We start from the raw sequence: 115343 nt of genomic DNA, 5'->3' as shown, positions 1-115343 counted from the left end.
GCAGGGACTCAGAATCTACCCCGAGATACCCCCTACCCCAATTTCGTCCGTTCCAACTCTGCACGCTGACCGACGACATACCGGTTGGCGCCGATTGGCTCTTCGAAATGAAGTTCGACGGCTATCGCGCCCAAGTCGCGGTCTCGGGCTCTGGGGTCGTGGTCTACACCCGCAACGGCCACGACTGGACCCGCCAGTTCAAAATGACCCTGCCGCCGCTTCAGGCATTGACCAAGGGCTCGGCGCTAATCGACGGCGAGATCGTGGCCATCGACAGCCAGGGGCGCACCAACTTCTCGATGCTGAAGACCGGCATTGCCGCGGGCATGCCGCTCAAGTTCTACGCCTTCGATCTGCTGGAATTGAACGGCGAGGATCTGTCCAGTCGACCCCTGCTCGAGCGCAAGGAACGGCTTGCGGAACTGCTGGGCGAGAGGGACCCGGACGAAAGCCTGCAGTTTTCCAGCCATATCGCCGACAATGGCAAGAAGGTCTTCGATACGATGTGCGTCGGTGGGCATGAGGGCATCATCGCCAAGCGCGCGGACAGTCGCTATGTCGGCGACCGCACCGCGAGCTGGCTCAAGATAAAGTGCACCAAACGTCAGGAATTTGTCGTCGGCGGTTACCGCCCAAGCGACACCGGTCGCGGCATGGCATCGCTGATCCTTGGTACCTACGAGAACGGCAAGCTGATTTATCGCGGCCGCGTCGGCACCGGCTTCACCGAGGCGATGCGCAAATCCATTCTCGCGCAGTTGGAGAAGCGGCCCCTGGATAAGCCTGCCTTCGTATCCGTGCCGCGCGACATTGCGCGCCGCGCCAGGTGGGTGAAGCCCGAACTCGTTGCCGAAGTCACCTATTCTGAGGTTACACCGGACGGCAGCCTGCGTCACCCGAGCTTCCAAGGTATGCGCGAAGACAAGCGCGCCGACCAGGTGGTGATGGAAACGCCCAAGACCGTCGTGAGCGTCGCTACGGCCAATCTCGATCCCGCTATGGGCAAGGAGATCGCTCGCGCTGTTGGCGTCAACCTGACCCATCCCGACAAGCTGATGTATCCCGGCACTGCGGTGACAAAGGCGACGCTCGCTGCCTACTACGCCGCAGTCGCCGAGAAGATGCTGCCGCACATCCAGGATCGGCCCCTTTCGCTGGTGCGCGATACCGACGGCGACCTGCAGGAGACCTTTTTTCAGAAGCACAAGCTGCCTGGCATGCCGAAGGCCATCCATGACGGCCAGTTGGAGAAGATGTCCGGCAAGGAAAGCCGCATCCTCTGGGTCGATGACCTAGCGGGGCTGATCGCCGGCGTCCAAATGAATGTGCTCGAATTCCATGTCTGGGGAAGCCTTCGCCAGCAGCCTGACCTGCCTCACCGGATAATCTTCGACATCGACCCCGACGAGGGCCTAGGCTTTGGTGACGTCAAGCAGGCAGCTTTCGACATCCGCGGCGTTCTCGAGGCGCTCGGCCTCCAATCATGGCCGCTGTTGTCCGGAGGCAAGGGCGTTCACGTGGTCGTTCCACTCGTCCCCGAGGCCGACTGGGAAGCTGTCAAAAGCTTCTGCCAGGACTTCGCTGAACTCCTTGCCCGCACGGATCCGTCCCGCTTCATTGCCAATATGAGCAAGGCCAAGCGCAAGGGTCGTATGTTCATCGACTATCTGCGCAACGGTCAGGGCGCCACGGCAATTTGTCCGTGGTCCACTCGGGCACGGTCCGGCGCGTCGTGCGCCGTACCCGTCACCTGGGATGAGTTGCCGACCTTCAAAAGCGCAAACACATTTGACGTTTTCGCTTCCGCCGCTCGGGCTCAGGAATCCGATGCCTGGGAAGGCTACTTTGACGTCGAACAAACGCTGACAGAGCGGATCCGAAAAGCAGTCCGATAGCCGCAGCCAGTCCTAGATCGTCAGCGACATCTGCGGATCTGCCTCGGCTCGCGCTCCCCTCAAATTCGAAAGCGTCACCCCGAGCAGGCGTATTCCCTTGCTGACGGGGAATACCTGATCGAGGAGTGCGCCGCTAATCGTGGCGAGATCGGCTTCGTCCCTGATCGAACCGAAGACCGTGCGGCTGCGCGTGATCTGCTGGAAATCAGCGAATTTCACCTTCAGCGTCACCGTGCGACCCTCGATCGATCTTTCCTCGCAATAGCGCCAGACCTTGCCGACCAACGGCGCCAATTCCTTGCGAGCACTTTCGAGATCAAACAGGTCGCTCGCGAAGGTATCCTCTGCCCCCACCGACTTGCGCTCCCGATCGGCCCGCACCGGCCGTTCGTCGATACCCCGAGCGATCCAGTAATAGTATGGGCCGGCCTTCCCGAACTTCTCTTCCAGGAACGCCAAGCTCTGTGCGCACAGATCGGCGCCAGTCTCGATGCCGAGCCGGGCCATTTTATCGGCGGTCGCCGGACCTACGCCGTGAAACTTCCGGACAGGCAAGGCCTCGACAAAATCCGGTCCCAGCTTCGGGGTAATGACGAACAGCCCGTCGGGCTTGTTTTGTCCAGAGGCGAGCTTGGCCAGAAATTTGTTGTAGCTGACGCCGGCCGAGGCCGTCAGGCCGGTCTCGGACTTGATCTTCGCGCGGATCATTTCCGCGATCGTGGTGGCGACCGGTATGCCCAGCAGATTGTCGGTGACGTCGAGATAGGCTTCGTCGAGCGAAAGCGGCTCGATCAGGGGCGTGTGCTCCGCAAAGATCGCATGGATCTGCTGGGAGACGGCCCGGTAGGCGTCAAAGCGCGGCGGCACGAAGATCAGTTCAGGGCATTTGCGCTTCGCGGTAATCGAGGGCATGGCCGATCGCACCCCGAACTTTCTCGCCTCATAGCTGGCAGCGGCTACGACACCCCGCGCTGCGGATCCGCCGACTGCCACCGGTTTGCCGCGCAGGTCCGGATTGTCGCGCTGTTCGACCGAGGCAAAGAAGGCGTCCATGTCGACATGGATGATCTTGCGAAGGATGGCCGTGGCTTCCCGCGGCGCATCAGCTCTTTGGCCCCTGTCGCTTCGCTCGCCCACTTCGCCATCCCTGCATCACCTGCCGCATATCAAGATAGACCGCACCTCGCTCAACGGCAGCTCGAGATCAACTCTCGAAGCGACGCAACGAGTCCAATTGACTCTTGGACGCCAAAGAGAACAAATAAGGAACATACCAGCCCCGAAATCCATTGGGAAGACTGTTTGAGAGTGATTTATCCATGGGTCAGCCGGCCGCCAGCCCCGCAATCGCTGCGCTTCGCGAGCGAATCGCGCGCCTCGAAGGCGGGCCGGCGCGCAACCGCGCGACGCTTCCCTTCGGCGTGCCCGCAATCGACAAGGTGCTGCCGGGAGGCGGGCTGGTGCTTGGGGCGTTGCATGAGATTGCCGGCGGCCGCAACGGAGCGATCGATGGCGCCGCGGCGGCGCTGTTTGCCGCCGGCATTGCCGCTCGCACCAAGGGCAAGGTGCTCTGGTGTGTCACCCGGCAGGATCTCTTTGCCCCCGCGCTCGCGCAGGCCGGGCTGCTGCCCGGCCGTGTCGTCTATGTCGAGGCTGGCGACGAAGCCGCCGTGCTCGCCTGTTTCGAGGAAGGGCTTCGCCATGGTGGGCTAGGCGCGGTCGTCGCGGAACTGGCCCGCCTCTCCATGACCGCCTCTCGCCGGCTGCAACTGGCCGCCGAGACCTCCGGCGCCGTGGGCATCGCCATCCGCCGCTGGCGGCGGCAGACCGAGGCAACCGATTTTGGACAACCGACCGCCGCGGTCACCCGCTGGCGGGTCACCGCGCTTCCCTCCCGCCCTTTGCCGGTACCGGGCGTCGGCCGTGCTCGCTGGCAGCTTGAGCTGATCCGGGTCCGGGCTGGAGAAAGCGCCGATTTTGAAGTGGAAGCCTGCGATGCCAAGGGTCGTCTCGCTCTTTTTTCCGGCCTGGCCGACCGATCGCCTGCGGCGCGCCATGGGCCAGTCCGCGCCATCGGCTGAAACCCCGATCGTTATGCTCGGCCGGCAGGGAAACCGGCGGCTCGTGCTCGCGTTCGATACAGCGGCGCGGGCGGCGGGATTGCGTGTCGGCATACCGGGGAGCAAGGCCCAGGTGCTGGTACCCAACCTGCAGAGCTTCGACTTGGATGCAGCGGGCGATGCCGCGGCGCTCGATAGAATGGCGCTCTGGTCGCTGCGCTATGCTCCGATCGTTGCCGCCGATCCGCCCGACGGGCTCATCATCGACACGACAGGCGCCGACCATCTGCATGGCGGGGAGGAGACGATGCTCGAGGGGCTGGTGTCGCGCATGGCCGTCTCCGGCATCGAGGCACGCGCCGCCGTCGCGGACACGTGGGGCGCCGCTCATGCCTGCGCCCGCTACCTCGCCCGACCCACCTTTGTCGCGCCGGTGGAGCGATCCTCGGCCATCATGCTCGGTCTGCCGATCGTCGCGCTGCGTCTGCCCCCTGATATTGTTCACGGGCTCCAAACGCTTGGCTTCGAACGTGTTGGCGAAGTCGATGCGGCGCCGCGTGCCTCTCTCACCCTGCGCTTCGGGCCGGAGCTCGGCCGCCGCCTAGACCAGGCAACAGGCCGGCGCAGCGAACCCTTCGAGCCCATCCGCTCCGACGAACTCATCGAGGTGCGTCGGGCATTCGGCGAGCCGATCGGCGCTGCCGAGACCATTGCCCGCTATGCTGGCAAGCTTGTCGCGGCGCTCTGCGAGGCGCTCGAGCCCAAGGGGCTCGGCGCTCGCCGGCTCGACCTGCTGTTCCATCGCGTCGACAATCGCATCGAGGCCATTCGCGTCGGTACGGCGGTGCCGGTACGGGACGTCAAACGACTGACCCGACTTCTGACCGACCGCATCGAGACCGTGGATCCCGGCTTCGGCATCGAACTGATGACGCTGACCGCAACCCTCGCCGAGCCCTTCGGCGCCAAGCAGATCATCTCTTCGCTGGTCGAGGAGCCGGAGCCCGACATCACCGATCTCATCGACACGCTTACCAACCGCATCGGCGAACAGCGTCTCTATCGGTTTTCCCCTGTGGAGAGCGACGTGCCCGAACGCTCGGTTCGCCGCGTTGCAGCGACGGCTCCCGATGATGGGATAAGTTGGCCGGGCGAATGGCCGCGCCCGCCGCGCCTACTCACGCATCCCGAGCCGATCGAAACCATGGCCCTGCTGCCCGATCACCCGCCGGTCTGGTTCAGTTGGCGGGGCATCCGGCGCCGGGTCACGCGCGCCGACGGTCCCGAGCGCGTGTTCGGCGAATGGTGGCAGCGCGATGCCGAGGTGATCGCGGTCCGCGATTATTTCCAGGTCGAGGACGAGGCCGGAGACCGCTTCTGGATTTACCGCTCCGGCGATGGCGAGGATCCCGAGACTGGCTCGCATAAATGGTTCCTGCATGGGGTCTTCGCATGACCGCCCCGCGCTATGCCGAATTGCAGGTGACCAGTCATTTTTCGTTCCTGCGCGGCGCCAGCTCTTGCGACGAGCTGTTCGCGCAGGCCGCCGCACTCGGCATCGAGGCCCTGGCGGTGGTCGACCGCAATTCGCTGGCCGGTATCGTCCGTGCCCATCAGGCTGCCAAGGACACTGGCGTTCGGCTGATCGTCGGCTGCCGCCTCGATCTGGTCGATGGCTTATCCGTACTGGTCTATCCGACCGACCGGACCGCCTATTCCCGGCTCTGCCGACTGCTGACCCTGGGCAAGAAGCGTGGCGGCAAGGCGAAATGCCACCTCGGATGGCATGATCTGGCCGACTATGCCGAGGGCCTGATCGCGGTCCTCGTTCCCGACCGCGCCGACGACGCCTGCGCCCTGCAGCTACGCCGGCTGCGGGAGACCTTCGGCGACCGCGCCTACCTGGCGCTGACCCTGCGTCGCCGGCCCAACGACCAGTTCCGCCTGCACGAACTCTCCAACCTCGCCATCCAAATGCGGGTGCTGACGGTCGTAGCGAACGACGTTCTGTTCCACGAACCGGGCCGGCGCGTCCTGCAGGACGTGGTGACGGCCGTCCGCCACAACATGACCATCGACGAGTTGGGATTCCGGCGCGAGCGTCATGCCGACCGCTATCTCAAACCGCCCGAGGAAATGGCGCGGCTGTTTTCACGCTACCCGGAAGCCCTCGCGCGCACCATCGAGATCACACGGCGATGCCGCTTCTCCCTCGATGAGCTCGCCTATCAATATCCCGAAGAGAAGATGCTGCCGGGGCTGACGGCGCAGCAGGCTTTGGCACAACTCACCTGGGAAGGGGCGGAGCGTCGCTATCCCGAAGGCGTGCCCGACAAGGTGGTGGCCCTCATCAAGCACGAGCTGCGCCTGATCGAGATCCTGCAATACGCGCCCTACTTCCTCACGGTGAATGCGATCGTGCAATTCGCGCGATCGCGCGACATCCTCTGCCAGGGGCGAGGCTCGGCCGCCAACTCGGCCGTCTGCTATGTTTTGGGCATCACCAGCATCGATCCCGAGCGCAACAATCTGCTGTTCGAGCGCTTCGTCTCGCAGGAGCGCAACGAACCCCCGGACATCGATGTCGACTTCGAGCATGAACGGCGCGAGATCGTCATGCAGTGGGTGTACGAGACCTACGGCCGCGACCACAGCGCGCTGTGCTCGACCGTGGTGCGCTATCACACCAAGGGCGCCGTTCGCGATATCGGCAAGGCCCTCGGTCTGCCCGAGGACGTCACCAAGCTGCTCTCCTCCCAAGTCTGGGGCCACGGCGAGGGCATCGACGAAACCCGCGCCCGCGAGCTCAATTTCAACCTGGCCGATCGCCGCCTCCGCCTCACCCTCGAACTGGCGCAGCAACTCGAGGGAACGCCCCGACATCTGTCGCAGCATCCCGGCGGCTTCGTCCTGACCAATGACCGGCTCGACGACCTGGCGCCGATCGAGCCGGCCCGCATGGTCGATCGCCAGGTCATCGAATGGGACAAGGACGATATCAACATCCTCAAATTCATGAAGGTCGACGTCCTGGCACTGGGGATGTTGACCTGCATGAAACGCAGTTTCGACCTGCTCGCTGAGCACAAGGGGGTCACGGTCGACCTGGCCACGATTCCCGCCGAGGACCCGGCTACCTACGCCATGATCCGCAAGGCGGACACGATCGGCGTCTTCCAGATCGAGAGCCGCGCCCAGATGTCGATGCTGCCTCGCATCAAGCCGCGCACCTTCTATGACCTCGTCGTCGAGGTGGCTATCGTTCGGCCGGGTCCGATCCAGGGCGACATGGTCCACCCCTATCTGCGCCGCCGGGAAGGGAAGGAGCCTGTGGAGTTCCCAACTCCTGAACTCGAGCGCGTGCTCGGCAAGACTCTGGGTGTACCGCTGTTCCAGGAACAGGCCATGCAGGTCGCCATGGTGTGCGCGGGATTTTCCGCCGGTGAGGCCGACCAGTTGCGCCGTGCCATGGCGACATTCAAGCACACCGGAGGCGTCAGCAAGTTCCGCGACAAGCTGATCGGCGGCATGATCGCCAATGACTATACGCCGGAATTCGCGGCGACCACGTTCAAGCAGTTGGAGGGCTTTGGCAGCTATGGCTTCCCCGAGAGCCACGCCGCCAGCTTCGCGCTCATTGCCTATGCGTCGAGCTGGATGAAATGCCATCATCCCGATGTCTTCTGCTGTGCACTGCTCAATTCCCAGCCGATGGGTTTCTACCTGCCGGCCCAGATCGTGCGCGACGCCCAGGCCCATGGCGTCGAGATCCGGCCTGTCTGCATCAATGCCAGCCGCTGGGACTGCACGCTGGAGCCGATGAGCGACAATGGACGCTTCGCGGTCCGCCTCGGCCTGCGACTGGTCAAGGGGCTGGCCAATGCCGATGCGGCCGTGATCGTCACAGCCAGGACTGACGAGCCCTTTGCCTCGATCGACGATCTTTGGCAGCGCGCCGGCGTGCCGGCGGCCTCACTCGTGCAACTGGCCGAGGCCGATGCCTTCCGTCCCGGCCTCGGCTTGGCGCGGCGCGAAGCCTTATGGGCGCTCAAGGGACTGCGCGATGAGCCCCTGCCGCTCTTTGCCGCCGCCTCGGCGCGTGAACAGCAGACCGTCTCGGAAATTCACGAGCCCCCCGTGGCGCTACGGGCGATGACGACCGGAAGGGAAGTTGTCGAGGACTACGGTCACGTTGGTCTCACCCTGCGCAGTCATCCGCTCTCGTTCCTGCGGGCCGACCTTACCCGGCGTCGCATCCTCACCTGCACCGAGGCGATGCAGGCCCGCGACGGTCGCTGGCTGGAGGCGGCGGGCCTGGTTCTCGTCCGCCAGCGACCCGGCTCGGCCAAGGGCGTGATGTTCCTGACCATGGAGGATGAGACCGGCGCGGCCAATGTCGTGGTCTGGGTCAAAGTGTTCGAGAAGTTCCGCCGGGTTCTGCTCTCCTCCTCGATGCTCGCTGTCCGGGGCAAGATTCAGCGTGAGGGCGACGTGGTTCACCTCGTCGCCCATCAGCTCACCGACCTCTCGGGTGAACTCGCCAGCGTCGGCAACCGAGAGGAGCGCTTTCCACTTCCGCATGGGCGAGGCGATGAAGCCCATCATGGCGGCCCCGGTCTCGATCCACGCAGCCTGCCGAAAGGGTTCAGACCGCGCGATCTCGTCGACCCGACATTGACAGTCGAACCTATCAAAGTGAAGACACGGGACTTCAAGTAGACGCTCCCTTGGCGTGCTTTGGCCGCTCGGTCGGACTGCTTCTACCCGCAGCGGCTTTCGTTCGGCGTTCCCAGCCTCGGCCCCAGCTACCTAGGATATTCCGCACTTTCACTATAAGCCGACGAGACATGCAGCGTAGAGACGCACCGGGGGATCATGATCAAAATCGTCGCTAACCAGCGCGCCTGCAGCCGCGCCTTTCGGCATTGGGCTAGCACCCTGACCGCCAACTCTCTTGCCAAGGATTATGGGTGGGTCATCCAGGGCACCGGGGTAGTGTTCACGAACTATGGCCACGGCGAGGAGGGCGATATCACCACACAGGTGATGCTTGGAGCCGATCCAGAATATGGGGACGGCGTCGTCAAGATTGTGCAGCCGAAAGCGTCCCGCCACGACAAAGGGCCGACAACAGTCCTGGGTTGCGACGACCTCGGACGTCTTCTTCTGCTTCGCGAGGGAAGGCTCCAGAAGAACAACCTGTCGCGCTTTATCAAAGACGACTTCGCCAAGCTTAGTGGGCTGGCTGAGGTGCCATTGATCGTGAAAGGCGAACGCTCGGCACGCCATTTCTATGTCGTGGCCGATGTCAGCGCCGCGCCAGAGAACATCGTCGCGCAGACCGCAGCCTTTGCCAACGCGTGCGTCCGTGCTCGGAGCAGGGCCGGCGGTGGTGAGCCACGTCCTGTCGAAGATGAGACCATCGTGACCTATGGCATGGATGAGAAGTGGCGCGTCACGAAATCGACCCGTCCAGGCGGCACCTTTGAGGTGAAGGCACTGCAAGGGCATGTCTTCGCTGAACTAAAGAAGGTCGTTGGCAAGGAACTGCGCAAACCTAAACGAAATGGTTTCTGCGTGGACGCGATGATCGAACCGGCAAACTTGCTCATCGAGATTAAGACGAGCACGTCCGCCGATGCGATCTATGAAGGCGTCGGTCAGCTTCGACTCTATCCAAGTCTTATCGGCATCGCTTCGACGCCGACCACCGTACTCCTAATTCCGGACGATCCATTGAAACCCATCATGGCCGCTGCCCTCGAGGAAGCCGGTATCCAGGTGTTTACCTACGGCATTGAGGAAACGGCCGGAAAACCGAGGATCACTTTCGCGGACAAATTGATCGACCGTTGCATGGTTCGCGTCGGCTAAGTGGGGTCTGTCGAGGCGCCATTCAGCTGGACTCCGCGAGCGCGGACAACAGGAAGCTGCGCAGATACTCGGCCCGGTCGCGACAAGGCAGCCGAAGTTGGACGGCCAGCCCCAAACTGCCCCGGTGACCTTTGCCATCTCAGGTGTCCAGGCAATACCGCACACCTTCGCCTCAACGAAACAGGTGTTCCAGACTGTCGAGCCGCTGAGCCCTGGAGGCCGTGACAACCCCTTGTTGCCGATCCCGTCGTTGGAGAGGTTGGGATTGTAGTCACGGCCGAAATGGAAACGTGAGCTAAAGCGATCATCGCCAGGCGAAAGCTCGACCTCCGGTCCGGTCAAACACTGCGCCTTGGCCGTGATCGTCTCGAAGAAGAACCGGACGTCATCGCCTGGGAACCCAACGAAACTCATGAGTTCCGTCGGGTTGAGTCCGATCGAGCACGAAACCGGCGAGCGTTACATAATCTATCCGGGTCGCGATCCCGGGTGTTGCGGATTGTCCGCAAGATCGTCAGGGGCTTGAGCTACCGCCACGGCTTGACCGTCTTGTTGCGGTCCGGGCACTCATGGCCCTAAGGACATGGTCAGGTCCCTTCGCTCTAGCGATGGGCCCAAACAGATAGACAGGGAGGTGGCGATGAACTCTTCAGGCATCGTGCAGAAAACCCGAAACGGCGAGTACATGGCTTTCGCTGATCTCGCAGCCGACAAGACGCAGGGTGTCGACTACGCTTTCTTGGTTTTGGATCGAGCCTCGGCCGTGGCAATTGTCGCGCCACATGGCGGCTGGATTGAGTATGGCACGTCTCATTTGGCGACCGCCGTGGCGGGAGAGGATTTCTCGCTCTACCTGTTTGAAGGGCTCAAGCCGAAACGACCGCATCGCGAGCTGCATATACCATCCGAATATTTCGACGAAAAACAGTGCGTCCAGCTTGTCACCAAGGCCCAGCTCGCCATCGGCATGCACGGCCGCGCGGACGGCGACGATCCCGAAACGATCTGGCTCGGCGGCCTGGGCAAGGAGTTGCGCGACGCTATCGCGGTGGTCCTGGAGGCAGCGGGCTTCAAGGCCATCACCTCAGGCCATCGCCTGCCTGGCGAGCACAAAAACAACATCTGCAACCGCGGAATCGGCCGGGCAGGCGTGCAGCTTGAGTTGCCAAAAACGCTGCGGGACGCGCTCGTCGCAAATGCCGAGCGCCGCGCGCGGTTTGCCGGGGCGGTCCGCAAGGCCGTTTTGGAAAATTTACGCAAACCGGGAGCCGCCTGAAAATTTGACGATTGCGGGCAAATGTTCAGCCCCCGGATTACGATTTCGGCTTGAACGCCCACGCCGGGATCTTGTTCTGCTTGCCTGTACAGCGCTTGTTGAACAGAGCGATCCAGGCCAGTTGGACGTCCAGCAAATTTGCGACCGTCGCGGTGACCAACGCCTCGTCGATCGCTTCGGCGTCGCCGTGGATGAAAGCGTTGCGCCGATGCTGAACGGTCTGAAGGTGCCGTGCCACCTCGGGGTAGCCGATGTCGGCCAGGTCGTCCCAGAAGGTCTTGCCCCAGCGATCGCGGTAGACCCTGTCCAGCCTTTGCCCAATGTTGGGCGTCCGGCGAAGCTCCTTGTTCTCGGGATCGTCCGCGAACGCGGCCTCGAAAAACCGCTCCATCAACACCTCAAAGACCGTCCAGAACAGAATCACGATGATCAGCCGCTGGGAAACGCGCCCAGACATCCCGTTCGTGACGGTGAGCGGCCGCTCCCATTCGTTCCGCATCAAGTCGAGCAGCACGAAGATTGTGTAGGGGGCCGCCCCAGGCAAAGTGTACCGTGGGGCGTCGACGCAGCCGTTCAACTCGGGAACCGCATCTGGCTGCATTTGACGCTGGCAAACCGGACACGGGCGGTGCACGTCCCTGTAGAGCCCGTGACATCCAGGACAATGAACCATCGGGACCAGCCCGTCTTTCCAAGGCGACGGCACAACTTCGGGCGATGTCGTCGTCATCCGCGCCATCCGAGCAGTTTGAGCAACACGTCCCAAAGGCGTCCGACAAGGCTACGCTTCGGCTCACGTGTCTTGAAGTAAGCTTCCCGCCGCCTCTCTTCCGATCGGCGGCCGGCAGCGATCTGCTCCTCGCTCCAGCGTGGCGCCCAGTCGATCCGACCGTCGGTGATCAGGTAGTGGGACTGGCAAGGCAGCTGCCAGTTGCCGATCGAGGGGCGCAGTGTTGCGCGGCCGCCGCGCTCAGACAGCGTCCACTCGGCGGGGCCAAGCGGGACCGAGACCTTGTTGCCGCAGCCGCACGCGCAGAGATGAACGGCTACTGCAAACTCCTTGGACACGTAGAGGATGCCCGGCTCGAGCTGTTTTGGCACGTACTGGACGTGCCGGAGCGCCAGATCCGTCATGTGTCGCGCTCCGACATGATCCTGAGCGTGGTCGTGTCCATGAGCAAATGGTACGCCGAACTGTCGTCGACGTAAAAGCCGCGCCGCTGCTTGTACATCATGACGGCAATGGCGGCATTGATGGCGTTCAGCTCCGCGATCTGGACGTTCTGCCGGTAGGCGTTGTCGGGGTCATCCACCGTTTCGGCCAGGTTCATGGCCCGAACCTTTTCGGCGTCCTCGACACTGAAATAGGTTGCGCGCAGTGTGCCCGCCAACGGGCCCTGTTTGCGATTGAGACCCATGCCGACGTCGATGAAAGGTATTCCCATCCCCGTCAAAAGCTCAAAGATGGCGGCGCGGGCGGAGCCCTTGTCCACGCAAACGAAGGCAAACGTCACTCCCTCAAGCTCGGCCGTGGAGGAGGCGCCGATATAGACCTGCCGCATGGACAGTCCGTGACGAAAGTTCGTGTAGCGCTTTTCGGCAACAGAGGCTTTGGACTTCTGCCAGTCGTCGAGATCCAGGGCACCAGGCGACCGGAACGCGTTGTGCGGGTAAAACAGGTCGCCGTCGAAACCGCGGATCTCCTTGACCCTGGTCTTGACCATGAAATCCAGAACATAGGAGCCGGTGCCACCAAGCCCGATGACGGCGATAACCTCGTCCTTGAAGACGCTGGCGAGATCGGCGATCTCGGCGCGGCTGGTCAGGGAGTCATGCACCTTGAACACGGAGTCCGGCACGATGTCGGGATCGACGCGAAAGGTGAGGGGGCTGGCCTGGGGAAACCGTTCCATCGCCGGCCCGGAAATCAAAGCGACATAGTGTTCGATCTTGTAGAGGAAGTTCGCAAAGCCGCCCTCGGGCTTGTTGGAAAACGACCTCTGGACAACGACGTCGTCATGCGACAGCGGAATGGTCGTTGCACCGCCGGCAAGGTTGGCGACGGGCTGACCTTCGAGGCCGTATGGGGCCGATCCGGCGAAATAGACCTGGTGGTCATCCTGCACGTAGTGATGCTCGTCGACAGGGACGAGTTTGGCGACAATGGACCCGGTCTGAAGCGCGCCCTCGTGGTCGAGGTACGGAACGTCCCGGACCACGAGGTGCAATGTGTCCACCCTCAGGGCATAGCCCTTTTCAAGCAGGCCGCGGATGTCGTCGTTATGACTGGCCAGTTCGATTAACACTGAAGACCATTCCTTCCTTGACCTTCACACTGCCACCCGGAGCCAGGATGCCTTCCGGCTTGTGGCCGTCGCCGCGGGTGTAAGTTACCGAGTAGGTGATCTCGGGGTGCTGCGGATAATCGGGATAGGCCAGCGTCACCACCTCGGCGTAGGTGATGGTGTCCTTCTTCGGGACCTCGTAGGGGCTGCCATCAACAATTATGGTGACGGTCTTGTCCTTGCCCTTTTCGTTCTCCTGGGTCTGCATTTTAGGATATCCTTTTGTTGAAGCCGCTAACCGCGCGGCGGGAAGGGATCGTTGCCGTAGGAGTTCGCGTCGCGTATCTGCCCGTTGGGGCGATGGATCACCACCTCGCTGTGCTGGTTGATGGCGATGTCCCTTGCCGAGGCGATCGCACCGGCCTGGGTCGGATGAAGCGAGGTGGCGCGGCTGTTGCCGGCGCCGAGCACCGCCCACTGTCCGTCGCGAGGTACGACATGTTGATTTTTGCCCATGAAAGTCTCCGTTAAGGTTCGTTTGCTACAGATGCGTACAACTATATCTTACGACAAGGCTTGCGTCAAGTTTTGTGTTATGATGGTGTAATGCCTGATCAGACGGCGTGCCGCGAAAGCGAGTGCGCCGCTGCTGACTCTGGAGAAAGACTGGATGGTGGAACTGGCGGTAAAACTGAAACAGCTGCGCGTTCGCAGCGGAAAATCCTTGCAGGATGTCGCCGACGCGGTCGGTGCGTCGAAGGCACATATCTGGGACCTCGAGCGCGGCGCGAGCAAGAACCCGTCGCTCGCGCTGCTCAAAAGCCTCGCGGACTACTACAAGACCGGCATTGCCGAGTTGGTCGGCGAGAACCCATCGGCTGACGAGGAAGAGCAGAAACTGGTGGCGCTCTATCGCAATCTCGGTGACCTTGATCCCGCAGACCTCGAAACCATAGCCCTGCTTGCGGAACGTCTGAAGGCGAGCAGGTCCAAGACATGAAGATAAGCCGCATCGACCTGGCCGATGCGGCCAGTCCTGAACGCCTCGTCATTGACATCTTCAAGCATGAGCCGGGCCTGGCGATTCCGGTTCCGATCGAGGAACTCTGCCTCAGGCTCGACATCCTGGAGATCGTGCCGCTGACGACGGCCGGCTATGAGGGCGGCCTTCTCACGACGGCCGACAAATTCAATGGCACGATCCTCTACAACGAGGCGAGCCCACGGCAGAGGCGCCGCTTCACCATCGCGCACGAACTGGGGCATTTCTTGATGCCGTCCCACCTGCCATCGGCGGAGGGGCGCTTCCTTTGCAGACTGAAGGACATGATGGAACTCAAGGGCGGCGAGGCTGATCGGCGCTTGCGGATGGAGGTGGAGGCCAATCGCTTCGCGTCCCAGCTATTGATGCCGCCGCCGCGCCTGCGCGTGGACGTCGCCGTCGGCAAGGACCCCGACATCCGGCAGCTCTCCAGCATCGCGACGAAGTATGACGTCAGCAAGGAGGCCGCCGGCAGGGCCTATGTGCGCTTCCGTGAGGAACCCGTAGCCTTGGTGGTGACGCAAAACGGCAAGATCCTTCGCGATTATCGGGATCCGCTGAAATTTCCCAACCTCACCGCGCCACGAGGGACCCTCGTTCCAGACCACTCCCTGCTGCGGCGCCGCAAGCACGAATTGGGCGTGGCGAGCGATATCGACGAGACCGACGCCGGCGTATGGACCCACGTTGAAAGGGGCCGCAAGCCAGCTCCGCTCTATGAACAGGTGCTGCTGCAGCGGGATGGCTTTGCGCTCATCATGTTGTCGAGGGACGCCGAAGCCGACCGGGACGATGAAGAAGATGAAGAAGCCGAGTTGACGGCGGCGCAACGACTCAGGCGTCGTTTGTCATCTGACAGGTAGCAGAAGGGCTGGGGATATTCCCACTCACACGCAAGGATCGGATGGAATGCTCTTTCCCGCAAGGCTATAGACCAGTGGTGGCGCAAGCGAGAGCAAAACTTAAGAAAATGGGGCGGCAATGAAGATTGAAGTCATCTTGGATACTGGCGGGTCCGCTACCGCTGGCGTGGATCGTGATGCTTTCGTTGCGAATATTCAGGCGGAATTAGACAAACTCGCTGCCGCCGCGGGCACAAAGGCACCTAAGCCAAAGGAGCGGCCGGCGCCTCCTGGAGCGCAAGGCGATCTTTCGGCGCTTCAATGGATCATCGACATCGCGACTGATCCCGCTATGGCAAAGACCTATGCCTCCGCGCTCATTTACGGCATCAACCAGATCATTGCTGCGGCTACGTCTAAGCAGTCGGGCGAAAAACGTGCCCAGAAAGGGGAAGCTTCAGGGGAAGAAAAGCCTATTGTGAAGATCAAATTCCTCGGCAAGGAGCTGGCGCTTCCGGTTGCGACTAGTGTTATCAAGAAAATCCTCGAATCAATCGAGGGTTAGCGATGGTCGACCGTCGGGCGCTTGTGATCGGCAGCTGGAAGGCTGCAGGACGCACCATTCCCACCCCGCAGAAAGTGTTGTCGTTGTTGGCGCGATGGCAAAAGATCTTCGATGAAGATCGGTATGGCTTCAGATCATTAGCTGACCGCGGAGCGAAACCAGTCGCGCTCGAGAACCCGGCTCGTGCTGATATCGTCGCGCAGCTTGATAGCGCATCTGGCATTTCTAGCGAGACCGAGCTGCTGGTGTACTTCGTCGGGCACAGCGTAAGCGAGGGAGCAGACGACATACGCCTCATCCTCGATGTTGATAAGGACGGAAACAACCGGTTCATCCAGCTTAGATCGTTACTCGAGACTATAGCAAGCGAGCGCATTCGGAAGCTCGCCGTCATTCTGGATACATGTCACGCCGGACGAACCGAACAGCAGTTCCGCGTCGCTAGCGGCGACTGGTTCGCGATGTTCGGGACCGGCGACGCCTACGCGTTCGACGCAGCATTTTCTGATGCTGTGCTTCGCGCCCTTGAAGCTCCGATCAGAAAAAATGATCAGCGCCTCGACCGTCGACATGAAGGCATGACCTACAATAAGGTTTTCGAGAACGCCCGCGGGCGAATGATTTCCACCGCATCTCAGACAGGCTCGCCTCAGATTCCACGTGCATTCGGCGAATACGGGAACACTGTCCTTTTGTCAGCGCCGCGCCGTGTTCCAACCGGTTACAACCCCTTCGCCTCCGATCGCAGTATCTACGGACGGGTGTTCCGGCTGCTCCACATTATCCAGACAGGGCCCCTCTCGGTAGACAAGCTGAGGGCGGCGGTCAGGTCCGATCCGATCTTCCTCCTGCAGAAAGAGAAGGGCGGCACTTCCAGGTACGTGTCTTCAGAGCGTTTGAGCGAGTACTTGGAATTTTTACGCAAAGCTCGTTTCGTCGTTCAGCCGGGTGGACTTATTACGCTCACCGAGGTTGGTATTCGAGCCTGCGACTTGGCCGGCTTCAATAGGGAGATCATGGCTGCCATCGAAGCGCATGTGCTCACCGATGGAATAACTTTCGGGTTCCTCGATCAGGTCGTCATGAAACTGCTGGAGGACATGATCCCCCCGACTCCGATTAAGATCCAGGAACGGGCAGCGATGCTGGGCAAGGCGATGAAGTTGGATACGCCCACTCGCTTGGCGCTGTTGCTTCTGCCCTCAACAGGACAGTTCCTCAAAGGATCTGCCGACGCAATCTTCCCATCGGAACTGGGCTAGTGCTCCACTTTCGACAAGTCAGGGCTTCGAAGTAGGTCCAAAGAAGCCACACGGCTTTCGACGTTCGTGGGCTGCCATGTCATGCAAGTCATTCTGGATTTTTCGGCAACGTGAATGTGCACGAAATCCGTTTCGAAGCGTTAGCTCTCCTGCTCTGCCAGCCATGCCGCCAGCGGTATCTTGACCATACGCGGTCTGACGCTCTCGTCTCCCGGCTCGACCAGGGCGACAGGGGGCGCGTTCTCGTCGATTTCCGGCGGCTTGGATCGCAGCCAATCCGCTTGGAACAGGTCCTCGAAATATCGTACCGCGCGCGCGTCGTGGAGGACCAGACTTGCATCACGATTGGTCGTCACACCTTGGCTGGACCAGTTGTGGCTTCCGATGACGACAATCTCGTCGTCGATCAAGATGCCTTTGGTGTGGCAGTGGCCATTGACGCGCACGCGTTCGAGATCAAAACCGCGACGCTGAATGTTGGTCGCGACCTGGCGATCCGTGTCGAAGCCGTTTCGCATGATGATCCTGAAATCCTCGATCGTTGGATCGTTATGCTTGCGCAGCATGACCTCAATCAGTTCGCGGAAGCCCGGGCGATCGCTCCCGTCACCGGACGGCTTGAACGTCTGGTTTTGGAACAGGATGCGCCGTTGCGCGCGATCCAGCAGATCGAGCACGACTTCGGAATAATTGTCTGGCGTGAGCAGCGGATGAACCTTGATCTTGCCGGTGATGGTGAGCGATTTGCGCAAAACGTATGGCGTTTCTATCAGAGCGGCATCGGGCTCCAGATAGTCGATGGGAACCCAAACATATCGCTCGATGGCGGGAGCCTCCGGCCGCGCGGTTTCGCGCGCTTCGATCAGATCTTGCTCGATGTGCTCTCGGAACGTCTTGGCTAAACCGGGATGATCAACGATCGCATGCCACTCGCGATTGTAGTCGTTCCACATTCCGGTGGGCGTGCCGAGGTCGTCACCTTCACCGACCGGCGCCTGATTGGACGATTGCCAATTGCCCGACGACAACCAGAACGCGGCGTTGTCTCGAACCGCAACCTTGATGTGGTAGCTGCTTTCAAAAAGTCCGAAGGCGTTGCTCTTGTAGCCAACCGGCCGATAGACCGAGGCAAGGGAAAACGCGAACCGGTCCGAGAGATCTGTCGCAAGCAGGTCGACAACCTCGGCGTCCTTCAGGTCGTTCTTCTTCGCGCCCGTCTTCTTGAGCGACTCGCCTTCCTGCAGCACGAGCGTCATGGTCGCGCCTGGCCCCGTTAGACTGCCACGGACACCCTCGATGACATGCGGTGCGCCGAAATCGTACATGGCAACCGTCAGCGTCCGATCCACCTTCTTGAGGAAGGATTTCAGTTCGGGCCAGCCCATATCGGGGCTCGCGCACAGCGTGATCGACATGTCGTCCTTGACGGCCTTCAGCTTGCGCTTCTTGTACGCAGACTGCCAGGGAGCCTCGGACGCCGCTTCCAGGTCCAGACCCAGACTCTCAGAGAGCGTAGCGACCGCCACGTCGATGGGATAGCCGCCAATCGAGGCTGGTAGCGGCAACAGACCCATCGAGGTGAGTTCGTCCGGTTCGTAGCGTTGCCTGACGGAAACAACGACGACCGGTTCCTTGGTCATCATGCCTCTGGTCACGCGGTAACCAGGCTTCACGGCGATGACGTCGCGCCGGTTGCCAAGCGCAGTGCGGATTGCTGGGATGGCCGCCTCGATCTGATCCCACGTCAGTCCAGTGAGGAGCGGTGTCATCTTCGGCTCAACCGGTCCTACGGTTGCAGCCGCGGCGGCGGCCGTTGCCCCGCCCGGTTCGCCGAGCGACACGGTGATTGTCAAAGGGATCGTAATCTTGACCTCGTTGTTTGCCATTACGGCCCCTCCCATGGTTGCAACGTCCGGTTCCTGAGCCGGCGGCCTTGCTTCGACCCCGATGATCGGCGGTCGCCGCGCAAGATCGACGGCCTGGGCTATGCCCGCAGGCGTCACCGCGAAGTTGCGTGACAGGAATATTCCCGCCCGGTGATGCCCCACGACCTCTCCGCTTTCCAGATCGACGACGGGCGAACCCGAGTTGCCCGTCAGTGTCGAGCAGTCGTGCTCGATATCTGCCGTCAGTTCGTTCATGACAAAGCCGGGCGCGATTTGCTTGCGCTCATAGCCGTTGAAGAAGATCTCATCCATCAACGTCTGCTCAGGCAAGAACGGGTCCCGGTGCGGATAACCGATGACGGCCACCGTTTTTCCGACGCTCGACGTCTTCGAAAGTGTCAGCGGAGGCGGCACAGTCAATCCCGACTTGCCCTTGATCCGCAGCAACGCGATGTCCGGGAGGTTCATCGGCGCCAGATAGACTACTTCCGCGACGTCGAATTCGCGTTCCACGTCTGAGCCAAATTCCTCGGCGAAGTCGACGTCAACCCCGATCGGAATGCGCCGATCGTCGCCCAGCAGGAAGCGCAGACCGCCGACCGATCGCTGCACGAAGTATTCGGCCACGTGCCGGTTGGTCACTGCGACTTCGGCCGCAATCATCCATGCTGTTCCGACGGAAGGCGCCGCGACGTAGTTCGTCAGTTCGACGCGTCCGACCGAAGGGATTGTCCGGCGAAGCTGCGGCGATGCGGCCACGAGTTTCTCGCGCCATGCGGTGGAAGCGGATTGCGCGAATTCCAGAACAGTGTCGCCATCTTTGATCGCAAGCACCGGGCGGCCGTGCCGCAACGCTATCGACTCTTCCCGAATACGTGCAACGTCCAGTTCCGCCGGGCGTGTCGTCGGCCCGTCGATAACCAGGGTCGGTCCAAGCGCATCCGGCGTCCGGGGCAGTGCCATAGGGCGGAAGCGGCGGTCGAAATCCGGGCGGGGATGGGTGGCTTCGGGCAGGGCGACGATATCGTTCAGGGTCACGGTATTCGCGACACGGTCCTCAATGCGACACTGATGGCGGACAGCCTGCTGTTCGGCGGCGAGTTTCTTCACCAGATCCTGGTCGCGTGCATAGGGTGCACCAAGATTTCGGGCATTCACTTCAACGAGCGTCTTGCCGAGCTCTTTCATGGTGTGACCATATTTGGAGTGGTGCAGTGATTGGCCTGAAGTCTCTTACTCGCAGCGTATTTCTACATTACGACATCGCTTCACGAAATATTCTGTTGCTAGTATTCAGCTCGCGCGAGTTTGAGCGTCAGCCCAAGGGTGAAAATTCGCCATTTCGAGAGTGACGACGCCGCGTCGCTTCTGGCCAACGTCGGTTCCGCCAGGGCGCGAACAATCGCCGCCGCCAGAGCGAGTTTTATCTCAGGCTCCCGCTCAGTGCGCCAGTATGTCCTGAGCCCTCCAAGCGTTTCGTTTCGGCGAGCCGGCGGCATTCTCGCAATTGCGGCGTCGACAATTTGAACTCCCGCAAGGCGGGCCGCGGCGTCTGGAGCAACGCGCAACTGGTCGCGCAACATTGTCGCGTCTAGTTCCGGGTTTGATTGGTTTGCAAGCGCGACGGCCGCCGCTTCGGCCACTTCTGTGAGCGTGTTGGGTCGAACTCCGAACCGCAGACCGTCCGCCAACGCGCGTTGCAAGAAAAGAAATGAACGAGGATCTTTGGCAGGGCCGCCTGCTACACTGGACCCGAGGACAAACCGGGAGAAGGCCAACAGATGAGCGAACCGCAACCCCGCGACAAGTTCAATCGCTTCTCCGCGCTCGCCCTTGTCCTCGTTGGTGAAGACCACTGGCCGTGGCTCAGCGTCCGAGCTTTCGATGACGCTCATCAAAGCGTCGCGTTGAGCCGGCGAAAGGGTTGTACCGGAGCGTGCAAGCAGACCCGCAAGCTCCACCTCGGTCTCACTCGGCGGCAAGACATAGGCGGATACATCCAGCAATGCTCGGTAGCGGGGATCTAAAGTGGTAGCCGCTCCTGCGGGCGTGCGAGCTATGATGTCGATTGCCTGCTCACTTCCCTTACTATCGCCACGGGCGGCACGCTCGGTGGCATAGTCCATCAGCCGATACACGAGCTCGTCCGGCAAGTGCCGTAGGTCTGCTACCGACCGTAACCATTCACGACCATTGACAAAGGCGCGCTTGCGGTCAGACGCGTCGCCTGCAAAGCCCAGCATGTCCAATACCCAGACAATGACATTGTCGGGCAGCGCGCCATGCGCCGCGAGGATACGCAATGCGATGCGCCCTTGATCGGACGTTGCGCGCCCATTGGCCCAAGATAGAACGCGCTCGGGATTCCCGTTCTTGCCCAGCGCTGCCAGAACATGTGCCGCCACGTCGGCGCAGCCTGCCATAAGGCCCACGAGCCGTGCTCGCTCGCCAGCGGTTACCGGCTCAAGTGCGCTATCGCTTCGTCTCGCCGCGATCGCGGCGGCTACATCCGCCAGGGCATTCACCTCCGAGAGCGTTGGTCTTTCCGTGAAGCGCGCTGCGATCCTGGCAGCTGTGATGGGTTCGTCAGGGGCCGAGATGATCGCAGTATATTCATCGCGCCATACGCGGTTTGCTTCGGTGAACATTTCGGCGATCTTTGCCACCTCTTCATAGCCGACTGCCCCGTCGGCACGCGCGGCCAGGGCCAGGCCTCGCAACCAAGCGGCGTACGCCTCCGGTTCTGATAGTCGAAGATAAAAATCAAGCTCATCCGACTGTTCCTGCGAGATCGGATCGTCATTGCAGCTCGCCTCTGTCACATTGCTCCGCCATTGGATTTTCCAGACGTCATCAAGGGTCGTGGCGGGCTGCAGTAGCTTGGCCTCGGCGGCCAACTCCGTGGCCGAGTCTGTCGCAACCGTTCGGATAGGCACGATCCGAGTCGACGTTGTGCTGAGGCGTTCGACAGCATCCGGATAACCTAGGCGGACACGCCACTGAGCTGCAGCATCCGCGTTGAGGTAGGCGTCGAGGAAAGCATCCGCCCAGCGTCGCACGCCGGCCCGGTTCAAACCGGGCCAGGCATGCAGCCCCTGTTCGTTCAGCAGTTCTTCATGGACAACAGCATCCCTCAGATCAGATACCTCGACATCTGTCTCAACGCGCCGTTGCCAAAAACCGATATTGAACGGTGACAGCCATTTTGGGCCTGGCCGAATCTCAATGTGACCGGTTCCGTTGAGCGCCGGTCGCCATGTTGCGTATGACGTAAGGCAAGCCCCCGAAACCAGCAGAAGCGCTAGTCCGGCGATGATCTGTCTGCTTCGCCGCAAGAGGACCTGAAAGGTCGTGATCGATCTTATTGCCTGGGCTTCCGGCGCTACGGTCGGTAGCGAAAGTGGATCATCACGAGGGCCGATCAGAAAAGGTTCCTGAGCTTCGCTTCGCTTGAGCGCAAAGGCGTGGCGCGTGACATCACTCGCAACGTCATCGAAAAAATCGCCAGCTACCCGCTTCTCCCCACCAAGTTGGGAGGGCGTGCGGGTCAACGCTCGAGCAACGGCATCTGCGAATAATGACCGTTTAAAATAGGGGTCCTCCCAACTCTTCTGGTCTGATCGGGAGGACGCGAGACAAAGGCGCGAAGCTGGACTGCTCGTCGTGCTGAAAAACGTTTCATTGTCGCCATAGGCGCCGGCGTAGCAGGCGTCGAGAAGCAAGACGACATTGGCGGCCTTCGATCGGGCAAGAACCAAATCGATGTTATGAGCGCTAACCGCCGCCTTCTCAGGCAGCTGTTCATGGAGAAGGAACTGAAACTCGTTGCCGACCCCTATGCGACCGTGCCCGCCAAGATACAGGACAAGAAGGTCGTACTCTCCCGTTTCCGACGCCAACATCTCTTCAAATCTGGCGAGGGAGGCGGCTTCATCAATAATAATATGATGCTTGCATTCAGGACCGGGCCAAATTCGTTGAAACAGCGCGCTGAGGTCGCAAGCGCTCTTTGCCAAAAAGCGCAACGGTGCCTCGCCCGGCTGGAGAATATTTGTCGGGTAGGCCGAGATCCCAATACAGATCGTCAGCGTACGCTGAGCTTTCATCCTCGCAGAAAGTCGCGCACCGAGGCCGGTTTTGCGCCCATGCCTCCGCCGGGCTCAGGGGCGGCCTTCATAAGCTTCTGCAAAAGCATGGGAGCGGCCAGTCCGATCTGAAATGCGATCAGCGCATCGGCCTGACTGCCGAGCTGCAACCATGCCAACCCGCCACCTAAAAGGATCATGCCAAGCGTCACCACCCAGTAGAAAATCCTTTTGACATATTCCGGGAGATTCGGATTCTCTCGCAATCCCCACCAATGCAGAAGTTCATTCGCGGCGCCACCCGCGACGCCTACACCGAACACCGCCAAATCAGATTCGAGTGCCATTTGTCCCTCCCATGCGGTAACCATCGTCTCGTTCGAAGCCGCCCAAGCATGTTCCTATACAAATCGCTTTAAACCGCTTCTGCTGATACCTGCGCTTCGGCATGCTAAGCGAGAACAATGCAGACTATGGCACAGCTTCAAACCAAGTTACACTTGAATTGCGTCAAAGAGTTTGGTGGAGATTGGTGTGCTTCTTCTGTAAGATCTCTTGAGATGGAAAATCCGTCATTATCCGGCGGTTGGAGAAAGCAGCTGCCGTTATCCTGACCCGGAATGTGTCGGACGTCTTTCTCGCCGATATCTAGACGAGCCTCCCGAACTGGTCATTGAACCGTTTGGAAACGCGCGTCGCAATCTGACCAAATTCGGGGCTTCGGCGCAGGACTTATTCGATCTTCTCGGAAAGCAACGACTCACAAAGCTTGGGAGGCGGCCGCGTTCGCACACAGCGGACTATAGCCACAAGTTCACGATCTGTGCTTCGAAAGTCGCATAAAAGGGCAGTCTGGAACCGGTGTGATGTCCGGAATTATTTGGCATTTGATGGGGTTTACCAGTCCGGAATTATGGGCCGCAGGTGTTCAGCCTATACGATTGAAAACAAGAGGATTTTCAGGTCGAGGAGAGGGGCTCCCGATCCAAAGACCGGGTTTACCAATGGCCACAATCACAGCTAATTCTGGATTGGCGTTAAGTGGTTGAATCAGCGTGGAAGTTAAGCGCCTCTATTGGTCAACCTGCTTACGGTCGGCAACGGTGTGACGTCCGGAATTATTTGGCGTTTCACGGGGTTTACCAGTCCGGAATTGTGGGTCGCTTGTGGGTGGCCTATGCGATTGAAAACAGGAGTGTTTTCTGGCTGAGGGTAGGAGTTTCCGATCCAAAGATCGAGTTTACCAATGGCCTCAATGACAGTTAATTCTGGATTGGCATTAAGTTATTGGATTTGCGTAGAATATAGCCGCCCTTATTGGTAAACCCGCTCACGGTCGACCACGGATTGGTCAACCCGAAACGACAGGATTGGTAAACCGAAGCAGCCCTTTCGACCAAGGTCCAACTGTGCGCCTTCAGGCGCGCCTTCGCAGGCTGCGTGGCGATGCAAGGTGTGATTGTCACGACAGATATAACTCCAGCTGTTACTCGGTGGTTCTGTTCTGCCGCCAGGGAATAGCGCACGATGTCGAGGAAAGAGTTCGTGCCACTCAACCTGCTCGCCAAGTTGGCAGGAATCTCTCGACAGGCAATTTGGAAGGCCTGCCTGCGTGGCAACTGGCGAGGGCACTCGCTGGAGGTGCGCGTCATTCAGGGTAAGGGCGGCAACGCGGGCAACCAGTGTGACGTCCGGAATTATTTGGCATTTCACGGGGTTTACCAGTCCGGAATTATGGGTCGCTTGTGGGTGGCCTATGCGATTGAAAACAGGAGTGTTTTCTGGCTGAGGGTAGGGGTTTCCGATCCAAAGATCGGGTTTACCAATGGCCTCAATGACAGTTAATTATGGATTGGCATTAAGTGATTGGATTTGCGTAGAATATAGCCGCCCTTATTGGTAAACCCGCTCACGGTCGACAACGGATTGGTCAACCTCAAGACGACAGGATTGGTAAACCGGAGCAGCCCTTTCGACCAAGGTCCAGCTCTGCGCTTTCACTGTCGCCAGTAAGCAGATATTCGGGCGACAATCGGGAACAGCGTGCGACGCCGCCTGCACTAGCGTGAGACACGTCGGCCACGCCGCAAATCGACCCGGTTTGACCGGGCGCGCGCAATACCGACACGATCTTCTAACCTTGGCTTAATTCCGGAGAGAGACAGATAATTCCGGACGGCACAGTGGAATTGGGCCTAGCTTCTATCCGTTCAGTGAGCGACTGACAGGACGCGGTTTCCTCCATTTCGCTGTGCCGTGGCCGATGAATACGGGGCCGAGCGAGAGCTGCTCGAAACCGTAGGCTAAGGCCAAACTGGGCATGAACGGGGCTAGTGGTAAGACGCGACCGGCGCGCCCAAGCTCTCGAAGTCGGGCTCAACCCCCAGCCCAGGCGCATCGGATGCAAACATCTTCCCTTCGCTGGTGAATGGACCAGGGATGCCGGTGCGCTCGTTATTATAGTTATGCAGATCCGTCGTATTGATCAGGAACTCACTGGGGGTGGAGGCGGCAAAATGCGCTACTGCTGCCGTGGTGATTTCGCCGCCCCAGCTGTCTTCGGAAACAACGGGGATGCGATTATCGATAAGCATATCCCGCATGCGGCGCGCCTTGGATAGACCTCCTTGCTTCGAGATCTTTAGACAAACGACTTCCGCAGAGCGATCAGCAATTACGCGCCTCACCATATCGAAGCTATCAATGCATTCATCGAGCTTCATCGGCAGATCGACCTTGCGCCTCACCTGCATGCACTCGTCATAGCTCTGGCAGGGCTGCTCCATGATATAGTCAAGATCACGGGTGGCCTTACCCACACTGAGGGCTTCGTCGACACGCCATCCTTGGTTTGCATCGGCAAAGGCCTTTTCGCCCTGAAGCAGATTTGGCACGGTTGCGCGAATGCGTTCTATATCGTCTATCCAGTTAGCGCCGACCTTAATTTGAAACTGCCGATAGCCCTGCTGACGAAGGCTGTTCATCTCATAGACCATCTCCTCCGGAGCTTTTTGGGGCGCGACCTTATAGAGCGGAGCGCCATGCGTATGCCGTCCCCCAAGCAGCATCCAGACAGGCTGTTCGACCGTCTTGCCGAGAAGGTCCCAACAGGCTGCGTCGAATGGGGCCTTGGCATATCCATGACCGCGTATCGTGTTGTCCATGATCCTTTCAATCACCCCGACCTGCCGCGGATCATGTCCCATAATAGCGGGCGCGAGCAGTCTCGCAGCCGCTTCAGCCCCTTCGCCATGGGCTTCCATATAGTTTTCCCCGCAGGGGCAGAATTCACCCGCACCTGTGAGGCCGGCATCGGTGCCGATAACCACGACCGTCGATCGAGCGGTCGCGATTGCATTGCCTCGGCCCCATTTGTACACGCCGCCGATGTAGGTGAGGTTCTTGCGATAGATATCGACGGAAGTGATCTTCATTGATGGTAGGGCTCCGTTGTGTTGGCCTAGTCAATGATTGCACTCGCTTGACCAAGCACGTCAGGGTCAGGATTGACGCCGATCCCCGGTCCGTCAGGCGGCGAGATCTCACCGCCCCAGCGCGAGGGCGCGCCGGGGTCCAGACGCGGCGCGACATACCCGGACAGGTCGCAGGTGTTCAAAAGCCGGCTGACAGGGGTGGCGGCGGCCAAGTGGAGTAAAGCGCCAGTGGTGACGTCAGATCCCCACGTATCCTCGATGCACATCTTGGCGCCGAGGTGCAAGCACAGATCGCGAAGACGACGAAGCGGGCTCAGTCCACCTGATTTGGAAAGCTTCAAAGCTACGGCATCCATGCAGCCGAGATTGTAGGCATGTAGCAAGGAGCCGGTGTCATAGCCGTTTTCATCGATTTTCATGAGGAGGCCGGTCGCTGCCCGGACTGCCGCGCACTCTTCCAAGGTCGCGCAAGGCTGTTCCAGCATGATGTCGAGTGACGCGACGGCTTTGCCGACGCGGGTCGCGTCTAGTCGGGTCGCACCGCAATTCCAGTCTCCGTAGACGAGAGGACCAGGGCCAACCGCCTCGCGCACTTGACGAAGCCGCGCTACATCGGTTTCCCAATTGTTGTCGGTACCCAGCTTGACCTGGAACTGCCGCATCCCTTCAGTGAATGCCTCCCGCGCGATGCGCGCCATTTCGTCCGGTGCAATACACGTAATTGAATGATATAGTGGCATGCTTAGCGCCTGCCGTCCCCCGAGGAGGGCGTAGAGGGGCAATTTCGCAGCTTTGCCTGTGATGTCCCAAAGGGCCAGGTCTAGCGCGGATTTCGCGTAAACGTGTCCCTGCAGCCATGCGTCGAGCTTGCTCATCAAAGCTTCAGGTCCGACTGGGTCGGCCCCGATGATAACAGGCGCCATGTATTCGAGCGCGGGGCGGACGCCTTCCGCATATGCGGGTAGATAGTGGGGGATCGGGCACACCTCGCCCCACCCCGAGATGTCTTCATCGGTATCAACGCGAACCAATACCGATGTCACAGTATCGCAAGTCTTTCCGCCGGCCATGTGATAAGCTACATGGCTGGTCAGGGCAACTTCCCAAACCACGATCCGGGTTATTTTCATGCTGGTCCTTGCCCATGTCTAAGCACATTGAACTAATTGGTTCAATGCTGTGGTAAATACAAAGTGCACCCGAAGGAGGGTGCGGTGGAAAGACGTGTCACCCCGAAGAATACAGTCCCCGGGGTGATCTTATGCTGCGCTTTTCTACTCCGTGAACCAAGCGCGCTCGGCCAAACGCGCGCCCGCCATTGAGCGAACGAGATCAGGACCGACGCCATCGACCTTCGTGCTGTAGCCGTCCAACGTAGCAGGGAACGCGAAGATGCAATTGCCGCCGTCCTGGCTGCAGATCGCCTGCATTTCCTGATACATCGACCGACGCTTGTCCACGTCGAGTTCCGTGCGGGCGCTTTGCAGCATTTGGCTGAAGCGGTCGTTGCACCACCTCGTTTCATTCCAGGGAGCATTGCACTTGAACGCAAGCGAGAACATCATTCCGGGCGTGGGCCGTGTACCCCAATAGGTCGTGAAATACGGTCGTTTCATCCAGATGTTGGACCAATATCCATCGTCTGGTTCTCGCTTGACGGCGAGATTGATTCCGGCGGCTCGCGCTTGCTCGGCCATCAGGACGGCTGAATCGACGGCGCCCCCAAAGGCGGCGTCGGCGGCACTAAGTTCCACATCGAGCGACGTAAGCCCGGCCTGCTTCAAATGCCACTTCGCCTTGTCTGGATCGTACTTGCGTTGCGGCAAGGACTTGTTGAAAAACGGGTCGTTGCTCGCGATCGGCTGGTCATTGCCGACTTCGGCAAACCCCGAGAAGATGCTGGCAACCAGCTTTTCGCGGTCAATTGCGTATTTGACTGCCTCGCGGACATTGTTGTCCGTATACGGCTTGTTGCTGATGTCCATGGCGCTACCGACGTACGCGCCGCCGACCGTCTCCACGATTTTTAGCTGCTGGTTTCGCTTTACCAACTGCACGATCTTCGGCTCGATACGGTCAACCGCGTCTACAGCGCCTGTGGTTAGGGCATTGGCTCGAGCTGTAGCGTCATTGATATAAGTGAATTCCACCCCGTCGAACCAGGCGCGATCGGCTTTCCAGTAGTTCGGATTGCGATGCGCACTAAGCGTCACACCCGGCTGGAATTTATCGAGGATATAGGGTCCCGTCCCAATAAACGTGGTCCAGTCTTTAAAGCCCTCGGGCACGATCTGAAGGTGGAAATCGCCGAGAATAACCGGAACGTCAACGTCGCCGGTTTTGTGTTCAATGACAATGACGTTGGGCCCGTCGGCGCGAATGTCCGCAAAATCCTCAAGGAGGCCCTTCGCCGCCGACTTGGAGTCCGCTGCGATATGCCTTTTCAGGGAGTAGACCACATCGGCTGAAGTCAGCTTCTTGCCGTTCGTGAATTCCACACCCTTGCGCAGCTTGAACGTCCACGTCTTGGCATCTTTGCTGGCCTCCCAGCTCTCAGCTAACTCCGGAACTGGGCTCTTGTCCGGCGCGAGCTCGACTAGATTGTTTCCGAAGAGCCATCCACTGGCATAATTAGGATCGGAAAAGTAGGACATGGGATCGAGGCTGTCGGCGGTTGCGCCCTGGGAATAGCCTATGCGTAAGGTTCCTCCTCGCTTAGGGGTCGAGGCCAAAGCCGGGCCGCCGCGCAAGCTGGCGCCTGCAATCGCCGCGGCGCCGGCGACGAGCAAGGTTCGCCGCGTTGGGCGCCATGACAGGTGACCATTCATGGAAATTCTCCCATTTATACCCCACCCTGGTTCACCGCTGTTGTGGGGCGAAGAACAGCAGCGCTTTGATGAGCATGCCAACGGAGGTCCTTCCCGACTTATTCGCTTTGTCCGACCATCCGCTGGTTGACGAAGGTACGATTGTTTTATTAGGCTGTCCATACAAAAACATTTGTGCCATGATCGTTTGGCGGAGGGGCCATTGGGAAACATTCCAAAGCTGATCATCAAGCGCCTCGCGCTAGGGGTTTTTGTCCTATGGGTGGTGTCGCTTTTTATCTTCCTCGGGGTGTCCCTGCTTCCCGGAGATGTGGCGACCGAAATCCTGGGCCAGTCAGCCCTCCCTGAAACGGTCGCGGCCTTTCGACACGAACTGGGGCTCGATCTGCCCCTTCACATCAGATATGTGCACTGGCTCGGTGGATTGCTTACCGGGGATCTCGGACACTCTCTCGCAAACGGGCGTGCAGTCTCACAGTTGATAGGTGAGCGGCTGGGCAATACCTTGTTCCTGGCAGGCGTTGCGGCCTGCTTCTCTGTACCGGTGTCCCTGCTCTTGGGGTTGCTCACGGCGCTTTATCGCGGGTCGGTTTTCGACCGGTTCACGAACGCGGTCACACTCACATGGATCTCATTTCCTGAGTTCTTCGTCGCCTACATCCTGATCATGTTCTTCTCCGTCCAGGCAGGCTGGTTTCCCAGCCTGTCGACGATGAGAGAAGGCGACAGCTTTGCGCATTCCCTCTACTTGGTGACGTTGCCGGCACTGACGCTCACTCTGGTCGTCACCGCGCATATGATGCGCATGACACGTGCGGCAATTATCAGCGTTCTGGGCAGCCCGTTTATAGAGATGGCAAAGCTGAAAGGCATTGGCCAGCGGCGGATCATTGTGTGGCATGCGCTACCCAATGCCCTGGCACCGATTATCAACGTCGTGGTGATCGATCTCGCCTACCTCATTGTAGGCGTTGTCGTGGTCGAAGTTGTATTCGTCTATCCAGGACTCGGGCAGCTGATGATCGACTCGGTTCAGCGTCGCGATATTACGGTGGTTCAAGCCTGCAGCCTAATCTTTGCAGCCACTTACGTTTTGCTGAACATGTTCGCCGACGTGTTGGCGATTGCGACCAATCCGAGGCTTATGTACCCCAAATGAGTACTCCCGCTGATCATTCCCCCCCGCTGAACATAGCCCCGGCCGACCGGCCTCATCGCCAGGATCCCGGCCGCTTTAGGGCATTGCTCGAAGGCCTTCGCCGGGCGCCTGTAAGTGCCTGGTTCGGTCTTGTCATCGTGGCCATCTATGTCCTGGTTGCGCTATTTGCTTCCTTGATCGCCCCATACGGGGAAGGCCAGGTGGTTGGTTCACAGTTTGATCCGTGGACCGCCCAGCATCTACTGGGCACCGACAATCTTGGTCGGGATACCCTGTCGCGATTAATATACGGCGCACGAAACACCGTCGGCATCGCGTTTCTAACGACATCGCTTGCCTTTCTTATTGGCGGCAGCGCGGGGCTTGTTGCGGCTGTCGTCGGTGGTTGGGTCGACCAGGCCCTGGCGCGACTGATAGATATCCTGATGGCAGTCCCGCAGCTGATTTTCGCCTTGCTGCTGCTTACGATTTTTGGTGCGTCGGTCACTTCGTTGGTTTCGATTATTGCCGTGCTCGACGCGACGCGCGTCTTTCGCCTGGCGCGCGCGGCGGGAATGAACATCGCGGTGATGGATTATGTGGAGGTGGCGCGCCTGCGCGGTGAGGGGCTGATCTGGATACTCTCGCGAGAGGTGTTGCCGAACATTTTGCCTCCGCTCGTGGCCGAGTTCGGTTTGCGTTTTTGCTTCGTTTTTCTCCTGATCAGCTCCCTTTCGTTTTTGGGCATCGGCCTGCAGCCGCCCACAGCGGACTGGGGCTCCATGGTGAGGGACAACGCAATTCTTATCACCTACGGTGATATCACCCCACTGTTGCCCGCCGCCGCCATTGCCCTTCTGACGGTCGGGGTAAATTTTCTAGTGGATTGGTTTCTGCGCGAGACGAGCGGTTTAGATGACGAAACTTGATAGCGTCCGCGGCACCAAAGGCGACGTCATACTGGACGTGAAAGGCCTCCGAATCCGTGCCAAAAGCAAAGCCGGTTGGGCCGAGATCGTCAAAGGGATTGATCTCACGCTGCGACGCGGTGAGATACTTGGTCTCATCGGCGAATCCGGTGCCGGCAAGTCGACGATAGGGCTTGCAGCGCTCGGGTATGTTAAACCCGGTTGCCGGATCACGGATGGGACCATCCTTTTCGCCGGCGAAGATTTAAGCGAACTTTCCGAGGCAGAATTGCGCCGGCTACGAGGCGTAAGGATCGCTTACGTCGCTCAGTCGGCGGCAGCTGCCTTCAATCCAGCGCACAGGCTTATCGATCAATACACCGAAGTTGCCGTCGTTCATGGTATTCGCGATGCTGCGTCCGCGCGCGCTCAGGCAGTAGAACTTTATCGAAAGCTGCATCTGCCTAATCCGGAGTCCTTCGGCGAGCGCTTCCCGCACCAGGTTTCCGGCGGCCAGTTGCAAAGGGCGATGGTGGCGATGGCGTTGGCTTGCAAGCCGGATATCATCGTCTTCGACGAGCCCACGACCGCCCTTGACGTAACCACCCAAATCGAGGTGCTGGCAGCGATCAAGGATGTTGTCCGCGACTTCCACACCGCGGCGATCTATATCACCCATGATCTGGCGGTCGTCGCCCAACTCGCCGATCGCATCATGGTGCTCCGGCACGGCGATCTGGTCGAAGAAGGCAATACCCGGCAGATCTTGGAACAGCCTTCGGCCGACTATACCCGCCAGCTACTGAGGCGTGATCCTCCAAAACGCGACACAACGACCGCAAGTCGAAACATCCTAACGGTCTCCTCCGTCGATGCCGCCTACGGCTCGATAAAGGTCCTCCATGACGTCAGCCTCTCCGTAGGGGAGGGCACCACAGTAGCGGTGGTGGGTGAATCAGGCTCAGGAAAATCAACGCTCGCCCGCGTCGTCACCGGCCTGCTGCCGTGCAGCAAAGGTACCCTTATGTTCGATGGCAGAGCGATTGATTCCTCGCTCAGACGCCGCAGCCTGGATTTACGGCGGCGCATCCAGCTAGTTCACCAAATGCCCGACACATCGTTGAATCCGCGCCACCGGGTGCGGGAGGTACTTGGGCGGCCATTGAGCTTCTACCACGGGCTCATGGGGCGCCTTCGAACAGCACGCATCATTGAGCTGCTTGAGCAGATCGAGCTCGATCCCACTTTTCTGGATCGCTTTCCTGAAGAGCTTTCAGGTGGCCAGAAACAGCGCTTGTGCATCGCGCGAGCGTTAGCCGCGAAGGCCGATCTGATCATTTGTGACGAGGTGACATCGGCCCTCGATCAATCGGTGGCGCAGGGCATCCTTAGGCTGCTGATGGACCTGCAAAAGAATCTGCGGGTTTCATATTTGTTCATCACGCACGACTTGCAGACCGTTAGAGCTATCGCAGACGAAGTCGTTGTGATGAATCAAGGGCGCATCGTTGAGCAAGGCCCGAAGGACGAGTTCTTCGCCCCTCCACATCATCCTTACACGCAACTCCTGCTAACCTCGGTTCCGCAGATGGATCCGGACTGGTTGGACTCGATCCGAGAGACCCGTGCAGCGCTGGCCAGAGCCGTCAGCCTAGCCTGACAGGCTTCAACCGATGGCTTAAGTTACAGGAGCCGATAGCCTCCTACGTTGGAGACTCGCTGCTAGTGCTAGTGTGTGGTCACCACGATATTCCCGACGTGCTGTTTGTCCATAAACGCCTGCTGCGCCTGGCCTAGCTCCCGCAGAGGGTACTGTGCTGCGAGAAGTGGCTTTAGCAGTCCCTGCTCAATGAGGCCTACAAGTCGCTTAGCCGTGCCCGGTGGCACAATGGTTGCGCCAGTGAGTTGCAGATCCTTGTAGATGAGCTGTCGCAAATCGAACTCGACCGTAGGCCCTGAAATGGCGCCGGAGCTGGAATACCGTCCTCCTTGGCGTAAAGCCTCAATCAGATGACCGAAAATCTTGCCTCCGACGACGTCAATCGCGACGTCGACCTGGCCGCCTGCCGCTGATCGGATTGCCTCGGACAGAGCAGGCGTGTTTCGATCGACTACCGCAAATGCGCCAAGTTCTCCAAGGCTGGCCACCTTCGACGGGCTTGCTATCGCAATGACCCGCGCTCCGCGCAGCCGACACAGCTGCACCGCGGCCGATCCTACACCACCCGAAGCTCCCGCGATCACCACTGTCTCACCGGGACGAAGCTCCGTTCGCGCCACCAGGTTCTCCGCTGTCGTGTACGCGCAGGGGAATGTTGCAAGCTCGGCATCGGAAAGGTCGGTGTTAACACGCAGCGCATTGCCGGAGCGTACCACCGTATATTCGGCAAAGCCGCCATCGCACTCCGATCCGAAATAGATCGCATTGGCAAGGTCCATCCACTCACCCGTGCCAAGCAACCAAGGATCTACTATGACCCGCTCACCAATTCGCGCGGAATCCACCCCCGCACCGACGCCGACGATAGTGCCAGCGACGTCAGCGCCCTGGATCAATGGGAACCGAACCGGCGCACCACCCCAGCTTCCTTCCTCTGATCGAGCATTGGCAAAGCCATCGCTGCCAGTCGACGGCGTAATGCCATCTGTCACCGATTTGGAGTACCAGGCCGTGCGGGTGTTGATGTCCGTGTTGTTCAATCCACAGGCACCGACTCTGATCAGAACCTGCCCATCGGCCGGTACCGGAATGGGCCAATCTTCACGATAGTGGAGTTTATCCAGGCCGCCATGGCCAGTCAGTACAACGGCACGCATTACGGCTTGTGAGCTCACGCGGATCTCCTGGATCAATGGAACGTCGAGACCGGTGTCCCAAGCTGGTTGGGGTCGGGGCTCACGCCTAAGCCAGGCGCCGAGGGGGGCGTGGCATAGCCTTTGATGTTCCGCGCCCCTTGGCCTGGAACAGGATCGACGGCCAGGTGATGATGGCAAAGCCAGCTCGCCAGCCTGTTTTCGCGCGGAGTGGAGGACGCAAGGTGTATGGCTGCCGTGTCGGCTAGGGCGGATCCCCCGAGATCCTCCAAATGCATCTGCCAGCCGACAGACACGCCGAAGTCGCGAATCTGCCTTGCCTTAGTCAGCCCGCCAACGCGATTAGGCTTCACCTTGACGCCCTCGCACGCACCGAGCTTCCACGCATCAAGATGATCCTGGAAGCTATGTAGACACTCATCGAGCATAATAGGCTGTTTCACCCGGCTTGCCACTTGCGCGCATTGTGCAAGGGTTTCGCAAGGCTGCTCGACCCATCCACGCAAGGCGACATTGTTCAAGACTTGAACCGCAACGGCAGGAACCCAGGCGCGGTTTACGTCATAGGTGACAGTTTCGTCTGGACGCAAAGCCGCTTCGATGGCCTCGATTCTCGAGATGTCAACGACAGGGTCACTGCCACCAACCTTCGCCGAATGCGTCCGATATCCATGCTCGTAGGCCTCACGGATCAGCGCGATCATCTCGTCGTTCGATCCGGTAGAAATAGACGAGTTGACGGCAACCGGGTCGGCATTGTCGCCTCCAAGCAACCGCCAGAGAGGCATTCCAGAAGCGCGCCCCAGTATGTCCCAGCACGCCATGTCGAGTGCTGATTTGACGTAGAGGTGACCAGGTAAGGCGACGTCCATCGTGCGATTGATGGCGTCGAGAGCGCAAGGATCTTGGCCCAATAGAGAGGGTGCTATGGTTTCGATTCCAGCACGAATGCCAGGCCCATGGGCTGGGAGGTAAGTGTTGCCCCAGGGGCATCCTTCACCCCAACCCGTTATTCCTTCATCGGTGTCGATCCGGACGAACGTGCTGTCGAGCTTATCGAACCGAAGTCGTCCTCCCGATAACCAATACGGTTTCGAGAGAGGGAGGTCTACCTGCCAAACCGTGATACTGGTGATCTTCATAGCATCCCTTGCTCCTGCAGCACTTTGCGGGCAACGCGAAAGCACTCGAGCGCTTGGGGAACGCCGCAATAGATGCCGACAACGTGGATTACAGCGCGGATTTCGTTCGTCGAGACGCCATTGGTAATGGCGCCCCGGCAATGGGTTTCCCATTCATGCATTTTGCCCAAAGCGCCGATCATGGCGAGGTTCATCAGCGAGCGCGTTTTGGGGTCAATCGTTTCATCTCCCCAACCGAAACCCCAGCACCAAGCGGTCATCGCTTCTTGAAACGGTCGGGTGAAATCATCAGCCGCAGCGAGATTGGCTTCGACGTACTTTGCTCCTAACGTGGCCTTGCGCTTGGCAAGGCCGACGTCAAACAAATCCTGTTGCAACGGAGGTCTCCTTTACCGAATGGCAATCGCGATGTTCTTGGTTTGCAGGTAGTTCCAAAGCGCCTCTCGGCCTTTTTCGCGGCCGTAGCCCGATTTGCCGTAGCCGCCAAAGGGTGTCTCGACGCCGCCGGCGTACCACTCATTGACGAACACCTGTCCGGCTCTTAAGCGACGGGCGGTCTTCATTGCGCGATCGACATCTGCCGTAAAAATGCCGGAGACCAAGCCATAGTCGGTACCGTTCGCCAGCCGCACCGCCTCGTCGTCAGTGCCGAACTTCAAAACCGAGAGAACAGGCCCAAAAACTTCCTCCCGTGCGATCGACATGTCCGGTGTTACTTTGTCGAACACGGTCGGCTCCAAGAAAAATCCTGGACGGTTAAGGCGTCTGCCACCGACAACCGCACGCCCTCCCTGCCGCTCGGCTTGCTGACACATGGATTCAGCTCGATTGCGCTGCGAGTCCGAAATCATGGCGCCCATGTTGGGACCGAATTCGGGCCTATCGGCGCCAGGACCGGCTGAAATTGAGCGCGCCATGTCCGCAACGCGCTCAACAACTTCGTCGTGCACATCCTCATGCACGATCAGGCGAGACATGGCCGAACACACCTGGCCTGCGTTGAAAAAAATCCCCCAACGAACATTTGACACAAGGTTGTCCAGGTTCGCGTCCGGCCAAGCGATCGCGGCTGATTTGCCGCCCAGTTCAAGCACACATGGAACCACATTTTTTGCGGCGGCCGACGCGATACTGACCCCTGTGGAAACCGACCCGGTGAAAACGATCTGATTTACGTCGGGGTGGCTGACGAGGGACGCGCCCGCCTCGCGGCCCAAGCCGCACAGAATATTCACCGCCCCCCGCGGCAGCCCCGCGTACTCAGCGGCGCTTGCGATGAACGAATTGGTCAGAGGGTCGAGTTCAGGCGTCTTTACGACGCACGCGTTGCCTGCTGTCAGAGCCGCCGACAGCGAGCGTGCGGTCATCTCAAGTGGATAGTTCCAGGGCACGACGTGCGCGGATACCCCGAACGGTTCATAGACCGTGAAATCGTAGTAGCTGTCTCCGAGAGGTATGGAACGACCTTCGATCGTTTCGCACTGATTGCCGTAGTACTCGAAATATCGAGCCGCCCCTTCGACCTCGATGCGGGCCTCCCAAAGCGGTTTGCCCGCTTCGCGGCACAGGACATAGGCAACCTGGTCGATATGATCGAGCAGATAGGTGCCCATCGCCCGTACCATTCGCCCCCGCTTGACGGGGCGCATTTCTGTCAACGCGCCGGACTCATGACAGGCCTTGGCGGCCTTTACGGCCCGATCAACGTCTTGCGCGCTCGCTAGGGCTTGCTCCGCAAGCGCCTCTCCAGTTGCAGGATCGTCAACGGTGAGAATTCCGGCACCGCCGTCGACCCATTCGCCATCTATGCAGTTCTTCCAATAGGCCTTGATCTCAGACATCGACACCTTCACGCATCCACTGCTGCAACATTCTTACCGAGTGCTCGGAGTTCACGCCGCAGTTCGGATCGATAACGAGCGGACCCGGTCTGTACCCGCGACTGTGCAAGCCGCGCTGGACGGCCTCGACGATATGAATATCCTCTTCGACAGTTGTCGCCCTGTCCTGGATCGCTAATTTTCGAATGATGTCGGACTCGGCGCCGTCGATCGTATACCAACCACGCCAGACTACGACCTCGTCGACATTCTTGATGCGCCAGTGATAGGTGTTGAGAACATTGCCGGGATAAACCTGAAACGAAAATGTCGGCCAAAGAAACCAGGACGAATATTCCCCCGCGCGCGCATTGGCGTTGAGGTCAATGGGATAACTCATTCGGTCGAGGTTCTGGCATTCGGTAGTATGACGCAAGCAATAGCCCTGAGGCTGGATGTCATACGTCTCGGGCTTTATGACCCCTGTAGCGAACGTCTTATGGTTCAGAGCACAGTGGTAGCACTCGGAATAGTTCTCGATCGATACTTTCCAGTTGCAGCTTTCAGGAATCTCAACCCATTCCAGTGGCTTTAGCTGGTCGATGTGAGGGACAAATTCGGTCAGCTCTTGCCTAACCTTTGGGAACCATTCGTCCATCGGGTTGGCGTCCGGGTCGAGATTGACAAAAACGAACCCGCAAAACAGTTCGACTTTCACGCTCGTCAGACAGATGTCGTTGCGATCGAACCCTGGGACGGCATTTACGTTGGGGCCGCCTCGAAGCTTGCCCGTGAGTTCATAGGTCCACGCGTGGTAGGGGCATACCAAAAGCCGAGCGTTCCCGCTTCCCTTTACCAATTCGTGCGCGCGATGCTGGCACACATTGTAGAAAGCGCGGACCTGGTTATCTCTATCGCGAATGCAGAATAGGCTTTGCCCTGCGAGCTCGAAGGTAAAATAGTCGCCAGGTTTCTCCACCAGTGAGGAGTGGCCTGCAAATTGCCACGTCCGGCTCAGAAGTCCGTCTTCTTCTTTGGTGAAAATGATAGGGTCGGTATAGTAGCGGGCCTCCAGCGATCGCAGGGGTTTCGACGGCGCTGACGAAACGTTCATCGTGGTTCCTCTTTCCAATAGACACCAAGCTCGTAGCGGCGCTTATGAAATCGCTCGATATTACTGACTGCATCGGCCGCCGCTTCAGCCACCACGAAAGCAACGATCGTTTCAAAAAGCGCCGTCAAGGCAACGGTCGACGGGAAAAACTGTGGCGTGTCGGTCGGGATGACGAAACGTTGGTCGGCGCGGGCCAGGATAGGCGACGCGGGGCTGTCAGAGATGCCAACGACCCTGATGCCATACGTTCGAGCCAACTCTACGGCCTCGACGACCTCGCGCCGGTACGGCTTGAACGTCATCGCAATCAGGAGATCACCTTTCTCGGCGCGAACCAACCCGTCCACAGGGAGGGATCCCTCGCGTGGAATCGCGACGATACTGTCCACCGCCATGCTTGCCAGATAGGCGAAATTTCGCGCGACTGAACTGGCAAAGCCCAAACCCAAGACGTAGGTGGTGCGCGCCTTTACAATGGCATCCGCGAGTTGCTTGATCTCGGTCGCGCTCGTTCCCGAAAACAGACCTTCGATATTCTCGATCGATGTGGATGCCATCTGGCTGTAGAGGCTAGCTAGTTTTCCGCCTTTGGATAGCGACTGCAGCCAGCGGGCCCGATCGGGAAAGTCCTCGCGTCCGCGCATCACTTGCTCGCGAAAAGGCCTACGAAAATCCTCGTAGCCATCAAAACCAAGCGCGCGCGCCATTCGCACCAGCGTATTAGGCTTTACGTCTGCGCCTTGCGCCATGCTTCTTATCGAGGTGATGCTGATCATGTTCGAATTCTCGAGCACGTGGGCTGCTGCCTTTTGCAATTCGGGAGTGAATGTAGATAGCCGGCTCGTCAGATCGTCGAGAACCGTTGTGGCCGTTTTTCCATTTGGTACAGTCATGTGTTTCATCCTTGACAATCGTACACTTGTTCGGTAGCCCTGTCTACAGGCAGTTTTCTCGGGAGACGACAATGAGCATATCTCACGCGCGGGTAGTAATCATAGGCGGGGGCATCATGGGGTGCGGCCTTGCATACCACCTCGCGCATGAAGGCTGGACCGACGTTGTTCTGTTCGAGAAGGCCGAATTGACGTCGGGATCGACGTGGCATGCCGCCGGACAGATCACGCATTCGACGTCGAGTTTTTCACTCGGTAAATGCGTCGGCTACAATATTGATCTCTATTCCAAGGTACTCGAAAAGGAGACCGGACAATCCGTAACCTGGCATGGCTGTGGGTCTTTGCGGCTGGCTTACACTGATGATGAACTCGACTGGCTCCGTCAGACCCTGAGCGTTGGAAAGGCGCTGGGCTTCACCATGGAATTGGTAGATTTGGAGCGCATCAGACAGCTTCATCCCTTCTATAATCTCGAAGGCGTGCAGGCGGCATTGTATACGCCCGATGACGGCCATGTTGACCCTTCCGGCGCCACTTTCGCACTTGCGCAAGGTGCACGTCAGCTCGGGGCCAAGATCGTACGGCAATGTCGGGTCATGGACGTAAAGCCAAAACCCAATGGCGAATGGCGCGTCTCTACCGAACAGGGCGAGATCGTTTGCGAGCATGTCGTTAACGCGGGTGGCACCTACGCGCGCCAGGTTGGCAATTGGGTTGGGCTCGACGTGCCCGTCACCTCGATGACCCACCATTACTTGATAACGGACACTGTTCCGGAATTCATGACGCTAGAGAAGGAGCTTCCGGTCGTCCGGGATGATCGCTTGGTATCCGGCTACATCCGCATGGAGCAGAAATCCGGTTTGATCGGTATCTACGAGAAGGCGAAACCCAACGCCGTTTGGATCGAAGGCTGTCCATGGGAAGCCGAGCATGAGCTGTTCGAGCCTGATTACGATCGCATTATGCCTTGGCTCGAGAATGCGATGGGTAGGATGCCTGTGCTTTCCCAACTCGGCATCAAGCGGGCTGTGCATGGCGCCATTTCGCATCCCCCGGACGGGAATCCGCTGATCGGTCCTGCGCCTGGGCTTAAGAATTTTTGGCTCAATTGCGGCTGTCAGATTGGTATCGGGTGGGGGCCGGGGCTGACGCGCGAACTGGCCCGTTGGATGGTCCACGGTGCCGCCGACATCAACATGCGCGACTACGATCCGCGGCGTTATGGCAAGTTTGCCGATCGAAACTACCAAGTCACCAAGGCAAAGGAGGATTACCTTCTTCGCCACGAGATACCCTTTCCGAACCTCAACCGTCATGACGGGCGGCCGGTCAAGCCAAGTGCACTGTACGACCGTCTGCAGAAGCGCGGCGCTGTGTTCGAGGAGGTCTATGGCTGGGAGCGCCCCCGCTGGTTCGCGAAGGACGGTCTTGAGCAGAAAGACTATTACTCGTTTCGTCGGCCCGCCTGGTTTCCGCTCGTTCAGAAGGAAATCAGTGCGGTTCGCGAATGCGCCGGCCTGATGGATATCTCAGCCTTCTCAAAGGTTCAGGTGTCAGGCCCGGATGCTGCCGGGTTCGTTGATCGACTGATACCGAACCGGCTCCCGTCGAAAATTGGCCGAATTGCTCTTACGCATTTGCTGAGCGATAGAGGGCGCATCGAGCTGGAAACGACGATCGTTCGCTTGGCGGATGACAGCTTCTACTTCACCTGCGCTGCCTTCTTCGAACAGCGCCTCCTGGATCACCTGACGTTTGCGCGCACGGCGAACGATTCCGTGATCATCACCAATCTTTCGGACCGTTGGGGGGCGCTTGCGCTTAACGGGCCACGGTCACGTGACATTCTGGGACCGAATACCGAAGCTGCTCTTACAAATGCTGCTTTTCCCTGGCTGACGGCTCAAGAAATCGAAGTTGCTGGGCAGAAGGTTTGGGCGTTTCGCATGTCCTATGCGGGCGAGCTGGGCTGGGAATTCCATACCTCTAGAGAAAGCCTGCCGGCGATCTATGACGCCCTGCACGCCACCGGCAGCGCCTTCGGCCTAGTGGATTACGGCTCATTCGCAATGAACGTCATGCGCCTGGAAAAGATGTTCAAGGGAGCAGGTGAATTGACCAATGAAGTGACGCTTCCAGAGGCCGACGTCATGCGTTTCGTTAAGTTGGACAAGCCTCATTTTGCCGGAAAGCAGGCGACGTTGGAAGCAATGGAGAGAGGGCCGAGTTGGATTTGCGCTTATCTTGCGATCGAAGCCGACGGCGTGTCCGATGGAAATGGCGGCGAAGCTGTCTTGCTGGGTGATCGGCAGGTCGGCTCCGTTAGCTCCATTGCTTATTCCTCGACTGCCGGGAAAATACTGGCGTTCGCTTACATCGCTCCCGAAGCTGCGCAGGTAGGAACGAATTTGCAGGTCATGGTGCTCGGCGAGCCTAGAGCGGCGACGGTTCTGAGCGACGCCGTCTTCGATCCCAACAATGAACATCCACGGGTTGATGCGGAAAGCTCAAGCACGACCAAGAAGGTTGCGGCACATGCTTGACACCGGCGTGAATGCGAGCGCGACACAAAGCAATTGGGTGAGCCGAGCGAAGGCGGTGCTGCCTGGCGGTGGATTTGGAAATTTTGATCCTTCCGTCGTCATACGAGAGGGCCATGGCGCTCACGTCTGGGACGAGAATGGCAAGGAGTATATCGACTTTTTGATAGGCTCGGGACCTATGATCCTGGGTCACGACAATCCCGAGGTCATCGAGGCCATTCGCGAGCAGGCGACGAGGGGGCTCACCTTTTTCGCCAGCAATAGGTATGGGATCGAACTTGCAGAAGTCATCTGCGAGGCGATGCCGTGTGCAGAAAAGCTTCGGTATGTTTCGACTGGCGGCGAAGCGGACATGTACGCTATGCGTCTCGCCCGAGCGCACACTGGTCGCGATAAAATACTGAAGTTTGAGGGCGGCTATCACGGGATGTCGTCTGAGGCGCTTATCAGCGTTTTTCCGGACCGAATTGAGAATTATCCTAACGGCGTTCCAGACTCGGCCGGGATTCCTGAGCAAGTCCGGGACGGCGTCTATGTCGCGCCATTCAATGACGTTGAATTCGTGCGTCAATTCCTGGCTGAGCATGGCTCGAAGATTGCCGGGATCATCGTGGAGCCGCTCCAGCGCTTGATCCCACCAGCGCCAGGCTTCCTGGAGACATTGCGCGAGGAAGCGTCGAAGCGAGGCATCGTTCTAATCTTCGACGAAGTCGTCACCGGGTTCCGCCTTGCCTACGGCGGCGCTCAGGAGCGATACGGCGTGGTGCCCGATTTATGCACCTTGGGCAAGATCATCGGAGGCGGCCTACCGCTTGCAGCTGTTGCGGGTAAGACGGAGATCATGGCCCACTTCGACAAAGCAGCTGTTGGGAGGGACGGGTTCACCCTCCAAATCGGGACGTTAAGCGGTAATCCACTTGCCGCTGTGGCTGGACTCAAAACCTTGGAGATCCTGCGTCGACCCGGTAGCTACGAGCGTCTTCGCGGATATGGCGTGGGCGTCATGGGCATGCTCAGCAAGGCGCTCGACCAAACCGGTATCGCTTACCAGATCGTCGGGGATCCAGTGCTGTTTGACGTGGTCTTCACCGAGCAAACCGTGAAATCGTATCAAGACGTCGCAAAAGGCAATTCCGCGGCGGCCGGTAGATTTAATACCGCCCTGCGTGAGAAGGGGATTTTCAAGTCTCCGGGGAAGATCTACCCATCCCTTGCCCTGACCGACAGCGATCTGGCCTGGACGAAAGAAGCAATCGATCACGCTGCCTCTAGGCTGCTGGCAGCATAGAGCACAAAGCATTCCCTGAGGAAGACATATGCAGGACAATGTTGTCATTGTCGGCACGGGGCAGGCTGCGCTCTCATGTGCCGTAAGATTACGCGGCTCCGACTACGACGGCGCCGTGACCATGCTTGGTGATGAGCCATGGCTGCCTTATCAAAGGCCGCCGCTGTCCAAGGCCTACCTGAAGGGCGAGACAACAGCGGAGCGATTGGAATTTCGTCCTCAGGAGTTCTACGACAAGGCCAGAATTGTGGTCGATCGGGGCAGCCGGGTGACCTCCGTCGATCGGAGCAACCGAAGTGTTACAACATCGGCCGGCAGAAGCTATGCTTATACCAAGCTCGTTCTAACCACAGGCTCGCGGGCACGGACGCTTCCGGATGTGATGACGCACGGCCTGGACGGGATTGTGACCCTGAGGAGCATAGCGGACGCCGATCGCCTTCGGCGCGCGTTAGCAAGTCCAAAGCGCATCGTCGTCGTTGGCGGCGGTTATGTGGGGCTGGAAGTTGCTTCGATTGCTGTTCGAATGGGCCATGCAGTTACCATTGTCGAAATGGCGGACCGTGTCCTCAAGCGCGTCGCCGGCGCTCCAACGGCTGAAGCGATCGAAGAGCTCCATGTGCGCCACGGTGCGACCATTCTAACCAATGCACAGCTGACAGGATTTTCCGGCCACAACGGCGGAGTCGCTGGCGTTGCCTTGGAAAGCGGGACGATGCTCCGTGCTGATTTGGTTCTGGTCGCTATTGGTGGCATGGCGAATGTTGAGCTCGCCGCGGAAGCCGGCCTGACAGTCGAGAATGGCATCGTTGTTGACAAATTCGGACAGACCTCCGACGCCGACATCTATGCGGCTGGCGATTGTGCCGCTTTTCCTTTTGGCGGCCGGCTAATCCGCATCGAATCGGTACAAAACGCCATCGAGCAAGGCGCCGTCGTCGCCAATGCCATTTTGGGCAGACCGGTGGAATATGAGCCTGTTCCGTGGTTTTGGAGCGACCAATACGACACCAAGTTGCAAACGGCCGGTCTGGCGCTTGACTACGATGACATCCTCGTGGTGTCCACGGAGCCGGGCTGTTCGGCGTTTTGGTATTTTCGCGATGGCATGGCCGTGGCCGTCGACACGATGAATGACGCAAAAACGCATATGGCGGCGCGCCGGATCTTCGGAGCTCGCGTCGCGCTTCGGCGTGAACTGCTCCTAAAACCTGACTTCAATCTTATGCAATACGTCCGTAGAGCCGCCGCTCCGTCTGGATGAATAGAGGAAAAATCCGATGAAAATTCTCGTGCCCGTGAAGCGGGTTGTGGATGCGAACGTCAAGGTTCGCGTGAAGGCTGATGGTTCGGCGGTGGAACTCGCCAACGTCAAGATGGCGATGAACCCGTTCGACGAGATCGCGGTCGAAGAGGCGATCCGGCTGAAGGAGTCCGGCAAGGCGGACGAGATCATCGTCGTCTCGATCGGCCCGCAGCAGGCGCAGGAGACCTTGCGCACCGCACTCGCCATGGGCGCCGACCGCGCCATCCTGGTCAAGACCGACGAGCAGACCGAGCCGCTCGGCGTCGCCAAGGTGCTGAAGGGCGTCGTCGACGCTGAACAGCCCGGCCTGGTCATCCTCGGCAAGCAGGCGATCGACGACGATTCGAACCAGACCGGCCAGATGCTGGCGGCCCTGCTCGGCTGGGCGCAGGGCACCTTCGCCTCCAAGGTGGTTATCGACGGCGACAAGGCCAAGGTGACGCGCGAAGTCGACGGCGGTCTGCAGACGGTGGAACTGAAGATGCCGGCGATCGTGACCGCGGACCTTCGCCTCAACCAGCCGCGCTATGCCTCGCTGCCCAACATCATGAAGGCCAAGAAGAAGCAGCTCGACGAGAAGACCCCGGCCGACTACGGCGCCGACGTCAAGCCGCGCCTGAAAGTGATCAAGACCGAGGAGCCGAGCGGCCGCAAGGCGGGCGTCAAGGTCAAGAGCGTCGCCGAGCTGGTCGACAAGCTCAAGAACGAAGCCGGCGTGCTGTAGGAATTCATGTGATGTCGGCCTGCAAACGACAGGGTTCTCCGCTTCCGGTGCTCACGTACTGAAGTACGCTCCGCTCCGGTTCTCGAACCCAACCGTTTTCGGCTCGACCTGACATGAATTCGAGACGCCCTCGCTGAAGTAGATCAAGGGACAAAAAAGATGGCTATTCTTCTGATTGCCGAACACGACAACGCAACCCTTTCTGACCAGACCGCCAAGGCGCTTTCGGCCGCCCTGCAGATCGGTTCGGACGTGCATGTGCTGGTTGCCGGCAAGGGCGCCAAGCCGGCTGCGGACGCCGCCGCCAAGCTCAAGGGCGTGAGCAAGGTTCTGCTGGCCGAAGCCGACGAACTCGCCGAGCGCCTCGCCGAACCGACGGCAGCACTCGTCGTGTCGCTGGCCGGCGGCTACGACACCATCATTGCGCCGGCCACCTCATCTGGCAAGAACGTCGCACCGCGCGTCGCCGCCCTGCTCGGTGTCGCGCAGGTCTCCGAAATCATCGAAGTGGTCTCGCCCGACACCTTCAAGCGGCCGATCTATGCCGGCAACGCCATCCAGACCGTGCAGGCGACCGACGCCAAGAAGGTCATCACCGTGCGCACCGCTTCATTTCCCGTCGCCTCCCAAGGCAATGCGGCTGCCGTCGAGATTATCTCGGCGGCAGCCGACCCCCGTTTATCGTCCTTCATCGAGAACAAGCTTTCCGGAACTGATCGTCCGGAGTTGACCTCCGCCAGAATTATCATCTCGGGTGGTCGTGCTCTCGGCTCCTCGGAAAAGTTCCAGGAGGTCATCCTGCCGGTTGCCGACAAGCTTGGTGCCGCCGTCGGCGCTTCCCGCGCCGCGGTCGATGCCGGCTATGCCCCGAACGACTGGCAGGTCGGCCAGACCGGCAAGGTGGTGGCCCCCGATCTCTACATCGCGGTCGGCATTTCCGGTGCCATTCAACACCTTGCCGGCATGAAGGATTCCAAGGTCATAGTCGCCATCAACAAGGACGAGGAGGCACCGATCTTCCAGGTTGCCGACTACGGCCTGGTCGGCGATCTCTTCCTCATCCTGCCGGAGTTGGAAAAGGCGCTCGCAGGCGACTGAAGGGGGAAAGGATAGCGGTCGTTCCTCTCGCTAGAGGATAAGACGGCGTCCTCTGGTCAAGCGGTGACAGAATGAACGTAATAAACAACCGACTTGTCGGCGAGCGGAGATTGGGTCGCGGAAACTTAGATTCCACGGCCTTCATGCCTTTGGCTGATGGAGTCATGGAGTTCTTGATAGTCCTTGTTCCGGGATTTTCACAACTGTGTATGTCGTCGTTCATCGATCCATTGCGGTATGCAAACAGATTGTCCGGGCGCGAGCGGTTTCGATGGCGATTGATAAGCGACGACGGCAGCCCTGTTATATGTGCCAGTGGGATCCGAGTGTGCGTGGATGCAACTCTTAACGAGGAAGCCAAGCTTCTGCAATCGGAGCGTTTGCCCGATGGCATCGTAGTTTGCGCGGGCGCGGGGATCGAACACTATCCCTCAGCACCACTGTTGCCGCTTCTACGCTTCTGTGCGCGTCGCAATGTGAGGCTTTACGGACTCGGCACCGGCGCATGGGTCTTTGCTGCGGCCGGTCTGTTGTCCGACACGCGCTGTACCATCCATTGGGACACGATGGCAGCCTTCTCGGAGTCATTTGGAGGCCTAAAGCTGACCGACGCTCTGTTCGTCGAGCAGAAAGGAATCGTCACTTGCGCCGGTGAATTTGCGGCATTTGATCTCGCGATCAGCTCAGTAGAACACCGATGTGGTGCCGATGTGGCGCGATCAGTCTGCCGCTTCCTCACAGCCGATCGATGGCGCGAGGGGGAAAGCTGTCAATCTGCTCCCCTTCGGCTTCGCTTTGGCGGCGCAAGCGAAAAGCTGATCCGTATTATCCGCATGATGGAAAATTCTGTAGATGAGCCGTTGACGATTCGCGCTATTTCTCAAGAGCTGGGCCTTTCTTGCCGGCAAATCCAGCGCCTCTTTCTTCACCATCTCAAGGCGACGCCGATGCGATACTATCTTTTGCTCAGAATGGCGCGGGCGCGCCAACTACTCGAATTGACCGATATGTCCGTGCTGCAGGTGGCAATCGCTTGCGGGTTTGTCTCATCATCGCATTTTTCAAAATGTTTTCGTGACCATTTCGGTGAGGCGCCCAGCGGTGCGCGACGCTGCTAATAAATGGAATTTTCTCCCAGTCGCGATCTCACAATCGTGCGCTCGCATTTTACTAATGGGGAAGAATTTTCGAAAGGAAATCCTTCGCGCGTCCGTCCCTAGGATTGGCGAAAAATTGCTCCGGCGACTATTCGCCCCGAATCCAGGAAAACAATGCGATTGGCGACTTTGCGCGCGAATCCCATCTCATGGGTCACGACAACCATAGTCTCTCATGGGTCACGACAACCATAGTCATGCCCGCCTGCGCGAGTCGCCCATGACGTCCAGCACTTCTGAAATCATCTCCGGATCGAGCGCAGACGTCGGCTCGTCGACAGAGTACAACCCAGCTCGAATGACCTCGGCCAGGTAAGAGGCGGCAATTATCGACATTGCCAAGAGCGCCGCTGTCCACCCGTCTATTGGTTGACCCGTGATCGCCGGAGCTCCGAAGTAAATCCAGAATATCACCATCAACTCTGGCGTCGCGCGAACGATCTCGATCAGGAAAACGGCTGGAACCCTTGGCCAGGGGCGAACTATATACGCGCGCCACCGCCAAGGGTATACGGCCGCCAGTCCTAGTGCCGTCGACAAGACAGAAAGCTGGATTGACAACCATAAGCCCTGCGCGATCAGGCCTGCGCTGGGCCAAATGGGAGCGATGAACAGGCGCCGCCGACGGTGCGCATTATGACGGCGTTGAGGTCCGGATTTCTGCACTCGATGACACTGATTGCCGCGTCGGCCGCCTCCTGCCAGGAAACCTCGACGGCACGGCCATGACCCTCCGTTTTTCTCATTCGGTCCCTAGGGGCGTCGGCCGAAATATTCTCTACGTCGGCGTTGCACAATGTTGTATGCAGGTTGTCGACCTTGACCGGTCTGGGGTAATAGTAGCACCCGAACATGATGGATAGGCCGATGAGCGAAGCCGGTTTAGGCACCTTGGATGGTCTGATCGAGCTGATCTGGAGCGAGGATACGGATGAACATACCGGTAAGAAAAGCAGCATCAGCACGGGAGGCTGCGGCTCCGCGAGAAACCGGAAGTACCCGGGTCTATACCGAGCTTCGCCGCGACATTCTAAGTATGGTGCTGCTCCCGAGCGCCCCATTGGACGAGGTAGGGCTGGGAAAACGCTTCCAACTTTCGCGCTCCCCTATTCGAGAGGCGCTGGTGCGCCTTGCGAGCGAGGGATTGGTCGTTACGCTTCAGAACCGCAGCACCGTCATAGCCCCTCTCGATTTCCGCAGCGTGCCCGAATTTCTGGATGCCTTGGATCTTCTGCAGCGCGCTACCCATAGGTCAGCTGCCATTTGCCGCTCTGAACAGGATATAGAGGAGATCGAAGCTACACTTGGCATATACGAGAAGAAGGTCAAGCTCAGTTTCGATAACGGCGACTGGTTGCCTATCATCGAAGGCAACTACGATTTTCACTACAGGATCGCGCAAGCGGGCCGCAATCAGTATTTTGCCGGATTTTACAAGCGGATTCTAGAGGAAGGGCGACGGATGCTCTACTTTCATAATGAATTCCTCTTCAAGAGCCTCGGTTCCACAGAAGAGCGCCTAAACCAGCACCATCGAGAAATGGTCGAAGCCATCCGCGTTCAAGATCCAGATGAGGCCGAACGCCTTGCCGACGAACATGCGAGGCAGTTCAAGGGGGAATTCCTGGAATACATGGAACGGAGCATCACCTCGAAAATGAGAATCGCCACCTGACGAGAGCCCTTTTGAGCTTGGCGCTCGACTGTTCGACTTAATGTCGATTGATGCCGTTTCGATCGACAACGGAGCGCGATTTTTGATCTGCGGACTTGAGGGATTTTCATGGAAGCTGGCCCGGAGGCTCGTGCCGTGGGTGTCATCGGCGCTGGCATCGTCGGAGTGGCTTTGGCGTTTTTGCTCTCCAGGCGGGGCTTTGGCGTTACACACCTCGATCGCGACGCCCCCGGAAGAGCCGAACCGTCCTTCGGGAATGCAGGATATATTGCGGGATCGGAGATATCCGATTAGCAATTCCGGCATTCTAGGAACCGCAATCCGTACGCGCCCGCTTGAAATACGTGCGCTGGTCTGGTATCCAGCGGCAGATAAATTGTCGTCATTATGTAGACAAAATTGACGGGGCGCTTGTCCTGCAGCTTTATCCGCCAATTGAGGAGCTCAAATGCGCTGGAGCAAGACCTTCACGATGGTGGAAGCACATTGCGAGGGAGACGTCGGTCGTGTCGTCACCGGCGGCGTCCTGTCGATTCCGGGCGAGACCATCCTCGACAAACTGCTATACATAAACAACGTCGATGACCGGCTGCGCCGCTTTCTGGTGAACGAGCCCAGGGGATGCGCGCAGATGAGCACGAATCTCCTATTGCCGCCTGTGCATCCCGAGGCCGACGCCGCCTTCATTATCCTGCAGGGCGACAAGGCGCATGCCATGTCCGGCTCCAACAGCATCTGCCTTGTCACGGTGCTTCTTGAGACCGGCATGGTCGAGATGAAGGAGCCCGAGACGGTCGTCACAATCGAAACCGCGGCCGGCCTCGTCAAGGCCGTTGCCAAATGCTCAAACGGGAAATGCGAACGCGTCACTCTCGACATGCCGCCGTCGTTCCCGCTGCTGCTGGACGCCGAAGTGGATGTCCCAGGCCTTGGCAAGGTGGTGGTAGACATTTCCTATGGCGGCATCTTCTACGGGCTCATAAATCCCGAGCAGTTCGGCCTGAAGCTCACGACCGAGAATGCGAGGAAGCTGGTCGATCTCGGTTGCCGTGTCCAGCGGGCCATCGACACCCAGCTCGACGTCCGGCATCCCGAGATAGCCGGTCTGAGCGGCCTGTCCTACACGATGTTCGTCGGATACGACGATGAGGGCCGGATGAAAGGCGTCACGGTCGTCCCTCCGGGCCGTGTCGACCGTTCGCCTTGTGGAACGGGCAACAGCGCGCGGCTCGCGGTCATGTATGCGCGCGGCCAGTTCGCGGAAGGCGAGAAGCGGATAGCGCGCTCGATCATCGACAGCGAGTTTGAGGTCTCGATCATCGGAACGACCAAGGTGGCTGGCAAGCTCGGCATTTTGCCAAGGATTTCTGGGCGTGGTTGGATTCACGGCATCCATCAAACCGGCGTCGATCCGACTGACCCCTACCAGCTTGGTTACATGGTGTCCGATTGTTGGGGCGACGCCTTCGACCTGCTCAAGTAACTTGGCGAAGCCTCGTCCTCGATCCGCGGCCAGAGCCCTGTTCAGAACGTCACGATCTTCACTTTTGAAGTGTTGGATCGCTTCAGAAATTGAAGGAAGTTCCCCTTAAGCTGGGCGGCGTGCACGGCGCCAGTTGTTCGGCGGATACGCCTTCCTCGAGACGCGCTGTAGAGGCGGCCCGCTCTCGGCGTCGTGTGGGAATCACCGAGCGCAGCGATAGGCGAAGGGAAGCCGCGACCTGACCCCCTCCCGTATTGACGTACTTCACCGGGCTAATGCAACTGCTGGGCAATCATTCCCGACGTGATCATGCGCGGACACCTCGTCGACCTGCTCTCCACGTCCCCGCGACCGCTTTGCGCAGTGCCCTGCCGCTCTCCGCGGTGTCATCTCTCAAGGACGACAACGTGGCTTCCGCGAAACACATGCCAAGGCTGGCCAGCGAAGGACTGGCGCTTGATGAGAGTGCTTCTACTCGGAAGTGCCAATGGGCGCGTTCCGATAGGCAAGTTTTGAGGTTTTGGACGAAACTCAAGTTGCAGGGCGCTGACCCATCGAAAACCCATTGACAAAAACATATGAACGACAATATGTCGACATTCGGCGGAGCCAGCCGAAGGTGAGCCACGCGAGACGATTATCGCAAGGCATCCTTGTGCCGTCATATGGAATGGATGGAGATTACAGGTGCAGATACCTCAACTGAGTGGCATCCTAACGGCCCTCGCCACCCCCTATGATGATAGCGGCCGTCTGGACCTGAAGGCCTTGGACAAGCTCGTTGAGTTTCTCGTCTCCAACGGCGTGCACGCCCTCATTCCGGGTGGCTCCACCGGCGAATACTATTCTCAGACACTCGAGGAACGGAAAGCCGTCCTGGCGGGCGTGGCCGAGGTTGTGAAGGACCGAATTCCGCTTTATGTCGGCGCCAACAGCATGCGGCCCGAGGAGACGGTTGAGCTCAGCAAATTCGCCGAGGGCTTAGGCTACGAGGCGCAGTTGCTGGCAGCCCCGCCTTACTCCCTACCGGGAAGGTCGGAACTCATTGCGCATTTCCGCAACATCGCGAAGAGCACCTCGCTGCCGATCATCCTCTATAATTTCCCCGCGCGCACCGGCGTGGATATGGACAAGGAGTTCCTCGAAGGCGTCCTCGATATCAAGAAGATCTTCGCCATCAAGGAATCGAGTGGTTCAATCTCTCGCTACTACCAGCACATGGTCCTCTATCCCGAGCTGCAACGTGTCTGCGGTTTCGATGATCAGGTCCTGGACCAATTCCTGTGGGGGACACGCTCCTGGATCGCCGGCGCTTCCAACTTCCTGCCGGCAGAACACGTCGCCCTATACAACGCGTGCGTCGAGAAGGAAGACTTTCTGCTGGGACGCAAGCTGATGAAGGCAATGATGCCTTTGATCTACTTGCTGGAGAACGGCGGCAAGTACAATCAGTACGTCAAATACGGTGCGTCGCTCGCGGGCATTCCGATCGGCGATGTGCGCGCGCCGCTGATCGGTCTGTCCGATGCGGAGCGCTCCGAATTCCGCAAGCTCTACAAAGACCTCAAGTCGCAGAACATAGCCTCTTGGGTGCATTGAAAGTACCCCAACCGGTAGAGGACATAAGATGACTGTCAATATCAAGATCCCCGCGACGTTCGAGACGCGCCCATTCATCAACGGCGAATATTGCGGCACCGAACGCGGCGAAACGTTTGCGACTTTGAACCCTGCCACAGGCAAAGAATTGGCGCAGGTTTCCTCGGGCGATGAGGCCGATATTAATAAGGCCGTCGCAGCCGCGCGCGCTTCTTTCGAAGGCGGGTCGTGGTCGCGCCAAACGCCGCGCGACCGCAAGAAGACCCTTCTCCGCTTCGCCGATCTGATCGAAAAGAACATCGAAGAACTCGCGCTGATCGAGACGCTCGACTGCGGGAAACCTCTCAATGATTCCCGCAACGTAGATCTGCCCGACAGCATCGAGACGCTACGCTGGCATGCCGAGGCGACAGACAAGCTCTACGACCAGATGTCTCCCGCCCCGGTAGACGTCGTTTCCATGATCGTGCGCGAACCGGTCGGGGTTGTCGGCGCGGTCCTGCCGTGGAATTTCCCGCTGTTTGTCGCCATGTGGAAGATTGCGCCTGCGCTCGCCGCCGGCAATTCCATCGTCATCAAGCCGGCGGAACTAACCTCGCTCTCGCTGCTGCGCCTTGCGGCCATCGCCGCCGAAGCCGGCCTTCCCGAGGGCGTGCTTAACGTCGTGCCAGGTATGGGCCCGACAGCCGGCCGTGCGCTCGGCCTGCACATGGACGTGGACTGCATCAGCTTTACGGGTTCCGGCGAGGTCGGCCGCTACTTCCTGAAATACGCCGCCGAATCGAACATGAAGCGCATCGTTTTGGAATGCGGTGGCAAGAGCCCGGCAATCGTGCTCGACGATGTGACCGACTTCACCCCGGTGGTCGAGCAGATCGCAGCTGGCTTCCTGTTTTGCCAGGGGGAGAACTGCTCCGCCGGCACACGCCTGATCGTCTCCGAGAAAATCCGCGAACCTCTGCTCGAAAAGCTCAAGGAAACCGTCAAGACCTGGAAGGTCGGAGATCCGCTGGATTCCGCTACCAAGATCGGCGCCATGATCGAGGAGCCGCATATGCAAAAGGTCCTCTCTTACATCGGGAAGGGCCAATCCGAGGGCGCGAAGCTGACGCTCGGCGGCAACCAGGTATTGAAGGACACCGGCGGCTACTTCATCGAGCCGACCATCTTCGAAGGCGTGACGAACGACATGGTGATCGCGCGCGAGGAGATTTTCGGCCCCGTCCTGTCAGTCATCAGCGTCCGTGACGACGCCGAAGCCGTGCGCATCGCGAACGATACCAATTACGGCTTGGCGGCGTCGCTCTATACGAACGACCTCAACCGGGCGCATCTGATCGCAAGGTCGATCCGCGCCGGCACCGTTTCGGTCAATTGCTACTCCGAAGGCGACTTCGCGGTCCCCTTCGGCGGCTACAAGGAGTCCGGCTTCGGCGGGAAGGACAAGGGCTTCGCGGCCCACGACCAGTATACCGAAACAAAGGCCATCTGGATTCAACTGAGATAGTCAGCGCAGGGTCCAGGTGGACGGAATGGCCGCCGGAGCCGCCCCCCGGCCGGGTCATTCCAGTGGGGATCGGAAGCATTCGCGTCAGGGACATCGTATGCTCGACGACATAAGCCAGGACGAAGATCGGCTTGCCGCCCGGCTCTCGACGCGGGAGCCGGTCTTCTGGACCAACCCGGCTCTGGTGCGATCGCATAACTCCGGTACGTATCGGAACGACATCGCTGACACCCAAGGGCGTTTGCGCGGCGCCGGGTACCATCTCCAAGTTGCTTTTTCGGGGATCGGCCGGTCCGACGTCGTCGAATCCCCGCTCGTTGCCGCCGAAGATCTCGCAAAGCGCTGGAACGTCAACGCTGAAGATTTCCTATCGATTGCCGGGTCGACTAAGGTACGCGAAGAAATCTCTGGCTCGGTGCTGTCGGCAACCGAGATCGAGGAAGAAGCCATCAAAGTCGAGAACAATACAAACTGCGGTTTGGCCTCGCAACTCTATATCGACAACCTCACGTCGGCCACCGAATTGCTAAGCCAGGAACCGTGTCCGTCAAATGCTTTTCTGAGAGCGACCTCGCCGTGCTGTTCGGCGGCTACAAGGAACTTGGTTTCTAGGGTCCGGGAAAAGGGCCTTGCCGCGCACGATCAATATTCCGAACAAAGGCGATTTGGATCCGGCTTCGTTGACCCGTTTGCACAGTTTCTCAAGGCGCATGTGCCCTGGAAACAAAAGGATCGTCCGCCCTATACGGGCCATTCAACAAGGAGACCAGTATGAGCAATCTGGAAGGCGTCTGCGTACCCATCTGCACTCCGTTCAAGGACAATGGCGCAACTGTCGACATTGCGGCGTTCGAGGCAAACATTGACTCGCTTGTCGAAAACGCTGTGCACATCATTGCGGTCAATGGCGGGACCGGTGAATTTCCGTTCCTGTCAGAATCCGAAAAACGCGAGCTGGCCGAAGTGGCCTGCAGACGCGTCAATGGCCGAGCCAAAGTGATTGTCCAGACCTCGGCGATCCGGACCGAAGATGCAGTGGAGAACTCCAAGCATGCGGAAGGCGTGGGCGCTGATGCGGTTCTGGTCCTGCCGCCTTATTTCGAAGGCCCGGGTGAAGACGGGGTGCGCTGGCACTATGAACAAATCGCCAAGGCGATCAGAACCCCGATCATGGCCTACAACATTCCCGCCTATACCCAGTTCGACATCACCCCGGAAATCTTTGCCCGCTTTTCGGAGATCGACGGGGTAGATTACATCAAGGACAGCACCGCCGATCCCAGCCGGATTGAAAAGCTGGCGGGGCAGGGGGCCAAAGTGTTCTGCGGCTGTGACTTTCTCAATTTTTTCGCGCTCGTGAACGGCGCCGCCGGTTTGTTTACCGGCTCCGGCAACGTAGCGCCCGCACAGATCCGCAAGCTGTGGGACCTGGTGAAGTCGAAGGACTACGAGCAGGCGGAGAAGGTCTGGAAGACGCTCCAGCCGATCAGCCGTCTGCTCTGGACGCTGCCCTTCAACCCGGTCGCTAAGGCCGGGAGCGAGATGACCGGCCGTAGGGTCGGCCTGTGCCGCATGCCTGTGCCACCGCTGAAGGCAGATGAGATGAAGCTGGTCGAAGCCGCAGTCGAGGCGCTTTCGGCCTGATCCCAAGATCCGGGCTGCCCGACATCGGGCGGCTCGGAGCCTCTGATACTCCGGTTCCGATGACCCGTCCCCATTCCCTCGCCGCCTTACCGCACGACGCGCGACGTAGCCTTTCCAGTGGGCCGGTCATGCTGGTCGACCTTGGTGCCATCCAGCGCAACTTTTGCAAGCTGGAGCAGATGACGAGTGGCACATGTGCAGCCATCGTCAAAGGCGATGGCTATGGCCACGGGATGCGCGAGGCATCGCGTGCGCTACGGAAGATTGGCGCAGAGTTGTTTTTTTCAGCCCGTTTCGAGGATGCTTTGACGCTTCGCGCCGATCTTGGCGCCGGGCCACGCATCGCCGTCCTCGACGGCATTTCGTTGGCGGATATGGCCGAGACCCGGGCGCGGGACATCATTCCCGTGGTCAATTCGCTGGAGCAACTTCATGTGATCTCGGCTGTGGCAAAGCAGACCGCCCAGAGGATTCCGGCCTTCATTCATCTTGATACCGCCATGAACAGACTTGGTCTTGCCCCCGAGGATGATGAGCGGGCTGAGCCCTTGCTCGCGTCCTGCAGTGTTCAGGCCTATATGACGCATTTCGCTTCAGCCGACGATGTCGATCTCGATCTTTGTCACCTTCAAGTATCCCGCCTTACCGAGCGTGCTAAGCCCTTGCCGATCGCGCCACTTTCAATCGCGAATTCCTGTGGTGTTTTTCTTGGAAGCGAACTGCACGGAGACATTGTCCGCCCCGGCAAATCGACCTTCGGGATCAACCCGCTTGCCGATGCGGATAATCCGATGGAACAACCTGCGACCATCCTCGCGCCTGTGGTCCAGATCAGGACGCTTAAGAAGGGCGATCCCGTCGGTTACTCCTCCACCTGGCATGCGCCCGCCCCGCGACGAATCGCAATTCTCGCCATTGGTTACGCGAACGGATTCATGCGCGACAACAGCAACAGGGGTTCTGTCGTGTTCGGCGGCCTGCGCGCGCCCGTAATCGGCCGCGTCTCAATGGACCTGACAACCGTCGATATCTCGGCATTCCCCGAAACGGCAGTGCATGTCGGGGCAGCGGCCGAAATTGTCGGCAATACGATCACCTACCGGGAAGTCGCTGAAACCATCGCTACAAACGAGCATGAAGCGATAATTGCGCTTGGCCGGGGCTGTAAGCGCTTCTTCGTGAATGGGGAGACAAATGTCTAGTCTCACATTCGCAAACGAGCGCTGCAGAACCGCGGTGCCACGGCTTTTCGTTTGCGATGTCGATCGAACGCTCCTGACGCATAATCATGTCTTGCTCCCAACCGTTGCGGCGGCGGCTCGGTCGCTACATTCGGTAAAGGTTCCCCTCATCCTGGCATCAGCGCGATCACCTGTGGGGTTGGAACGCGTGCATGCCGACGTGGGTGCATCGGATACGGTTTGCTGCTTCAACGGCGCGTGGATCGGAGCGCTATCATCCAGAACTACACTGAAGGAAGCGCGCCTTGATCGCGAAACAGCGCTTGAAGCAATGACATCGGTCCACGACCTCGGCGGAAGCCCTATCTGGTTCGATTTGGAGGCTTGTTTCGTTCTTGAGTCCGATGAAGCCATCGCAAGACGGCGCACCGACGTCACTGGCGACCGTCTTCAACTCATCAGCACACCAAACGAGGCACCGAAGGCCCCTTTCAAACTGCTTGGCACTTTCCCCGAAGAGATAATCGAAGCTTCCATTTCGCTTCTATCGAGCAGGTTTTCCGGCGCGCTCACAGCAGCGCAATCGGGTCCCAATCTTGTGGAACTGGTCGCAAAAGGCGTTCAAAAGGAAGTCGCCGCTGCGTTTATCGCGAGCGAGTGTGGTCTTGGTGCAAATGACGTTGCTGCAGCAGGCGACTCCGATAATGACTTGGGTCTGCTTTGCTGGGCAGGGCTGGCAATCACCGTTTCGAATGCCAAGCAGCACGTTCAAGAAGTTGCAGACATCGTGGCACCATCTTGCGATGCTGGCGGAATGGCTTTGGCTTTTGAGTGGGTGGTTGCAAGCCACTCTAGATATCCCCCTGTGTGACACCCACGGCCGCAAGGCTGAGAACGGAAGTCGACCGTCGCCCTTCCCCCCGATCTCCGGAGACCTGCATGAGCCATGTCGTCATTGTTGGAACCGGCATAGTCGGCCTTAGCGCGGCGCGGGCGCTGCTTTCCGAGGGCCACGCGGTGACGCTGGTCGATCGCGATCCATCCGGCGACAAGGCGTCCTTCGGCAACGCTGGTGGCCTCGGCGTTACCGAGATTGTTCCCGCAAGTGTGCCGGGGCTTGTATGGAAAGTGCCGGGCTGGCTGATCGATCCGCTCGGGCCGCTGTCCTTGCGCCCTGGCCATTTTCCGAAGCTGGTGCCTTGGCTATTACGCTTCATGAAAAGCGGCTCGCGCCGGGAAATGCTGCGGCTCACCTCCGCGCTCGCAGCCCTGACCGCGTCTGTTTACGACGACTTCTTGCCAATGTTGGACGAGCTCGGCCTGTCGAATGAACTTCATCGCGTCGGCGCACTCTGGGTCTACGAGACCGAAGCGGGCTTTGCCGCCGATGCCGCGGACCGCGCACTACGCCGCGGCCACGGCAGCATTTTCGAAGAAATGGATGGCAACGAGGCGAGACAGCTCGAACCCGCGCTTAGTAAAACTGTCGTGCGCGCGGCGCTGACGCCGCAATGGTCGCATTTCTCCGACCCGAAGCGGCTCGTAGACACGCTGCGCGAACACGTTGCCGCACTCGGTGCGACAATCGTTCAAGGCGAAGCGGTAGCGATTTCCGGCACTGCGATTATGCTTTCGAACGGAAAGACCGTGCCGTTCGACCGCCTGGTCATCGCTGCCGGGGCATGGTCTGCGCGGCTTGCGGCGACGATCGGCGACAGGGTGCTCCTGGAAAGCGAGCGGGGCTACAACATTACCATTCCAAATTCCGGCGTGTCTCTTACCCGGGAGGTAATTTTTGCCGAACGCAAGTTTGTCGCAACCCCGATGGACATGGGCTTACGGATCGGCGGGGCGGCGGAATTCGCCGGCCTCGATGCTCCCGCAAACTATGCCCGCAGCGATGCGCTGGCCGCCTTGGCCCGTCCTTATCTGCCAGGGCTCAAAACCGAAGGCGGTACCCGGTGGATGGGTCATCGTCCCACCACGCCCGACAGCCTGCCAGTCATCGGCCCCTCGCCCAATCGCCCCGACGTTATTCATGCCTATGGCCACAGCCATATTGGACTGACGCTCGGCCCCACCACCGGTCGTCTCGTTGCCGATCTGATTGCCGGCCGCACCGCGCCGATCGACCTCGGCCCATTCTCAGCCAGTCGTTTTTCCTGAACCGGGAGCCTACGCTATGAACCCGCATACCTTTTTCTGCGTCGACGCCCATACTTGCGGCAACCCAGTGCGCGTCGTCACTGGTGGCGCGCCGATGCTACCCAACGTGAGTATGGCCGAGAAGCGCCAGATTTTTCAAGCCGAGCACGACTGGGTACGCAGGGCGCTGATGTTCGAACCGCGCGGCCATGATGTAATGTCGGGCTCTATTCTCTATCCGCCGTCACGTGAGGATTGCGATATCGGTGTGCTGTTCATCGAGGTTTCCGGCTGCCTGCCGATGTGTGGTCACGGCACCATCGGCACCGTGACGGTCGCTTTAGAACAGGGCCTCGTCCTGCCAAAAATCGAAGGGAAGCTTGCTATCGAGGCTCCAGCCGGTTGCGTCGAGATTGAATATCGTCGTGAAGGCCGCTTTGTGGAGGAAGTTCGCCTCTTCAACGTGCCGGCCTATCTGCATGCCATCGAAACCGCGATCGACGTACCCGGCATGGGTGAACTGGTGGTGGACGTATCCTATGGCGGCAATTTTTATGCCATCATCGAGCCGCAAAAGAACTGGGCCGGTCTCGACAGCATGAGCGCTGAGGAGATCCTCCATTTGAGCCCGCTGGTGCGCCGGCTCGTGCAGGAAAAGGTCGCTCCAGTGCATCCCGAAGACGACCGCATCGCCGGTGTCAGTCATGTTATGTGGGCGGACAAGGCCAAGCATCCGGAGGCGGACGCCCGCAACGCTGTGTTTTATGGCGAGCGCGCCATCGACCGCTCGCCCTGCGGAACCGGCACGTCGTCGCGCATGGCGCAGCGCGTGGCCAAGGGTCTGCTCAAGGTCGGAGACACCTTCGTGCACGAATCCATCATCGGGACCCTGTTTCACGGCCGCGTCGAGAGCGAAGCAACGGTCGCGGGGCGCTCGGCCATCCGGCCGAGCATCGGCGGCTGGGCGCGGGTAACTGGCTACAACACCATTCTCGTTGACCAACGTGACCCGCTCGCCTTTGGCTTCGAGGTTCGCTGAGGAGACCGGCGGCGATCCTTCTAGAACGCGACTACGCCGTGGCCGACCTACCCGAGTTCGCGTGCGTTATATCGCAACGCGGCATCCATCTATTCGGGAATTGGTTCACCCAATACTGCCGGATCACACAGAACTTTTTGGAGCGCCGCACTTCGATCCAGCTGCCCCATCTCGCAAAAGTCGGCATGCGCTAGCGAACTTCGCGGCGCGGCGCTTCACCTCGGCGTCAGCCGCTAGGCCTCTCCGGCGAGTCGTCGCCGATCTGGACAAGATGGATGAAGTTAGCGACGGCGGCCACGCCGAATTGCTGGACAACGGCTCGATCAAGGGCACGCTCGACTATCACAACGGCGACGAGGCCATCCGCAAAGCCAAGCGCGACACTTCTTCAATACCCTGCTGGACTTAGACTAGAATAAGACTAGATGCCGTAATGGGCCGGCCTTCGCGAGCATAGCCAGGTTGGGTGGCTGTCCCTCAGAATGATGGTGTTGAAACAGAGTCCGAGCGATCGGCTCTAAGCATCATGAGAGGAACAGCCATGGAACACTATGTGGCAATCGATGTCTCTGTGGAAGAGAGCAGCGTGTGCATTGTGGACGCGACCGGAAGGATCATCCGCGAGGTCAAGATCGCCAGCGCGCCGGAGGCACTGGTGCGCTATTTCGACGAACTGGAATTGTCTGTCATCCGCATTGGGCTCGAGGCTGGGCCATTACGGCATCTAGGCCCCTCCCTCATAGATTCGGGCGAGCCTCGGGAACTTCTCCTTGGGCGCGGCGGCTCCGTAGAAGCTGCCCGGGGTGGCATGCCTCCGGCCGAGTATGAAGGGCGCGACATCGACCCGAGTGTCGGGTCTTGAGACACGATCAAATTCGGTTCGGCGCCGGTGCTAGGATTCCCGCCGCTAGCTCCATGCTGTCCTTGCGACAACCGCCTCGATGCGTAGTCCACGCCTTAGTTCGTTGGGAGGACGGTCTGGCGCATGTGACTTGCTGGCCGAGTTCACGACATAGGTCGCCCAATCTTTGCGATCTCCAACGCCGCGCGCCAGCGGTCCACCGCGATGATTGCCCCGCGGGCGATCTTCGCACCTAAATGGCACTGAAGCCTACCCCACCGCATGCGGTTACGGCCACGACTCGCGGATAGTCGCGATGTTGAGCGCGGCACCATGCCCATCGTAACGGCAACCAAAAAATATTTGACTCTCCACGACAATATGTCGACATTGTCCAATCGGGGCAGTCCATTCTGCACAAAACAAATGATCGGCATCTGGGAAGCAGGAGGGGACCGGGGTGAGATACTGCAATGGTTCGCGACGCGCCGAAAGCAGTGCCTAGGGCCAGATTGCGCGGATCGACAAAATTGAAGCACCAGCCATGAAGGCGTGGAAGAAAGGGGAATACGATGAATGACGAGATGCGTTTTCTCAGCGTGCGGGTCGCGAAAGGTAAACTGTCCCGCCGCGCGTTTTTGGGGCGAGCCGCAGCGCTCGGTGTCAGCACGGCTTTGGCTAACAACTTGCTTGCCACGGCTGCTAGTGCTGAGGGACCCGTCAAAGGCGGCTTGCTCAGAGCAGGGTCGCCGGGTGGATCGGCTGCGGACAGCCTCGATCCAGCACTCGTAGGGGGCTCGGCTCCCTTTCTCTTCGTCCGCCAATGGGCCGAGCAGCTGGTGCAGATCGACTCCAAGGGCGAGCTTCAGCCGGCACTCGCCGAGGAATGGGGCGCATCCAAGGACGCCAAGATTTGGACCTTCAAGATTCGCAAGGGCGTTCAGTTTCACAATGGCAAGGAAATGACCCCCGCCGACGTGCTGGCCACGATGGAGCGCCATTCCGACGAAAAGTCGAAGTCCGCCGCGCTCGGCATTATGCAGAGCATCGACAAGATTGCCGTCGACGGCCAGAACGTCGTCTTCACCCTTAAGGACTCCGTTGTCGACCTGCCGTTCCTAATGGACGACTATCACCTTATGATCCAGCCGAACGGCGGCAAGGACAACCCGATCGGAGGCATCGGGACCGGTCCCTACAAAGTCACGGTCAATGAAGCCGGTGTGCGCCTCGGCGGCGAAAAGTTCGCCGGCTATTGGCGAAGCGACCGCGGCTTTGCCGACGAGATCGAAATCATCGTCATCAACGACGCAACCGCCCGCATGACGGCATTGCAGAGCGGCCAGGTTCACATGATCCGAGCCATCGAGCCCAAGGTGATCGAACTCATCAAGCACATCCCAGGCATCACCATCCGCAACGTCGCGGGCAAGGGCTACTACACTTTCAACATGCATTGCGACACAGCGCCCTTCGACAACAACGATCTGCGCCTTTCGCTGAAATACGCTATCAACCGCGAGGAGATGGTGCAGAAAATCCTAATGGGCTACGGTTCGGTCGGCAACGACACGCCGATCAACAAGGTCTATCAACTGTTCAGTGAGATGGAGCAGCGCACCTACGACCCCGACAAGGCCGCGTTCCACTACAAGAAGTCGGGCCACGACGGCTCCGTGCTGCTGCACGTCTCGGACGCCGCCTTTCCGGGCGCCGTCGACGCCGCACAGCTCTACCAGGCGAGTGCGGCGAATGCCGGCATCAAGCTGGAGCTCAAGCGCGAGCCGGCCGACGGCTACTGGTCGGAAGTCTGGGATAAGCAGCCGTTCTGTCCCTCTTACTGGGGTGGCCGTCCGACTCAGAACTTGATGTATTCTACGGTTTATTATTCCAAGGCCGTTTATAACGAGACGAACTTCTTCAATGAAAAGTTCGATAAGATGCTGCTCGAGGCGCGTGGCGAACTCGATCCAGTCAAGCGCAAGAAGCTCTATTTTGACATCGGTACGATTCTCCGCGACGAAGGCGGCGCGATCATCCCGATGTTCAACGACTTCATCGACGCGACCGGGCCGAAAGTCGGCGGTTGGGAGAACGACAGCAATGGGGAAATGATGAACGGCTACGCGTTGTCTAAGTGCTGGCTCCAGGCCTGAGACAGGCCGTGCACCCATGTCCTCGCCGATCGTGAAGCTCATCGCCCAGCGCGTAGCGCTGGGCATCCTCTTGTTGCTCGCCTATCGGTGCTGATCTGTCGGCACTAATCTGCTTCCGGGCGACGTTGCACAATCCAATCTCGGCCAGTCGGCGACGCCGCTCGCGCTCGAGAACCTCCCGCCTTTCTCGTGGTAGTCGTTGAGGTGTTCTCCGTCTATCCGGGCATGGGCGAGTATCTGGTCGACCATGTCGCCATGCGGGACGTGCTGGTCGTCGAGGCTGTTGGCCTGTCTTCGCCGCGCCTATATCTTTCCTTAATGTCATAGGCGATGTGGCGGCGATCCTCGCCAATCCGCGCCTCCGGCATCCGGGGTGAGGATGGCACGGTGTTAAGACGTATTTCGCTGATTGGCCTTGTTATCATCACCTTCTTCTTCCTCGTGACGATCTTTGCACAGTGGATCGCCCCCTGCGGCCTCGGCGACATCGCCGGCAGTGTCTGGGAGGCGATATCGGCGAAATCTCTTTTAGGCACCGCAATCTTCGACGCGACCTGCCCTCGTGCATGATCTAAGGCACCCAGACGACGATCCTGATCCGGTGCTGGCGATACTGCCTTCCTTCTCGATGGGTGCGATCCCGGCTTCACCGCTGCGGTGGTCGGCGGCTGGGTTTGATATGCTTCGCCGGGATGTTGGACCCCGGCTCCACGCCCCCCTCGTTAACGGCACAACCAAACAGTCGTCGGCGAACTTTGATTTCACTTCCAAAAAAAGCATTTGACAAGTCGCGACAATATGTCGACAGTAGGAGAAAGATTGAGCGGTGCGACGACTTTTCCCAAGCCTGCTCGTGGAAACGGCCTTGGACAAGCTTATGAAATGGCCAATTTGGAGAGGAGGTTTTGTATGAACGACAGGAACATTGTGCAGGCGTTTGAGACGTCGGAGTATCGCGCTCGCCTCGATAAAGTGCGTGCTTTGATGTCCAATTCAGGGATGGACGCGCTGGTGGTCATCTCGAAGGCCGATCAGTTCTATCTCCTCGGGTGCGACGCCCCCGATGCGAGCGATTACGCTGTGCTGGTGACGCTCGATGACGATCCTTATTTTATCCTACGGAAGATGGATGCTGACGGTGCGACGGAAGCCGGATGCTGGCTTTCGAAAGATCGGATTATTGCTTATCCGGAAAGCTACGTAGGCGGCACAGATGGGAAAAGCGTCTGGGAATACATCGCTCAATTTATCAAGAGCAAGGTGAAGGCGTCCGCACGTATCGGCGTTGAAGTGTCCGGCCTGGGCGTGTTCAGCTATCGAAAGCTTGTCGCCACATTGGGAGGTCAGGAGCCGATCGACGCTAGTGACCTGGTAGGGGCATGCAAGGTGGTCAAGTCCGAGCGCGAACTGATTTATATGCGCGAGGCGGCCACGATCGCGGAACGGGCTATACTTGCTGGCATCGACAAGATCGCCGTCGGCGCTAGGCATCCTGACGCAGTCGCGGCGACCATGTCAGCGCTTTGTGCCGGTACGAAAAGCATTCCCGGTGGACCGGGGCCTTTTGTTTACCTCCGCGGCGGCGAGTTCGCCAAGGCACCACATCAGCAGTGGAAGGACGACTTATTCGCGGCTGGGCAGGAATATTATCTGCTATGTGGCGCGACCCGGCTCCAGTACCCAGTTGCATTGGCGCGGATTGCTCATGTAGGTCCAGTTGCGCCACACCGGAAGCATCGGCACGAGGCGGGCATGGCCGGGTTCCATGCGGTGGTGGATGCTATGCGCCCGGGCGCGACCTGCGCTGATGTGGCGCGCGCCTATCAAGGGGCTATTCGGCCGTACGGGTTCATAAAGGAGGAGGGGCGCTTCGGTTACTCCCTGGGACTCGGCTTTATCGATGGCCCTAGTTTGGCATTTAACAACGACACCCAGATCGTGGCCAATATGACTTTCCACTTCGAGTCCACTTTCATTGATCGCGACGAAACGTACTTGCTGAGTGACACTGTTCGGGTCACCGATACTGGCGCGGAGCTGCTGACCACCGTACCCCGCGACCTTTTCGAGCGTCCCGTGTGAAACACCGGAGCTCGGCAAACTCGCGCAGCAAAATTGCCGAGCTCCGCCTACCTCCCGTAGCTTGCGAATGCTTCTGGCGGAGCACCCTGTAAAGGCCGGGCTTCGTGGGGCAATGGAAGCGAACTTTTGAAGAATGAGAATGATGATCTGAAACAGATTATCAAACCCGAGACCAAGAACCCATCAGGATACCTGACCCATGACGGTTGCCTCGATACCCAATCCAGACCTGGTCGTCTCGCCGATCGATAATAGTGTACACTGGAATCTGGCGAACAATCGCCGGCATAGTTTTCAGAATCTGCATACTATCGCCCGTTACGTCACATCCCTGCGTTCGCCTCGCGTGCTACCGTTCAAGAAAGATATCGACTGGACTATTGGAGAGCGCCCCGACGTCGCGCGGTTTCTGTCCGTACCGCATTTCTCCGGCTTCGTCGTGGCGCGTGACGATCGCATCCTCTATGAGGCCTATGCTTCGGACTTCGGCCCGGACAGGCCGCAGACCCTGATGTCCATCACAAAGACAATCCTCAACATCATGCTTGGCCGGTGCGTCGCAGACGGTCTTCTCGATCTCGACCGACGGGTCAAGGACTATCTGCCTGAGATCGGGACGGGATACGGGGAGGCGACCGTCCGGGCAGTGTCCGACATGAATGTCGTCAACAACTATAGCGATGATGGTGACTGGTTTGCCCTGGAACTCGCTGCAGGTTTGCGTTTACCGGCGACCGATGGGAGTGAGTTGACGATCCGCTCATTCATCCGCGGCATCACCGGAGAAGATCTGATTAATCGAACTGGACACCTGATCTACAACTCGGCTAGCCCCGAAGTGCTCGGCTGGATCGTCGAGCGTGTTAGCAAGCGATCGCTAAGTAGCTGGCTTATCGAGATCGTTGATGGAGCAGGCCTGGAGAACTCCTTCCATATCCTTTGCGATCGCGACGGGGTGCCGTCGCTTGGCGGGCTCGCCTCCCTTTCCGCCCGTGATCTCGCACGCTACGGTTTAATCTTCGCGCGTCGGGGCGAGGGCATTGACGGGCGCCGTGTCGCCGATGCTGGCTTCATCGACGAAACGCGTCGCAACCCCGGACCTACTTGGCCAAAGCCGCGAGAGGGGATGTACTATAGCCGCTGCACGACGACGGACGGCACTTGGCTCGGCCACGGGGGGTATGGGGGGCAGTACCTGCTCGCTAACCCCGACACCGGCATCGTCGTCGTCTACATGGGCGTGCACGAAAACCAGAGCGGTGACGACGGCGAGATTTACCCACCTCTAATCAACATGATGGCCGAACTCGCAGCATCCGAATCCATTGGTCCTGGACGATCTGTCTTTAGCGGAACTTGATTAGCGCATCGGAAGCCGACCGTGGAAGCTATTGTCCAGAGCATCGACCGCCGCACTCTTCTTTTGGGAGGAGCCGCTTGGTCGTTGGCATCAAGGGGCGACAAGAACTCAAGTGGTACATCAGCTGAGTGATGGCCGAACTCGCAGCAGCTAACTAACCGGAATGGGAGGAAAGTATGGAAGGCATTATCAAGAATATCGACCGCCGCAGTCTTCTTAAGGTAGGAGCCGCCTTGGGCGGTGGTATCATTGCTAGCGGCGTGCCGCTTTCGCAGGTGATCTGGGCGGCAGAAGGTAAAGTGCTGAAGGTCGCCCTTCAGTTTGATCTCACTACTTTGGATCCTGGCTTTTACGCCTCGACTTACGAAGTTAACGTGATGAACTGCCTTTATTCCAAGCTAACGCGTTATAAATCAGGGGCCGAATGGGGCTGGGAACTGGAGGCGGCGGAAAAACTCGAGCAGGTCGATCCAACGCATATTCGTTTCCGTCTGAAGAAAGGCATTCAATTCACCGGCGGTTATGGTGAGATGACTGCCAAGGACGTCAAGTTCTCATTTGAACGCATCATCAAGCACAAGTCGCCGGACATGTCTGAGCTAGGCTCCTTGGATCATGTCGAGATCGAGGACGATCATACGGGCGTTATAGTGTTCAAGACTCCGTTTGTGCCGGTATGGAACCTCACATTTCCTTTTGGGGTCGGTCATATCGTTTCCGAGCAGGCGGTGATGAAGGCGATCAAGGACGGCGGCAATTTCGGCATGAAACCGCCGGTGTTCTCTGGGCCCTATGTGCTCTCGGACTGGAAGCAAAACCAATACACACTGTTGACTCGTAATCCCGAGTGGTCTGGACCAAAACCAGGATTTGATGAAATCCGCATCGTCACGATCACGGACATTAAGACGGCGGAACGCGCGTATCAGGCCGGAGATGTTGATTTCGCGACGATCGGTCTCGATTCACTGGCGACGTTCAAAAGCAATCCGCCGCCTGATACAAAGATTGAGGAGCATCCCTCGCTCCGTTACATCTGGCTTGGTATGAATATGGATAACCCGAAGCTGAAGGACATCAATGTCCGCAAAGCAATTCAATGGGGCATCAATGTACCGCAGATCCTGGACGCCGCCTATGCGGGGCAGGCCAACGTGGCAACGGGGATAATTCCGCCAGGTATGATCGGGTATCGCGAAAAGGCGCTTGTTCCACCGGAAGGCGACCTCGCCAAGGCCAAGGAGTTCCTTGACAAGGCCGGTGTCAGCAACCTGCAGTTAACCATCGATTGTGACAACAGTGGCATACCTTCGATAATCGCCCAGACGATTCAGGCGCAGTTGTCGCAGATCGGCATTACTGTCCAAGTCAATACCCAGGACACCGGTTCCTACAGCGGCATCGGCCAGGAATCGGAAGGTGATCGCTGGAAGGACTTGCAGCTCTTTATCAGAAACGACGGCAGTCTGCCTGATCCTTCTGAGTACACGGCCTGGTTCGTGAAATCCCAGGTGGGCGTTTGGAATTGGACGCGCTTCCGAAGTGATCGCTATGACGAGCTCAACGCCAAGGCAGTCACGATTGAAGATCCAAACGAGCGCGCAAAGCTCTATTACGAGATGCAGGACCTCTTGGAGGATTCGGGTGCCCACCGGTTCCTGACAAATGGTGGTACTCCTGTCGTGTACCGCACGACTAAGATAAAAGCTGCGACCCGTCCGGACGGCGTGCCTTTGTATCTCGACTTCAAGCCGGCTTCGGCTTAAGCGGCGACGTCGGGGCCGAGGCAGTTGTTTTATCTTTGTAAGAGGTTGGTCCTCGCGGTCACGATCATCGTGACCGCGGTCACCCTGCTTTTCCTCATGATCCATGCGGTGCCGGGGGACCCCGCTGCAATTCTGCTCGGCCCCCGGGCGACGCCTGAGATGAAGGCGCTGCTGCATCAGGAGATGGGACTCGACAAGCCGTTTCTCGTGCAGATCGCCACCTTCTTCGGCGGACTGCTCCACGGCGATCTCGGCTATGATGTGTTCAGCCAGAGACCTGTCGCCGACATCGTGTTTTCGCAATTGCCCTACACGATTGAGCTGATCCTCGTCTCGATCTTTTGGGCCGCCGCTATCGCCGTGCCGCTAGGGTGCTACTCTGCCATGCGGCGCAATTCCTTGCTCGATCAGGCGGTTGGAGTAATCGCGGTGGCTACCATCGCCATTCCTTCCTTTGTCATGGCAGTCTACGCATTGCTGATCTTCGCGGTTGCCCTCCGCTGGCTGCCGGCGATTGGGGCTGGAAACGGCTTCCGGGACGGGTTGATCCATCTGATCCTGCCGAGCTTTGCAATGGGAATCGGTTGGGTGGGCTACATCTCTCGGCTGGTGCGCGCGTCCATGCTCGAAACGCTGGGTGAGAACCATATCCGGATGGCTCGCTCTTTCGGGATTTCGGAATGGCGCATTGTTTCCCGCTACGCTCTGCCGCTTGCGATCTTGCCAACGGTAACCATCTTGGGCGTAGGGATCGCATGGCTGCTGTCGGCAGCAGTGTTTGTCGAGGTGGTGTTCGCAAGACCGGGGATCGGCGCGCTGATCGTGCAGGCAGTGAATGCGCGCAACTATCCGATTGTGATGGGGGTTGTCGTGGTCACGACCTTCCTTATCGTGATAGCAACGACGCTCTCTGACCTCATCAACGCCGTCCTTGACCCTCGGACCCGGGAAAAGCTCTGATTATGACGAGCATTGACACGATTGGTACAGAAGCTCCCGCAAGGCACAATCCAGGTGCCGTCGGAGCTTTCCTGCGGCAACTGCTTAAAAACCGTCTGGGCATGCTTGGCGCGGTGCTTGTCTTGGTCGTGGTGGCGAGCGCGATCTTTGGGCCGCTCATCATCACACATGACCCCATCCGCATTATGATCGGGCCTCGTTTGGCAGGACCTTCAGAAAATTTTCTTCTTGGCACGGATCAACTCGGCCGTGACACTTTTTCGCGTACCATCATGGGCGGCCGCATCCCGCTTCTCGTTGCCTTTGCATCGCTCGGCAGTTCGCTTGTCGTTGGGCTCGTGCTTGGCCTGATAGCAGGGTTCGGGCCGCGCTGGCTCGACAATCTTCTGCTACTATTCTTCGACACAATTCGCTCCTTTCCCGGGATCATTTTTGCGTTGGCCATCATCGCGCTTCTTGGCCCCAGCATGTCCAGCGTGATCCTAGTCATCGCAGTAACATCGATGCCGATCTATGCGCGTGTCGTGCGCACCCAAACGCAAGCCCTGCGCAACTCCGATTACATTGACGCGGAGCGCAGCATGGGCGCCAGCATGACGCGCATCCTCGCCGTTCACATGCTGCCAAACGTGATTGGTCCGCTTGTTATTCTTGTGAGCATGGATGTGCCTGCGGTCATCGCCGTGCAAGCGGGTCTCAGCTTTCTCGGCATGGGTGTGCAGCCACCCACGCCCGACTGGGGAGCTATCCTCAATGATGGCTATAGCTATATCAATCAGACCCCCTGGCTGGTTTTTGCCGGCGGCATTCCAATAGTGGTCGCCACGCTGGGCTTCACATTCCTTGGCGAGGCATTGCGTGACATATTCGATCCCAAGCTGCGGAAAGACTTATGAGACGTGAGGATCCGACACCGCCAATGTCCGCCCATCCGCTTCTCGAGGTTCGGAACCTCAATCTCGACTTCGGCTCGCCACGCGGACGTGTTCATGCACTGCGCAACGTATCGCTGGACGTGCCGACCGGACAGATAGTCGGCATCGTCGGGGAGAGTGGATCCGGCAAATCCACGCTTGCCTATACTGTTATGGGTCTACTTCCAGAAAACGCTCAGGTTACCGCCGGCAGCATCGTATTTGAAAGACGCGACCTGCTTACGCTGACTGCCCAGGCGCGACGCAGTCTGATGGGCGATCGCCTCTCCATGATCTTCCAGGATCCGATGACCGCGCTCAATCCGGTGCGGACGATCGAGAGCCAGATGATCGATATCCAACACCACGAACAACGAGGCCGTAGTGAAAAGCGAGCTCGTGCAATCGACATGCTCAAGCGCGTCGGAATTCCCGATCCGCAAAGCCGCATCGGGAATTATCCGCATCAGTTCTCTGGTGGCATGCGCCAGCGCATCTGCATTGCCATGGCACTTCTGGTGAGACCGTCGCTGCTCATCGCCGACGAGCCGACCACAGCGCTTGATGCAACGTTGGAAGTCCAGATCATTCATTTGCTCAAGGATCTGCAAAGGGAGATCGGTTGCTCCATCCTATTTGTCTCACATCATCTCGGCGTCGTCGCTGAATTGTGCGACCGAGTCGCCGTCATGTATGCGGGCGAGGTGGTGGAGCAGGGCGCGGTGCGGGACATCTTTCATACTCCGGGCCATCCCTACACTCGGGCGCTGCTTGAGTGCGACCCTGGACGGATCAAACAGCGGACGCGCAATTTGCCAACCATCCCGGGAGAGGTCCCCAGCATGCTCGGAAGCAAAAAGGGATGTATCTTCCATCCGCGGTGTCCTCACGCCTTCGATCGCTGCGTGTATGAGACGCCTGGCGAATACCGTGTCGCTGCCGACCAGGTCGCGCGATGCCATCTGCTCGATCGAGCCGGGATGGTTGCGACATGAGTGCGGTGCTGAGTGTCGAGGACCTGCGCGTCCGCTTCCGCACCATGGGCTCACTGAAGGCGCTCACCACGGGCACGGCAGACCCTTTCATTGACGCTGTGTGCGGCGTTTCCTTTGAAATCCGCAAGGGCGAGACGCTTGCCCTCGTCGGCGAAAGCGGATCTGGCAAATCCACCATCGCGCGCACGATTATCGGCCTTCAGCCGGCTTTTGGCGGCAGCGTTAGTTTCGACGGGCAGGAACTTATCGGCCTCAAAGCGGCCGAACGAAAGTCCTACCTGCGTCGCATGACGATGATGTTCCAGGATCCCGTGGGGTCCCTCTCGCCGCGGATGACCGTGCAGTCGCTCCTCACCGAGCCATTCCGCATACACGGCGTGAGCAATCGCGATCCTGGTGCCGAAGCGGAGCGCCTGTTGCGCATGGTCGGCTTGCCGGCGGACTTTGGGCGCCGCTATCCCCACCAGCTCTCTGGCGGACAGGCCCGGCGTGTCGGCGTCGCTCGTGCCCTTGCACTCAACCCAGACCTGATCATCGCCGACGAGCCCACAGCTGGGCTCGACGTGTCGGTCCAGGGCGAGGTGCTTAATCTGCTTGCTCGCCTCCAGGATGAACTGGGGATCGCCATCCTGATCATCACCCACAACCTCAACGTAGTCCGCCACATGGCCGATCGTATGGCGATCATGTACCTGGGCCGGGTTGTCGAGATCGGCTCAACCGAAAGCATTTTCGACCATCCGCGCCATCCTTATACGGAAGCCTTGCTCTCGGCCAATCCGGTGCCCGATCCCGATGCCGTTCTCAACCGAATCGAAATCAAGGGCGAGGTGCCGAGCATGCTGAGACGGCCAACCGGCTGTGAGTTTCACACGCGGTGCCAGTACGCGCAAGACATCTGCCGCCGAGTCTTCCCCGCACCTTCAGCAAACCCCGATGACGCAGGGCACAGCTTCAGATGCCACTTCCCGCTGCAACAAAAATCGCAGCAGGCGGCGGATTCAGCAGCTGCCATCTCGCGGTAGCGTGTGGCTCTGGGAAGGAAGGACGAGGGGGACGACTGCCGATCATTGAGACAACCTACGGCGCGCTAAAGACCGAGGGTGCGGTATGATCCTGGCCGCACGTTGATGCACAGCGGTACAAGGTAACTCTTGGAGGAGAGCGCTGGATCACGTGGTTGGCGATAAGCCTTTGAATACCTTGCTCTACCAATGCCGCTGCGTCCGGTCCCTCCCATTGACCGAGGTTTGCGCGGCGCGCCCTGCCGGTTACCTCCCGATCGGCAGGGCGCTTTTCTAGGATGTTGGATGGTTCACTTGCAGGTGAAAAGGCTGGCGAAGGCAATTGGAATAATCTCGAACGCATAGCCGCAATATGGGTCAGTTGCGACATTCCGCAGCTTTCTTCTTCAGCAGGGGACAAGCGACGAGAATGGCGGTGAGCAGCGCAAGCTTATTGTCGGCAGACCGGCCCGTGCGCAGGTGGGTGAAGGCGTTCGAGAATCCTGTGCGTGAGTCCACTTCGAGGATCATGTCGGTGATCCGGATTGGCGGCAACCGGGACTCTACCTTGGGCTTCAACGACCTGGCGACGTTGGGCAATGCAGCCTTATGCGGAGTGACGTTGAAGCCGATTTCGGTCAACTCGACATCATCGAGTTCTCCCGTCTCTGCGAGCCGAGCAAGGTCGGACAGGCCTTGTTCAGGATCGTTCGCTGTTCCTGAAGGTAGATTTCGACATCGGTCTCGACCGCGACTGGCAATGGCCCTTCCTCGCGCATCAGCGCGAACGTTGGCGTCGGAATGAGAAAGCTTTCGAACGACTGGAACCGCTTCGATCCCTCGACCCAGACATCGCCGGCATTAAGCCGGCGCTTCAACTCGCTGAAGACGCAGAACTCGTAGGCTTTGCGGTTGATCCTGCCATCTTCCAGGACAATGGGCAGCCAGCTTTTCGGCGCAAAGGAAATAGGCGGTCTGGCAGGGACGTTGCGCTTGCCCGTCCGATAGAGATCGGTGATGGTTGCCAAAGGTCCGCAAGAGATTGGCTGCGACTGCGTGGCCGCGAAACACGAAGGTCGAAAGAAATTCCTCCGGCGTGAAGACCGAGCGGCCCGGACTGGCCGATGCAATTCGCTATGTCAGGGAAGGAGAAACTCTGGCGGTCTGGAAGCTCGACCGGCTTGGTCGCTCGATGAAACACCTGATCGAAATCATCACGGGAGCTCGATGCCAAGGGTGTCGGATTCCGGTCTCTGGCCGAGAATATCGACACGACCACTTCAGGCGGGCGGCTGGTGTTCCATCTCTTTAGGGCACTGGCACAGTTCGAACGCGATCTGATCGGAGAGCGCACGAGGGCCGGACTGAAAGCGGCTTAGGATCGTGGCCGGCGTGTCGAGAACCCGCTGTCACCCCGGACAAACTGAGGAAAGCTCGCCAACACTTGGCAAGTGGGTTGAACGTCCGAGAGGCCGCCGACCGTGTGAAAATCGGGAAAACCGCGCTCTACGCCGCCCTCAAAGCGGAAAAATCAAAAGCCAAAATCCGGTCAGCGTCCTGAGTTCTTTCTATGTCTCAAAAGTCGGACAATCCGCTGCTTTCGTGTCGTGAGGCCAACGTGTCCTCGACTGGTTCCACATCACCATGCGCATCACGGTCCTGCGCCAATTCACGCAAGGGCTGGAAACCACAACGAGCAGGCCGGACAGGACCTGCTTGATACGCTGCGCAGGATCAAATGGCATCTCTGGCATGGCAATGTGTACCGTGCCCGTGAGGCAATCGACGACCTGCAATTCGATGCGGAAGCGCTCGAAACGGACTACCCGAACATGCGCAAATTTCTCACCGCCATCGGCGAGTTCCGATCCTACATCGCTTCCAACAGCGCAAGCCTGATCAACTACGGCGAACGTTACCGGTCCGGTGAGCGGATTTCCTCGGCCTTCGTCGAGGCAACCGTCAATGCCCTCATCAGCAAGCGGTTCGCGAAAAAACAGCAGATGCAGTGGAGCAGGATCAGCGCGCATCTTCTGCTGCAAACCAGAACGCAGACCCTCGACGGCTCCCTGCGCTCGACCTTCCAGCAACGGTATCCCGGTATGGCTAACGACAATCACGAACCTCAGACGAAACAGCACTCGCCGCATAACCGCCCCACACTTCCTCATGCTCCTCGGTCTGGCCGACCTGCCAGTCATTGGGTGCATGGCCGGCATCGACGGCGGCACCGAGCTTGTCAGCGATCGGCAGAATGACCTCCTGGAATTTTTCCGCCGAGCCCAGCGCACGACCACCCGAGATGATGATCTTGGCCGAGGTAAGCTCCGGACGGTTAGTGTCGGAGAGCTTGTTCTCGACAAAGGACGATATACCGGGGTCGGCTGCCGCCGAGACAATCTCGACGGCAGCCGCATTGCCTTGGGAGGCGACGGGAAATGAAGCGGAGCGCACGGTGATGATCTTCTTGGCGTTGGTCGACTGCACCGTCTCGATGGCGTTGCCGGCATAGATCGGCAGCTTGGAACGTGTCGGGCGAAACCAGTTCGATGATCTCAGAGACCTGCGCGACATCGAGCAGGGTTGCCACGCGCGGCGCGACGTTCTTGCCCGAGGAGGTGCCGGGGGCGATGATCGTGTCGTAGCCACCGGCCAATGAAACGACGAGCGCGGCCATAGGTTCGGCGAGGTGCTCGGTGAGTTCGTCGGCTTCGGCCAGCAGCACCTTACTCACACCCTTGAGCTTGGCGGCGGCATCGGCCGCCGGCTTGAGGTAGGAAGCCGGCATCACCGGACCTCATGGCCCGGCCCCAGAACGCGGACCCAGTAGTGTCCGGTGGCACAGGCCTCGATGCCAATCAGGCAAGAGGGCATCGCTTAAAAGAACCCTGCAACATCGTCGCGGCGCAACCTCCGACGGACAACTGCACCGCTGCCGTCAATGCCATGAACCTGAAAGACCTGCTTGGCGATTATCCAGACCGATTGTCATAATCTTCTCCATGGACGGCACGCACTTCCTCTTGTGACTTAAGACAGCCACACTATGGAGGCCGTCCACCCCATCCGGTCAGCGGGCAAAGATCTTGGAAACGTCCTCCACTTCGATTTTGGAATACTTGGATATGCGTCACTTGGCCGTGGATCCGAACGGGCAAAGTGGACGGAGCAGCATTCGCCTGAGTTCAGTTCTATAAAACGAGAAGTTGAGCTGGTATCTGATGTCGCTCGGGCCGGCAACCACCAAGACGGCCCAACGTTTCGCAATTTTAGGTCGATCAATGAGCGGTCTACTTAGCGAGAAACGCGTTGTGGAAATCTTTCGCTACAGCGCGGCCGCCCTCTAAAACGAAACCAGGGTCTGTTCCGTAGGTGAACAAGCTGAGGCCCAGCTCTTGGAACCTCAACAGATAGTCTATGTATGCCACGTCAATGCCCGATGCTATGCCGTGTTTGTTAGCGGCGGCCGCGACTGCCTGACAGGCATCAAGCAACCCAGGCGTGAGCTTTCCCGGTTCCATGCCCAAGGAAAGGGCAAGGTCTGCCGGGCCGATAAAGAGCGCGTCAACGCCAGGCGTTGAGGCTATATCATCCAGATTGTTGAGAGCCTCTCGTGTCTCAATCTGGACTACGACAGCCAAGCTAGAGTTCGCATCGTTTCGATACTCTGCATCCTTCTGGTAATAGTTCGATGCTCTCCACGCTCCAGATCCGCGCTTTCCCGCAGGCGGATATTTTGCGGACGACACAGCATCGATGGCTTCGACACCCGAATTTACCATTGGCACCATGATGCCGTTCGCACCATGATCTAGCGCCGCTTTTATAAGGTCAACCCTGTTCCAAGCGACTCTATAAAGTACAGGCATGCCATATCGTTCGGTCGCTGGAAGAATATCTAAAAGTGCGCTGGGTGGAATGGGTCCATGCTCGCCATCGACCACAAGAAAATCTAGATTAGTCTGCGCCAGAGTCTCTGCGACCATCACATGTGGAATCTGCATCCAGGCCCCAATTTGCGGTTTTCCCGACCTGATCGTTTCAGCGAACGTATGTTTTGCCATTTCACCAACCTTTGCACACCCAAGTGAATTGTTCTCACGGGGACGATGGCGGGTTTCTCGCCTTATTGACATATACAGTTTGTCCAGAAGTTGGCTATCACACGACTGCGATGTTCGCTGGTTAATACAGGGTCCGCCCAGCGGTGGGGCGCATAGGCCAACACTGTAGCGCGGGAGCGTCGGTTTCGGTTCGTGAAGGCCATCCACGAGGCGTGTCGGCGCGGCAAGCCCTTGACGGTTTCGGGGGGTGGCGTTGTCATCTTGCTTGAAACGTGGCCCGGTGAGGCCGCCACCGCGCTTTTCAGGCAGGCCGTGCACTCACGGCTTCCCACGCGGCGATTGCCTGGCGTTCGATGAATTCGAATGGTGCTGCTGATCGAATTGGCCTGCGATAGGACGAAGAGATTTCGGACGACGGAGAAGATCGTCACGAAATGCTGCAATGTGCCGACCGACCTGGAACTCCGTCGCGGTCGTTCCCGTTTTCGGAACCGCAAGTGAGAATTCTTCGCCCGGTTGTTCAAGCCTTTATGCGAGCGGTGTTTCACGTTCGTCATAAGATGGTGTTGGGCCGCCCCGTAGGAACGCAATTTGTCGGAGCTTTGGCGGCAGGCCATGCTTCTTCAGAAGTTGTCTAATTGCGATGGAGACGTCAACTATTCTTCTGGCGTTTCGACGGCACTGCCTCGCCGCGACGCGAGATATGGCCGTCATAGTCGACCTCGCCTGATTGGCGGGGGGGGGCCGTCAGCCAAAGCAGGCGCTGCCGACGGAACGAGACGTTTTGAAATTCTCTGAATCTTCGATGGCCTACACAAAGGACGTTGAGACGTCCAACGCCCCGGGATCGACATGAGGATTCGACAGGTCTGGCTTTGCCGCGCATCGACGACGAGTTGACGTGATAGATCTGCGGCTCGTATGCGCAGGCTATGACGGGCATCAATACAGATTGCCGGCAACCCCTTGAGGGGAGGAAGCACACTTGCCCCCCAGACGCCGATGCCCGCGCGTCGAATTGAGATCGCCGTCTCTTTCATCGAGACATCAATGCCGATAAAATCATCCATGGCTGTTCCCTCCGATAGTTGCCTAGGCCAGTGCGAATCGCGAGCCCGTATGTCCATCTTATGGTGGAGCAGCCACCTCTCCCATTTGGGATTGCTTCATGGCGCAACGCTCCTATGTCGCGTCAGCAGGCACCTAGCGGCTTTGGTGTCGCGGCGCGTCTGGACAATCTCGTCGAGCACCATATCGTCCTGATCAACCGCTCTCCAAAACCAGCATTTCTGACCATTGATGCGCACCACGACTTCATCGAGGTGCCAGACGTCGGTCTTAGTTGGTGCCGACGAACAACCGGGTGCATTGCATTGGTGTGATGGCCGACTTTGGGGCGAACTGTATATTTCAATGAGCTGACAAAGCTGCCATCGTCCTGACAAGCACACTCACTTGCGTGCGCTTCATGCTCCCGATTGAGAACACGAATGGAGAAAACGATGAATTCCGGGTTAGTCAAGAGCAGTCGGAAAAAACTCACAATTGTGGACACCGATGTCCACCACTGCTACCGGACAAAATCGGAACTATTTCCTTATCTCAGCAAGTTCAATGCTGAGCGTTTTGCGGAGTGGGGCTTCGGTGGCATTGAAATGGACCCCCACGCCTCTAGCGGAGGATATCACGGAACTCGGGTAGATTTTGAAGAGCAAGATAACGGGGAGATATTAGGCAGCAATGGTGACGCGCAGAGTTGCGGCAAGCGGTTACTAGACGCGCATGGCATCGATTTGGGCATTCTTACTGGTGGTCCTGCGCAAACTGCGAGCGCGCTCGCCGACGTGGACTATGGAAGCGCTCTGTGTCGCGCTTTCAACGACTACTCACTCGAGCATTGGCTCGCCAAGGATGCAAGGTTTAGACTTAATCTCGCAATCAATTCGCAGGACCCTTTAGGGGCAGCGGCTGAGATCGATAGGCTTGGCTCACACCCTGCTGTTTGTGGGATCATGCTCAGTTGTGGCGCAACCCGGCCCTTTGGCCAGCGCTTTTATCATCCAATATACGAAGCATGCGCCCGGCACGGATTAGCGGTGACGATGCATTTCGGTTCAGAAGGAGCGGGCATCAATCCGCCGCCATCGCCGGCCGGATGGCCAAGTTACTACATCGAAATGCGTCTGCTGCGTCCGCCATCTTATGCCGTACACTTGGCGAGCTTTATCTTCGAAGGTGTGTTCGAAAAGTTCCCGACGTTGAAAGTGGCGATGGTCGAAAGCGGATTTGCCTGGGTGGCGCCCCTGATGTGGAAGATGGATCTTGACTGGAAGGGACTTCGCCGGTGGACTCCGTGGGTAAAAAGGCTGCCAAGTGAGTACCTGATGGAGCATTTTCGGTTTGGAACCCAACCATTGGATGAGCCCGCCGATCCGGAAGCGCTAAAGCAGATTATCAACTGGATTGGTGGTTCACGAACACTGATGTTTGCGAGCGACTTCCCGCATTGGGATTCGGATGATCCGATGATGACGTTGTCCGACCAGCCAGAGGATCTGCGCCGACGCATCTTCGCAGAGAATGCCATCGAGACATACAAGCTGGCGCTACCAGCAATCTCTCAGGCCGCGTAGGGAGAGGTACGGTGCCTAAGAAATATGAAGTTTGTTATGCAGACGAAATTCCGGTTGGCGGACGACGCATTGTGGATATAGCAGGGCGTAGTGTCGGGATCTTCAACGTCAACAATGAATACTATGCCGTCCGCAACAGCTGCCCACATAAAGCCGCGCCTCTGTGTAGAGGAATTATCGACGGAATGGTAAAGGGCGGAACGCCAGGGCAGTTCGAGTACGAGCAAGAAGGCGAAATAATTCGATGCCCGTGGCATGGCTGGGAGTTTGCGATCAAAACCGGCCAGTCCGTGTTCAATCCACATAAGATTTACGTGCGCGGCTATCCCGTGAGCGTGGAGGTAAAGACCTCAAACTGCGCCGAGGCCGACGCGGGCAGCATGGAGGAGGATCCATCGGTCGACACCTACCGCGTGTCGGTCGAGGAAACCAACGGTAGCCGTCGACCTACTCTCTACATACACCTTTAGGTTAGAAAGAGGCCTTCTCCGGACCAGCGCAGGTAGAACGGCTCGACCTCCGTCGGAAGAGCGAAGCGATTTCGCTAGAGACGATCTCGATCAAAGGAGCCAGTCCACATAGACGGCGATCGCTCCGACGTTCGCTGGTGTGATTGGCCACCTTGACGGATCGTACCATAACGGCAACTAGACTACTTCGTGCGACTAGCAAGTATAAACCAATTAACGCATGGAAAAGGGGAAATAAGATGAATGATGAATTGGGTTTTCTCAGTGAGCGCGTCGCGAAAGGTAAGCTGTCCCGACGCGAGTTTCTAGGTCGGGCCGCGGCGCTCGGCGTCAGTGCAGCGTTTGCCAACAACCTGCTTGCCACGGCAGCAAGGGCCGAGGGACCCGTCAAGGGGGGCCTGCTCAAAGCCGGGCTGCAAGGTGGAGCGGCGACGGACAATCTTGATCCAGCGACCATGACGGATGCATTTCAATTTATCGCCAGCCGTCAGTGGGGCGAAACGATTGTTGAGCTGGACGCAGATAGAAAGGTGCAGCCGGCACTTGCTGAGGAATGGGGCTCCTCGAAGGAGGCCAAGGTCTGGACCTTCAAAATCCGCAAGGGCGCACAGTTCCACAACGGCAAGGAAATGACGCCCGCCGACGTGCTCGCCACCATCGAGCGCCATGCCGACGTCAACTCGAAATCCGCCGCGTTCCCACTTTTGCAGGGCATCGACAAGATTGCCGTCGACGGCCAGAACGTGGTCTTCACGCTCAAAGATCCCAACGCCGAATTTCCGTTCATAATAACCGCACACCAAGTGGTGGTCCAGCCGAATGGCGGCAAGGACAACCCGACCGCCGGCATCGGAACCGGGCCTTACAAGGTCACCGTCAACGATGCTGGTATCCGGCTTGGCGGCGAAAGGTTCGGAGGTTACTGGCGCGACGATCGCGGCTTTGCCGATCAGATCGAGATCGTCGTCATCAACGATGGGACGGCCCGCAACTCCGCCTTACAGAGCGGGCAGGTCCATATGATCAACCGTGTCGATCCGAAGGTCGTCGAACTGCTAAAGCGCTTCCCTGCCATCACCATCCGCAACGCCAGCAGCCGTGGCCACTATTTGTTTTCTTGCCAATGCGACACGACGCCTTTCGACAACAATGACCTTCGACTGGCGCTGAAATATGCCATCGACCGCGAGGAGATGGTCCAGAAGATCCTGGGGGGCTATGGCTCCGTCGGCAATGATACGCCGATAAGCAAAACCTATCCGCTGTTTACCGAAATGGAGCAGCGCAAGTATGATCCGGACAAGGCAGCCTTCCATTACAAGAAGTCCGGGCACTCGGGATCGGTGCTCCTTCACACGTCCGACGTTGGCTTCCCAGGCGCAGTGGAAGCTGCTCAGCTATACCAGGCGAGCGCAGCCAAGGCGGGCATTACCATAGAGGTCAAGCGCGATCCGGGCGACAGCTACTGGTCAGAATTCGATAAAATGCCCTTCAAGGCCAGCTATTTTGGCGGCCGTCCGACCCAGGACATGACGTATTCCCTCGAGTACCAGTCTAAAGCGCCGTGGAACGAGTTCCACTTCTTCAACGAGAAGTTCGACCAGATGCTGGTCCAAGCACGCGGTGAACTCGATGCCGACAAGCGCAAGAAGCTCTATTCCGACATGGGCCAGATCGTCCGCGACGAAGGCGGCGCGATCCTCCCGATGTTCAACGACTTCATCGATGCCACAGGGCCGCAGGTTGGCGGCTGGGCAACGGATGGAAACCAGGAACTTATGGGCGGCTACGCACTGTCCAAATGCTGGCTGCAGTCCTGAGGCCGTACGACCATGGTTCCCAAGCTTATTGCCCAGCGCATTGCGCTGGGCATCCTTTTGCTAGTCGCCGTTTCGGTTCTGATCTTCGCCGGTACCAATCTCCTGCCGGGTGACGTGGCGCAGGCCATTCTCGGCAAAACGGCAACGCCGCTTGCGCTCGAGAATCTCAGAAGGGAAATGGGCCTCAACGACCCTGCCTATGTCAGGTATTTCCACTGGCTGTTCGGAATTCTGCAGGGTGACCTGGGCACTGCGCTGACGACCAAGCTCGATATAGCCGCGTCCATCAGGGAGCGGCTGTGGAACACGCTGTTCCTTGCTTTCTGGGCCGCCATCGTGGCGGTCCCACTTGCCGTCATCCTGGGGCTTGTCGCCGTGCATCATCACAACCGCCCGGTTGACAAGCTGATCTCGGGCTTGGCGCTTGCCTCCACCTCGGTGCCGGAATTCTTCATTGGCTACTTGCTGGTCTATTTCTTTGCCGTGAAGTTCCAGATCTTCCCAGGCATTTCTACCGTCTATGACGGCATGCCCTTCCTCGACAGGATGAAGGCGATCGCGCTGCCCTGCACCGCGCTGACCCTGGGAATTCTCGCACATATGATGCGAATGACGCGGGCCGCGATCCTCAACGTAATGCAGTCGGCTTATATCGAGACTGCTGAACTGAAGGGCCTGACGGCGTTCGAGGTCATCCGCAAGCATGCTCTCCCCAATGCCCTTGCCCCGATCATCAATGTCGTGATCCTCAATCTCGCCTATCTCGTGGTCGGCGTCGTCGTCGTTGAGGTGATTTTCGTCTATCCGGGCATGGGGCAGTATCTGGTCGACCATGTCGCCATGCGCGACGTGCCCGTGGTTCAGGCCGTCGGCCTGATTTTCGCCGCCGTCTATATCTTCCTCAATGTCGTGGCTGACGTGGCGTCCATTCTCGCCAATCCGCGCCTCAGGCATCCGCGGTAAGGAGCACCATGCCAAGACGTATTCCCATCGGCGCGCTGATCGGCCTTGTTGTCACGACCCTTTTCTTCCTCGTGGCGATCTTCGCACAGTGGATCGCTCCCTACGCCCTCGGCGACATCGCCGGCGGCGTCTGGGAGCCGATATCGGCGAAATTTCTCTTCGGCACCGACAATCTTGGCCGCGACCTGCTCTCGCGCATGATCTATGGCGCCCAGACGACGATCCTGATCGCGGTTCTGGCGACACTGCTTTCCTTTTCGATGGGCGCAATCCTCGGCTTCACCGCTGCGGTGGTCGGCGGCTGGTTCGATATGTTGATGTCCCGTTTCGTCGACCTGCTGATGGCAATCCCGACGCTGATCTTCAGTCTCGTGGTGCTCTCGGTGCTGCCTTCGACGCTAGTCACGTTGATCCTCGTCATGGGCACTCTCGATGCGACCCGCGTCTTCCGCCTGTCACGCGCGGTCGCATCGGACTTGAACGTAATGGATTTCGTCGAGGCCGCCAAATTGCGCGGCGAAGGCAAGTGGTGGGTTATCTTCGCCGAAATCCTGCCGAATGCGCTCTCGCCGCTGGTTTCGGAACTCGGGCTGCGGTTCATTTATGCGGTGCTCGTCCTCTCCGCTCTCTCCTTCCTCGGCCTCGGCGTGCAGCCGCCGGCAGCGGACTGGGGCGGCATGGTCAAGGAGAACAAGGATGGTATCGTCTTCGGCATCCCGGCGGCGCTGATCCCGGCTGCGGCGATTGCCGCGCTCGCCATCTCCGTCAACCTGGTCGCCGACTGGATCCTGAACCGCACCACCGATCTCAAGGGAGGGCGCGGCAATGGCTGATGTGCTGCTCGACATCCGCAATCTTCGCATTGAGGCGACCACCTATCCGCCCGGCGAACAGCCGATGACGATCACCATCGTCGATAATGTGTCGCTAACGCTCGAGAAGGGCAAGGTGCTGGGCCTGATCGGTGAATCCGGCGCCGGCAAATCCACCATCGGGCTCTCGCCGATGGGGTATGGCCGCGGCGGCGTGCGCATCACCGGCGGCGAGGTCATCCTCAACGGCCGCGACATCCTCAAGCAGGGTAAGAACGCCATCCGCAAACTGCGCGGCCATGAAGTATGCTATGTCGCGCAATCCGCGGCAGCGGCCTTCAATCCCGCCCAGCGGCTGATGGATCAGGTGGTGGAAAGCTCGCTCAAGCACGGCTTAACCAACCGCGCCGAGGCCGAACGCCGGGCTGTGGCGCTGTTCCGCAAGCTCAGCCTTCCCGACCCGGAAAATATTGGCGAGCGCTATCCGCACCAGGTCTCCGGCGGACAATTGCAACGCGTGATGACGGCCATGGCGCTCTGCCCCGAGCCGGTTCTGATCATCTTCGACGAACCGACCACGGCGCTCGACGTGACGACGCAGATCGACGTGCTTGCCGCGATCAAGCAAGCAATCCACGCCACAGGTGTTGCCGCGCTCTATATAACCCATGACCTTGCCGTTGTCGCGCAGGTGGCCGACGACATCATGGTGCTACGCAATGGCAAGATGGTTGAGACGGGCACCGCCCATCAGATCATCAAGGAGCCGAAGCAGGCCTATACCCAGGCATTGGTCTCCGTGCGCCATATCGAGCACGAAGAGAAGCAGCCGACGCCGAAACCGATCCTATCGGTCAAGAACGTCACGGCCGCATATGGCAACGGCATTTTAAAGGTGTTGAAAAACGTCTCGGTCGATATCCATCCCGGCCAGACGCTGGCTGTGGTCGGCGAATCCGGTTCCGGAAAATCGACGCTGGCGCGGGTGATCACTGGCCTGTTGCAGCCGCAGCAGGGTGAAATTACCTTCGAGGGCCGCAAGCTTTCCAACCGACTCGGCGGCCGTACCAAGGAAGACTTACGCCAGCTTCAGATGATCTACCAGATGGCCGATGTGGCGATGAACCCGCGCCATACCGTCGGCACCATCATCGGCCGGCCGCTAACTTTCTATTTCGGCCTCAAGGGCGCTGAGCGTGACCGACGCGTCAAGGAGCTGCTCGAGGAAATCGAGATGGGCAAGGGCTTCATCGACCGCTATCCGGCCGAACTGTCGGGAGGCCAGAAGCAGCGCGTCTGTATCGCCCGTGCGCTGGCGGCCAAGCCCAAGCTCATCATCTGCGATGAGGTAACTTCGGCCCTGGACCCGCTGGTGGCAAACGGTATCCTGAAGCTGTTGCTCAATCTACAGCAGATCGAGCAAGTGGCTTACCTCTTCATCACCCACGATCTCGCGACGGTGAGGTCGATCGCCGATTCCATCGCCGTCATGTATCGCGGCGAGGTCGTGCGTTATGGGGCGAAGAGCCAGGTGCTGACGCCGCCGTTCGACGACTATACCGATCTCCTGCTGTCGTCCGTGCCGGAGTTGGAGCTCGGCTGGCTGGAGAAGGCGACCGCCGGCCGGAAGATGGCAAGTGCGGGGAATTAGCGATGTGACTCTTCGCGATACCACCAGTTCAATCAGGTTCCCCTGCGCCGGTGCCTCCCTCCACCCGCGCAAACTTGCCCGGCCTTCGCGCCGGGCCTTTTCATTCGTTCGCACGCGACAAAATTTGCCGTTCCGAGAGGACGCAAGGCAAGCCGGTCGCGCCTGCGGACATAGTGCGCGACTACCCAACGGCGGCTGCACGATAGCGACGGGCATTCTCACGGCGTTGCTCGAACCGCCGCACTGGCGTTCCGGCTTCGATCCCTTTTCGGTGAGCTCGACCCGGCATAATCACGATGTGTGATCAAGATTTAGCGGGTGTACCGAGTTGGCACTATCAAGTAGCACCGAGATCAAAGACAAATCTTCGGTAGGGGTCCTGTGAGCTTTTTGGACAGCGAGGCTCGCCTCAGAGCAAAGAACCGGATTAGCGCAGACACGCGCTCCTTATCGCTCAGGGTTCAGGCTGCCATTGGCCCTAAGGCGTTGTACTGATGCAATTTTCTACTATCTGCGTCTACCAATGCGCAGAAGCTCGTTGCTTACTTTGCTTGGCGGAGGCGAGTTCGGCTAGAGAACCGGATTTAGGTTAAATCGTGATGGGCAATTGGAGAGGTCGATTGGCTGTTCTTACTGTTCAATTTTATTGCCGCTGGGAACGGTATAGCCCGTCGCCGTGCCGCTTCGAGATACAGCGACCTTCACCCAGACCTCGATGCCCAATCCCTAAATCATTGTAAAGTAGAGGAACTTTCATCGAATAGAGACCTGACGTCCAGCAATCCCGAAATGAAGCCGGCGAGACTTAGATAGTTAGTGCGCACCGCCTGAACGATGTCCCCGACCCCGACCTAAGGGAATTAAGTAACTATGGAAAATGACTCTCTCAGCCTTGATGAAATCGTCCGTCACGTGAATGCGAAAGCTGCCGACTATTGTGCCCTGAGCGACCGCATCTGGGCAATGCCAGAATTAGCATTTGAGGAGCATCGCTCGGTTGCAGAGCACATCTCTATGCTCGAGCGCGAAGGTTTTCGTATCACCAGGAATGTCGGCGGTATCCCTACCGCCTTCATCGCCGAGTTCGGCGAGGGCAGCCCGATCATTGGCATCCTCGGCGAATACGACGCGCTTCCCGATCTTGCTCAAGTCTCGAGAGCAACTGAACCCAGCTCAACCGAGAGTGGACCAGGTCATGGTTGCGGTCACAATCTTCTTGGCGCTGGCTCGGCGCTTGCGGCAGTTGCATTAAAGGATGCGCTCGCAGCTGAACGTATTGAAGGGACAGTGCGCTTTTACGGCTGCCCGGCAGAGGAGGCTGGAGGGGGTAAGGCCTTTATGGCTCGAGCCGGCGCGTTTGACGATCTCGATGTTGCCTTCTGCTGGCACCCAGCAGTGGTTAACGAAGTGCTAACGAAATCCTGCAACGCTGCAAAGTGGGCTCGTTTCTCCTTCACCGGACGCGCTGCGCATGCGGCGTCGGATCCACATTTGGGGCGCAGCGCGCTCGACGCAGTCGAGTTAATGAATGTCGGCGTCAACTACATGCGCGAGCACATGCCCTCAAACGCTCGCGTTCACTATGCCATTACAAACGCCGGCGGTGAATTCCCTAATGTCGTGCAGGCGTATGCCGAGTCATCGTATTCTATTCGTTCTCCGAACTGGCAAGATGCTGAGCGGGTGTTCGCGCGCGTGCAAAAGATTGCAGAAGGTGCTGCGCTTATGACCGAGACATCTGTTAAGATGCAAATCACTGGCGGCTACTCCAATCTTTTGCCGAACAAAGCGCTGTATGATGTCATGTATGAGAACATGAGCCGTGTCGGCCCACCCCCCTTTGACAGAGCCGACTATGAGTTCGCCCAGGAGCTTCGAAAAATGGCGCTGACGGATGAGGGCGCGCTGGCCAGCGTCGCGGGACGCGATGTTTCGTTGAAGGACAAGATCCTCCACGATAGTCTCCTACCGTTGGGGACAGATCAATTCGAGATGGGCTCGACAGATGTGGGCGACGTCAGCTGGATCGTGCCCACCGCACAGTGTCAAACAGCCTGTTTCGCCATTGGCACGTCCTGGCACAGTTGGCAGCTCGTCACTCAAGGCGATCTGCCGGCGGCTCACAAGGGGATGGTATTGGCTGCCAAGGTAATGGCTTCTACGGCGGCAGATTGCATACGCAATCCAGAAATCATCGCTCGTGCAAAGGCGGAGTTGAAGCAACAGACAGGGGGGCGCCCATACCTCTGCCCAATACCGTTGGATGTCACACCCGGTGATTTGCGTGGGAAGGCGCTGTAAAGCCACACTCTCAGCCCACGCGTAAAGCATCGCGAAGGGGTACAGGGAAGCTGTAGGCGAACTGCTCCCTTATGCCCGCAAGGCTGGCGTGCCTGGTGACGAAGGACCCCCGAGACGGACGGAAGAGTTCTGTCTTGAACGCTGTCGAACCGTCGTGTGACCACGAGCGACTAGAGCGCATCCGCTGCGGCGCCACGACGTCTATCCGCAACAATCGACGCCACGCGCAAAACTTCGCGCATAAGCCTCTGAGGACTATAAAATGTCTTTGATCCAGCTCTCAACCCACCTTTGGGTCTATGAAGATACTTGCAATGTCTACATTCTGAAGAGTGGCAACCAGTGCTTGCTGATCGATACAGGGTCGGGTGCTGTTGTGCAGCACCTTGCCGACATGGGCATCAAGCAAGTTGAATGGGTTCTGCATACCCACCATCACAGAGATCAATGTTGGGGAACTGCACTTGTTCAAACGGCCGGTGCAAAAGTCGCCGTTCCACAGTATGAGCGGCATCTGTTCGCCGAAACTGAGGCTCATTGGCAAACGCGCCGGATCTATGACAATTATAATGACACCAACACAGTTTTTGCATTGTCGGAAAACGTCTCCGTTGATGCGGTTCTAGAAGACTACGGCACTTTCACATGGAAAGAGTACGAATTTCGCATAATCCCCGCAAAAGGTCATACTTACGGCATGGTCAGCCTGATTGCATATGTCGATGGCAAGAGGGTTGCCTTTACAGGCGACTTGATGAGCAGGGGGGGCAAACTCTACCAGCTGCACGCTATGGAATTCGGCTACGGAGATCTCCTCGGTGTTGAGTTCACTATGCAGTCGATCCTTGCCCTAAAAAAGGAGAATGTTGAAACTGCCTATCCGTCGCATGGGGCACCTATCACAGAGGTAAAGGCGGACATTTCCGCGCTGGAATCGAGGCTCGAGGCGGTCGCTAGCCTAGGGGGGAACCGCACCTCAGGTAAAGCCGGGGATGGGCGCGCCGAAGCAAAACTTTTGCGCGAGAGTCGTCTCCAGCGTATCACGGAACATTTACTGTGGGCCGGACCGTACACCTGCTCTAATTTTTATATTGTCCTGAGCGGGCACGGTCACGCGATGCTGATCGACTATGGATTGGCCTCTGAGGGGCATCTTCATGTGGCTCCTGACCACGGAAGTATGAAGGCCCTGCGTTTTGTCGAGCATCACCTCGATCAACTCCGTGACGACTATGAAGTGCGAGATATTGAACTCGTCGTTCCCACACACGTTCATGATGATCACGTATGCGGAATACCGTATCTACAACAGCATTATAATACCCAGTGCTGGGCGCTCGATTGCGTCGCCCAGGTCATTGCCGATCCCTCAGCTTGGGCGAGTACACCGTGCTGCTACGACAAAGCCATCAAAGTGCAACGGATTCTGCGTGATGGCGAGGCATTTCACTGGAGAGGATTTGACTTCGAGATCCATTACGCCCCGGGCCAGACCGAGTATCACTCGGTGATAGTTGGTAATATTGATGGTAAGCGCGTTCTCTTCAGTGGCGACAACCTATTTCTCTTCAATCCGCAGGCTGGAGGGATTGAACGTGAAATCGCGATCCAGACTACAGTCATGCGCAACAGTTTTCAGTTGGAGATGCATCGCCGCTGCGCGAGCGTCATGAGCGCGTTGACGCCTGATCTCATATGTCCTGGCCATGGCGAGCTGATTGCGATGGATCAATCGAGAACTGCGGAGTACATCGACTACATTGAGCGTAAGGAGAAAATCTTGCGCGATCTTGTGGGGGAACCTGCAGACCATTTCATAGATTTGTTTTGGGCGCGAATGCTGCCCTATGTGTCGACGGCTCACCCGAACGACGAAGTGAGGTACACGATTAGGATTCGCAACAACTTGGAGCGAACGGCTACCTACAGTGCTCGTCTTTTGCCGCCGTCTGGCTGGATAACATCCTGCGAAACGGAAAGCGTGACGCTTCGGCGGGGAGAGCACAGCGAACTCCTGCTGCGGGCGATTGCGCCGTCTGAAGAAGAACCGCGAAGGCTCATAACTGCGGAGGTTTTGATCGACGATGTCTCGCAGGGGCCCATTTGTGAAGCCCTCATCTCAGTTGTGCCGCACTAAAGGAGGTTCTCCGAAGCCGCCACGGTCCACCGCGATGCAATGGCCTTGTCCAAGGCGGTGTCCGGCTTGTCTACAGCGGGAACCCACCGACCTAGGGTCCGGACCCAAAAAAGTGTTGGCACCCCTTGCGGTCTATGATTTACGGCTCCTGAATGGAGCTGATGAATCGGAACCATTTTTGAGCGTATCCGTACGGCGGTTGCCTCCTACTGCTTGCGGCAATGAAGTACCTGGCTATGGACAAGCCGTCGACGGTCGGAATGTCGGAATCGGGTGAGAAGGCAGTTGTGCAGTTGCTGGCGGGTGGATGCCGGAAGCGCCAACGCCGGTCGTCATGCTCTTCTTTCCGGAGCCGTTACGGCGGATGCCGGCCGTTCATTCATTACCATCGAGATGGTGATCCATCTCAGCTTTGGAACCCGCGGCGGCCTTCATCAGATCGTCCATCAAGCCGGCGGGGGTCGAAGATCGTCTTCGGATAGGTGCCGACCAGGAGCTGATCGACAATCGAAACGGGGATGCTCGGTTCTCGCGTTAATAGTTAAAGTCCTGAAACTGGATGTGGCACGTACGGCGCCTCGAGTAATTTCACCTCATCTTCCGATAGCTTCACGCCGACGGCCGCGAACGCGTCCTCGAGATGTTGCGGCTTCGTCACGCCGACGATGGATGCAGTCACCACCGGCTTCGAAAGCAGCCACGCCAACGCTAGCTGCGCATGAGGGAGGCCCCGCGTTTGCGATAGCGACGTAAGACGGTCGACGACGATCTTGTCCGCTTCTTGCGTTCGGGCGTAATTGCCCGCGCTCAATTCATCGGTCCGCCCGCGAAGGGTGTCTGGCTCTTCCTGCCAAGGGCGGGCGAGACGTCCCCCCGCAAGCGGACTCCACGGTAGGACGCCGACACCTTCGCTTTCGCACAGAGGGAGCATCTCGCGTTCCTCCTCGCGATAGAGGAGATTGTAGTGCGGTTGCATTGAGACAAAGCGGGTCCAACCATGATTGCCAGCGAGTTGGAGCGCTTTGCAGAATTGCCATGCAGCCATTGAGGATGCACCGATATACCGAACCTTCCCGGATTTGACGACGTCGTGTAGTGAGTCGAGCGTCTCTTCGATCGGAGTAGCGTCGTCCCAGCGATGGATTTGGTAAAGGTCGATATAATCGGTGGTGAGGCGGCGCAGGCTCCCCTCCACCTCCGCCATGATCGCCTTGCGTGAAAGACCGCGTCCGTTTGGATCGGCCCGCATCGGGTAGTAGACCTTCGTTGCGATCACCACCTCGTCGCGCCGGGCAAAATCATGGATAGCTCGGCCCAGAACCTGCTCACTCCCGCCATCCCCGTACGTGTTGGCGGTATCGAAGAAATTGATTCCGCCTTCGATCGCGCGCTTGATGATCGGTCGGCTCTCATCCTCGCTCAAACCCCAGCGACGCTCAGCCAAGCCGAAGCTCAAACAGCCAAGACAGATCCGAGAAACCTTGAGGCCGGTCCTTCCAACGTTGACGTAATCCACCCCGTTCCTCCCCAACTTGAGCTGGTCGATGCAACCCAAGGCTTACACGACGCGATGTCACAGATCTCCGATGGCACCTGGTGCGAAAGACGATGCCGTCTGTCCAAGGCGCTGCCATAGGCACTCGAATACGTGCACGCGCACTAATGTACCGCGAGTTTCGGCCTGCTCTGGCGCGACTTTACGCTACGGGAAGACGCACCAGGACCTGGCCGCCTTCCACCTTCGTCTCGAACACGGTGATCGGACAGTCAGCCGGGCCTTGAACCACTTGTCCCGAAGTGATTTCAAATTGAGCACCATGCAAAGGGCACTCGATAAGAGTCCCCTCCAGCCAGCCATCGGAAAGGAGAGCGAAAGCGTGTGAACACACGTTAGTGGTCGCATATACTTTGTTGTCAATCAGGTAGATAGCGACGCGTCTATCGTTCATATCGAACGGCGTTACGGAGTCCTCTTGAAGATCGGAAAGAGCGCAAAAAATTATCCATTCAGAATTTTGCGGCTCAGTATCTATGCTTTTTTCTGCTGTTGTCACAATTGACTCCGATTGCCGTAATTAGCCAGCTGCCAGGTATAGGTCGGACGGATCGACTTCCTCGGCCCGGCTCATAATGTCCGGCGATATTGGCTTGCCAGCCTTTGTGTCTCGTCGGAGTTGCGTCATGTCACGACCAGGGTTGACCCCCACGGCACTGACAAAACGTCCATGGTCATCGATGCCAATCTCCAGCCACCGTTCGCTCGCGACGTCCCCGATGCGATACAGGCGCGTCGCGAGGGCTGGCAGTCCGTACGACTGGAGGGTTACGCCGCACTGATCGGACCAGAACCAAGGTAGGTCCTGATACTGTGCATCCAGACCGCACATGACTTGTGCGGCCACAACTGCCTGATCGCCGGCGACAGTCCAGCTCTCACTGCGTAGCCGCCGGCCGAGCGCGGGCACAGGATAGTTCGTCACTTCTCCGGCAGCATATATTCCGGGAACGGACGTTTCGCAGCGTGCATTCACAACGATCCCGTCGGCGGTGTCGATGCCGGCGTCAGCGGCGATTTCCGCATTTGGCCCGATCCCGACCGCAATAAGGACCATGTCAGCAACGGCCGACCCTCCATCCCAAGTCAGAAGGACCTCGCCCTTTGAATTATTCGACATGCGCAGATTTGCGCAGTTCAAACGGAGCTCACCACCTTGGCTCGCGTGTCGCGTCGCGACCCATTCTGACAAGGAGAGCGAGGCGCTGCGCGGCAGCAGTCGCGGCGCCAGCTCAAAAACCGTTGTTTGACACCCCAAGCGGCGAGCGATCGCCGATACCTCCAGCCCTATAAAACCGCCGCCGATGACTGCCAGCCGTTTGCCACGCGCAAGAACCCCGCGTAATCGCAACGCGTCTGATTCAGTGCGCAGATAGTGAACTTGTACCGGGTCCACACTGAAGTTCTCCAAATGCCGGGCCCGAGATCCCGTAGCGATCAAAAGCTTGTCGTAGTGTTCCGGATCACCGTTATCAGTATGGACGATGCGTCGAAGGGGGTCGATGAGAGTGGCCTTCGTTCCATCCCGCAAAACGACGCCCTTTGCATACAGCTCAGACCCTTTCAGGGTCGGCCTCTTGCCCTCTAAGAGAAAGTCCTTGGACAGCGGCGGCCTGTCATAGGGTGTCCCGCTCTCGCCATGAATTAGGACCGTGCGCTGCTCAGGACACAGCTCGGCGAGCGTTGTGGCAGCACGATGTCCTGCTAGTCCTCCTCCGATGATAACGACCGTTTCCATAAACCTTCCTCAGCGCCTGGCAACTTTGAACGTTACCGCTATGACAAAAGAAACAAAAATCTGGAGATGCACCAGTGTCAAATTCCAGAGAATTCGTTCAGCACAGACGGCCCAGCTTCCAAAGCAAAACCTCGAAACGCCTCCTCGCCAGAAACTGTGCTCCGCGGAATAGGTGGCTTTTGTGCATTTTGCCGGTTCAGATGAATCCATATTGTTCGATCGCCGGGTACGGCGTTGCACAAGGCTCAAGCACCGCAACGGATCGGACTGCCACCCATTGTTCGTTTAGAGGTAAAACAAGCTTTCTTGTGGAGACACCGCAGGTGCCAGTTACGATATGAACTCCAATCCTATGACCCATGTTCCCAAGACATCGGCTATGCGCCGCTACGAATTTGTCGTTGACCACATCAAGCGCGGCATTCGCACGGGGACTCTGAGGGTGGGCGATCGCCTGCCGTCTGTCCGGCAGTTAAGCGAAGATACCGGTTATAGCCCGATGACAGTGCATCATGCATACGAACTCTTGGAGGCTGAGGGAGTTTGCGAGGCCCGGCCCCGGTCGGGCTTCTATGTCGTCGGTGTGCCGGCGCCAGTGACAGACACAGGGAACAATAGCCACGATGTCCATGGAGAGACTGTAAAAAATCTGCCTGAGGCTTTGCTACATATTTGGTATTCAAATGAGCTTGGCGCATTCGGCAGCTTCTACCCAAGTCCGGACCTATTCGACCGCAACGACATCGACCGACTGTTGCGCCAGCTCTTGCGCCAAGGCGAGACAAGGCTTGCTGGATGCGATTCACCACAAGGCGACGTGCAGTTGCGACATGAAATTTCACGCCGCGCATCAAGGCGGGGGAGCGTCGTAGCACACGGGGAAATCGTTGTCGGCAACACGGGCATGTCGTGCTTCGACATGTGCCTCAATGCATTTACCAAGCCAGGAGACGTCATTCTTGTCGAAAGCCCTTCTTATTTTCCAATGCTAGCCGGATTGAACCGCAAGAGCCTCTCCGTGGTGGAAATTTATTCCCACCCGCGCTCGGGCATCGATCCCGAACATTTCCTGCATCTTGTCCGCTCTAATTCGGTTCGCGTGGCATTGCTTATGGGCTCCAATCACTATCCCACAGGCGTAACCTATTCCGAGCAAACAATGCGCCGTGTTGTGGAAATTGCTCGCCAACACCAGGTACTCATTCTCGAAAATGACATGTTCAGCGACCTGAACTACGACGGCAGCAGACAGCCTTCGTTCAAACAACACGATCCGTCCGATATCGTGGTGCAATTCGGCAGTTTCATGGCCTCGCTCCCGCCAGCGTATGGATTGGGTTGGATCATTGCCGGCACCCACACACGACGTTTGATGACTCACCAGTATGCACATGGACTGAACAGCGGTGATGGTATTGTCCAGCGCGCGATCGCCACGTTTCTGGCTACCCGTAGTCAGGATCGACATTTGAGACAGTTGCGCTGCACACTTGCCGCGAGAATGCAACGGGGCCTCGAATTAATCGCAGAACATTTTCCAAGTGAATGTGTTGTATCGCCTCCCGTCGGCGGGTTCATGTGCTGGGTACGAGGGCCAGTCGGCTTCGATGCTACTAGCGCCTTGCTTCAAGCGATAGAATCCGACTTCAGTTTTCTCCCGGGTCCTATCTTCTCGATCGAGGCCTCCTTCCGAAACTTCGTAGCGCTTAACTTCTCGTTCCCATGGACCGCTCAGAACGAAACTTATCTGGCGAAACTGGGTGAGATGATGCACAGGTCGGTCGGTCGGCGATGACCATCAGACGAATCGTTTGAGGCTGCGCCGTCTCGTTCATTCTGCGGCTGTTGCAGGGTTATGACGGGAAATGTGTCGATGAGAATAGTCGGTTTCTCGTTCGCCGCGAAGTTGTCGGGGCCGGTTGCTCACTTTTTTCGAGAAGCGCCCACGAAGCAGACACGCGCCCCCTAATCGCTCTGGGGACAGGCTGCCATTCCAACGAGGCACCTGATGGTGACCGTTGTGCTGATGCAATTTGCCGTTATCTGCCTCTAGCCACACGGAGCTTGATACTTACTTCCTTGGGGGAGTCATCGAGAAGAACCGGATCCATGGAATGGGGAATAGTAATGGTGTTGAGACGGGTACCGCCTCCGAAATTCCACGACGTGCGCCCAGACTCTGATGTCCAATTTCACCTGTCGCAAGGCCACAAACCATCGCCCGGTGACGATCTAAAGTGGTCTGCTAAAATCGGCATTGAACAGCATGTTCGGTAGGGAAAGAAGTTGATGAGCGCGACAAACAGCATGTTTGCCACAATGGAGTGCGATAGTCATATGGCGGATATAAGAAACTTTTACTCGCTGGTCGATGGTTCTCTCGTCCGTGACGGCTCGAAACTCAAGGTCACAAACCCGGCGACGCTAGGCACTGTTGGAGCCGCAATAGTACCCGGAGCGGAAGTTCTGCAACAGGCGATCGACGCTGCCGAGCGGGCTTTTGTGACTTGGCGGGCCGAACAGTGGACGGTGCGCAGCAGTCTCCTTCTTGCCTTGGCCGGTGTACTGCGCAAGAACGTCGAGGAACTTGCACGCCTTCTGACGTTGGAGCAGGGAAAGCCGCTTCAGCAAGCTCGGAACGAAACCATCTCATGCGCCGAATTTCTTGAGCACTGTTCAGGCCTGGAGTTGCGCTCTGTCGTCCTTAACGAGAGTCCGGGGGCATACACGGAACAATACTTTGTCCCGTACGGTATCGTTGCAGGAATAGTGCCGTGGAATTTTCCACTCGAGGCTGCAATATCCAAAATCGGGCCAGCCATTATCACCGGAAATTCCATAATAATTAAGCCGGCACCGACCACTCCCTTGGCGACCTTGCGCTTCGGCGAACTCATTAGGGATGTTGTTCCGGCAGGGCTTATTCAGATCATCGCGGACGATGGATCACTTGGTCCAAAGCTCGTCAGCCATCCCAGTATTGCAAAAATTTCTTTTACGGGATCCACCGCATCCGGCAAAGCCGTCATGACGTCTGCTGCTCAGGGCTTAAAGCGTCTCTCTTTGGAATTGGGTGGCAATGATCCGGCAATCGTGTTCGACGACGTCGACCTGAAGCGTGTACCGCAGGCCATTTTCGACGCGGCATTTCTCAATAGCGGACAGGTCTGTACTGCAATCAAGCGGGTTTACGTTCACGCCGCCATTGCTGATCGCTTCTGCGAATGCCTTGCCGCTCTGGCGCGAAATGCAGTTGTGGGCGATGGTTTGGAAGACAATGTCACCGTAGGTCCTCTGCAGAATAAGGTCCAGTTCGATAAAGTTCTTCAATACTTGGACGAAGCGGAGAAAGTCGGTCGCATCGTTGTAGGAGGTAAAGCGCCAGCTCTTGCTGGCTATTTCATCAACCCTACCATCGTGACGGAGATCTCCGATGAAGCCTCGCTCGTCAAAGATGAGCAGTTCGGCCCGATTCTCCCGATCCTCACATTTACGGATGTCGATGACGTGGTGCGCAGGGCCAACGGAACGCCTTATGGCCTTACTGCTTCCGTATGGTCGGCCGACACAGATCGAGCGGCGCGGATCGCTCGGCGGTTAGACTTCGGAACAATATGGGTGAACAAGCATCTGGAGTTCAATTTGGATTATCCGTTCAGTCCTTGTAAGGAATCCGGCTTTGGCACCGAAGGGGGTATCGAGGGACTGAAGGAATATGCTCAGTCCCGCCTGCTGAGTTGACATGGTGGGACCATATTGCGGGTCGCAAGCGATGAGAGTTCCGGTCCAATTTATCAATTTGCCCGAGCCAGTGATGGAAAGCCACATCTTCTTATGTGGGCGTAGGCTTTGGCTAACCCCACACGCGCGCCTTCTGTCGGGATCCGCAGCAGGACACTGACGTCGACAGTGCGGTCAACGATCACACGTCGGCCGTTGGCCCGAGAATTTCCATCCGGCCACCGGTAGACACCGCTTGGCTGGTCGTAGCCGGTACTTCAGTGTGCGATCGCTCAGGTGACGGCTCTTCCGGCTCTACATCGCGCAGACCAGGACCGACAACACCCATGTCAATGAAGGCGATCTGTGGGTGGGATCTCGGGCAACGGCTTGGATCGGCCCAATCGCCCTTCTGGGACTTCTGGGCTTGCTTCATCCAGATGAACAAGTGGCTCGCGTTCATGTCGTGACGCCTCGCCACAACCGACACCGGATCACCGGACTCCTGCACCTCACGCACGATCCGCAGCTTCTGCTCGACCGTCCAGGAGCCGCGCCGCACCCACCCGTCGGCAGCGGCAGGGCCGCGGACGTCTTGCATCAACCGTCGAGGGCTGCTCCATAGCCAGATACTTCATTCGGAAGTAACTTAAGCCTAAGCGGACACTAACGCCTCGAGGCAGGCGTCAGTAGGCCGCCTTCGCCGTATGCGTACGATTCATGGCACCCTGGCACGACACTCCATTACGGATTATTTGGCCATGCGCTCCGGCCGTGGGGACACGCAAATTGGCCGTCGCTAGGGATATCGGAGCCAAAATCTAATGTCCATCAGACCGTGCCAGAATGCCGGCCTTCTCATGCGTCGAAAGGGAACAAATAACCCGAAGCTCGGCTTTTTATCCGGGACGCTCGAAAAGGATGCGGGGAACTTTGCTCATCAAATCGGCACCAGCTTCGGTGACCCGAACCGTCTCGCTGATTGCGTAATTTTCGCCGGGTTCGTATAAAAATATCCCAACGTGGAAGGTCATATCGGGCAAAATCTCAGTATCGTTGTTCGTCCACAAGCTCGGTCCATCCACCCAGTCAAGGCCAACAGAGTAGCCTATGCGTGCCTCTCTGTTGAGACCGCGCGGTCGGGTAACCGCTTGAAATGCGCAAGCGACATCGGCACAGGTTGTGCCGGGCCGCATTGCGTCGACGGCGGCATTGAATCCCGCCATGACAATTTCATGTTGGCTCTTGCGGCGGGGTGTGGCAGGGCCGAGGTGAACAGTTCTCGCCACAGGCGCCGCGTACCGGTGTCGGCTAGCAGCACACTCAAGATAATATTGGTTACCCGCCTCGAAGAGGGAATCAACAAAAGTCTGGTGGGGCGCAATGTCGAGGGTACCGCCACGGATGACCGGCGGATAAGGCTGCGGGCCGCCCGGAATGTCTTTAGTTCCGGCACAGACCGCCGAGATAATCGCGGCGGCGGCGTCGCAATGCCGCGCGCCGGCGGAAATTTTGTCGATGCCAGCTAGTAACGAACGGTCCGCCATCTCTGCGGCTTCCGTCATATAAAATAGTTCGCGCTCAGACTTGACCAGTCTGCAAGACGTTACCAAGCCGCTGGCGTCCAGCGGATCGTGGCCTTCCAATGCCGCGAAGAGCCTGCGGTAGCCGAACGCACTTAGTCCAGACACCTCGACACCGATAGATGCAGCAGCACTCACCTTCGTTTTGACGAATTGTGCGATAAAATCCCATGCACTGTGCTCACCCGTGCCGCTTACGTAGCTTTCAGCATACCCGACAACGCGGTCCCTCGGTAACCAACATCCTGCTTCGGTCGCGGCGTCGGCGTCCATCTTGCGAAGAACGAAATAGGGATCCTCTTTCAAAGTCACTAACAACACTTGTGGTTCAAAGCCTGAAAAGGAGTCATACCCTAAGAGATAGCATTGACTTGCTTGAGATATAACAAGCAGCGCGTCTATCTCAGCATCAGACATAGCAACGCGTATTTTGTCGAGACGAGCTCGAAACTCCGATGTCTCAAATGCCTGCACAGTGTTTCTGCTATTCATCTAACCTCCTATTGTATCATTAATTACTTGCTCAGATACAATCTGAACAAATGCGCAGGTCCGAGGATGTGGAGTCAATACATCTTATTAACTGGCTTTGCAAACGCCAATTAGCCGGCCCGACTTAACCAGGAAAACTGTATCTTCCACAACGCTAGACAAGGTCGCGCGCAATTCGTTGGGACCAGGATCGGGAGAATATCCGCCGGTCGTCCTCATAGGCGCGCAGATCGGCCTCGACGATAAAGCAATCTGTGGTCGACGAAAGCGCTGTTTCTACCTCTACTCGAGTCCGCCATCCCGGATGGCCGTGGTAGTAGGTTTCGCAAACTTCCATGCGGGCGCTGGTCGGGTCATTCGGCCGAATTCTGTAACGGGTAGCTTTCTTAAACGCAGTCTCTACTCCGATAGCGTCGATTATAAAGTTTCCATCGTCTCGGATTACCGTGTGGATGGTCTCGCCCGTAACAATGTCATGGCCAACTGTACGCTCAACCTTTCCCTGCCGCACCAATGTATTCTTCGTCTGCGCCGCCGTGACAGGTTCTGCAAACCTAATATCAGCATCATCGGGGCGTCCATTTCGCGTTGGCAGCATGAGGCCACTGTCATCGCCAGTGAAAACGGTCAGCGTGACGGACTGCGGAGAGGGCCAGGCAATCGGCCAGTATGCCGTGGATATTGCTAACCGGATCCTATGCCCCGGCGGAAACTTGTGCCCAATTTCGTTGAGTTGAACACGGATTTGATACCGAGCTCCCGGCTCGAGTGACTTCGGCGTCTCATGGCTCTCTCGGTGGGTCAAATTGAGCAAACCATAAGTAACACGAATGGAGGTCCCATCCGGCGCAATATCGTTCAGCCTTACTGCGACGAGTCCGTTCGGCTGGTCTGCCGATATCGTCAGCACGGCAATCGGTGCACCTAGAATCTCCAGATGCTCGGCCAGTGGGGCGGTGTCAAAAACCAGCGACTTTCCATCCTCCTCACGCTGGTCTAGGGGCAACTCGGGTGACAACCCGCCGATGCCATATGCGCACCATTCACCGCCATGCATCCCTGTATTCTCTGGTGATTTTACCATTTGCATCGCTTGATCGTTCGGTGTCTCGCAAAGGACGTGCGGCGCGAGCCAAAACGTCTTGCTTTGAATATTTCCACTGGGCCACGATGGCTCCCCAATCCAGCGGCCCGGCCGCACCTCGTAGTGCGAGGCCGGCGGGACCGTGTCCTGCACATAGGCTCGGAGCATTGGCTCGTCCATAATGCCAGTTTCAATGCCCTTCAGCCAATAATCCCACCACCGCAGCGCTTCCTGCAAAAAGCCAATTGCAGGACCGGGAACTCCAATGTGAGGATATTTATGGCCCCACGGACCGACGAGACCTAGCCGCGGCCCCTTCAATCCTGACAGCAAGCGGAAGATGGCATTGGAATAACCATCGGCCCACCCACCCACGGCGAAAACTGCTGCCTGTATGGAAGAGAAGTCCTCACAGACCGAGCCGTGTCTCCAGTAATGGTCACGTCGTTGATGCTCGAGCCATGTAGAGAAGACTGGAGTCATGACATTGAGCCGCTCCATCCACATATCCCGCCAACGATCCTCACCCACCATCAGCGGGTCCGGCGAGCGCGACATCATGCCGAAGTAACTGGTTCCCCAGGCTAAAATATCCGTGATAACGCAGCCGCCCATATAGTGCATGTCGTCAGTGTAGCGATCATCGGTCGAGCACGCGGTTATGATTGCCTTCAGCGCCGGCGGCCGGCGCGCCGCCACCTGTAGAGAATTGAACCCACCCCAAGAGATTCCCATCATGCCAATTGCACCGTTGCACCATGGCTGCTTGGCGATCCAGGCGATAGCCTCGACGGCATCGTCCTGCTCCTGCTTTAAATACTCATCGAGGATCACTCCATCAGAGTCGCCGGTGCCGCGGATATCCAACCGAATGCTCGCATAGCCATGCGCAGCAAAGTAGGGGTGGGTGAGATCATCCCGGGCGCGCGTAGCGTCACGTCTCCGATAAGGGATATACTCAAGAATTGCCGGAACCGGATTGCTCTCAGCGTCCTCGGGCATGAAGATGCGTGCGGCGAGTCTTGTGCCCTCCGACACAGGAATCCAACACAATTCAATTTCGCGCACTTTGCGCAGGTTCGACGAGTAGGGGGACAATATGCTCTCCGAGTACATTACGTGCAATGAAGCGAGCTGGGCGCGGCCACTGACGGCCTGCCGACGAGGTTTGGCACTCGTCCCGGATCGTGGTAGCCGGCCGAAGTCATCCAAAAGGCTAACTTAAAGGTATATGTAAATCGCAGGTCTCGGTTTCCTCGACCGACGGACGGTAAGATGATAGCAAACGGCAAGGGGACCATCGCCGCCCAGAAGGCCAGGAACAAGGCGTTCAACTGCCGCTCCCTGATGGACATACAGAGCTTGCTCGTGAGCGGTGCCCAAGGTTGCCCGTCAGGATTCCGAACAGCCGGTAGAAATACCTGACATTGGCTGAGTTGTTGAGACCCATTTCCTCACATAGATTGGCGAGCGCGACCGGCGTCGCCGACTGGCCGGATTGCGCGACGTCGCTAGGATTTGCGCTCCTGCGAAAGATCTGCACGGAGACTGCAAGCAGCAACAGGATACCGAGCGCGATGCGCTCGGCAATGAGCTGGAGAACCATGGTGTAGGGGACCTCAAGTCTGCAGCCAACACTTAGTCAACGCGTAACCGCCCATCAATTCCTGATTGCCATCCGAAATCCAGCCGCCAACCTGTGGCCCCGTGGCATCAATAAAGTCGTTGAACATAGGAACAACCGAGCCGCCTTCGTCACGAACGATGGTGCCCATGTCGGCATAGAGCCCCTTGCGCTTGGCCTCGTCTAGTTCGCCGCGTGCTTGGAAGAGCATCTTGTCGAACCGTTCATTGAAAAAGCGAGTGTCGTTCCATTCAGCCTTTGAATAGTAGGCTGTCGTGTACATCTGGTCCTGTGTGGGACGACCGCCCCAATAGGAGGTCGAGAAGGGCTGCTTGTTCCAGACTTCAGACCAGTAGCCGTCGCCCGGCTCGCGTTTAACTTCGAGCATAATCCCAGCCTTGGCAGCGCTCTGCTGGTATAACTGAGCAGCGTCAACCGCCCCGGGGAAAGCAACGTCGGACGTACGAAGGAGCACCGATCCCGAATGTCCGGACTTCTTGTAATGGAAGGCTGCCTTATCCGGATCGAAGCTGCGCTGCTCGGTCTCGGTAAAGAGCGGATAAGACTTGTTGATTGGAGTGTCGTTGCCGATCGAGCCGTAGCCCATCAGGATCTTCTGCACCATCTCCTCGCGGTCCACGGCATATTTCAGCGCGAGCCGCAGGTCATTGTTGTCGAACGGCGCGGTGTTGCAATGACAAAGAAAGAGATAGTGGCCCCGGCCACTTACGTTGCGGATGGTGATGCCGGGTACGCGCTTGATGAGATCGACGACCTTCGGGTCGACCCGATTAATCATTTGGACCTGCCCACTCTGTAATGCGGAGGTGCGAGCAGTTCCGTCGTTGATGATGATAATCTCGATTTGGTCGGCGAAGCCGCGATCCTTGCGCCAGTAGCCGCCGAACTTTTCACCACCAAGTCGCACACCAGCATCGTTAACCGTAACCTTGTAGGGGCCGGTGCCAATGCCTGCGGTCGGATTGTCTTTGCCACCATTCGGCTGGATCACCAGATGGTTGTCGTCCATCAGGAACGGCAGGTCGGCATTGGCTTCCTTGAGCGTGAAGACCACGTTCTGACCGTCAACCGCAATCTTGTCGATGCCCCGCATGATGCCGAGCGCGCCCGACTTCGAATGGGCGTCCGAGTGGCGCTCCATAGTGGCGAGTACGTCTGCCGGGGTCATTTCCTTGCCGTTGTGGAACTCGATGCCCTCGCGAATCTTGAAGGTCCAGACTTTGGCGTCCGGCGACGATCCCCATTCCTCGGAAAGTGCCGGTTGCAAATGTCCATCCGCGTCCAGCTGAACGAGCGCTTCGCCCCATTGACGGCTGAAGATGAAGGTAACTGCATTGCCTATGGCAGCTGGATCGAGGCTGTCCGTCGCCGCTCCACCTTGCAGACCGGCTTTCAGTATGCCACCCTTAAGAGGTCCTTCCGCCCCTGCGACAGTTGCAAGCAGGTTGTTGGCAAACGCTGCACTGACACCGAGGCCCGCGGCTCGACCTAGAAAAGCGCGTCGCGAAAACTTTCCGTTGGCGACCTGCTTGGCGAGAAAGCGCACTTCATCAATCATATTAGTTCCCCTTTCCTTGCGCATCTATTAGCTTATTCTCTGCACTGGACGCGATATAATTTCTACATTCGTAGAGAATACACGACTCTCGTATATTTCTACGTTACACTGCTCGGGTTGAAACTTTTCGCAACTTCCTATACAGATTTCGCCTTCAACTTACTTCCTGGAGAGATTTTTTATTTATGCGGCTGACGCATGGGGCGCAATTCGAACAACATCGGTCGGCGTTATCGATTGACAAGATGCCTCCAAAGCAGGGAAAGATGAGCGCCGCGTGACGCTCAACCAGCCTTTGCGACCTCAGCTGGAAGCGACTGAACCAACTGAGATCGCATCAAATGACCGTTGGTATCGTAGAACGCTTGGGCCATCACCGTTGCTGGAAACAGTTGCCCGTCGATTTCGACATCTAGCACGGTTCCTTCGCTAGCGAACTCGACGGGAACGTACCCTAGCGCAAGAGACTTCTTGACGCGGTGCCCATAGCCCCCGGAGGAAATATAACCGACCGCGACCCCATCCTTGAGCAGCGCTTCGTCTCCGACAACATCACGGTCGTCGACATCGATCGTCAATCCGACAAGCTTCCGAGCAGGCCCTTCGTCGCGCGCCTTGGCTGCGGCTTCCTTCCCGACGAAGTCCTTGTTCCAGTCAATGAATGCGGCCAGTCCGCTTTCAGTGGCGTCGAAATCCGGCCGGAAGTCCATTGTCCAGACACCCCAGTTCTTCTCCAAGCGCATCGACATGAGGGCGCGGCTCCCGTAAAAACGCAGCCCGAGGTCGTCGCCTGCCTCTTCGACCGCCTCAAACAAGCGGATAAGGAATTGCGGCCGGCAATAGATTTCATAACCTAGTTCGCCCGAGAACGACAGGCGGGAGAGAATCACCGGAACGTCACCCACGACGCATTCCCGGATATCCCGGAACTTGAAAGCGTTGTGGGAAACATCCTCGCGCGTAATCCGCGAAAGGAGTTCTCTTGATTTCGGACCCGAGATCGCCAGCCCGTGAAGTTCGTCGGAACGGTTGGCGTAGGTAACACCCTCGGCCGGCAGATGCCGTTCGAACCATCGGCGGTGCATCTCCTGCGCGGCACCGGATCCGAAGAGCATGAAGCGGTCTTCCGCGAGGCAGGCGACCGTAAGGTCTCCATAGAGTTTGCCTTTGGGAGTCAACATGGGGGTCAACGCGATCCGGCCAGGCTTGGGGAGTTTCCCGGCGAGGACGTGATCGAGAAAGGCTCGCACGCCCGGTCCGGCAAATTCGTGCTTCGAATAGTTGGCGATCTCGATGGCGCCCACACTCGTCCGGACACTCTCGATCTCGCGTGCGACGTAGTCGTGGCTGCGGTTGCGCTCGAACGTCGGCTCTTCGTGGGCATCTTCCGGCCCGTCGGCGAACCAGAGAGCATGCTCCAACCCAAAACTGACGCCCATGACTGCGCCCTTTGCGACCAGGCGATCGTAAAGCGCCGTCGTCTTTTGCTTCCGTCCTTTCGGCAGCGTCTCATTGGGAAACGTCATGACAAAGCGGCGTTCATAGTTCTCCGAGGACTTCACTGTGCCCCAGTCGGCCGTAGCGAAGTTGCCAAACCGGGCGATGTCCATAGCCCAGACATCAATTGAAGGTTCGCCCTCGATCATCCATTCCGCAATCGACCGGCCGACACCGCCGCCTTGGCAGAAGCCGGCCATAACGCCGACCGCGGCCCAATAGTTTTGCAGACCGGGCACCGGGCCGATCATCGGGTTTCCGTCAGGCCCGAACGTGAAAGGCCCGTTTACAACGGTCTTGATGCCCACCTGGCCCAGCGCCGGAATGCGTTCGAACGCGAGTTCAAGGCGGTCCGCGATCCGCTCGAGGTCGGATGGCAGCAGTTCGTGACCAAAGTCCATCGGGGTGCCTGAAACCTTCCAAGGCGTGGACTTGGGCTCGTAAGTGCCGAGCAGCATCCCATTGCGCTCCTGGCGGAAGTAGATGTTGGCCTCGTAGTCGATGCCTGCCGGAAGACGCTTGCCGGAAGCCATTCTGTCCACGATTTGGGGGATATCCTCCGTAATCAGGTAGTGATGCTCCATGGGCTGCACGGGCAGCGTCACGCCGGCCAGCTTCCCAGCCTCACGCGCCCAGAGCCCGGCGGCGTTCACCACGTGTTCGGCGTTAATGGTTCCGTTCGGGGTAACCACGTCCCAGGTGCCGTCCTTCCTCTGGCGTGTTTCGACAACGGGGGTGTGCGTGTAGTACTGGGCGCCGTGAACGCGGGCAGACTTCGCATAAGCATAGCAGACGCCCGAAGGGTCGACATCGCCGTCCAGCGGGTCCCACAGCGCAGCGAGATAGTGGCTCGGATCAATGAGGGGATGCCGCTCGGCTGCCTCTTTGACGCTGATGAATTCCTGATCGAGCCCCATGTAACGAGCCTTCGACCGCTCCCGTTTCAGATATTCATACCAGGTCTTGTTTGACGCGAGGTAGAAGCCCCCGGTGCTGTGAAGCCCGACAGAGTGGCCGGAGGTTTCCTCTATCTCTTTGTAGAGATTGATGGTGTAGCCCTGAAGGCGGCTGATGTTCGGATCTGAGCTAATGGTATGGATCTGGCCCGCCGCGTGCCAACTTGACCCGCTCGTCAGCTCGTCTCGCTCAAGGAGCACACTGTCTTTCCAGCCGAATTTTGCGAGGTGGAAAAGGATGGAACATCCGACAACGCCGCCGCCGATGACGACCGCGCGGGCGTGCGTTGGAAATTGTTTCTCAGCTGTCATGGTTGTCCGCTTTGGGCTGGAGGAGGCGATCGCTTTGAATTGAGGGATCGGCCGGATGAGCGCTCGCTAAGCGAGTGGAAGCCTTCTGAACCGACCAGCTCGAGCTGGGTCAAAGAAATGGTCGAGAGGTCCATTGTCGATAAAATGGGCGTGCCAGGTCGCTAGCGCACCTCGGTCGAGCACCACACCCAGGCCGTGGCCTTCAGGTACGGTGACGACATTGTTTGTCTGGCGGAACGGACCGCCCTGGATGACATCGCCGATCTGCCAACGGAATAGTGACTGGGAGGGCTCGGTAATCCACGGCATTGCCGCCGACATGTGCAGGTAGGCTGCGGTCGCCACGCCGGCGTCACCCGAATAACACCAGAACCCAACCCCCATGGTTTCACAGGCGCCGATAAACCGAACGGCACGGGAGATCCCGCCGAGAACCGCAAAATTGGTGACAATAAAATCCGGCACGCCGATACGAACTGCCCGTCGAAGATCCGGCACATGGGTGGAGAAGGGAATGGCAGAATGCCGACGCAATACTTCCATCTCTTCGAAGGTAGCTACAGGATCCTCATAATTCCTGATATCGAAAGGCTCGATTTCGCGAAGGATCCGAATAGCGGTCGGCAAGGACCACTGCATATTGCTATCGAGCCGGATCATGTCGCGAGGCCCCAAAGCGGAGCGGAGCGCCTTCACGGTCTCGATCTCAAGGACCGGGTCTCCCAAGATGAGTTTACCCTCGAACATCGTCGAGCCGTGAAGCTCCCGCATGTGTACGCAATAGTCAGCCACGGCTTCCGGAGACATCTCTCCCCCTTCACGGAAGCCAAAATACTCAGTAAAAGTGATCTGCTTTCTGACTGCTCCGCCAAGCACTTTGTAAAGGGGCTCCTTCGCTACTTTACCCCTGATATCCCAGAGAGCGATTTCGATCGCACCGAAAGCTTTTACGACGGAACTGTCATCCGTATTTTGGACAATTTGCCATGGCGGGACCGTCAAAGATTCGCAATTTGCGATGTCGAGAGGATCCTGACCGACCAGCCTTTCGCCCATAGCTAGAATTGTTGCCAAGACATCGACAGAAGGGGCCTCACCAAGACCAACAAGCCCTTGGTCGGTTTCAACTTCGACGATCACCTTGGATGTGCCGGGATAATGTCCGCCAGTCCACCAAAGTGGCTTCTCAAGTGGTATGTTTACCGGAGTCGCCTTTACAGAACGAATCTTCATTGCCTTGTCCGAACTCGAGAAAATTGAGTGGGGTGCTGACCTTGACTGCTCAGTACCACTGGTCAGTTTGCTGGGACTTCTTCCGCGCGCAGAAATCGGCCAACGCGTTGTCGATGGCCGGATCAAGAGGCGGGGCCTCGTACTCGACAAGCAGCTTCTTCCACCGCGCGTTCGCTCGGACCAGGGAATCTTTTTCCCCGGCGTCACGCCACTGCTCAAAGCTGTTGTTGTCAGCGACTTCCGACTCCCAGAAAGCCGTTCGATAGTTCGCGATTGTGTGGGCGCAGCCAAAGAAATGCTTGCCTGGGCCTACCTCGCGGAATGCGTCGAGCGCCAGCTGGTTGGGATTGACTGAAAGGCCAGCCATGTAGACGTGCAACGCGCTGCAGAAGTCGGCATCAAGGATCAGTTTCTCGTAGCCCATGGTCAGCCCGCCTTCGAGCCAACCTGCCGAATGTAGAATGAAATTCGCGCCGCACTGGACGGCGGCCTGCATGGCGACCGCGCTTTCCATCATCGCCTGACCGTCAGCCACCTTTGACGACGTGAAGGCGCCTGAGCAACGCAGCGGCAGGCCCAGACGGCGTGCGAGCTGGCCCACGACCAACGATCCCAATGCCGGTTCTGGGGTGCCGAAGGTTGGTGACCCGGTACGAAGGTCGGTCGAAGACAGAAAGTTGCCGAAGATGGTGGGAGCGCCAGGGCGCACCAACTGGGTCAGGGCGCAGCCCACCATGGTCTCCGCAAACGACTGTGCGATGGCGCCGGGCGTCGTCACCGGACCCATAGCCCCGCCGAGGATGAAAGGCACGATTACCGTCCCCTGATTGGCGCGGGCATAGACCTTGAGCGCGCCTGTCATGGTGGCATCGAAAACGAGGGGAGAGTTGGCATTGATATTCGCGAGGATGACGCAGTTCTGGTCGACGAACTCTCGGCCGAAAACGATACGGGCCATCTCGATCGAGTCTTCCGCCCGTTCGACCGAGGTTACCGAGCCCATGAAAGGCTTGTCCGAATAGCGCAGATGGGCAGACACCATGTCGAGGTGCCGCTTGTTCACCGGAATGTCGACTGGCTCACAGACCGTTCCGCCGGAATGGTGCAGCCAAGGGATGGAGTAGGCGAGTTTGACCAAGTTTTGGAAATCCCTGAGCGCCCCGTATCGGCGTCCACCGTCCAGGTCGCGCACGAAAGGCGGACCGTAGGCCGGCGCGAACACGACATGCGGGCCGCCAATTTTCAAGGACCGTGCCGGGTTTCGGGCATGCTGCGTGAACGTCGATGGTGCGGTTTTCAGTATCAGGCCGAGCATCCCCCGGGGAAAGCGAACCAACTCGCCGTCCACCTTGGCGCCGGCGGCACGCCATAGGTCGAGCGATTCCGGATCGTCGCGAAATTCAATTCCGATTTCCTCCAGGATGGTGGCCGCGGCGTCTTCGATGGCCAAAAGCCCTTCCTCAGAAAGGAGATCGTAGGGCCGGATCCGAAGCTCGACACCGGCCAGAACAGCTGCTGCCTCATGGCCACCTGCTGGAGCACGTCGGTTTGAGCGGCCTCGTGGTCGCGGTGTCGGCGCCTCTGGCTCGGACATGCTTTTCCGTCTTCCCTTTTTCTTTTCCTTCTATAAGTTTGATTGGTAGGAGCGCATAGGTAAACCGCAATTATTTTGATGTCTGCATAAACAAAGGTTATGCAATGCCCCGTTTACGCATACCGAGCCCGGCCGGCCTAATTACCTTCGAGGCCGCAGGGAGACATCTAAGTTTCACGAACGCAGCCGAAGAGCTTCGTGTCAGCCAAGCCGCTGTAAGCTCGGCCATTAAAAGCCTAGAAGCAGACCTTGGCGTGGACCTGTTTGTGCGGCAGCACAAACGGATCGTGCTGACCGACGCCGGCCAGCGCTTCTACAGCGATGTGGCGATGGGTCTCGGCCATATCGCTCGATCGGCCGAGGCCGTCCGGCGCACGACAGAGGACAAGCATGTCGTGTTGTCGTCATCGACCGCGTTCGCCAGCCACTGGCTAATCCCGAGGTTGCCGAAATTTCGGGCCCAGCACCCCGAGATTGAAATCCGCATCCAGACGGCTGACCGTGACACCGATCTGGGACCTGATCCTCATCTGATCGGTGTGCGCCGAGGACTGGGTGACTGGCCGAACTATCGTGCGTTCCGGTTCGGCGGTGAAAACCTCATCCCGGTCTGCAGCCCCAGCTATCTCATGCAGTCGGGTGTGCCCCAGAATTTGGAGGATCTTGCCGGCAGAACCCTTATTCACCTCGACGAGCCGCATAGGCCGCGGCCGGCCTGGAAGGACTGGTTTGCCCATTTTGGGGTTGAATTCACCGACGTCGGCGAAGGCCTGCGCCTCAATGATTATAGCTTGGTGGTGCAGGCGGCTATCGGCGGGCAAGGCATCGCGTTGGGGTGGACCCACCTTGTCAACCATCCGCTAAGCGAAGGGTTACTCGTGCCCGCCCTCCCCGCCACCTGGGCGACCGGCTACGCATTCTTCATCGTTAGCAATCGTTCAGTTGATCTAGCCCCCGAGGCAAAGCTGGTGAAGGACTGGATCATAGCGGGCGCCCCGGATGATCAGCCCTGACAGGCGACGCCCGGCGCCCACCCGCAATGTCGACAGGAATGGCCGAAGTCGCACGCTGCCATATGGCCTTCTAGCCATTCCGCATAAGTTACACTTATGCAGACATCATAATAATTACGGTTTACCTCTCGGTTTTTCCCAACCACACTTATAGGCAATGGCCCGAGAAGCTCGCGCGAAAGGAACCTGCCTGAAAGTGGAATGATTGGCCCGTTAAGCGCATGGGCTTGGAAGCTGCTGTCGGGCAGTGTCCAGCAAAACGACCACATTTGGCGGCGCATCCACGAACACAGATCAACAAAAAAAGGGGAACACAATGACACAGGACAGCAAAATGCCGGAGTTTCTGATTAACCGGCGCAAATTACTTTCCACCGCAGCCCTGGGCGCTGGGGCTCTTGCCGGTCTCTCCCTTGCGCCTTCGATGGCACGGGCGCAGACGCCGACCAGAGGCGGCAAATTTGTTGTTGGGGTCGACAATGGATCGTCAACCGACACGCTCGACCCCACCAACATCATTGCGTCAGCCGGGGTGTTCGCTTCTTACCAGTTTGGGAATCGGTTGCTGGAGCGTACGGCGGATGGAAAGCTGGGGAGCGAGCTGGCTGAGAGCTGGGAGCCCAGCGAGGGCGCCAAACGTTGGAATTTCATCCTGAGAAAGGATGTAATCTTTCACAACGGCAAACAATTCAGTGCCAGCGATATGGTCTACTCGCTCAATCGGCACCGCGATCCTGCGTCCAAGTCAAGCTATGCCCCGCAGATGAAGGGCATTAAAGACATCACGTCCGAAGGTCCTTATCAGGTGTCGGTCGTTCTGACAGGACCCGACGTGAACTTCCCCTATCTGATGACCAATATCATCGCCCAGCCCGAAGGAGAGGATCCGAGCAAAGGCATCGGCACGGGCCCCTTCATCCTAACGGCCGCACAGCCAGGCATCCGCTACAGCTTCAAGCGCAATCCCCACTATTTCAGGCCCGAGCAGCCGTATTTCGATGAGCTCGAAATTGTGGTCATCAATGACGACTCCGCAAGGCTTTCGGCGCTTTTGGGTGGGACGACACATTTCGCATCGAAAATCACACCAAATCTGGTTGCACGGATCAAGAGCGCCCCAACCGTAAAGGTCGATGTGGCCGACACGACTACGTTCTACTACTTCCTTATGCGGACCGACCAGGCGCCTTTCGACAATCCTGATCTCAGGCTGGCGCTCAAGTACGCCGTGGATCGCAAGCTTATCCTGAAAACGACGCAATCAGGCTACGGCTCGATTGGGAACGACAACCCTATCAATTCAATCTATCCCTTGTATTCTCCGTTGCCGCAGCACGAGTACGACCCCGACAAAGCCAGCTTTCACTATAAGAAGTCAGGCCATAGCGGCCGGATTGAGCTCATCGCCTCAGAAGCCATATTTCCAGGCGCCGTCAACGCGGCAGAGATCTTTCAGCAATCAGCCGCCAAAGCCGGCATCACCATCAATCCAAAACGCGTGCCGGGCGACGGTTATTGGAGCGATGTATGGATGAAACAGCCGTTCTGCGTATCCTACTTCGGCAGTCTTGCCACGGAAGATCAGGCGTTTACGCAGCCCTTTGCGAGTGACTCGCCGTGGAATGATAGCTACTGGCACCGGCCGGAATTTGATAAACTGCTTGCCCAGGCCCGGTCCGAGTTGGATGTTGAGAAGCGCAAACAAATCTACCATGATGCGGCGAAAATGGTGCAGGAAGACGCAGGCCACATCACCCTGATGTTCGCAGCCTCCATAAATGGCTTAGCCAAGAACGTTCAGGGCTTCGTCGGTGATCACTTCCATGGCGAAGCGAAGAACTTTGCCCGTTGCTGGTTTGAAGCTTGATTTGATCCTGGCTGGCGTGGTGCACACGACACGTGCGTGCACCACGCCAATCTGACGCTAGCCGTTTGATCTCAACACGACTGGCGTCTGCAGACATCGAGCAGCACTTCGCGTTCGTCCCGGGAGTATCCTAGACACTGCTCGGCCGGGAACCTGAGGAATACCGAAGTGCGCCCAACGTGAGGAACTTATGAAAATATTGTTCGGTAGGATTGGTTATGAAACCAACACCTTTGCCCCCGGTACCGCAGATCTCGATCGCTGGGCCCCGAATGGATTGCTCATGGGTGACGACATTTTCACCCAATTTCGGAACACGCCTGACTATCTGGGGGGAATGATAAGAGCGGCCGAAGACCATGCTGTCGAATTGATCCCGGGCGTGGCAGTCCATGATATCGCGGGCCCGAAACTCACCACAGAGGCTGTTGAATTTGTCGTCGGAGAACTTGTTCGCATCGCCGACGCACGGAGGGGCGAATATGCAGGGATCTGCATGATGCTCCACGGCGCCGGGTGTGCGGAGAACACCGATGACTTGGAAGCGTATACGTTAGAACGACTGCGGGAGGTCGTCGGGCCGGACATGCCCATTACCGCTGCGCTTGATCTGCACGGGAACATTACGCCGCAAATGGTTGAATTATCGAATGGCCTGTTCGGCTGTAAGCTATATCCCCACACCGATATGGCGGAAGCTGGCTACCTGGCCATGAAAACGTTGATCGGCATGCTGCGCGGCGAGGTGCCCCCTCAAACGGCGCTCGTTCAACTTCCTCTGCTCGTTTTCAAAATGGGCCAGACTTCGGTTGAACCCTTGAAATCTGTGACAGCGTATATCGCCGATTACGTTGATCAACATCACCTAATTGATGCAACGTTCTTCCAGGGATTCGCCGCTGCTGATGTGCCGTCCGTTGGAGCGTCAGTCGTGGTTGTCGCAGAAAATGGCGCAGCGGAGGCCGCTTCCGAGATCGCCAAGTACATCTGGGACATACGTGGGCACATGAAAGCGGATGATTTCCCCATGCCGGACGCGGCTGTTGATCTGGCTCTGGCCGAGCTCAACAAGCCTGGCGGCGGGTATATCGTCATCAATGAGACATCTGACAATGCGGGGGGCGGGGCCCCCGGGGATGGAACCCATCTTTTACGCGAGATTTTGACCCGAAATCTTCCCAAGGCGATTTTTGGATACATGTACGACCCTGAGATTGCCGCTCTTGCTCATGAGGTAGGCGTAGGGGGGAAAGTATCTGGTTTGCTCGGCGCAAAGACTGACGAACTTCATGGCACGCCTATCGAGCTCCGCGACGCAACGGTCTGCGCACTGTCAAACGGTAATGCCATATATGTAACCCCTATGTATGCACAAGTGCCGGTATCCTACGGGAAAACCGCTCGCTTGCGTGTCGGAAATGTAGAAATTATCGTTACGCAGAATTTGTACGATCAAACTTATGACGACCGTCCGTTCTTGTTAACTGGTGCGGACATCACCCAGTATCATATCATTTGCGTCAAATCGGCCGTTCATTTCAGAGCTTTTTTCGAGTCCAGGGCAAAGGCGATTGTGACCACTGATCCGCCAGGCCTCACGACAGGCAAGATGGCTGCTTACAGCTGGCATCGAGCTCGCAGGCCCATCTATCCCATTGATCTCGATACCGCATTTGACCCGCTCTCCGCTCGTCACCATTAGAAGTTAGCCTAGTCGCGCTCACAGTTCGCGAGCGTACTCTTGGTCACGAAAAGGATCACATGGGCACGCTGAAATTGGATGGAGTTCGCTATCTCGATGGCTACGCGTCCGACCCCGGCGTCCTGGGCTGGATGCAGGGTACGCCGCCACCCGCTGACAAACAAATTACATTCGAAGGCGACGCCTTCCGCGGCTTCCCGCAGATCCGGTGGTCGCTATCGCACATGCGCGAACTCACCCCTACCGTCAATGTGAGGCGCGGACCGGGCGCCCTATCGGGTCTGGAGACCCTCGACAAAACGAGCGAGATCGAGGCGTTGGCATTTACAGACACCAACGGCCGTTCTCGCGGATTCGACGAGGCGCTGTTCGACACTTACACCGACGGCATCCTGGTGCTACATCGTGGCCGCATCGTATACGAGCGATACTTGGGTGCGCTTGAGCGGCATCGCCCGCACGCCTGTCATTCGGTGACAAAGTCCTATGCAGGCACCCTCGCCGCGGCTTTTGTGTACGAAAGCGTGCTCGATGACAGCAAGCTGATCCCGTACTACCTTCCGGAGCTGCAGGGATCGGGCTGGGCAGACGCCACCCTGCGCCAGGTGATGGACATGCAGACCGGCCTGGCGCACACCGAAGTCTACGCCGACGAGAACTCGGATCTGTGGGAATATGCACGTGCGTGCGGCTTTAGTCCAAGGTTCGCCGGCTATGGGGGGCCGCAGACGGTTTGCGACTACCTGCAAACCGTTCGCAGCAAGGGCTCGCACGGTGGCCCTTTTAATTATCTGACCATCAACACCGAGGTATTGGCGTGGGTTATGGCTCGGGTGACGGGACACTCGTTCGCGAAACTACTGCAGGACCGCCTGTGGCACCCGCTTTGCTGCGAAGACGACGCGTATATCATCGTCGATAGCGCCGGTATGCCGATGGCGGGTGGCGGATTGAGCACGAGCCTGCGTGACCTTGCGCGCTTCGGGGAACTGATGCGGTGCGAGGGTACATGGAATGGTATCCAGATCATTCCAGCTTCGATCTTTGACGACGTCCAGCGCGGCCGCCATTCAGCCACGCTTGCAGATAGCTATACCTATCGGAGCCAGTGGTGGGTAACGCACAATGAGCTCGGCGCTGTCGAAGCCCGGGGCATCCACGGGCAGCGGCTTTATATTGCGCCGAAGGCGGAGATGGTCATTGCGCGCTTTGCGTCCCATCCACACGCATTGTCCGATGCCGGCGATGTGATCACTAAGCCACTAATGTTGGCGCTGGGGCGCATGCTGCGGGAGTAACGCACCGTCGTTCCACCGGTGCATCCGGCTTCTACCCAATCTAGAGCCCCCGCCCTGAACTCCAGCCCCGCAATGTCTGCGGCAGCTTGGCGGCCTTTATGTATCGCCGTTCCAATGGCGCTTCAAAGATCCTTTGCCCGACGGGGCAATCTGGCCTTGCTTTACACATGGAGGCTTGCGCCTAGAGCCTGCTTCAGGTCGATAAGGGGAGCATGAGGAACTGTGGGGCAGTTATGCGGCGAGAGCTGGCTCGTCTGGTTCGTGATTGTCGTTCGCCATGCCGTACGCATACGACGAAGGCCGCCTACTGACGCCTACCTTGAGGCGTTAGTGTCCGCTTAGATTTAAGTGGACGCTTGGCGAATGAAGTATCTGGCTATGGAGCAGCCGTCGACTGTGGAAGCGAGCACGCCCGCGGCTGTGCCGCCGCCGGATGCGGGCCGACTGTGAATCGGCCCTTTAATTGCGGGTGGTTGTCAATCCGAGTTTCGCTCTGTCATCGCCGGGGTCATGGTCCTTTCCGAGGTCGAATGCCTCATGATGATGTTCGGGTCGGGCGCCTCAACGTGTGCAACGAAGTTCGAAGTCGACGTCAGCCGATTCAACGAGGTCACCACAAACACCGTCCCGGCGGGACATCACGGGTTCCGGAAACGGGCCCGCGATTGGGATCGAGTGCGGATCTGTCACGCCTTCTTTTCGCCGCCCCACTCAAAGCTGGTGCCGTCAACCCAGAGGCAGTGGAGCAGAACCGCGATCTTGCGAGCAACCGCCACTTTCGCCTTTTTCATACCTATCCGCTTTGACAGACGAAGGCCCCACGCCTTCAACGAAGACCATTTCTTCGTTCGATGCATGAGTACGCTTGCCGCCTCGTAGAGATAGGTTCGCAAGAGGCGATCTCCCCAATGAGATACGCGGCCGTTGATATCTGTTGAGACCGGTAATTTGTCTGGGGTCGAATAAGGATTGTTAGGTCCGCGTAGTCCATGAGCGTCGCTTTGTTCGGAGGGAAAGCGATGGCGGTAGAATGGACGATCACGATCGAGGGCAGGAACGAGTTCGGTGACGTTTGCCGGAAGGCGGTCCATATCGACAAGAGCTGGGAACGTCTGTCTGACGGCGACATTGGCCTGTCGATCGAGGACGGTAAGACGATCATGACGGCGCTGCAGAGCGCGGTTGTGAACCACGAGGCGGAGACGTATTCGCTCTTTCGCCGGGTCTGCCCGGATTGCCACAGGTTTCGGCCGGTCAAGGACTACACGACGCGCCAGATCCGGACCGTCTTCGGCACCGTGGAGGTGCGCAATCCTCGCTGGATGATGTGCCGAGATTGTTACCCGGGCATGGTCATTGCCTTCGCGCCGCTGAAGGAGATCTGCCCCGATCGAGCGACAGCCGAGCTGATGGAACTGACGGCGCGGCTGGGGAGCATGATGCCGTACCGACGGGCAGCGGATGTGCTTGCCGAATTCCTACCTGTTGAGCCGACCGAGACGCATGCCACCGTGCGCAAGCGAACCATCAGGATTGGCGAACGGCTCGACGATCAGGTTGCTGACGAAGAATTGCACGCAAGTGCCCAAACGGACGAACGACGCCAGCTTGAAATGCAGCTGCCCGGCGATCGCCGCAAAGAGTTCGTCATCAGCATCGATACTGGCGCATGTTCGCAGCGCCGATCCCAATTCAGCGCGCAACTTCGAGCTCGTCGTGGCCCGATGCGGCCGCGGCGGGCGGGGCGAAGGTGGCGGCCGCTATTTCGCGACCAGCAGCACCGACCAACGGGCAATCCGGGATCGAGCGCTCCATGCGCTTCAGCAAGAAGGATATAGCGGCTTTGGCGACGTCACNGTGATNTCGGANGGCGCCGAAATCCTGAAGCGGCTGCCCCGCGCCATGCCAAAGCCGACGGCCCACATCATCGACTGGTTCCACATCGCCATGAAGATCCAGCCGATGCAGCAGATCGCCGATCACATCGTGCGATCCCGGTCCGGTCTCTC

At 58.4% G+C, this 115343-nt stretch carries 91 protein-coding genes and 9 pseudogenes (1 of these 100 running past the window's edge); 61 read left to right on the top strand and 39 right to left on the bottom strand.

Features of this window, described 5'->3' with window-relative positions:
* Positions 1-1895 carry the 3' portion of a DNA ligase D gene (gene ligD / locus A3AU_RS01000000135540; RefSeq protein ID WP_245235497.1) on the top strand. It extends 160 nt beyond the left edge of the window, so the window shows 1895 of its 2055 coding nt (coding positions 161-2055); its start codon lies beyond the left edge, outside the window; the stop codon is at positions 1893-1895.
* Between the two features lie 12 nt (positions 1896-1907).
* Here the strand turns inward: ligD and dinB are convergent, their stop codons facing one another.
* A complete protein-coding gene (dinB, locus tag A3AU_RS01000000135535; RefSeq protein ID WP_051355372.1) occupies positions 1908-3032 on the bottom strand; it encodes a DNA polymerase IV in 1125 nt (374 codons plus the stop codon).
* 182 nt (positions 3033-3214) lie between these two features.
* On the opposite strand from dinB, the gene A3AU_RS0115520 reads away from it, so the two are divergent.
* From A3AU_RS0115520 to A3AU_RS0115500, 5 genes are all read left to right on the top strand, one after another.
* Positions 3215-3976: an ImuA family protein gene (locus A3AU_RS0115520; RefSeq protein ID WP_027053661.1), complete on the top strand. Its 762-nt coding sequence runs from the start codon at positions 3215-3217 to the stop codon at positions 3974-3976.
* Positions 3891-5411 (top strand): Y-family DNA polymerase, encoded by a 1521-nt coding sequence (locus A3AU_RS0115515; protein WP_027053660.1) that lies wholly within the window; start codon positions 3891-3893, stop codon positions 5409-5411. The genes A3AU_RS0115520 and A3AU_RS0115515 overlap by 86 nt, the downstream gene beginning before the upstream one ends.
* Complete coding sequence (locus A3AU_RS0115510; RefSeq protein WP_027053659.1) at positions 5408-8674, top strand: error-prone DNA polymerase; 3267 nt, start codon at positions 5408-5410, stop codon at positions 8672-8674. The genes A3AU_RS0115515 and A3AU_RS0115510 overlap by 4 nt, the downstream gene beginning before the upstream one ends.
* 156 nt (positions 8675-8830) lie before the next feature.
* A complete protein-coding gene (locus A3AU_RS0115505) occupies positions 8831-9829 on the top strand; it encodes a hypothetical protein (protein WP_027053658.1) in 999 nt (332 codons plus the stop codon).
* 640 nt (positions 9830-10469) lie between these two features.
* On the top strand, positions 10470-11105 hold the full coding sequence (locus A3AU_RS0115500) for a poly-gamma-glutamate hydrolase family protein (RefSeq protein WP_161633513.1): 636 nt from the start codon (positions 10470-10472) through the stop codon (positions 11103-11105).
* A gap of 37 nt (positions 11106-11142) precedes the next feature.
* On the opposite strand, the gene A3AU_RS0115495 is transcribed toward A3AU_RS0115500, so the two are convergent.
* From A3AU_RS0115495 to A3AU_RS0115475, 5 genes are read right to left on the bottom strand one after another with little or no spacing between them, the layout of a single operon-like run.
* A complete protein-coding gene (locus tag A3AU_RS0115495) occupies positions 11143-11835 on the bottom strand; it encodes a hypothetical protein (protein ID WP_154674601.1) in 693 nt (230 codons plus the stop codon).
* Positions 11832-12239 carry a ubiquitination-like system serine protease family protein gene (locus A3AU_RS01000000135530; RefSeq protein ID WP_032917428.1) on the bottom strand — a complete coding sequence of 136 codons (408 nt, stop codon included), beginning with the start codon at positions 12237-12239 and terminating at the stop codon, positions 11832-11834. The genes A3AU_RS0115495 and A3AU_RS01000000135530 overlap by 4 nt, the downstream gene beginning before the upstream one ends.
* Complete coding sequence (locus tag A3AU_RS0115485; RefSeq protein ID WP_027053655.1) at positions 12236-13411, bottom strand: ThiF family adenylyltransferase; 1176 nt, start codon at positions 13409-13411, stop codon at positions 12236-12238. The genes A3AU_RS01000000135530 and A3AU_RS0115485 overlap by 4 nt, the downstream gene beginning before the upstream one ends.
* Positions 13386-13658 carry a multiubiquitin domain-containing protein gene (locus A3AU_RS0115480; protein WP_027053654.1) on the bottom strand — a complete coding sequence of 91 codons (273 nt, stop codon included), beginning with the start codon at positions 13656-13658 and terminating at the stop codon, positions 13386-13388. Before A3AU_RS0115480 ends, A3AU_RS0115485 begins: the two co-directional genes overlap by 26 nt.
* Before the next feature lie 26 nt (positions 13659-13684).
* Positions 13685-13906: a DUF2188 domain-containing protein gene (locus A3AU_RS0115475; RefSeq protein ID WP_027053653.1), complete on the bottom strand. Its 222-nt coding sequence runs from the start codon at positions 13904-13906 to the stop codon at positions 13685-13687.
* A gap of 154 nt (positions 13907-14060) precedes the next feature.
* Between A3AU_RS0115475 and A3AU_RS0115470 the strand changes: the two genes are divergently transcribed.
* The 4 genes from A3AU_RS0115470 to A3AU_RS0115455 all read left to right on the top strand — a co-directional run bounded on the left by A3AU_RS0115470 (position 14061) and on the right by A3AU_RS0115455 (position 17101).
* Positions 14061-14390 carry a helix-turn-helix domain-containing protein gene (locus A3AU_RS0115470; protein WP_245235496.1) on the top strand — a complete coding sequence of 110 codons (330 nt, stop codon included), beginning with the start codon at positions 14061-14063 and terminating at the stop codon, positions 14388-14390.
* Positions 14387-15295: an ImmA/IrrE family metallo-endopeptidase gene (locus A3AU_RS0115465; RefSeq protein WP_027053651.1), complete on the top strand. Its 909-nt coding sequence runs from the start codon at positions 14387-14389 to the stop codon at positions 15293-15295. Before A3AU_RS0115470 ends, A3AU_RS0115465 begins: the two co-directional genes overlap by 4 nt.
* Before the next feature lie 118 nt (positions 15296-15413).
* Positions 15414-15839, top strand: a complete 426-nt coding sequence (locus tag A3AU_RS0115460) for a hypothetical protein (RefSeq protein ID WP_027053650.1) — start codon at positions 15414-15416, stop codon at positions 15837-15839.
* Between the two features lie 2 nt (positions 15840-15841).
* Entirely contained in the window at positions 15842-17101 is a 1260-nt protein-coding gene (locus A3AU_RS0115455; RefSeq protein WP_027053649.1) for a caspase family protein, read from the top strand.
* A gap of 140 nt (positions 17102-17241) precedes the next feature.
* Here A3AU_RS0115455 and A3AU_RS0115450 read toward each other — a convergent pair whose 3' ends face one another.
* The 3 genes from A3AU_RS0115450 to A3AU_RS0115440 form a co-directional block, all read right to left on the bottom strand.
* Positions 17242-20175 (bottom strand): phospholipase D-like domain-containing protein, encoded by a 2934-nt coding sequence (locus A3AU_RS0115450; RefSeq protein WP_027053648.1) that lies wholly within the window; start codon positions 20173-20175, stop codon positions 17242-17244.
* A gap of 98 nt (positions 20176-20273) precedes the next feature.
* Entirely contained in the window at positions 20274-23093 is a 2820-nt protein-coding gene (locus A3AU_RS0115445; RefSeq protein ID WP_027053647.1) for a caspase family protein, read from the bottom strand.
* Entirely contained in the window at positions 23090-23419 is a 330-nt protein-coding gene (locus tag A3AU_RS0115440) for a hypothetical protein (protein WP_027053646.1), read from the bottom strand. The genes A3AU_RS0115445 and A3AU_RS0115440 overlap by 4 nt, the downstream gene beginning before the upstream one ends.
* Before the next feature lie 1198 nt (positions 23420-24617).
* Here A3AU_RS0115440 and A3AU_RS0115435 point away from each other — a divergent pair.
* Entirely contained in the window at positions 24618-24917 is a 300-nt protein-coding gene (locus tag A3AU_RS0115435; RefSeq protein WP_154674600.1) for a hypothetical protein, read from the top strand.
* A gap of 485 nt (positions 24918-25402) precedes the next feature.
* Here the strand turns inward: A3AU_RS0115435 and A3AU_RS0115430 are convergent, their stop codons facing one another.
* From A3AU_RS0115430 to A3AU_RS0115420, 3 genes are all read right to left on the bottom strand, one after another.
* Positions 25403-26506, bottom strand: coding sequence for a mandelate racemase/muconate lactonizing enzyme family protein (locus A3AU_RS0115430; RefSeq protein ID WP_027053644.1), 1104 nt, complete (start codon positions 26504-26506; stop codon positions 25403-25405).
* Between the two features lie 26 nt (positions 26507-26532).
* Positions 26533-27636: a mandelate racemase/muconate lactonizing enzyme family protein gene (locus A3AU_RS0115425; protein WP_027053643.1), complete on the bottom strand. Its 1104-nt coding sequence runs from the start codon at positions 27634-27636 to the stop codon at positions 26533-26535.
* A gap of 144 nt (positions 27637-27780) precedes the next feature.
* Complete coding sequence (locus tag A3AU_RS0115420; protein ID WP_027053642.1) at positions 27781-29334, bottom strand: ABC transporter substrate-binding protein; 1554 nt, start codon at positions 29332-29334, stop codon at positions 27781-27783.
* Positions 29335-29536: 202 nt separating this feature from the next.
* Between A3AU_RS0115420 and A3AU_RS0115415 the strand changes: the two genes are divergently transcribed.
* From A3AU_RS0115415 to A3AU_RS0115405, 3 genes are read left to right on the top strand one after another with little or no spacing between them, the layout of a single operon-like run.
* Positions 29537-30493, top strand: coding sequence for an ABC transporter permease (locus A3AU_RS0115415; protein ID WP_027053641.1), 957 nt, complete (start codon positions 29537-29539; stop codon positions 30491-30493).
* Positions 30490-31401 (top strand): ABC transporter permease, encoded by a 912-nt coding sequence (locus A3AU_RS0115410; RefSeq protein ID WP_081709556.1) that lies wholly within the window; start codon positions 30490-30492, stop codon positions 31399-31401. Before A3AU_RS0115415 ends, A3AU_RS0115410 begins: the two co-directional genes overlap by 4 nt.
* On the top strand, positions 31388-33040 hold the full coding sequence (locus tag A3AU_RS0115405) for an ABC transporter ATP-binding protein (RefSeq protein ID WP_027053639.1): 1653 nt from the start codon (positions 31388-31390) through the stop codon (positions 33038-33040). Before A3AU_RS0115410 ends, A3AU_RS0115405 begins: the two co-directional genes overlap by 14 nt.
* A gap of 68 nt (positions 33041-33108) precedes the next feature.
* Here A3AU_RS0115405 and A3AU_RS0115400 read toward each other — a convergent pair whose 3' ends face one another.
* From A3AU_RS0115400 to A3AU_RS0115375, 6 genes are read right to left on the bottom strand one after another with little or no spacing between them, the layout of a single operon-like run.
* Positions 33109-34233 (bottom strand): alcohol dehydrogenase family protein, encoded by a 1125-nt coding sequence (locus A3AU_RS0115400; protein WP_245235495.1) that lies wholly within the window; start codon positions 34231-34233, stop codon positions 33109-33111.
* Positions 34230-35336 (bottom strand): mandelate racemase/muconate lactonizing enzyme family protein, encoded by a 1107-nt coding sequence (locus tag A3AU_RS0115395; protein ID WP_027053637.1) that lies wholly within the window; start codon positions 35334-35336, stop codon positions 34230-34232. The genes A3AU_RS0115400 and A3AU_RS0115395 overlap by 4 nt, the downstream gene beginning before the upstream one ends.
* Positions 35333-35713: a carboxymuconolactone decarboxylase family protein gene (locus A3AU_RS0115390; RefSeq protein WP_027053636.1), complete on the bottom strand. Its 381-nt coding sequence runs from the start codon at positions 35711-35713 to the stop codon at positions 35333-35335. Before A3AU_RS0115390 ends, A3AU_RS0115395 begins: the two co-directional genes overlap by 4 nt.
* Positions 35714-35725: 12 nt before the next feature.
* Complete coding sequence (locus tag A3AU_RS0115385; RefSeq protein WP_027053635.1) at positions 35726-37177, bottom strand: aldehyde dehydrogenase family protein; 1452 nt, start codon at positions 37175-37177, stop codon at positions 35726-35728.
* Positions 37170-38270, bottom strand: a complete 1101-nt coding sequence (locus tag A3AU_RS0115380) for an aromatic ring-hydroxylating oxygenase subunit alpha (RefSeq protein WP_027053634.1) — start codon at positions 38268-38270, stop codon at positions 37170-37172. Before A3AU_RS0115380 ends, A3AU_RS0115385 begins: the two co-directional genes overlap by 8 nt.
* On the bottom strand, positions 38267-39163 hold the full coding sequence (locus A3AU_RS0115375; RefSeq protein WP_245235494.1) for a MurR/RpiR family transcriptional regulator: 897 nt from the start codon (positions 39161-39163) through the stop codon (positions 38267-38269). Before A3AU_RS0115375 ends, A3AU_RS0115380 begins: the two co-directional genes overlap by 4 nt.
* Before the next feature lie 71 nt (positions 39164-39234).
* On the opposite strand from A3AU_RS0115375, the gene A3AU_RS0115370 reads away from it, so the two are divergent.
* From A3AU_RS0115370 to A3AU_RS0115345, 6 genes are all read left to right on the top strand, one after another.
* Positions 39235-41712, top strand: coding sequence for an FAD-dependent oxidoreductase (locus tag A3AU_RS0115370; protein ID WP_027053632.1), 2478 nt, complete (start codon positions 39235-39237; stop codon positions 41710-41712).
* Positions 41705-43000, top strand: coding sequence for an aspartate aminotransferase family protein (locus A3AU_RS0115365; RefSeq protein WP_027053631.1), 1296 nt, complete (start codon positions 41705-41707; stop codon positions 42998-43000). Before A3AU_RS0115370 ends, A3AU_RS0115365 begins: the two co-directional genes overlap by 8 nt.
* 28 nt (positions 43001-43028) lie before the next feature.
* Positions 43029-44264, top strand: a complete 1236-nt coding sequence (locus A3AU_RS0115360) for an NAD(P)/FAD-dependent oxidoreductase (RefSeq protein ID WP_027053630.1) — start codon at positions 43029-43031, stop codon at positions 44262-44264.
* Positions 44265-44280: 16 nt separating this feature from the next.
* Positions 44281-45030, top strand: a complete 750-nt coding sequence (locus tag A3AU_RS0115355) for an electron transfer flavoprotein subunit beta/FixA family protein (RefSeq protein WP_027053629.1) — start codon at positions 44281-44283, stop codon at positions 45028-45030.
* A gap of 159 nt (positions 45031-45189) precedes the next feature.
* Positions 45190-46128, top strand: coding sequence for an electron transfer flavoprotein subunit alpha/FixB family protein (locus A3AU_RS0115350; RefSeq protein ID WP_027053628.1), 939 nt, complete (start codon positions 45190-45192; stop codon positions 46126-46128).
* A 71-nt stretch (positions 46129-46199) separates the two neighbouring features.
* Entirely contained in the window at positions 46200-47246 is a 1047-nt protein-coding gene (locus A3AU_RS0115345) for a GlxA family transcriptional regulator (protein WP_081709555.1), read from the top strand.
* Positions 47247-47298: 52 nt separating this feature from the next.
* Here the strand turns inward: A3AU_RS0115345 and A3AU_RS1000000140955 are convergent.
* Together A3AU_RS1000000140955 and A3AU_RS1000000140950 are read right to left on the bottom strand one after the other, a co-directional pair.
* Positions 47299-47561, bottom strand: a pseudogene (locus A3AU_RS1000000140955) (polar amino acid ABC transporter ATP-binding protein); the annotation flags it as partial.
* Between the two features lie 27 nt (positions 47562-47588).
* Positions 47589-47951, bottom strand: a pseudogene (locus A3AU_RS1000000140950) (ABC transporter permease subunit); the annotation flags it as partial.
* 265 nt (positions 47952-48216) lie between these two features.
* On the opposite strand from A3AU_RS1000000140950, the gene A3AU_RS01000000135520 reads away from it, so the two are divergent.
* The 23 genes and pseudogenes from A3AU_RS01000000135520 (at position 48217) to A3AU_RS01000000135490 (ending at position 71657) form a co-directional block, all read left to right on the top strand.
* Complete coding sequence (locus A3AU_RS01000000135520; protein WP_051355370.1) at positions 48217-48960, top strand: GntR family transcriptional regulator; 744 nt, start codon at positions 48217-48219, stop codon at positions 48958-48960.
* A gap of 108 nt (positions 48961-49068) precedes the next feature.
* Positions 49069-49254: an FAD-dependent oxidoreductase gene (locus A3AU_RS1000000138955; RefSeq protein ID WP_154674599.1), complete on the top strand. Its 186-nt coding sequence runs from the start codon at positions 49069-49071 to the stop codon at positions 49252-49254.
* Between the two features lie 154 nt (positions 49255-49408).
* Entirely contained in the window at positions 49409-50443 is a 1035-nt protein-coding gene (locus tag A3AU_RS0115325) for a proline racemase family protein (protein ID WP_027053625.1), read from the top strand.
* Positions 50444-51130: 687 nt separating this feature from the next.
* On the top strand, positions 51131-52042 hold the full coding sequence (locus tag A3AU_RS0115320; RefSeq protein WP_027053624.1) for a dihydrodipicolinate synthase family protein: 912 nt from the start codon (positions 51131-51133) through the stop codon (positions 52040-52042).
* Positions 52043-52070: 28 nt separating this feature from the next.
* Positions 52071-53549 carry an aldehyde dehydrogenase gene (locus A3AU_RS0115315; protein WP_032917419.1) on the top strand — a complete coding sequence of 493 codons (1479 nt, stop codon included), beginning with the start codon at positions 52071-52073 and terminating at the stop codon, positions 53547-53549.
* A gap of 97 nt (positions 53550-53646) precedes the next feature.
* Entirely contained in the window at positions 53647-54324 is a 678-nt protein-coding gene (locus tag A3AU_RS0115310; RefSeq protein ID WP_027053622.1) for a PALP domain-containing protein, read from the top strand.
* The gene (locus A3AU_RS1000000137280; protein ID WP_051355368.1) at positions 54321-55193 is read left to right on the top strand and encodes a dihydrodipicolinate synthase family protein; all 873 of its coding nucleotides are present in this window, start codon (positions 54321-54323) and stop codon (positions 55191-55193) included. The genes A3AU_RS0115310 and A3AU_RS1000000137280 overlap by 4 nt, the downstream gene beginning before the upstream one ends.
* A 128-nt stretch (positions 55194-55321) precedes the next feature.
* Positions 55322-56395 carry an alanine racemase gene (gene alr / locus A3AU_RS01000000135510; protein WP_051355367.1) on the top strand — a complete coding sequence of 358 codons (1074 nt, stop codon included), beginning with the start codon at positions 55322-55324 and terminating at the stop codon, positions 56393-56395.
* Complete coding sequence (locus tag A3AU_RS1000000137930) at positions 56376-57245, top strand: HAD-IIB family hydrolase (RefSeq protein WP_081709553.1); 870 nt, start codon at positions 56376-56378, stop codon at positions 57243-57245. Before alr ends, A3AU_RS1000000137930 begins: the two co-directional genes overlap by 20 nt.
* A gap of 68 nt (positions 57246-57313) precedes the next feature.
* Positions 57314-58540 (top strand): NAD(P)/FAD-dependent oxidoreductase, encoded by a 1227-nt coding sequence (locus A3AU_RS0115290; RefSeq protein WP_027053620.1) that lies wholly within the window; start codon positions 57314-57316, stop codon positions 58538-58540.
* Between the two features lie 16 nt (positions 58541-58556).
* Positions 58557-59558 (top strand): 4-hydroxyproline epimerase, encoded by a 1002-nt coding sequence (locus A3AU_RS0115285; protein WP_027053619.1) that lies wholly within the window; start codon positions 58557-58559, stop codon positions 59556-59558.
* A gap of 271 nt (positions 59559-59829) precedes the next feature.
* A complete protein-coding gene (locus A3AU_RS1000000139870) occupies positions 59830-59967 on the top strand; it encodes a hypothetical protein (RefSeq protein WP_167335241.1) in 138 nt (45 codons plus the stop codon).
* A 132-nt stretch (positions 59968-60099) separates the two neighbouring features.
* A pseudogene (locus tag A3AU_RS1000000140350) lies at positions 60100-60276 on the top strand (IS110 family transposase); the annotation flags it as partial.
* A gap of 695 nt (positions 60277-60971) precedes the next feature.
* Complete coding sequence (locus A3AU_RS0115270; RefSeq protein ID WP_027053617.1) at positions 60972-62555, top strand: ABC transporter substrate-binding protein; 1584 nt, start codon at positions 60972-60974, stop codon at positions 62553-62555.
* Positions 62556-62744: 189 nt separating this feature from the next.
* Positions 62745-62932 (top strand): annotated as a pseudogene (locus A3AU_RS1000000140345) (ABC transporter permease); the annotation flags it as partial.
* On the top strand, positions 62886-63125 hold the full coding sequence (locus A3AU_RS0115260; protein WP_027053616.1) for a hypothetical protein: 240 nt from the start codon (positions 62886-62888) through the stop codon (positions 63123-63125). The pseudogene A3AU_RS1000000140345 and the gene A3AU_RS0115260, both read left to right, overlap by 47 nt.
* A gap of 339 nt (positions 63126-63464) precedes the next feature.
* The gene (locus tag A3AU_RS0115255; protein ID WP_027053615.1) at positions 63465-64637 is read left to right on the top strand and encodes a M24 family metallopeptidase; all 1173 of its coding nucleotides are present in this window, start codon (positions 63465-63467) and stop codon (positions 64635-64637) included.
* Positions 64638-64836: 199 nt separating this feature from the next.
* Positions 64837-65997 carry a serine hydrolase domain-containing protein gene (locus tag A3AU_RS01000000135495; protein WP_081709550.1) on the top strand — a complete coding sequence of 387 codons (1161 nt, stop codon included), beginning with the start codon at positions 64837-64839 and terminating at the stop codon, positions 65995-65997.
* Between the two features lie 176 nt (positions 65998-66173).
* On the top strand, positions 66174-67763 hold the full coding sequence (locus A3AU_RS0115245) for an ABC transporter substrate-binding protein (protein ID WP_027053614.1): 1590 nt from the start codon (positions 66174-66176) through the stop codon (positions 67761-67763).
* 24 nt (positions 67764-67787) lie between these two features.
* A complete protein-coding gene (locus A3AU_RS0115240; RefSeq protein ID WP_032917416.1) occupies positions 67788-68723 on the top strand; it encodes an ABC transporter permease in 936 nt (311 codons plus the stop codon).
* A gap of 2 nt (positions 68724-68725) precedes the next feature.
* A complete protein-coding gene (locus A3AU_RS0115235) occupies positions 68726-69619 on the top strand; it encodes an ABC transporter permease (RefSeq protein WP_051355365.1) in 894 nt (297 codons plus the stop codon).
* Between the two features lie 23 nt (positions 69620-69642).
* Positions 69643-70632 (top strand): ABC transporter ATP-binding protein, encoded by a 990-nt coding sequence (locus tag A3AU_RS0115230; protein WP_027053611.1) that lies wholly within the window; start codon positions 69643-69645, stop codon positions 70630-70632.
* Positions 70629-71657 (top strand): ABC transporter ATP-binding protein, encoded by a 1029-nt coding sequence (locus tag A3AU_RS01000000135490; protein ID WP_081709548.1) that lies wholly within the window; start codon positions 70629-70631, stop codon positions 71655-71657. Before A3AU_RS0115230 ends, A3AU_RS01000000135490 begins: the two co-directional genes overlap by 4 nt.
* Positions 71658-72014: 357 nt before the next feature.
* On the opposite strand, the gene A3AU_RS0115220 is transcribed toward A3AU_RS01000000135490, so the two are convergent.
* The gene (locus A3AU_RS0115220; protein WP_154674596.1) at positions 72015-72278 is read right to left on the bottom strand and encodes a Tn3 family transposase; all 264 of its coding nucleotides are present in this window, start codon (positions 72276-72278) and stop codon (positions 72015-72017) included.
* A complete protein-coding gene (locus A3AU_RS1000000138950; protein WP_027053609.1) occupies positions 72275-72664 on the bottom strand; it encodes a hypothetical protein in 390 nt (129 codons plus the stop codon). The genes A3AU_RS0115220 and A3AU_RS1000000138950 overlap by 4 nt, the downstream gene beginning before the upstream one ends.
* A 68-nt stretch (positions 72665-72732) precedes the next feature.
* On the opposite strand from A3AU_RS1000000138950, the gene A3AU_RS1000000141090 reads away from it, so the two are divergent.
* The 3 genes and pseudogenes from A3AU_RS1000000141090 to A3AU_RS1000000137910 all read left to right on the top strand — a co-directional run.
* Positions 72733-72948 carry a recombinase family protein gene (locus A3AU_RS1000000141090; RefSeq protein WP_470362429.1) on the top strand — a complete coding sequence of 72 codons (216 nt, stop codon included), beginning with the start codon at positions 72733-72735 and terminating at the stop codon, positions 72946-72948.
* On the top strand, positions 72932-73015 hold the full coding sequence (locus A3AU_RS1000000141085) for a recombinase family protein (RefSeq protein WP_470362430.1): 84 nt from the start codon (positions 72932-72934) through the stop codon (positions 73013-73015). Before A3AU_RS1000000141090 ends, A3AU_RS1000000141085 begins: the two co-directional genes overlap by 17 nt.
* A 235-nt stretch (positions 73016-73250) precedes the next feature.
* Positions 73251-73762, top strand: a pseudogene (locus A3AU_RS1000000137910) (ISKra4 family transposase); the annotation flags it as partial.
* A gap of 52 nt (positions 73763-73814) precedes the next feature.
* On the opposite strand, the pseudogene A3AU_RS1000000136875 reads toward A3AU_RS1000000137910, so the two are convergent.
* From A3AU_RS1000000136875 to A3AU_RS1000000137905, 5 genes and pseudogenes are all read right to left on the bottom strand, one after another.
* Positions 73815-74640, bottom strand: a pseudogene (locus tag A3AU_RS1000000136875) (electron transfer flavoprotein subunit alpha/FixB family protein); the annotation flags it as partial.
* A gap of 286 nt (positions 74641-74926) precedes the next feature.
* On the bottom strand, positions 74927-75700 hold the full coding sequence (locus A3AU_RS01000000135480) for an HpcH/HpaI aldolase family protein (RefSeq protein WP_051355364.1): 774 nt from the start codon (positions 75698-75700) through the stop codon (positions 74927-74929).
* Positions 75701-75762: 62 nt separating this feature from the next.
* Complete coding sequence (locus tag A3AU_RS1000000140945; protein WP_418001067.1) at positions 75763-76317, bottom strand: DDE-type integrase/transposase/recombinase; 555 nt, start codon at positions 76315-76317, stop codon at positions 75763-75765.
* Between the two features lie 65 nt (positions 76318-76382).
* Positions 76383-76626 (bottom strand): annotated as a pseudogene (locus A3AU_RS1000000141080) (transposase); the annotation flags it as partial.
* Between the two features lie 261 nt (positions 76627-76887).
* Positions 76888-77037 (bottom strand): annotated as a pseudogene (locus tag A3AU_RS1000000137905) (DDE-type integrase/transposase/recombinase); the annotation flags it as partial.
* A gap of 153 nt (positions 77038-77190) precedes the next feature.
* Between A3AU_RS1000000137905 and A3AU_RS0115190 the strand changes: the two are divergent.
* The 8 genes from A3AU_RS0115190 (at position 77191) to A3AU_RS0115155 (ending at position 88487) form a co-directional block, all read left to right on the top strand.
* Positions 77191-78333: an amidohydrolase family protein gene (locus A3AU_RS0115190; RefSeq protein ID WP_051355363.1), complete on the top strand. Its 1143-nt coding sequence runs from the start codon at positions 77191-77193 to the stop codon at positions 78331-78333.
* Positions 78334-78344: 11 nt separating this feature from the next.
* Positions 78345-78803 (top strand): Rieske (2Fe-2S) protein, encoded by a 459-nt coding sequence (locus A3AU_RS0115185; protein ID WP_027053606.1) that lies wholly within the window; start codon positions 78345-78347, stop codon positions 78801-78803.
* 239 nt (positions 78804-79042) lie between these two features.
* The gene (locus A3AU_RS0115180; protein WP_027053605.1) at positions 79043-80623 is read left to right on the top strand and encodes an ABC transporter substrate-binding protein; all 1581 of its coding nucleotides are present in this window, start codon (positions 79043-79045) and stop codon (positions 80621-80623) included.
* Positions 80624-80635: 12 nt separating this feature from the next.
* Positions 80636-81586, top strand: a complete 951-nt coding sequence (locus A3AU_RS0115175) for an ABC transporter permease (RefSeq protein ID WP_027053604.1) — start codon at positions 80636-80638, stop codon at positions 81584-81586.
* A gap of 8 nt (positions 81587-81594) precedes the next feature.
* A complete protein-coding gene (locus A3AU_RS0115170; protein WP_027053603.1) occupies positions 81595-82419 on the top strand; it encodes an ABC transporter permease in 825 nt (274 codons plus the stop codon).
* On the top strand, positions 82412-84049 hold the full coding sequence (locus A3AU_RS0115165; RefSeq protein WP_027053602.1) for an ABC transporter ATP-binding protein: 1638 nt from the start codon (positions 82412-82414) through the stop codon (positions 84047-84049). The genes A3AU_RS0115170 and A3AU_RS0115165 overlap by 8 nt, the downstream gene beginning before the upstream one ends.
* 870 nt (positions 84050-84919) lie before the next feature.
* Positions 84920-86350 carry a M20 family metallopeptidase gene (locus A3AU_RS0115160; protein ID WP_027053601.1) on the top strand — a complete coding sequence of 477 codons (1431 nt, stop codon included), beginning with the start codon at positions 84920-84922 and terminating at the stop codon, positions 86348-86350.
* A 262-nt stretch (positions 86351-86612) separates the two neighbouring features.
* A complete protein-coding gene (locus tag A3AU_RS0115155; protein WP_027053600.1) occupies positions 86613-88487 on the top strand; it encodes an MBL fold metallo-hydrolase in 1875 nt (624 codons plus the stop codon).
* A 541-nt stretch (positions 88488-89028) separates the two neighbouring features.
* On the opposite strand, the gene A3AU_RS0115150 is transcribed toward A3AU_RS0115155, so the two are convergent.
* The 3 genes from A3AU_RS0115150 to A3AU_RS0115140 all read right to left on the bottom strand — a co-directional run bounded on the left by A3AU_RS0115150 (position 89029) and on the right by A3AU_RS0115140 (position 91780).
* Complete coding sequence (locus A3AU_RS0115150; protein ID WP_027053599.1) at positions 89029-90003, bottom strand: aldo/keto reductase; 975 nt, start codon at positions 90001-90003, stop codon at positions 89029-89031.
* Positions 90004-90184: 181 nt separating this feature from the next.
* Positions 90185-90541 carry a non-heme iron oxygenase ferredoxin subunit gene (locus tag A3AU_RS0115145; RefSeq protein WP_161633511.1) on the bottom strand — a complete coding sequence of 119 codons (357 nt, stop codon included), beginning with the start codon at positions 90539-90541 and terminating at the stop codon, positions 90185-90187.
* A gap of 21 nt (positions 90542-90562) precedes the next feature.
* Positions 90563-91780 carry an NAD(P)/FAD-dependent oxidoreductase gene (locus A3AU_RS0115140; protein WP_027053597.1) on the bottom strand — a complete coding sequence of 406 codons (1218 nt, stop codon included), beginning with the start codon at positions 91778-91780 and terminating at the stop codon, positions 90563-90565.
* A 379-nt stretch (positions 91781-92159) separates the two neighbouring features.
* Here A3AU_RS0115140 and A3AU_RS0115135 point away from each other — a divergent pair, with 379 nt between their 5' ends.
* Together A3AU_RS0115135 and A3AU_RS0115130 are read left to right on the top strand one after the other, a co-directional pair.
* Positions 92160-93575 (top strand): aminotransferase-like domain-containing protein, encoded by a 1416-nt coding sequence (locus A3AU_RS0115135; protein WP_032917413.1) that lies wholly within the window; start codon positions 92160-92162, stop codon positions 93573-93575.
* A gap of 494 nt (positions 93576-94069) precedes the next feature.
* Positions 94070-95521 carry an aldehyde dehydrogenase family protein gene (locus A3AU_RS0115130; protein ID WP_081709544.1) on the top strand — a complete coding sequence of 484 codons (1452 nt, stop codon included), beginning with the start codon at positions 94070-94072 and terminating at the stop codon, positions 95519-95521.
* 181 nt (positions 95522-95702) lie between these two features.
* Here the strand turns inward: A3AU_RS0115130 and A3AU_RS1000000137270 are convergent, their stop codons facing one another.
* From A3AU_RS1000000137270 to A3AU_RS01000000135465, 8 genes are all read right to left on the bottom strand, one after another.
* Positions 95703-96101 carry a transposase gene (locus tag A3AU_RS1000000137270; RefSeq protein WP_051355362.1) on the bottom strand — a complete coding sequence of 133 codons (399 nt, stop codon included), beginning with the start codon at positions 96099-96101 and terminating at the stop codon, positions 95703-95705.
* Between the two features lie 298 nt (positions 96102-96399).
* On the bottom strand, positions 96400-97575 hold the full coding sequence (locus tag A3AU_RS0115120; RefSeq protein WP_081709543.1) for a M24 family metallopeptidase: 1176 nt from the start codon (positions 97573-97575) through the stop codon (positions 96400-96402).
* A gap of 154 nt (positions 97576-97729) precedes the next feature.
* Positions 97730-99775 carry a CocE/NonD family hydrolase gene (locus tag A3AU_RS0115115; protein ID WP_032917412.1) on the bottom strand — a complete coding sequence of 682 codons (2046 nt, stop codon included), beginning with the start codon at positions 99773-99775 and terminating at the stop codon, positions 97730-97732.
* 214 nt (positions 99776-99989) lie between these two features.
* Positions 99990-100265, bottom strand: coding sequence for a hypothetical protein (locus tag A3AU_RS1000000136870; RefSeq protein ID WP_027053592.1), 276 nt, complete (start codon positions 100263-100265; stop codon positions 99990-99992).
* Positions 100266-100278: 13 nt separating this feature from the next.
* Positions 100279-101862, bottom strand: a complete 1584-nt coding sequence (locus tag A3AU_RS0115105) for an ABC transporter substrate-binding protein (protein ID WP_027053591.1) — start codon at positions 101860-101862, stop codon at positions 100279-100281.
* Positions 101863-102146: 284 nt separating this feature from the next.
* Positions 102147-104627 carry a GcvT family protein gene (locus A3AU_RS01000000135470; protein ID WP_051355361.1) on the bottom strand — a complete coding sequence of 827 codons (2481 nt, stop codon included), beginning with the start codon at positions 104625-104627 and terminating at the stop codon, positions 102147-102149.
* 66 nt (positions 104628-104693) lie between these two features.
* A complete protein-coding gene (locus A3AU_RS0115095; RefSeq protein WP_027053590.1) occupies positions 104694-105860 on the bottom strand; it encodes a mandelate racemase/muconate lactonizing enzyme family protein in 1167 nt (388 codons plus the stop codon).
* Positions 105861-105909: 49 nt separating this feature from the next.
* Entirely contained in the window at positions 105910-107454 is a 1545-nt protein-coding gene (locus A3AU_RS01000000135465; protein WP_051355360.1) for a trimethylamine methyltransferase family protein, read from the bottom strand.
* Between the two features lie 104 nt (positions 107455-107558).
* Between A3AU_RS01000000135465 and A3AU_RS0115085 the strand changes: the two genes are divergently transcribed.
* The 4 genes from A3AU_RS0115085 (at position 107559) to A3AU_RS0115070 (ending at position 113334) form a co-directional block, all read left to right on the top strand.
* Complete coding sequence (locus A3AU_RS0115085; RefSeq protein ID WP_027053589.1) at positions 107559-108467, top strand: LysR substrate-binding domain-containing protein; 909 nt, start codon at positions 107559-107561, stop codon at positions 108465-108467.
* A 316-nt stretch (positions 108468-108783) separates the two neighbouring features.
* On the top strand, positions 108784-110334 hold the full coding sequence (locus tag A3AU_RS0115080) for an ABC transporter substrate-binding protein (protein WP_027053588.1): 1551 nt from the start codon (positions 108784-108786) through the stop codon (positions 110332-110334).
* Between the two features lie 190 nt (positions 110335-110524).
* A complete protein-coding gene (locus A3AU_RS01000000135460) occupies positions 110525-112036 on the top strand; it encodes a M81 family metallopeptidase (protein WP_081709542.1) in 1512 nt (503 codons plus the stop codon).
* A gap of 59 nt (positions 112037-112095) precedes the next feature.
* The gene (locus A3AU_RS0115070; protein ID WP_027053587.1) at positions 112096-113334 is read left to right on the top strand and encodes a serine hydrolase domain-containing protein; all 1239 of its coding nucleotides are present in this window, start codon (positions 112096-112098) and stop codon (positions 113332-113334) included.
* A gap of 686 nt (positions 113335-114020) precedes the next feature.
* Here A3AU_RS0115070 and A3AU_RS1000000137900 read toward each other — a convergent pair.
* Positions 114021-114269, bottom strand: a pseudogene (locus A3AU_RS1000000137900) (IS110 family RNA-guided transposase); the annotation flags it as partial.
* Positions 114270-114323: 54 nt separating this feature from the next.
* Here A3AU_RS1000000137900 and A3AU_RS1000000138945 point away from each other — a divergent pair.
* Complete coding sequence (locus A3AU_RS1000000138945; protein ID WP_167335239.1) at positions 114324-115172, top strand: hypothetical protein; 849 nt, start codon at positions 114324-114326, stop codon at positions 115170-115172.
* The last annotated feature ends 171 nt before the right edge of the window (positions 115173-115343 follow it).

It is taken from the genome of Mesorhizobium erdmanii USDA 3471, from assembly GCF_000472705.1.
GTDB classification, from domain to species: domain Bacteria; phylum Pseudomonadota; class Alphaproteobacteria; order Rhizobiales; family Rhizobiaceae; genus Mesorhizobium; species Mesorhizobium erdmanii.
This window is presented reverse-complemented; position numbering and strand designations above follow the sequence as displayed.

Coding starts and splice junctions, on each gene's coding strand:
- A3AU_RS0115520 (WP_027053661.1), top strand. CDS start 3,215: ATGGGTCAGCCGGCCGCCAGCCCCGCAATCGCTGCGCTTCGCGAGCGA.
- A3AU_RS0115515 (WP_027053660.1), top strand. CDS start 3,891: ATGCCAAGGGTCGTCTCGCTCTTTTTTCCGGCCTGGCCGACCGATCGC.
- A3AU_RS0115510 (WP_027053659.1), top strand. CDS start 5,408: ATGACCGCCCCGCGCTATGCCGAATTGCAGGTGACCAGTCATTTTTCG.
- A3AU_RS0115505 (WP_027053658.1), top strand. CDS start 8,831: ATGATCAAAATCGTCGCTAACCAGCGCGCCTGCAGCCGCGCCTTTCGG.
- A3AU_RS0115500 (WP_161633513.1), top strand. CDS start 10,470: ATGAACTCTTCAGGCATCGTGCAGAAAACCCGAAACGGCGAGTACATG.
- A3AU_RS0115495 (WP_154674601.1), bottom strand. CDS start 11,835: ATGACGACGACATCGCCCGAAGTTGTGCCGTCGCCTTGGAAAGACGGG.
- A3AU_RS01000000135530 (WP_032917428.1), bottom strand. CDS start 12,239: ATGACGGATCTGGCGCTCCGGCACGTCCAGTACGTGCCAAAACAGCTC.
- A3AU_RS0115480 (WP_027053654.1), bottom strand. CDS start 13,658: ATGCAGACCCAGGAGAACGAAAAGGGCAAGGACAAGACCGTCACCATA.
- A3AU_RS0115475 (WP_027053653.1), bottom strand. CDS start 13,906: ATGGGCAAAAATCAACATGTCGTACCTCGCGACGGACAGTGGGCGGTG.
- A3AU_RS0115470 (WP_245235496.1), top strand. CDS start 14,061: ATGGTGGAACTGGCGGTAAAACTGAAACAGCTGCGCGTTCGCAGCGGA.
- A3AU_RS0115465 (WP_027053651.1), top strand. CDS start 14,387: ATGAAGATAAGCCGCATCGACCTGGCCGATGCGGCCAGTCCTGAACGC.
- A3AU_RS0115460 (WP_027053650.1), top strand. CDS start 15,414: ATGAAGATTGAAGTCATCTTGGATACTGGCGGGTCCGCTACCGCTGGC.
- A3AU_RS0115455 (WP_027053649.1), top strand. CDS start 15,842: ATGGTCGACCGTCGGGCGCTTGTGATCGGCAGCTGGAAGGCTGCAGGA.
- A3AU_RS0115450 (WP_027053648.1), bottom strand. CDS start 20,175: ATGAAAGAGCTCGGCAAGACGCTCGTTGAAGTGAATGCCCGAAATCTT.
- A3AU_RS0115445 (WP_027053647.1), bottom strand. CDS start 23,093: ATGAAAGCTCAGCGTACGCTGACGATCTGTATTGGGATCTCGGCCTAC.
- A3AU_RS0115440 (WP_027053646.1), bottom strand. CDS start 23,419: ATGGCACTCGAATCTGATTTGGCGGTGTTCGGTGTAGGCGTCGCGGGT.
- A3AU_RS0115430 (WP_027053644.1), bottom strand. CDS start 26,506: ATGAAGATCACTTCCGTCGATATCTATCGCAAGAACCTCACCTACATC.
- A3AU_RS0115425 (WP_027053643.1), bottom strand. CDS start 27,636: ATGAAAATAACCCGGATCGTGGTTTGGGAAGTTGCCCTGACCAGCCAT.
- A3AU_RS0115420 (WP_027053642.1), bottom strand. CDS start 29,334: ATGAATGGTCACCTGTCATGGCGCCCAACGCGGCGAACCTTGCTCGTC.
- A3AU_RS0115410 (WP_081709556.1), top strand. CDS start 30,490: ATGAGTACTCCCGCTGATCATTCCCCCCCGCTGAACATAGCCCCGGCC.
- A3AU_RS0115405 (WP_027053639.1), top strand. CDS start 31,388: ATGACGAAACTTGATAGCGTCCGCGGCACCAAAGGCGACGTCATACTG.
- A3AU_RS0115395 (WP_027053637.1), bottom strand. CDS start 35,336: ATGAAGATCACCAGTATCACGGTTTGGCAGGTAGACCTCCCTCTCTCG.
- A3AU_RS0115385 (WP_027053635.1), bottom strand. CDS start 37,177: ATGTCTGAGATCAAGGCCTATTGGAAGAACTGCATAGATGGCGAATGG.
- A3AU_RS0115380 (WP_027053634.1), bottom strand. CDS start 38,270: ATGAACGTTTCGTCAGCGCCGTCGAAACCCCTGCGATCGCTGGAGGCC.
- A3AU_RS0115375 (WP_245235494.1), bottom strand. CDS start 39,163: ATGACTGTACCAAATGGAAAAACGGCCACAACGGTTCTCGACGATCTG.
- A3AU_RS0115370 (WP_027053632.1), top strand. CDS start 39,235: ATGAGCATATCTCACGCGCGGGTAGTAATCATAGGCGGGGGCATCATG.
- A3AU_RS0115365 (WP_027053631.1), top strand. CDS start 41,705: ATGCTTGACACCGGCGTGAATGCGAGCGCGACACAAAGCAATTGGGTG.
- A3AU_RS0115360 (WP_027053630.1), top strand. CDS start 43,029: ATGCAGGACAATGTTGTCATTGTCGGCACGGGGCAGGCTGCGCTCTCA.
- A3AU_RS0115355 (WP_027053629.1), top strand. CDS start 44,281: ATGAAAATTCTCGTGCCCGTGAAGCGGGTTGTGGATGCGAACGTCAAG.
- A3AU_RS0115350 (WP_027053628.1), top strand. CDS start 45,190: ATGGCTATTCTTCTGATTGCCGAACACGACAACGCAACCCTTTCTGAC.
- A3AU_RS0115345 (WP_081709555.1), top strand. CDS start 46,200: ATGAACGTAATAAACAACCGACTTGTCGGCGAGCGGAGATTGGGTCGC.
- A3AU_RS01000000135520 (WP_051355370.1), top strand. CDS start 48,217: ATGAACATACCGGTAAGAAAAGCAGCATCAGCACGGGAGGCTGCGGCT.
- A3AU_RS1000000138955 (WP_154674599.1), top strand. CDS start 49,069: ATGGAAGCTGGCCCGGAGGCTCGTGCCGTGGGTGTCATCGGCGCTGGC.
- A3AU_RS0115325 (WP_027053625.1), top strand. CDS start 49,409: ATGCGCTGGAGCAAGACCTTCACGATGGTGGAAGCACATTGCGAGGGA.
- A3AU_RS0115315 (WP_032917419.1), top strand. CDS start 52,071: ATGACTGTCAATATCAAGATCCCCGCGACGTTCGAGACGCGCCCATTC.
- A3AU_RS0115310 (WP_027053622.1), top strand. CDS start 53,647: ATGCTCGACGACATAAGCCAGGACGAAGATCGGCTTGCCGCCCGGCTC.
- A3AU_RS1000000137280 (WP_051355368.1), top strand. CDS start 54,321: ATGAGCAATCTGGAAGGCGTCTGCGTACCCATCTGCACTCCGTTCAAG.
- alr (WP_051355367.1), top strand. CDS start 55,322: ATGCTGGTCGACCTTGGTGCCATCCAGCGCAACTTTTGCAAGCTGGAG.
- A3AU_RS1000000137930 (WP_081709553.1), top strand. CDS start 56,376: ATGGGGAGACAAATGTCTAGTCTCACATTCGCAAACGAGCGCTGCAGA.
- A3AU_RS0115290 (WP_027053620.1), top strand. CDS start 57,314: ATGAGCCATGTCGTCATTGTTGGAACCGGCATAGTCGGCCTTAGCGCG.
- A3AU_RS0115285 (WP_027053619.1), top strand. CDS start 58,557: ATGAACCCGCATACCTTTTTCTGCGTCGACGCCCATACTTGCGGCAAC.
- A3AU_RS1000000139870 (WP_167335241.1), top strand. CDS start 59,830: ATGGATGAAGTTAGCGACGGCGGCCACGCCGAATTGCTGGACAACGGC.
- A3AU_RS0115270 (WP_027053617.1), top strand. CDS start 60,972: ATGAATGACGAGATGCGTTTTCTCAGCGTGCGGGTCGCGAAAGGTAAA.
- A3AU_RS0115260 (WP_027053616.1), top strand. CDS start 62,886: ATGTGGCGGCGATCCTCGCCAATCCGCGCCTCCGGCATCCGGGGTGAG.
- A3AU_RS0115255 (WP_027053615.1), top strand. CDS start 63,465: ATGAACGACAGGAACATTGTGCAGGCGTTTGAGACGTCGGAGTATCGC.
- A3AU_RS01000000135495 (WP_081709550.1), top strand. CDS start 64,837: ATGACGGTTGCCTCGATACCCAATCCAGACCTGGTCGTCTCGCCGATC.
- A3AU_RS0115245 (WP_027053614.1), top strand. CDS start 66,174: ATGGAAGGCATTATCAAGAATATCGACCGCCGCAGTCTTCTTAAGGTA.
- A3AU_RS0115235 (WP_051355365.1), top strand. CDS start 68,726: ATGACGAGCATTGACACGATTGGTACAGAAGCTCCCGCAAGGCACAAT.
- A3AU_RS0115230 (WP_027053611.1), top strand. CDS start 69,643: ATGTCCGCCCATCCGCTTCTCGAGGTTCGGAACCTCAATCTCGACTTC.
- A3AU_RS01000000135490 (WP_081709548.1), top strand. CDS start 70,629: ATGAGTGCGGTGCTGAGTGTCGAGGACCTGCGCGTCCGCTTCCGCACC.
- A3AU_RS01000000135480 (WP_051355364.1), bottom strand. CDS start 75,700: ATGGCAAAACATACGTTCGCTGAAACGATCAGGTCGGGAAAACCGCAA.
- A3AU_RS1000000140945 (WP_418001067.1), bottom strand. CDS start 76,317: ATGGCCTGCCGCCAAAGCTCCGACAAATTGCGTTCCTACGGGGCGGCC.
- A3AU_RS0115190 (WP_051355363.1), top strand. CDS start 77,191: ATGGAGAAAACGATGAATTCCGGGTTAGTCAAGAGCAGTCGGAAAAAA.
- A3AU_RS0115180 (WP_027053605.1), top strand. CDS start 79,043: ATGAATGATGAATTGGGTTTTCTCAGTGAGCGCGTCGCGAAAGGTAAG.
- A3AU_RS0115175 (WP_027053604.1), top strand. CDS start 80,636: ATGGTTCCCAAGCTTATTGCCCAGCGCATTGCGCTGGGCATCCTTTTG.
- A3AU_RS0115170 (WP_027053603.1), top strand. CDS start 81,595: ATGCCAAGACGTATTCCCATCGGCGCGCTGATCGGCCTTGTTGTCACG.
- A3AU_RS0115165 (WP_027053602.1), top strand. CDS start 82,412: ATGGCTGATGTGCTGCTCGACATCCGCAATCTTCGCATTGAGGCGACC.
- A3AU_RS0115160 (WP_027053601.1), top strand. CDS start 84,920: ATGGAAAATGACTCTCTCAGCCTTGATGAAATCGTCCGTCACGTGAAT.
- A3AU_RS0115155 (WP_027053600.1), top strand. CDS start 86,613: ATGTCTTTGATCCAGCTCTCAACCCACCTTTGGGTCTATGAAGATACT.
- A3AU_RS0115140 (WP_027053597.1), bottom strand. CDS start 91,780: ATGGAAACGGTCGTTATCATCGGAGGAGGACTAGCAGGACATCGTGCT.
- A3AU_RS0115135 (WP_032917413.1), top strand. CDS start 92,160: ATGCGCCGCTACGAATTTGTCGTTGACCACATCAAGCGCGGCATTCGC.
- A3AU_RS0115130 (WP_081709544.1), top strand. CDS start 94,070: ATGAGCGCGACAAACAGCATGTTTGCCACAATGGAGTGCGATAGTCAT.
- A3AU_RS1000000137270 (WP_051355362.1), bottom strand. CDS start 96,101: ATGCAAGACGTCCGCGGCCCTGCCGCTGCCGACGGGTGGGTGCGGCGC.
- A3AU_RS0115120 (WP_081709543.1), bottom strand. CDS start 97,575: ATGAATAGCAGAAACACTGTGCAGGCATTTGAGACATCGGAGTTTCGA.
- A3AU_RS0115115 (WP_032917412.1), bottom strand. CDS start 99,775: ATGTACTCGGAGAGCATATTGTCCCCCTACTCGTCGAACCTGCGCAAA.
- A3AU_RS1000000136870 (WP_027053592.1), bottom strand. CDS start 100,265: ATGGTTCTCCAGCTCATTGCCGAGCGCATCGCGCTCGGTATCCTGTTG.
- A3AU_RS0115105 (WP_027053591.1), bottom strand. CDS start 101,862: ATGATTGATGAAGTGCGCTTTCTCGCCAAGCAGGTCGCCAACGGAAAG.
- A3AU_RS01000000135470 (WP_051355361.1), bottom strand. CDS start 104,627: ATGACAGCTGAGAAACAATTTCCAACGCACGCCCGCGCGGTCGTCATC.
- A3AU_RS0115095 (WP_027053590.1), bottom strand. CDS start 105,860: ATGAAGATTCGTTCTGTAAAGGCGACTCCGGTAAACATACCACTTGAG.
- A3AU_RS01000000135465 (WP_051355360.1), bottom strand. CDS start 107,454: ATGTCCGAGCCAGAGGCGCCGACACCGCGACCACGAGGCCGCTCAAAC.
- A3AU_RS0115085 (WP_027053589.1), top strand. CDS start 107,559: ATGCCCCGTTTACGCATACCGAGCCCGGCCGGCCTAATTACCTTCGAG.
- A3AU_RS0115080 (WP_027053588.1), top strand. CDS start 108,784: ATGACACAGGACAGCAAAATGCCGGAGTTTCTGATTAACCGGCGCAAA.
- A3AU_RS01000000135460 (WP_081709542.1), top strand. CDS start 110,525: ATGAAAATATTGTTCGGTAGGATTGGTTATGAAACCAACACCTTTGCC.
- A3AU_RS0115070 (WP_027053587.1), top strand. CDS start 112,096: ATGGGCACGCTGAAATTGGATGGAGTTCGCTATCTCGATGGCTACGCG.
- A3AU_RS1000000138945 (WP_167335239.1), top strand. CDS start 114,324: ATGAGCGTCGCTTTGTTCGGAGGGAAAGCGATGGCGGTAGAATGGACG.